The 115,343-nt window shown below is 33.5% G+C and carries 114 protein-coding genes, 1 tRNA gene and 1 pseudogene (2 of these 116 only partly in view); 64 read left to right on the top strand and 52 right to left on the bottom strand.

The genetic code is table 11. From position 1 onward, the window contains the following. From metK to CIGNP109_RS02035, 12 genes are all read left to right on the top strand, one after another. Window positions 1-1,115: the 3' portion of a methionine adenosyltransferase gene (gene metK, locus CIGNP109_RS02090; protein ID WP_086227017.1), read on the top strand. Its footprint begins 79 nt before the window's first position; only the last 1,115 of its 1,194 coding nucleotides appear in the window; the start codon falls outside the window, past its left edge; its stop codon occupies window positions 1,113-1,115. A gap of 4 nt (window positions 1,116-1,119) precedes the next feature. Then, window positions 1,120-2,892: a protein-disulfide reductase DsbD gene (gene dsbD, locus CIGNP109_RS02085; RefSeq protein ID WP_086228011.1), complete on the top strand. Its 1,773-nt coding sequence runs from the start codon at window positions 1,120-1,122 to the stop codon at window positions 2,890-2,892. A 10-nt stretch (window positions 2,893-2,902) separates the two neighbouring features. Beyond that, the gene (locus CIGNP109_RS02080; RefSeq protein ID WP_086228010.1) at window positions 2,903-3,289 is read left to right on the top strand and encodes a rhodanese-like domain-containing protein; all 387 of its coding nucleotides are present in this window, start codon (window positions 2,903-2,905) and stop codon (window positions 3,287-3,289) included. Then, window positions 3,286-3,603, top strand: coding sequence for a hypothetical protein (locus CIGNP109_RS02075; RefSeq protein ID WP_086228009.1), 318 nt, complete (start codon window positions 3,286-3,288; stop codon window positions 3,601-3,603). Before CIGNP109_RS02080 ends, CIGNP109_RS02075 begins: the two co-directional genes overlap by 4 nt. Beyond that, on the top strand, window positions 3,596-4,210 hold the full coding sequence (locus tag CIGNP109_RS02070; protein WP_086228008.1) for an HAD family hydrolase: 615 nt from the start codon (window positions 3,596-3,598) through the stop codon (window positions 4,208-4,210). Before CIGNP109_RS02075 ends, CIGNP109_RS02070 begins: the two co-directional genes overlap by 8 nt. Window positions 4,211-4,333: 123 nt before the next feature. Next, window positions 4,334-6,010: an acetolactate synthase large subunit gene (locus CIGNP109_RS02065; protein ID WP_086228007.1), complete on the top strand. Its 1,677-nt coding sequence runs from the start codon at window positions 4,334-4,336 to the stop codon at window positions 6,008-6,010. A 2-nt stretch (window positions 6,011-6,012) separates the two neighbouring features. Beyond that, entirely contained in the window at window positions 6,013-6,477 is a 465-nt protein-coding gene (ilvN, locus tag CIGNP109_RS02060; RefSeq protein ID WP_086224528.1) for an acetolactate synthase small subunit, read from the top strand. Beyond that, window positions 6,477-7,424 carry a UDP-3-O-(3-hydroxymyristoyl)glucosamine N-acyltransferase gene (gene lpxD / locus CIGNP109_RS02055; RefSeq protein WP_086228006.1) on the top strand — a complete coding sequence of 316 codons (948 nt, stop codon included), beginning with the start codon at window positions 6,477-6,479 and terminating at the stop codon, window positions 7,422-7,424. Before ilvN ends, lpxD begins: the two co-directional genes overlap by 1 nt. A 15-nt stretch (window positions 7,425-7,439) precedes the next feature. Beyond that, window positions 7,440-9,530 carry an RNA degradosome polyphosphate kinase gene (locus CIGNP109_RS02050; protein ID WP_086228005.1) on the top strand — a complete coding sequence of 697 codons (2,091 nt, stop codon included), beginning with the start codon at window positions 7,440-7,442 and terminating at the stop codon, window positions 9,528-9,530. Between the two features lie 418 nt (window positions 9,531-9,948). Next, a complete protein-coding gene (metE, locus tag CIGNP109_RS02045) occupies window positions 9,949-12,210 on the top strand; it encodes a 5-methyltetrahydropteroyltriglutamate--homocysteine S-methyltransferase (RefSeq protein ID WP_086228004.1) in 2,262 nt (753 codons plus the stop codon). A 52-nt stretch (window positions 12,211-12,262) separates the two neighbouring features. After that, window positions 12,263-13,213: a methylenetetrahydrofolate reductase gene (locus CIGNP109_RS02040; protein WP_141081042.1), complete on the top strand. Its 951-nt coding sequence runs from the start codon at window positions 12,263-12,265 to the stop codon at window positions 13,211-13,213. Between the two features lie 343 nt (window positions 13,214-13,556). Further along, window positions 13,557-13,835 (top strand): hypothetical protein, encoded by a 279-nt coding sequence (locus CIGNP109_RS02035; RefSeq protein ID WP_086227028.1) that lies wholly within the window; start codon window positions 13,557-13,559, stop codon window positions 13,833-13,835. A 148-nt stretch (window positions 13,836-13,983) separates the two neighbouring features. Here CIGNP109_RS02035 and glnA read toward each other — a convergent pair whose 3' ends face one another. From glnA to CIGNP109_RS02015, 3 genes are all read right to left on the bottom strand, one after another. Then, on the bottom strand, window positions 13,984-15,411 hold the full coding sequence (gene glnA, locus CIGNP109_RS02025; RefSeq protein WP_086224523.1) for a type I glutamate--ammonia ligase: 1,428 nt from the start codon (window positions 15,409-15,411) through the stop codon (window positions 13,984-13,986). A gap of 88 nt (window positions 15,412-15,499) precedes the next feature. Beyond that, window positions 15,500-16,279 carry a histidinol-phosphatase gene (locus CIGNP109_RS02020; protein WP_086228003.1) on the bottom strand — a complete coding sequence of 260 codons (780 nt, stop codon included), beginning with the start codon at window positions 16,277-16,279 and terminating at the stop codon, window positions 15,500-15,502. Between the two features lie 85 nt (window positions 16,280-16,364). Further along, window positions 16,365-16,441, bottom strand: a tRNA-Arg gene (locus CIGNP109_RS02015). A gap of 158 nt (window positions 16,442-16,599) precedes the next feature. Here CIGNP109_RS02015 and CIGNP109_RS02010 point away from each other — a divergent pair. From CIGNP109_RS02010 to CIGNP109_RS01970, 9 genes are read left to right on the top strand one after another with little or no spacing between them, the layout of a single operon-like run. Then, window positions 16,600-17,349 carry a chemotaxis protein gene (locus CIGNP109_RS02010; RefSeq protein ID WP_086228002.1) on the top strand — a complete coding sequence of 250 codons (750 nt, stop codon included), beginning with the start codon at window positions 16,600-16,602 and terminating at the stop codon, window positions 17,347-17,349. Further along, entirely contained in the window at window positions 17,346-18,617 is a 1,272-nt protein-coding gene (locus CIGNP109_RS02005) for a peptidase U32 family protein (RefSeq protein WP_086228001.1), read from the top strand. The genes CIGNP109_RS02010 and CIGNP109_RS02005 overlap by 4 nt, the downstream gene beginning before the upstream one ends. Beyond that, window positions 18,618-19,124 carry a 5-(carboxyamino)imidazole ribonucleotide mutase gene (gene purE, locus CIGNP109_RS02000; protein ID WP_086224519.1) on the top strand — a complete coding sequence of 169 codons (507 nt, stop codon included), beginning with the start codon at window positions 18,618-18,620 and terminating at the stop codon, window positions 19,122-19,124. It begins immediately after the preceding gene. Next, a complete protein-coding gene (locus tag CIGNP109_RS01995) occupies window positions 19,121-19,606 on the top strand; it encodes a DUF3972 domain-containing protein (RefSeq protein ID WP_086224518.1) in 486 nt (161 codons plus the stop codon). The genes purE and CIGNP109_RS01995 overlap by 4 nt, the downstream gene beginning before the upstream one ends. Next, on the top strand, window positions 19,603-20,457 hold the full coding sequence (glyQ, locus tag CIGNP109_RS01990; RefSeq protein ID WP_086227033.1) for a glycine--tRNA ligase subunit alpha: 855 nt from the start codon (window positions 19,603-19,605) through the stop codon (window positions 20,455-20,457). The genes CIGNP109_RS01995 and glyQ overlap by 4 nt, the downstream gene beginning before the upstream one ends. Then, entirely contained in the window at window positions 20,458-21,183 is a 726-nt protein-coding gene (locus tag CIGNP109_RS01985; protein ID WP_086228000.1) for a Nif3-like dinuclear metal center hexameric protein, read from the top strand. It abuts the gene before it with no gap. Window positions 21,184-21,196: 13 nt separating this feature from the next. Continuing rightward, the gene (locus CIGNP109_RS01980; RefSeq protein ID WP_086227999.1) at window positions 21,197-21,910 is read left to right on the top strand and encodes a zinc ribbon domain-containing protein; all 714 of its coding nucleotides are present in this window, start codon (window positions 21,197-21,199) and stop codon (window positions 21,908-21,910) included. Continuing rightward, window positions 21,907-23,022, top strand: coding sequence for a lipid IV(A) 3-deoxy-D-manno-octulosonic acid transferase (gene waaA, locus CIGNP109_RS01975; RefSeq protein ID WP_086227998.1), 1,116 nt, complete (start codon window positions 21,907-21,909; stop codon window positions 23,020-23,022). The genes CIGNP109_RS01980 and waaA overlap by 4 nt, the downstream gene beginning before the upstream one ends. Window positions 23,023-23,024: 2 nt before the next feature. Then, window positions 23,025-23,789 carry a pseudouridine synthase family protein gene (locus CIGNP109_RS01970; RefSeq protein ID WP_180380002.1) on the top strand — a complete coding sequence of 255 codons (765 nt, stop codon included), beginning with the start codon at window positions 23,025-23,027 and terminating at the stop codon, window positions 23,787-23,789. A gap of 154 nt (window positions 23,790-23,943) precedes the next feature. On the opposite strand, the gene tgt is transcribed toward CIGNP109_RS01970, so the two are convergent. The 5 genes from tgt to hsdR all read right to left on the bottom strand — a co-directional run bounded on the left by tgt (window position 23,944) and on the right by hsdR (window position 32,249). Further along, window positions 23,944-25,071, bottom strand: a complete 1,128-nt coding sequence (tgt, locus tag CIGNP109_RS01965) for a tRNA guanosine(34) transglycosylase Tgt (RefSeq protein WP_086227996.1) — start codon at window positions 25,069-25,071, stop codon at window positions 23,944-23,946. A 291-nt stretch (window positions 25,072-25,362) separates the two neighbouring features. Then, entirely contained in the window at window positions 25,363-26,913 is a 1,551-nt protein-coding gene (locus tag CIGNP109_RS08385) for a restriction endonuclease subunit S (RefSeq protein ID WP_201789949.1), read from the bottom strand. 131 nt (window positions 26,914-27,044) lie between these two features. After that, on the bottom strand, window positions 27,045-28,175 hold the full coding sequence (locus CIGNP109_RS01955) for a Fic family protein (protein WP_086227995.1): 1,131 nt from the start codon (window positions 28,173-28,175) through the stop codon (window positions 27,045-27,047). 8 nt (window positions 28,176-28,183) lie between these two features. Then, on the bottom strand, window positions 28,184-29,674 hold the full coding sequence (locus CIGNP109_RS01950) for a type I restriction-modification system subunit M (protein WP_086227994.1): 1,491 nt from the start codon (window positions 29,672-29,674) through the stop codon (window positions 28,184-28,186). 88 nt (window positions 29,675-29,762) lie between these two features. Further along, the gene (gene hsdR, locus CIGNP109_RS01945; protein WP_086227993.1) at window positions 29,763-32,249 is read right to left on the bottom strand and encodes an EcoAI/FtnUII family type I restriction enzme subunit R; all 2,487 of its coding nucleotides are present in this window, start codon (window positions 32,247-32,249) and stop codon (window positions 29,763-29,765) included. A 257-nt stretch (window positions 32,250-32,506) separates the two neighbouring features. On the opposite strand from hsdR, the gene CIGNP109_RS01940 reads away from it, so the two are divergent. Genes CIGNP109_RS01940 through trmA form a run of 3 tightly spaced genes read left to right on the top strand, consistent with a single transcriptional unit; the run spans window position 32,507 to window position 35,791 of the window. Continuing rightward, complete coding sequence (locus tag CIGNP109_RS01940; protein WP_086227992.1) at window positions 32,507-33,928, top strand: COG3400 family protein; 1,422 nt, start codon at window positions 32,507-32,509, stop codon at window positions 33,926-33,928. Between the two features lie 9 nt (window positions 33,929-33,937). Further along, window positions 33,938-34,684, top strand: coding sequence for an SDR family NAD(P)-dependent oxidoreductase (locus CIGNP109_RS01935; protein ID WP_086227991.1), 747 nt, complete (start codon window positions 33,938-33,940; stop codon window positions 34,682-34,684). A 9-nt stretch (window positions 34,685-34,693) separates the two neighbouring features. Beyond that, window positions 34,694-35,791 (top strand): tRNA (uridine(54)-C5)-methyltransferase TrmA, encoded by a 1,098-nt coding sequence (gene trmA / locus CIGNP109_RS01930; RefSeq protein WP_086227990.1) that lies wholly within the window; start codon window positions 34,694-34,696, stop codon window positions 35,789-35,791. Between the two features lie 1,090 nt (window positions 35,792-36,881). Here the strand turns inward: trmA and CIGNP109_RS01925 are convergent. The 19 genes from CIGNP109_RS01925 to rpe all read right to left on the bottom strand — a co-directional run bounded on the left by CIGNP109_RS01925 (window position 36,882) and on the right by rpe (window position 51,680). After that, entirely contained in the window at window positions 36,882-37,130 is a 249-nt protein-coding gene (locus CIGNP109_RS01925) for a hypothetical protein (protein WP_086227989.1), read from the bottom strand. 230 nt (window positions 37,131-37,360) lie between these two features. After that, a complete protein-coding gene (gene acpS, locus CIGNP109_RS01920) occupies window positions 37,361-37,711 on the bottom strand; it encodes a holo-ACP synthase (protein ID WP_086227988.1) in 351 nt (116 codons plus the stop codon). Continuing rightward, window positions 37,708-38,223 carry a flagellar basal body-associated protein FliL gene (gene fliL / locus CIGNP109_RS01915; RefSeq protein ID WP_086224503.1) on the bottom strand — a complete coding sequence of 172 codons (516 nt, stop codon included), beginning with the start codon at window positions 38,221-38,223 and terminating at the stop codon, window positions 37,708-37,710. The genes acpS and fliL overlap by 4 nt, the downstream gene beginning before the upstream one ends. A 54-nt stretch (window positions 38,224-38,277) precedes the next feature. Then, a complete protein-coding gene (locus tag CIGNP109_RS01910; RefSeq protein WP_086224502.1) occupies window positions 38,278-39,147 on the bottom strand; it encodes a fumarylacetoacetate hydrolase family protein in 870 nt (289 codons plus the stop codon). Beyond that, the gene (locus tag CIGNP109_RS01905; RefSeq protein ID WP_086227987.1) at window positions 39,144-40,298 is read right to left on the bottom strand and encodes an aminotransferase class III-fold pyridoxal phosphate-dependent enzyme; all 1,155 of its coding nucleotides are present in this window, start codon (window positions 40,296-40,298) and stop codon (window positions 39,144-39,146) included. The genes CIGNP109_RS01910 and CIGNP109_RS01905 overlap by 4 nt, the downstream gene beginning before the upstream one ends. Window positions 40,299-40,301: 3 nt before the next feature. After that, window positions 40,302-40,925: a trimeric intracellular cation channel family protein gene (locus tag CIGNP109_RS01900; RefSeq protein ID WP_086227986.1), complete on the bottom strand. Its 624-nt coding sequence runs from the start codon at window positions 40,923-40,925 to the stop codon at window positions 40,302-40,304. Window positions 40,926-40,949: 24 nt separating this feature from the next. After that, on the bottom strand, window positions 40,950-41,435 hold the full coding sequence (locus CIGNP109_RS01895; RefSeq protein ID WP_086227985.1) for a flavodoxin domain-containing protein: 486 nt from the start codon (window positions 41,433-41,435) through the stop codon (window positions 40,950-40,952). A gap of 122 nt (window positions 41,436-41,557) precedes the next feature. After that, window positions 41,558-42,112, bottom strand: a complete 555-nt coding sequence (locus CIGNP109_RS01890; RefSeq protein WP_086227984.1) for a 2-oxoacid:acceptor oxidoreductase family protein — start codon at window positions 42,110-42,112, stop codon at window positions 41,558-41,560. Next, window positions 42,109-42,954, bottom strand: coding sequence for a 2-oxoglutarate ferredoxin oxidoreductase subunit beta (locus CIGNP109_RS01885; RefSeq protein WP_086227983.1), 846 nt, complete (start codon window positions 42,952-42,954; stop codon window positions 42,109-42,111). Before CIGNP109_RS01885 ends, CIGNP109_RS01890 begins: the two co-directional genes overlap by 4 nt. A gap of 2 nt (window positions 42,955-42,956) precedes the next feature. Further along, window positions 42,957-44,078 carry a 2-oxoglutarate synthase subunit alpha gene (locus tag CIGNP109_RS01880; protein ID WP_086224496.1) on the bottom strand — a complete coding sequence of 374 codons (1,122 nt, stop codon included), beginning with the start codon at window positions 44,076-44,078 and terminating at the stop codon, window positions 42,957-42,959. 9 nt (window positions 44,079-44,087) lie between these two features. Further along, complete coding sequence (locus CIGNP109_RS01875; RefSeq protein ID WP_086224495.1) at window positions 44,088-44,393, bottom strand: 4Fe-4S dicluster domain-containing protein; 306 nt, start codon at window positions 44,391-44,393, stop codon at window positions 44,088-44,090. 197 nt (window positions 44,394-44,590) lie between these two features. Next, window positions 44,591-45,490, bottom strand: a complete 900-nt coding sequence (locus CIGNP109_RS01870; RefSeq protein WP_086227982.1) for a lactate/malate family dehydrogenase — start codon at window positions 45,488-45,490, stop codon at window positions 44,591-44,593. A gap of 3 nt (window positions 45,491-45,493) precedes the next feature. Further along, complete coding sequence (locus tag CIGNP109_RS01865; protein ID WP_086227981.1) at window positions 45,494-47,686, bottom strand: NADP-dependent isocitrate dehydrogenase; 2,193 nt, start codon at window positions 47,684-47,686, stop codon at window positions 45,494-45,496. Window positions 47,687-47,784: 98 nt separating this feature from the next. After that, window positions 47,785-48,270 (bottom strand): SixA phosphatase family protein, encoded by a 486-nt coding sequence (locus CIGNP109_RS01860; protein WP_086227980.1) that lies wholly within the window; start codon window positions 48,268-48,270, stop codon window positions 47,785-47,787. After that, a complete protein-coding gene (locus tag CIGNP109_RS01855) occupies window positions 48,267-49,055 on the bottom strand; it encodes a ferritin-like domain-containing protein (protein ID WP_086227979.1) in 789 nt (262 codons plus the stop codon). The genes CIGNP109_RS01860 and CIGNP109_RS01855 overlap by 4 nt, the downstream gene beginning before the upstream one ends. After that, window positions 49,052-49,579 (bottom strand): rhomboid family intramembrane serine protease, encoded by a 528-nt coding sequence (locus tag CIGNP109_RS01850; protein ID WP_086228111.1) that lies wholly within the window; start codon window positions 49,577-49,579, stop codon window positions 49,052-49,054. The genes CIGNP109_RS01855 and CIGNP109_RS01850 overlap by 4 nt, the downstream gene beginning before the upstream one ends. A gap of 9 nt (window positions 49,580-49,588) precedes the next feature. Continuing rightward, window positions 49,589-50,209 (bottom strand): NlpC/P60 family protein, encoded by a 621-nt coding sequence (locus CIGNP109_RS01845; RefSeq protein WP_086227978.1) that lies wholly within the window; start codon window positions 50,207-50,209, stop codon window positions 49,589-49,591. A gap of 1 nt (window position 50,210) precedes the next feature. Further along, on the bottom strand, window positions 50,211-51,023 hold the full coding sequence (locus CIGNP109_RS01840; protein WP_086227977.1) for a 3'-5' exonuclease: 813 nt from the start codon (window positions 51,021-51,023) through the stop codon (window positions 50,211-50,213). Window positions 51,024-51,038: 15 nt separating this feature from the next. After that, the gene (rpe, locus tag CIGNP109_RS01835; protein WP_086227976.1) at window positions 51,039-51,680 is read right to left on the bottom strand and encodes a ribulose-phosphate 3-epimerase; all 642 of its coding nucleotides are present in this window, start codon (window positions 51,678-51,680) and stop codon (window positions 51,039-51,041) included. A 130-nt stretch (window positions 51,681-51,810) separates the two neighbouring features. Here rpe and rseP point away from each other — a divergent pair, with 130 nt between their 5' ends. Together rseP and CIGNP109_RS01825 are read left to right on the top strand one after the other, a co-directional pair. Beyond that, complete coding sequence (gene rseP, locus CIGNP109_RS01830; protein WP_086227975.1) at window positions 51,811-52,917, top strand: RIP metalloprotease RseP; 1,107 nt, start codon at window positions 51,811-51,813, stop codon at window positions 52,915-52,917. 1 nt (window position 52,918) lies between these two features. Further along, window positions 52,919-53,539 carry a YggS family pyridoxal phosphate-dependent enzyme gene (locus CIGNP109_RS01825; protein WP_086227974.1) on the top strand — a complete coding sequence of 207 codons (621 nt, stop codon included), beginning with the start codon at window positions 52,919-52,921 and terminating at the stop codon, window positions 53,537-53,539. 50 nt (window positions 53,540-53,589) lie between these two features. Here CIGNP109_RS01825 and CIGNP109_RS01820 read toward each other — a convergent pair whose 3' ends face one another. Then, window positions 53,590-56,163 carry an ATP-dependent Clp protease ATP-binding subunit gene (locus CIGNP109_RS01820; protein ID WP_086227973.1) on the bottom strand — a complete coding sequence of 858 codons (2,574 nt, stop codon included), beginning with the start codon at window positions 56,161-56,163 and terminating at the stop codon, window positions 53,590-53,592. Between the two features lie 165 nt (window positions 56,164-56,328). On the opposite strand from CIGNP109_RS01820, the gene CIGNP109_RS01815 reads away from it, so the two are divergent. From CIGNP109_RS01815 to CIGNP109_RS01780, 8 genes are read left to right on the top strand one after another with little or no spacing between them, the layout of a single operon-like run. Then, window positions 56,329-57,606, top strand: coding sequence for a S41 family peptidase (locus CIGNP109_RS01815; RefSeq protein WP_086227972.1), 1,278 nt, complete (start codon window positions 56,329-56,331; stop codon window positions 57,604-57,606). 11 nt (window positions 57,607-57,617) lie between these two features. After that, window positions 57,618-58,331, top strand: coding sequence for a phosphoribosylaminoimidazolesuccinocarboxamide synthase (gene purC / locus CIGNP109_RS01810; protein WP_086227971.1), 714 nt, complete (start codon window positions 57,618-57,620; stop codon window positions 58,329-58,331). A 20-nt stretch (window positions 58,332-58,351) separates the two neighbouring features. Continuing rightward, window positions 58,352-58,582 carry a phosphoribosylformylglycinamidine synthase subunit PurS gene (gene purS, locus CIGNP109_RS01805; protein ID WP_086227970.1) on the top strand — a complete coding sequence of 77 codons (231 nt, stop codon included), beginning with the start codon at window positions 58,352-58,354 and terminating at the stop codon, window positions 58,580-58,582. Window positions 58,583-58,584: 2 nt separating this feature from the next. Further along, entirely contained in the window at window positions 58,585-59,250 is a 666-nt protein-coding gene (gene purQ / locus CIGNP109_RS01800) for a phosphoribosylformylglycinamidine synthase subunit PurQ (protein ID WP_086227969.1), read from the top strand. After that, a complete protein-coding gene (locus CIGNP109_RS01795) occupies window positions 59,244-60,398 on the top strand; it encodes a hypothetical protein (protein ID WP_086227968.1) in 1,155 nt (384 codons plus the stop codon). The genes purQ and CIGNP109_RS01795 overlap by 7 nt, the downstream gene beginning before the upstream one ends. After that, entirely contained in the window at window positions 60,382-61,065 is a 684-nt protein-coding gene (locus CIGNP109_RS01790) for a lysophospholipid acyltransferase family protein (RefSeq protein WP_086227967.1), read from the top strand. Before CIGNP109_RS01795 ends, CIGNP109_RS01790 begins: the two co-directional genes overlap by 17 nt. A 7-nt stretch (window positions 61,066-61,072) precedes the next feature. Beyond that, window positions 61,073-61,675 carry a DedA family protein gene (locus CIGNP109_RS01785; protein ID WP_086227966.1) on the top strand — a complete coding sequence of 201 codons (603 nt, stop codon included), beginning with the start codon at window positions 61,073-61,075 and terminating at the stop codon, window positions 61,673-61,675. After that, on the top strand, window positions 61,672-62,577 hold the full coding sequence (locus CIGNP109_RS01780) for an AEC family transporter (RefSeq protein WP_086227965.1): 906 nt from the start codon (window positions 61,672-61,674) through the stop codon (window positions 62,575-62,577). Before CIGNP109_RS01785 ends, CIGNP109_RS01780 begins: the two co-directional genes overlap by 4 nt. On the opposite strand, the gene fliP is transcribed toward CIGNP109_RS01780, so the two are convergent. The 3 genes from fliP to CIGNP109_RS01765 form a co-directional block, all read right to left on the bottom strand. After that, window positions 62,570-63,295, bottom strand: coding sequence for a flagellar type III secretion system pore protein FliP (gene fliP, locus CIGNP109_RS01775; protein WP_236845432.1), 726 nt, complete (start codon window positions 63,293-63,295; stop codon window positions 62,570-62,572). The genes CIGNP109_RS01780 and fliP overlap by 8 nt on opposite strands. A gap of 234 nt (window positions 63,296-63,529) precedes the next feature. Then, entirely contained in the window at window positions 63,530-65,899 is a 2,370-nt protein-coding gene (lon, locus tag CIGNP109_RS01770; protein WP_086227964.1) for an endopeptidase La, read from the bottom strand. Window positions 65,900-65,909: 10 nt separating this feature from the next. Then, the gene (locus CIGNP109_RS01765; protein ID WP_086227963.1) at window positions 65,910-66,557 is read right to left on the bottom strand and encodes an outer membrane protein assembly factor BamD; all 648 of its coding nucleotides are present in this window, start codon (window positions 66,555-66,557) and stop codon (window positions 65,910-65,912) included. A 155-nt stretch (window positions 66,558-66,712) separates the two neighbouring features. Between CIGNP109_RS01765 and fliW the strand changes: the two genes are divergently transcribed. The 6 genes from fliW to CIGNP109_RS01735 all read left to right on the top strand — a co-directional run bounded on the left by fliW (window position 66,713) and on the right by CIGNP109_RS01735 (window position 70,833). Continuing rightward, a complete protein-coding gene (gene fliW, locus CIGNP109_RS01760; protein ID WP_086224457.1) occupies window positions 66,713-67,102 on the top strand; it encodes a flagellar assembly protein FliW in 390 nt (129 codons plus the stop codon). Between the two features lie 34 nt (window positions 67,103-67,136). Next, window positions 67,137-67,694, top strand: coding sequence for a hypothetical protein (locus CIGNP109_RS01755; protein WP_086224455.1), 558 nt, complete (start codon window positions 67,137-67,139; stop codon window positions 67,692-67,694). After that, window positions 67,691-68,536, top strand: a complete 846-nt coding sequence (locus CIGNP109_RS01750) for a type II secretion system protein (protein ID WP_086224454.1) — start codon at window positions 67,691-67,693, stop codon at window positions 68,534-68,536. The genes CIGNP109_RS01755 and CIGNP109_RS01750 overlap by 4 nt, the downstream gene beginning before the upstream one ends. Beyond that, window positions 68,533-69,000 carry a type IV pilus modification PilV family protein gene (locus CIGNP109_RS01745; protein WP_086224453.1) on the top strand — a complete coding sequence of 156 codons (468 nt, stop codon included), beginning with the start codon at window positions 68,533-68,535 and terminating at the stop codon, window positions 68,998-69,000. Before CIGNP109_RS01750 ends, CIGNP109_RS01745 begins: the two co-directional genes overlap by 4 nt. A gap of 48 nt (window positions 69,001-69,048) precedes the next feature. Beyond that, window positions 69,049-69,576 carry a ribosome hibernation-promoting factor, HPF/YfiA family gene (gene hpf, locus CIGNP109_RS01740; RefSeq protein ID WP_086227962.1) on the top strand — a complete coding sequence of 176 codons (528 nt, stop codon included), beginning with the start codon at window positions 69,049-69,051 and terminating at the stop codon, window positions 69,574-69,576. Between the two features lie 87 nt (window positions 69,577-69,663). After that, window positions 69,664-70,833: an N-acetyl sugar amidotransferase gene (locus tag CIGNP109_RS01735; RefSeq protein ID WP_086227961.1), complete on the top strand. Its 1,170-nt coding sequence runs from the start codon at window positions 69,664-69,666 to the stop codon at window positions 70,831-70,833. Between the two features lie 555 nt (window positions 70,834-71,388). Here CIGNP109_RS01735 and CIGNP109_RS01730 read toward each other — a convergent pair. Further along, window positions 71,389-72,657, bottom strand: a complete 1,269-nt coding sequence (locus tag CIGNP109_RS01730) for a M20/M25/M40 family metallo-hydrolase (protein WP_086227960.1) — start codon at window positions 72,655-72,657, stop codon at window positions 71,389-71,391. Window positions 72,658-72,721: 64 nt separating this feature from the next. Here CIGNP109_RS01730 and CIGNP109_RS01725 point away from each other — a divergent pair, with 64 nt between their 5' ends. The 3 genes from CIGNP109_RS01725 to CIGNP109_RS01715 are packed head-to-tail and all read left to right on the top strand — an operon-like array spanning window position 72,722 to window position 74,231. Further along, window positions 72,722-72,901, top strand: coding sequence for a hypothetical protein (locus CIGNP109_RS01725; RefSeq protein ID WP_086224448.1), 180 nt, complete (start codon window positions 72,722-72,724; stop codon window positions 72,899-72,901). Beyond that, window positions 72,894-73,736 (top strand): tRNA 5-methoxyuridine(34)/uridine 5-oxyacetic acid(34) synthase CmoB, encoded by an 843-nt coding sequence (gene cmoB / locus CIGNP109_RS01720; RefSeq protein ID WP_086227959.1) that lies wholly within the window; start codon window positions 72,894-72,896, stop codon window positions 73,734-73,736. Before CIGNP109_RS01725 ends, cmoB begins: the two co-directional genes overlap by 8 nt. 9 nt (window positions 73,737-73,745) lie before the next feature. After that, the gene (locus CIGNP109_RS01715) at window positions 73,746-74,231 is read left to right on the top strand and encodes a PaaI family thioesterase (RefSeq protein WP_086227078.1); all 486 of its coding nucleotides are present in this window, start codon (window positions 73,746-73,748) and stop codon (window positions 74,229-74,231) included. 63 nt (window positions 74,232-74,294) lie between these two features. On the opposite strand, the gene CIGNP109_RS01710 is transcribed toward CIGNP109_RS01715, so the two are convergent. Further along, complete coding sequence (locus CIGNP109_RS01710) at window positions 74,295-74,885, bottom strand: MBL fold metallo-hydrolase (RefSeq protein ID WP_086224442.1); 591 nt, start codon at window positions 74,883-74,885, stop codon at window positions 74,295-74,297. An 87-nt stretch (window positions 74,886-74,972) separates the two neighbouring features. Here CIGNP109_RS01710 and CIGNP109_RS01705 point away from each other — a divergent pair, with 87 nt between their 5' ends. The 8 genes from CIGNP109_RS01705 to CIGNP109_RS01670 all read left to right on the top strand — a co-directional run bounded on the left by CIGNP109_RS01705 (window position 74,973) and on the right by CIGNP109_RS01670 (window position 83,174). After that, window positions 74,973-75,713, top strand: a complete 741-nt coding sequence (locus CIGNP109_RS01705; RefSeq protein WP_180380000.1) for an NAD+ synthase — start codon at window positions 74,973-74,975, stop codon at window positions 75,711-75,713. A 14-nt stretch (window positions 75,714-75,727) separates the two neighbouring features. After that, entirely contained in the window at window positions 75,728-76,861 is a 1,134-nt protein-coding gene (locus CIGNP109_RS01700; RefSeq protein ID WP_086227081.1) for a DegT/DnrJ/EryC1/StrS family aminotransferase, read from the top strand. Beyond that, the gene (locus CIGNP109_RS01695; RefSeq protein ID WP_086227957.1) at window positions 76,854-77,828 is read left to right on the top strand and encodes a tetraacyldisaccharide 4'-kinase; all 975 of its coding nucleotides are present in this window, start codon (window positions 76,854-76,856) and stop codon (window positions 77,826-77,828) included. The genes CIGNP109_RS01700 and CIGNP109_RS01695 overlap by 8 nt, the downstream gene beginning before the upstream one ends. Further along, a complete protein-coding gene (gene argB, locus CIGNP109_RS01690; protein WP_086227956.1) occupies window positions 77,822-78,664 on the top strand; it encodes an acetylglutamate kinase in 843 nt (280 codons plus the stop codon). The genes CIGNP109_RS01695 and argB overlap by 7 nt, the downstream gene beginning before the upstream one ends. 290 nt (window positions 78,665-78,954) lie before the next feature. Further along, the gene (gene thrC, locus CIGNP109_RS01685; protein WP_236847540.1) at window positions 78,955-80,391 is read left to right on the top strand and encodes a threonine synthase; all 1,437 of its coding nucleotides are present in this window, start codon (window positions 78,955-78,957) and stop codon (window positions 80,389-80,391) included. After that, window positions 80,388-81,116, top strand: coding sequence for a 3-deoxy-manno-octulosonate cytidylyltransferase (gene kdsB / locus CIGNP109_RS01680; protein WP_086227954.1), 729 nt, complete (start codon window positions 80,388-80,390; stop codon window positions 81,114-81,116). The genes thrC and kdsB overlap by 4 nt, the downstream gene beginning before the upstream one ends. A gap of 152 nt (window positions 81,117-81,268) precedes the next feature. Further along, the gene (locus tag CIGNP109_RS01675) at window positions 81,269-82,177 is read left to right on the top strand and encodes a GGDEF domain-containing protein (RefSeq protein WP_179186947.1); all 909 of its coding nucleotides are present in this window, start codon (window positions 81,269-81,271) and stop codon (window positions 82,175-82,177) included. Beyond that, window positions 82,158-83,174, top strand: coding sequence for a GGDEF domain-containing protein (locus CIGNP109_RS01670; protein ID WP_086227953.1), 1,017 nt, complete (start codon window positions 82,158-82,160; stop codon window positions 83,172-83,174). The genes CIGNP109_RS01675 and CIGNP109_RS01670 overlap by 20 nt, the downstream gene beginning before the upstream one ends. Before the next feature lie 233 nt (window positions 83,175-83,407). Here CIGNP109_RS01670 and CIGNP109_RS01665 read toward each other — a convergent pair whose 3' ends face one another. The 3 genes from CIGNP109_RS01665 to mltG form a co-directional block, all read right to left on the bottom strand. Further along, window positions 83,408-84,937: a succinate CoA transferase gene (locus CIGNP109_RS01665; protein WP_180379999.1), complete on the bottom strand. Its 1,530-nt coding sequence runs from the start codon at window positions 84,935-84,937 to the stop codon at window positions 83,408-83,410. 101 nt (window positions 84,938-85,038) lie between these two features. Further along, the gene (locus CIGNP109_RS01660; protein ID WP_086227952.1) at window positions 85,039-87,066 is read right to left on the bottom strand and encodes an ATP-dependent helicase; all 2,028 of its coding nucleotides are present in this window, start codon (window positions 87,064-87,066) and stop codon (window positions 85,039-85,041) included. Next, on the bottom strand, window positions 87,066-88,079 hold the full coding sequence (mltG, locus tag CIGNP109_RS01655) for an endolytic transglycosylase MltG (RefSeq protein WP_438939247.1): 1,014 nt from the start codon (window positions 88,077-88,079) through the stop codon (window positions 87,066-87,068). Before mltG ends, CIGNP109_RS01660 begins: the two co-directional genes overlap by 1 nt. Between mltG and CIGNP109_RS01650 the strand changes: the two genes are divergently transcribed. The 6 genes from CIGNP109_RS01650 (at window position 87,967) to CIGNP109_RS01625 (ending at window position 97,039) form a co-directional block, all read left to right on the top strand. Continuing rightward, window positions 87,967-90,492, top strand: coding sequence for a YhdP family protein (locus CIGNP109_RS01650; protein ID WP_141081041.1), 2,526 nt, complete (start codon window positions 87,967-87,969; stop codon window positions 90,490-90,492). The two genes, mltG and CIGNP109_RS01650, sit on opposite strands and share 113 nt — an antisense overlap. A 44-nt stretch (window positions 90,493-90,536) precedes the next feature. Further along, complete coding sequence (gene htpG / locus CIGNP109_RS01645; protein WP_086227950.1) at window positions 90,537-92,384, top strand: molecular chaperone HtpG; 1,848 nt, start codon at window positions 90,537-90,539, stop codon at window positions 92,382-92,384. A 186-nt stretch (window positions 92,385-92,570) separates the two neighbouring features. Next, the gene (locus CIGNP109_RS01640) at window positions 92,571-94,214 is read left to right on the top strand and encodes a lactate permease LctP family transporter (protein ID WP_439098268.1); all 1,644 of its coding nucleotides are present in this window, start codon (window positions 92,571-92,573) and stop codon (window positions 94,212-94,214) included. Window positions 94,215-94,219: 5 nt separating this feature from the next. Next, a complete protein-coding gene (locus CIGNP109_RS01635; RefSeq protein ID WP_086224419.1) occupies window positions 94,220-94,957 on the top strand; it encodes a (Fe-S)-binding protein in 738 nt (245 codons plus the stop codon). Beyond that, entirely contained in the window at window positions 94,954-96,387 is a 1,434-nt protein-coding gene (locus tag CIGNP109_RS01630; protein WP_086227948.1) for a LutB/LldF family L-lactate oxidation iron-sulfur protein, read from the top strand. Before CIGNP109_RS01635 ends, CIGNP109_RS01630 begins: the two co-directional genes overlap by 4 nt. After that, on the top strand, window positions 96,380-97,039 hold the full coding sequence (locus CIGNP109_RS01625) for a LutC/YkgG family protein (RefSeq protein ID WP_086227095.1): 660 nt from the start codon (window positions 96,380-96,382) through the stop codon (window positions 97,037-97,039). Before CIGNP109_RS01630 ends, CIGNP109_RS01625 begins: the two co-directional genes overlap by 8 nt. Window positions 97,040-97,067: 28 nt before the next feature. On the opposite strand, the gene CIGNP109_RS01620 is transcribed toward CIGNP109_RS01625, so the two are convergent. The 5 genes from CIGNP109_RS01620 to CIGNP109_RS01600 form a co-directional block, all read right to left on the bottom strand. Further along, window positions 97,068-98,201: a sensor histidine kinase gene (locus CIGNP109_RS01620; protein ID WP_086227947.1), complete on the bottom strand. Its 1,134-nt coding sequence runs from the start codon at window positions 98,199-98,201 to the stop codon at window positions 97,068-97,070. Beyond that, on the bottom strand, window positions 98,194-98,862 hold the full coding sequence (locus CIGNP109_RS01615; RefSeq protein ID WP_086227946.1) for a response regulator transcription factor: 669 nt from the start codon (window positions 98,860-98,862) through the stop codon (window positions 98,194-98,196). Before CIGNP109_RS01615 ends, CIGNP109_RS01620 begins: the two co-directional genes overlap by 8 nt. Next, window positions 98,859-99,254, bottom strand: a complete 396-nt coding sequence (locus CIGNP109_RS01610) for a hypothetical protein (RefSeq protein ID WP_086227945.1) — start codon at window positions 99,252-99,254, stop codon at window positions 98,859-98,861. Before CIGNP109_RS01610 ends, CIGNP109_RS01615 begins: the two co-directional genes overlap by 4 nt. A 64-nt stretch (window positions 99,255-99,318) precedes the next feature. Next, on the bottom strand, window positions 99,319-100,125 hold the full coding sequence (locus tag CIGNP109_RS01605; RefSeq protein ID WP_086227944.1) for a M23 family metallopeptidase: 807 nt from the start codon (window positions 100,123-100,125) through the stop codon (window positions 99,319-99,321). A 2-nt stretch (window positions 100,126-100,127) separates the two neighbouring features. Next, window positions 100,128-100,337: a hypothetical protein gene (locus CIGNP109_RS01600; protein WP_086224406.1), complete on the bottom strand. Its 210-nt coding sequence runs from the start codon at window positions 100,335-100,337 to the stop codon at window positions 100,128-100,130. Between the two features lie 117 nt (window positions 100,338-100,454). Between CIGNP109_RS01600 and CIGNP109_RS01595 the strand changes: the two genes are divergently transcribed. Continuing rightward, window positions 100,455-100,823 carry a hypothetical protein gene (locus tag CIGNP109_RS01595; RefSeq protein ID WP_086224404.1) on the top strand — a complete coding sequence of 123 codons (369 nt, stop codon included), beginning with the start codon at window positions 100,455-100,457 and terminating at the stop codon, window positions 100,821-100,823. A 53-nt stretch (window positions 100,824-100,876) separates the two neighbouring features. On the opposite strand, the gene glyS is transcribed toward CIGNP109_RS01595, so the two are convergent. The 10 genes and pseudogenes from glyS to ilvC form a co-directional block, all read right to left on the bottom strand. After that, a complete protein-coding gene (glyS, locus tag CIGNP109_RS01590) occupies window positions 100,877-102,901 on the bottom strand; it encodes a glycine--tRNA ligase subunit beta (protein ID WP_086227943.1) in 2,025 nt (674 codons plus the stop codon). Window positions 102,902-102,965: 64 nt separating this feature from the next. Continuing rightward, window positions 102,966-103,055, bottom strand: a pseudogene (locus CIGNP109_RS08835) (hypothetical protein); the annotation flags it as partial. Between the two features lie 13 nt (window positions 103,056-103,068). Beyond that, window positions 103,069-104,358: an endonuclease/exonuclease/phosphatase family protein gene (locus CIGNP109_RS01580; RefSeq protein WP_086227941.1), complete on the bottom strand. Its 1,290-nt coding sequence runs from the start codon at window positions 104,356-104,358 to the stop codon at window positions 103,069-103,071. Continuing rightward, window positions 104,346-104,834 carry a tRNA (cytidine(34)-2'-O)-methyltransferase gene (locus tag CIGNP109_RS01575; protein ID WP_086227940.1) on the bottom strand — a complete coding sequence of 163 codons (489 nt, stop codon included), beginning with the start codon at window positions 104,832-104,834 and terminating at the stop codon, window positions 104,346-104,348. The genes CIGNP109_RS01580 and CIGNP109_RS01575 overlap by 13 nt, the downstream gene beginning before the upstream one ends. Then, a complete protein-coding gene (purU, locus tag CIGNP109_RS01570; protein WP_086227939.1) occupies window positions 104,834-105,664 on the bottom strand; it encodes a formyltetrahydrofolate deformylase in 831 nt (276 codons plus the stop codon). Before purU ends, CIGNP109_RS01575 begins: the two co-directional genes overlap by 1 nt. Before the next feature lie 93 nt (window positions 105,665-105,757). Continuing rightward, window positions 105,758-106,624, bottom strand: a complete 867-nt coding sequence (locus tag CIGNP109_RS01565; protein ID WP_086227938.1) for an RsmB/NOP family class I SAM-dependent RNA methyltransferase — start codon at window positions 106,622-106,624, stop codon at window positions 105,758-105,760. Continuing rightward, entirely contained in the window at window positions 106,621-106,992 is a 372-nt protein-coding gene (ruvX, locus tag CIGNP109_RS01560; RefSeq protein WP_086227937.1) for a Holliday junction resolvase RuvX, read from the bottom strand. Before ruvX ends, CIGNP109_RS01565 begins: the two co-directional genes overlap by 4 nt. Beyond that, on the bottom strand, window positions 106,989-107,753 hold the full coding sequence (locus CIGNP109_RS01555; RefSeq protein WP_086227936.1) for a DNA-processing protein DprA: 765 nt from the start codon (window positions 107,751-107,753) through the stop codon (window positions 106,989-106,991). The genes ruvX and CIGNP109_RS01555 overlap by 4 nt, the downstream gene beginning before the upstream one ends. Then, on the bottom strand, window positions 107,737-108,867 hold the full coding sequence (locus CIGNP109_RS01550) for a divergent polysaccharide deacetylase family protein (protein WP_086227935.1): 1,131 nt from the start codon (window positions 108,865-108,867) through the stop codon (window positions 107,737-107,739). Before CIGNP109_RS01550 ends, CIGNP109_RS01555 begins: the two co-directional genes overlap by 17 nt. Continuing rightward, the gene (gene ilvC / locus CIGNP109_RS01545) at window positions 108,868-109,890 is read right to left on the bottom strand and encodes a ketol-acid reductoisomerase (protein WP_086227934.1); all 1,023 of its coding nucleotides are present in this window, start codon (window positions 109,888-109,890) and stop codon (window positions 108,868-108,870) included. Between the two features lie 141 nt (window positions 109,891-110,031). Between ilvC and CIGNP109_RS01540 the strand changes: the two genes are divergently transcribed. The 6 genes from CIGNP109_RS01540 (at window position 110,032) to rpsR (ending at window position 115,113) form a co-directional block, all read left to right on the top strand. Next, on the top strand, window positions 110,032-110,844 hold the full coding sequence (locus CIGNP109_RS01540; RefSeq protein WP_086228109.1) for an HDOD domain-containing protein: 813 nt from the start codon (window positions 110,032-110,034) through the stop codon (window positions 110,842-110,844). Further along, window positions 110,841-112,760: an RNB domain-containing ribonuclease gene (locus CIGNP109_RS01535; protein WP_086227933.1), complete on the top strand. Its 1,920-nt coding sequence runs from the start codon at window positions 110,841-110,843 to the stop codon at window positions 112,758-112,760. The genes CIGNP109_RS01540 and CIGNP109_RS01535 overlap by 4 nt, the downstream gene beginning before the upstream one ends. Beyond that, window positions 112,753-113,745 (top strand): DNA polymerase III subunit delta, encoded by a 993-nt coding sequence (holA, locus tag CIGNP109_RS01530; protein WP_096027296.1) that lies wholly within the window; start codon window positions 112,753-112,755, stop codon window positions 113,743-113,745. Before CIGNP109_RS01535 ends, holA begins: the two co-directional genes overlap by 8 nt. 87 nt (window positions 113,746-113,832) lie before the next feature. Next, the gene (rpsF, locus tag CIGNP109_RS01525) at window positions 113,833-114,219 is read left to right on the top strand and encodes a 30S ribosomal protein S6 (RefSeq protein WP_086224384.1); all 387 of its coding nucleotides are present in this window, start codon (window positions 113,833-113,835) and stop codon (window positions 114,217-114,219) included. A 17-nt stretch (window positions 114,220-114,236) separates the two neighbouring features. Continuing rightward, entirely contained in the window at window positions 114,237-114,842 is a 606-nt protein-coding gene (locus CIGNP109_RS01520; RefSeq protein ID WP_086227932.1) for a single-stranded DNA-binding protein, read from the top strand. Between the two features lie 10 nt (window positions 114,843-114,852). Next, the gene (gene rpsR / locus CIGNP109_RS01515) at window positions 114,853-115,113 is read left to right on the top strand and encodes a 30S ribosomal protein S18 (protein ID WP_086224380.1); all 261 of its coding nucleotides are present in this window, start codon (window positions 114,853-114,855) and stop codon (window positions 115,111-115,113) included. A gap of 32 nt (window positions 115,114-115,145) precedes the next feature. On the opposite strand, the gene CIGNP109_RS01510 is transcribed toward rpsR, so the two are convergent. Then, a protein-coding gene (locus tag CIGNP109_RS01510; RefSeq protein WP_086227931.1) for a hypothetical protein crosses the window boundary here: on the bottom strand, window positions 115,146-115,343 show its 3' portion. The gene runs 108 nt beyond the window's last position; only the last 198 of its 306 coding nucleotides appear in the window; its start codon lies off the right edge, out of view; it ends in the stop codon at window positions 115,146-115,148.

The following is a 115,343-nucleotide window of genomic DNA, read 5'->3' as shown; positions in this document are numbered from 1 at the left end:
ATGCGATACTTTCACAAGATTCAAAAGCAAGAGTAGCTAGTGAGGTTTTTGTCGCTGGAAAGCATATTGTAATTGGCGGCGAAGTCAACTCAAGTGTAAATTTAAGCCACCAAGAGTACAGATCTATAGTAAAATCAGCTTTAGCAAAAATCGGTTATAATGGTAATCCACACTTTAGCAAAGCTCAATGTCTCCATCCAGATGATATTGAGGTAGATGTATTTTTAAACCAGCAAAGCCCAGATATCAATCAAGGCGTAGATCAAAGCAGTGGTGAAATTGGTGCTGGAGATCAAGGAATTATGTTTGGTTTTGCATCAAATGAGACAAGCAATTTTATGCCAGCAGCTATTACATATGCTAGAATGATATGCGATAGAGTCTATAGCTATGCGCTTAAAAATCCTGATAAACTAGGCGTAGATATTAAAACTCAAGTCACAGTAGATTATGGTAGCAAGGCTAATTTTGAAGATTGTCACCCTGAGAAAATTCATACCATAGTAGTCTCAGCCCCAAGTGTAGAGAGCTTAAAAATACAAGAGGTTAGGGCGCTTATTAAAGAGCTTATAGATGATTCAGGATTACCACAAAATCTATATGATAAAGATAAAACCATAATCTATATAAATCCAACAGGTAGATATGTAAATCATAGCTCACTTCATGATAGCGGTCTAACAGGTAGAAAATTAATAGTAGATAGCTTTGGTGGATACTCGCCAATAGGTGGTGGCGCACAAAGTAGTAAGGATTATACAAAAGTAGATAGAAGCGGCCTATATGCTGCTAGATGGATAGCTAAAAATATAGTCGCAGCAGGTCTTGCCAAAAAGTGTATAGTCCAGCTAAGTTACGCTATAGGTGTGGCAAAACCTGTTAGCGTAAGCGTGGATTGTATGGGTACAAATATAAATAGTGATGATGATAAATTATCTGAGTTTGTACATGATAAATTTGCCCTAACTCCAAAATGGATAACAGATAAATTTGGCCTAGATAAACCTAGCAAAGATACATTTTTATACGCTGATGTAGCAGCTAAAGGGCAGGTTGGCGATCCTAGTTATCCATGGGAGCAGCTAGATGCTATAGAGTTATTCCAGCAAATTTAAATCTATGAAAAAGCTCTTATATATTTTTTTATTCTTTGGGATTTTGTGCTTTGGTGGTGTACTAGATCCCAAAGATGCCTTTAAGCTTAATATTAGCGGAGATAATCAAAGTGGTATAATAGCTAAATTTGATATTGCAGATGGTGTATATTTATATCAAGATAAAATCAAGATAATGCTAGATAATAACGATATCACAAGACTTTTAAATATTCCTAAGGCGATAAAATATGAGGGCTATGATATTTATAGGAATTTAGAGATTTTTATCCCAGCAGGAATTGTATTGGGTAAAAATAGCTTTAATCTTGATATCTATTACCAAGGTTGCAGCGATAGTGGCTTTTGTTATCAGCCATTAAAGGATGGCTTTGGAGTTGAATTTGACTCAAGTGGTAGTGTTATATCTAGTAGATATCTAGTAGACTCTACAAACAAAACAAATTTAGCTACTAGAAATGATGAAGAATTAGTTAGCTTATCTAAAGATATAGCATCAGGCCAAAATTTGTCTAATCAAAAAACTCAAAATGAGCAGTCACAAATAGCTATAAATTTAGCAAACAACTCCATCTTTTGGGCAATATCAACATTTTTTATATACGGCGTTTTGCTATCTCTTACCCCATGTATTTTTCCAATGATTCCAATTCTCTCAGGCTTGATTGTCGCTAAAGGGGCTAAAAGTGCCAAAAGTGGTTTTATAATCAGCCTTATATATGTATTAGCTATGAGTGTTACATATGCTATAGCTGGAGTATTAGCAAGCTCTTTGGGTGCTAGTGTCCAAGGAATGCTTCAAACTCCAGTAGTACTGATTGGTTTTAGTATTGTTTTTATTGTATTAGCACTTTCAATGTTTGGACTTTTTGAGATAGAAATACCAAAATCATTACAAGTTTACCTAAATACTAAAAGTTCTAAATTTAGCGGAATGGGTGGTGTTATTTTTATGGGCGTAGCATCAGCTTTAATAGTAGGACCATGCGTGGCAGCACCGCTAGCTGGAGCGTTACTTTATATCGCAAATAGCGGGGATATTGTTATTGGCGGATTATCTTTATTTGTAATGAGTTTAGGTATGGGGCTTCCACTTTTAGCTATTGGGCTTGGTGGAGGTAGGGTTTTACCAAAGCCAGGTGAGTGGATGGTAAAAATTAAGATTATATTTGGCTTTATTATGCTTGCGATGGCACTTTGGATTATTTCACCAGTAATTGGCGATGAAATTTCGTTGCTAGGGCAAGGCGTTTTAGGTGTTATTTTAGCTGTGATTTTTGGTGCGTTTGAAAATGCTAGCAGTATAATTCAACGTGCAATAAAAGGAGTAATGCTTATAATCTTTGCTATTAGTATGGTGATAGTTATTGATTTTAGTGTGAGTAAATTTGGATTAAATTTAAAATCAAGTTTGTTAATTACGCAAGATAAAAGTAATATTAATTTTAAATATGTAACCAATTTAAAAGAGCTAAAAGAGATTATAAAATCTAGTCAAAAGCCAATTTTGATAGATTTTTGGGCGAGTTGGTGTGTTAATTGTAAAGAGCTTGAAAGTGATGTTTTGACCCAAAGCGATGTGGCTAAGAAGCTTAATGAGTTTATACTAATAAAGATTGATTTAAGCCAATCAAGCCCAGAAAATGAGGAGCTAATGAGAGAGTATCAAATTTATGGACCCCCAGTTTTATTAATATATAATAATGGTGAGCTAAAATCTCAAATTACTGGATTAATTAGTCCTAATGAGTTACTACAAAGGCTAAATCAAATTTAAGGCAAATTAAATGATAAAGGTGTTAATAGTGATGTTTTTGGCAACTTCGATGGCGATGGCTAAATATATTTCTGTAGATATTAATAAGAGTATAATGAGTGATAATAGTATACAGATTATCGATATTAGAACTTCAAATGAGTGGAAGCAGGGCGTTTTAAAGGGTGCTATTTTAGTAAATTTAACTGATAACAATGGTGAATTTAATGAGAAATTTCTAGAAAATATCAAGGAGAAAATCGATCCAAATAAGAAAATTGCTATAATTTGTCGAAGTGGAGTACGTAGTCTAAGAGCCTCTGAATTGCTAGTTCAAAATGGCTATAAAGATGTGATAAATCTCTCTGGTGGTATGATACTAGCATCGCAAAAAGGGTTAGATATAGTAAAACCATGAATGATAAAGTAAAGCGAGTTAAATACCTACGTGGGCTTGAAAAATTTGCTAAATTAGTTATAAGAAATCTAAAGCGTGATGACTATGATAGTATTAAATTTCGCACGCTAGTAGAAAAAAATGCAGAAATTTTAGTTAAAATAGAGCCAGTTTATCTTGATCAACCATATGCAAAATCACTTTGTGAATTTGTAAATTTAGTCATTGCCATAGATGATAAGGCGATGCTTTTAAAGGCTGCCAATTCACTCGAAAAACTCAAAAATTCAAAAAGCTATAAAAAAGATAAGCATAAAGGTCATGTTTATGAGTAAAGTTATAATTTTTGATATGGATGGAACGCTAATTAATAGCACGCAAGCTATTTGTGAGACTATTAATTATATGCGCTTAGGGTTAAATTTAACTCCGCTTAGTTATAGTTATATTATCGAAGTTATCAACAATCCGGCAAAAAACTATATGATAGAGTTTTATGGTGTTGATAAAATCAGTAATAATATGATGAAAATCTTTGAAGATGAGTATCAAAAAAATTACTTTTTACATGCTAAAGTATATGATGAGGCTATGGCAGTTATGGGGTATTGCGAGGATAAAAATTATGCTATGGCAGTAGCATCTAATGCACCTAATTCTAGTCTAGAGATAATCTTAAAAAATGCTAAAATTCTAGATAAATTTAAGATGATTATAGGTGCTAGTAATAAAGTTCCATGCAAGCCAGCCCCTAATATGTTAAATTTGATTATGGATAGCCTTGGTAAACGAGCCATTTTTATTGGTGATAGTTATAAGGATTCTATGGCGGCTAAAAACGCAAATATAAAATATATAAATGTAACTTGGGGTAGAGATATCCAAATTCTAGGTGAGATAAATTGCAAAAACGCTAACGAAGTTATAAAAAACATAGGCTAACTGTGTAAATTCGATACATTTAGAAATTTTATTTAACTAAAATTCATATTTTTAAACTTTATGATTAAAATTTAATGCTATAATCAAAGAATTTGAAAATCAAAGTTAATTAAAGGTAAAAATATGAAAAAGCTAAATGGCTCGCAAATGATAAGCGAAGCGCTAAAACACGAAGGTGTTAGCGTTGTTTTTGGTTATCCTGGTGGCGCAGCATTAAATATCTATGATGAGACATATAAACAAGAGTATTTCACCCATATTTTAACCCGCCACGAACAAGCAGCCCTACATGCAGCCGATGGTTACGCAAGAGTTAGTGGCGAAGTCGGCGTGGCATTTGTAACTAGCGGCCCAGGATTTACAAATGCTATAACCGGTCTAGCTACGGCGTATGCTGACTCCATCCCATTAGTTTTAATTAGCGGTCAAGTTGGCCTACCATTAATCGGCACAGACGCATTTCAAGAGATTGACGCCGTAGGTATATCAAGACCTTGCGTGAAGCATAATTTTTTAGTCAAAAGTATTGAAGAGTTGCCACTTATCTTAAAACAAGCCTTTTATATCGCAAGAAGTGGCCGCCCAGGCCCAGTCCATGTAGATATACCTAAGGATGTAACGGCTGCTATTGGCGATTTTGAGTATCCTAGCGAGATAAAGATGAAAACATATAAGCCAACCACAAAAGGCCATCCAAATCAGATTAAAAAGGCCTGTGAAGCCATCATGGCATCTAAAAAACCAATAGCCTATATAGGCGGTGGCGCTGTAAGTAGCGGGGCTAGTGATGAGATTAGAGAATTTATCCAAAAGACTCAAATTCCAGCAGTAGAGACACTAATGGCGCTTGGAGTTTTAACCTCTGTTAATCCTTTAAATTTAGCTATGGTTGGTATGCATGGTAGCTACGCTGCAAATATGGCATTAAGCGAGGCTGATCTGATCATCTGTCTTGGGGCTAGATTTGATGATAGAGTTACAGGCAAACTAAGCGAATTTGCCAAAAATGCCAAAATCATACATATAGATATAGACCCAAGTAGCATTGGTAAAATTGTCAAAGTAGATTATCCTATTGTTGGCGATTTGAAAAATGTAATGATAGAATTAAATGAGAAGATAAATTTAAATGGCGATGAATTTAGCGCTTGGAGAGATCAGATCGAAATTTACAAAAAGCTTCACCCGCTTAATTATAAAGATAGCGATGAAGTCTTAAAGCCTCAATGGGTAATAGAAAAAATGGGAGAAATTTTGCCAAAAGAGAGCATAATCACCACAGATGTCGGCCAACACCAAATGTGGGTTGCGCAATTTTTCCCATTTAATCGCCCTAGACAGCTACTTACAAGTGGTGGTTTAGGTACTATGGGATATGGACTTCCAGCTGCGATGGGGGCTGCTTGGGCTAGTGATGCGCCTGTTATTGCTGTTAGCGGTGATGGTGGATTTTTGATGAATATCCAAGAGCTAATGACCTTAGTAGCGAATAAAAAACGAGTGATAAATATCATCTTAAATAATAATTTCTTAGGTATGGTACGTCAGTGGCAAACATTTTTTTACGATGAGAGATACTCTAATACCGATCTTAGCATTCAGCCTGATTTTGTCAAAATTTGCGAAGGCTTTGGCGGTAAGGGATTTGTAGCTACTACAAAGAGCGAATTTGAATCTGCTTTAAATGCCGCTTTAGAGTGTGAGTGTGTGAGTGTGATTGAGGTTAAGATAGATAGATTTGAAAATGTCTTGCCTATGGTGCCAGCCGGTGCGGCTATTTATAATATGATATTGGAGTGAGAATGAGAAGGGTTATTTCTGCAATTGTATTAAATGAACACGGGGTTTTAAGCCGTATAGTTGGGCTATTTTCAGGGCGTGGGTACAATATAGACTCTTTGACTGTAGCTCCTGTGCCAGAGAGTGAATTTTCTAGAGTTACGATCACCACAAGTGGCGATGCTAGGGTATTTGAGCAGATAGTTAAGCAACTTCACAAACTCATACCAACTTATAAAGTTATAGATGATAGTGGCGAATATGTAGAAAAAGAGATGGCGCTTATCAAAATTTCGCTAAATGAGGATTTTAGCGGACTTGATGCGATACTCAAATCATATAACGCTATAGTAGCTAACGCAAATGAACAATACATAATAGTAATGGGCTGTGATAACTCTGCTAGAATTGATTGTTTTATTAAAGTTATGAAAAAATATAACCCAATACAAATAGTCCGAAGCGGCTCAGTAATGATGGAAGTATGATGAAATTAAGTCAAATTTACTCTATTTTGGGATTAGAATTTAACGGTGATGATATCGAGATTGTCTCTCTTAGCTCCTTAGCGTTAGCTCAAAGGGCTCAAATGAGCTATTGCGATTCACCTAAAAATACAAAATATCTAGCTGATTGTAAGGCTGGTGCTGTGCTAGTGAGTAAAGATATGGTGGATATGGTAAAGAGTAGGGCGGTTGTGGTAGAAAATCCCCATCTTGCTTTTGCTATCTTATCAAAGCACTTCTCAAAGCCATTGATTAGAGAATTCAAACCATCAAATATAGATGAGAGCGTAACTATAATGCCAAATGCCTATATAGGAAGTGGCGTAACTATGGGCAAAAATAGCCTAATAATGCCCGGAGCATATATAGGTGATAATGTAACAATCGGCAGTGATTGTATAATCCACCCAAATGTTACAATCTATGCTGATAGCGTAATAGGCAATGAGTGTATAATTAACGCAAATTCAGTAATCGGTAGCGATGGTTTTGGCTACGCACATACCAAAACTGGCGAACACATTAAGATATATCACAATGGATGGGTGATCTTAGAAGATTGCGTAGAAATTGGCGCTTGTACCACGATAGATAGGGGAGTTTTTGAGCCGACAATTGTGCGTAAATACTCAAAAATTGATAACCTAGTTCAAATAGGCCACAATTGCGAAATCGGCTATGGCAGTATCTTGGTCTCTCAAGTTGGTTTAGCAGGTAGCACAAAGCTTGGTCGCAATGTAATAATGGGCGGTCAAAGCGGAACCGCAGGGCATCTAAGCATAGGTGATTTTGCTAAGATTGCTGGGCGTGGCGCTGTATCAAAGAGTATTGAAGGCTATAAAGAGTATGGCGGATATCCACTTATGGAGCTTAAAGAGTGGTTTAAAACACAGGCTAGATTCTTGCGTGAATTTGGTAGCAAAAAATAGCAAAAAAGGTAAAATATGGAAAATAAGGATCAATTTATAAATCGTGAATTATCTTGGCTTAGGTTTAATTCTAGAGTTTTAGCACAATGTAGCAAGGATCTTCCACTACTTGAAAAACTTAAATTTATAGCGATTTACTGTACGAATTTGGATGAATTTTATATGATCAGAATCGCAGGACTTAAACAGTTATTTGCTGCTGGTATCGTAGTAAGCGGTAGCGATGAGATGACTCCACTAGATCAGTTAAGAGAGATTAGAAAATATCTAAAAGATGAACAAGAGGTACTAGAAAATTACTATAAAGACACAGTTAGCAAGCTTGCAGGACATGGATTATTTATCCAAAATTATGAAGAGTTAAGTGACGAGGTAAAATCTAGAGCAGATGAATATTTTTTCTCAAATATTTTACCTGTTATTGTGCCAATTGCTGTTGATCCTACACATCCATTTCCACATCTTAATAACCTTAGCTTTGCTTTGGCAGTTAAACTTTGTGATGATGCTCACCCTGAGATTATTAAGTTTGGTATGATCAGAATTAGTAGAGTTTTACCTAGATTTTATTATGCTGGTGATGGAATTTATGTGCCAATTGAGAGTATAGTTCATAGGCACGCTGAAGAGATATTTCCGGGTTATAGATTGCTTAGTAGCTGTGCGTTTAGGGTTACTAGAAATGCTGATATGGTAATTGAAGAAGAAGAAGCCGATGATTTTATGATGATTTTAGAGCAGGGGCTTAAGCTTCGTAGAAAAGGGGCATTTGTTAGACTTCAAATAGATTCTGGATGCGATCCTGAGATTTTAGATTTTCTAAATTTACATATGAAAATCTTTTATAAAGATATCTATGAATATAATATTCCACTAACACTTGGAGCGCTTTGGCAAATTATTGGGGATAAGGAATTTTCTCATTTACTACTTCCGCCATACACACCAAAGACTTTACCGCCATTTGGGCAAAATATTTCTATGTTTGATGCTATCGATAAAGAAGATGTGTTATTATTTCATCCATATGAGAGTTTTGATCCTGTTACGCAGTTTATTAGAGAGGCAGCTAAAGATCCAAAGGTTATATCAATTAGAATGACCTTATATAGAGTGGAGAAAAACTCAGCTATAATTCAAGCATTAATAGATGCTGCTAATGAAGGCAAGCAAGTTACTGTAATGGTTGAATTAAAAGCGAGATTTGATGAGGAAAATAACCTTCATTGGGCAAAAGCACTAGAAAATGCTGGTGCACATGTAATATATGGTATTACAGGGTTTAAGGTGCATGCAAAGGTTAGTCAAGTTATTCGTCAAGTAGGGGATAAGCTAAATTTCTACATTCATTTAGGTACCGGTAATTATAATGGTAGTAGTGCTAAGATTTATACCGATGTAAGCTACTTTACCTCTAGAGCCGATGTGGCAAAAGATACCACAACATTTTTTCATATTTTATCAGGCTTTAGTAAAAATCGCCGCTTAAATGGATTGTCAATGTCACCAATGCAGATTAAAGAGCGTGTGATTGCAATGATTAAAAACGAAGCCAAAATGGGTAGTGAGGGCAGAATCATAGCTAAGATGAATGCGCTAGTAGATAGCGATGTAATAAAGGCGCTATATGAAGCTAGTAACGCTGGTGTACAGATAAATTTAATAATACGTGGTATTTGCTGTTTGCGCCCTGGTGTGCCTGGAATGAGTCAAAATATCAAGGTTAGATCGATAATCGGTAAATACCTTGAACACGCTAGAATATTTTATTTTAAACACGCTAATCCTAAATTCTATATCAGTAGCGCTGATTGGATGCCAAGAAATCTTGAGCGTAGATTAGAGTTGATGACTCCAATTACTGATCCGGTATCTCAAGGTAAATTGGGTGAAATACTACGCTTGCAAGTTCAAGATAATGAGTTGGCATTTGAGCTAGGTAGTGATGGGGAGTATCACAGCATAATAAAATCTGAAGGCGAAAAAGTAGTAAATAATCAAGAGTTTTTTGAAGGTTATCTAAATAAAATTTTCAAAACAATGAAAAAATCTAGCGACCAAGATAAGGTTCAAATCTTAGCTTCAAAACTCTTTAAAGAGAGCTAATAGTCTTGCTTAAAGCAAGGCTATTTCAGCTAGTATTTATAAGATTTTTGCTAAAATTTCCGCCAAATTTTAAATTTTTTAAGGATATAAAGGCTATGAGCTGTCCCATGCGTACTTGCTTACCGTGCTATTTCTAAAGCTTTAAATAGTGATAAATTTACATTTTTAGCTAGATTACAGCTTTCATTTGTTAATGCTATATCCTATTTGGCTTTTGTGGTCACTTTTCCAGTGCATTGCAATTGTATATTTAAGCGAAAAACACGTATAACTCTATTAAAGCTAAAAAATTTCTATTGTAGTGATTTTAGTCAATTTTATAGATTTCACGGACTTCAACCGCCACTTGTTTTGTTTGAAATGTGCCATTCATACAGCCAGATCAAATAAATTTAAAAATACATAAAAGGATAATAAAATGTCAAAAAGTTTCGTAACAGGATTTCCAAGAATTGGCGAGCAAAGAGAGCTTAAATTTGCTCTTGAGAGTTTTTGGGCTGGTAAAACTAGCTTTGGTGAAGTAGAAAAAGTAGCTACTGAGTTAAAAAAACGCCATTGGAATTATCAAATAGACGCAAAAGTAGATTTAATTAGCGTAAATGATTTTTCATATTATGATTTAATGCTTGATAATATTGTAACTTTTGGTGCGATTCCTCCGCGCTTTGCTGGACTTAGTGGCTATGATTTATACTTCTCAATGGCTAGAGGAAATGCAAATAGCGTAGCTATGGAGATGACAAAATGGTTTAACACAAACTATCATTATATAGTTCCTGAACTTAGTCGTGATGTTAAATTTAATCTAGATAGCAGCAAGATTGTTGCTGAATATAAAGAGGCAAAAGAAGCTGGTGTAAAAAATGCAAAAATAAATTTAATTGGCCCTATAACATTCTTAGCTCTTAGTAAAACAACAGATGGTAGCAATGCGCTTGATCATTTAGATGCTTTAAGTAGTGAGTATGTAAAGCTAATTGCTGAACTTTCAAAGCTTGATAATGAGATTATTATTCAAATAGATGAACCAATTTTTGTAACAGATAGAGCAGCTGAGCTAGCTAGCAAAATTGTACCTATCTATGACACGCTTGCAAGTGTTGCAGATAATGTTAAAATCATATTTATGACATATTTTGAGCATGCAAACGAAGCTGTAGCTCAAGTAGTAAAGAGTAAAATTTGGGCTATAGGTTTGGATTTTGTCCATGCAGCTTGCCAAGAAGAGGCTCTAAAACTACTATCAAATAGCGATAAAGTGCTTTTTGCTGGATTAATAGATGGTAGAAATGTATGGGTAAGCAATCTAGATGCTAAAGCTGAAGTTGTAAATAAAATCAAAGCATTTATCTCAGATGAACGCCTATATATCGGTACTTCATGCTCACTTTTACATGTGCCATATACTTTAAAATATGAAGAAAATTTAAGTATAAAAGAGTGGTTAGCATTTGGTGTTGAAAAGCTTACAGAGCTTAGACTTCTAAAAAAATTGGTAAATGGTGGTGATTTTTGTGAGATTGGTAACTCATTGATTGAGGCTAATCGCTTAGCAGTCGCTTCAAGAAAAACTTCAGAATTAATCAATGATATAAATGTTCAAAATAGAGTAAAATCTCTAACTAAATTTGATAGAGATACAGCATATGAAGAGCGTATTAAAATCCAAAAAGCCGCCTTTAATCTACCTGAACTTCCTACTACTACAATTGGTAGCTTCCCTCAAACTCCAGAGCTTCGCCAAGTCCGCAACGCATATAAAAAATCTCTGATAACAAAAGATTCATATGAGAGTGAAATCAAAAAATATATTGATGATTGTATCAAATTTCAAGAAGAGTGCGGATTGGATGTATTAGTTCATGGTGAGCCTGAGAGAAATGATATGGTTGAGTATTTTGGCGAACAGCTAAAAGGCTACGCATTTAGTGCTAATGGTTGGGTTCAAAGCTATGGTAGTAGATGCGTTAAGCCACCACTTCTATTTGGCGATGTAAGCCGCCCAGCACCTATGACAGTTGATTGGATTACATATGCTCAAAGTCGCACATCAAAAATAATGAAAGGTATGCTAACAGGCCCTGTAACTATACTTAACTGGAGCTTTGTAAGAGATGATAAACCAAGAAGTGAAATTGCTAAAGAGCTTGCGCTTTGTATATATGATGAGATAGATGACTTGCAAAAAGCTGGTATTAAGATCATTCAAGTTGATGAAGCAGCATTTAAAGAGGGATATCCACTTCGTAAAGAAAATATCTCAGCATATGAAAAATTCGCAGTTGATTGCTTTAAATTAAGCGTTAGCGTAGCAAAAGCATCTACGCAGATTCACACACATATGTGCTATTCTGAATTTAATGATATCATCAAAACTATTGAAGCAATGGATGCCGATGTAATCAGTATTGAGACAGCAAGAAGTGGCAATGAGCTATTAAAAATCTTTAAATCTGTAGGCTATAAACAAGAAGTAGGCCCAGGTGTGTATGATATCCACAGCCCGCGTATTCCTACAGTTGAAGAGATTGCTGCACAGATCAATGCCTTATTAGAAGTTTTACCTGCATCTCAACTATGGATTAATCCAGATTGTGGGCTAAAAACTCGCAAATGGCCAGAGGTAAAACCAAGCCTAGAAAATATGGTAAAAGCAGTCAAAATCATTCGTATGAGTTAATTTATTTATAGAGCTAACTTCGGTTGGCTCTATTAAGTAAATTTGGAGTCATATGCTAAAAAATAAGATAAAACAAGGTAAATCTGGAATTGTTCTATATGGTCTTACACCGCCCAAGATTAGCTTAAGTCATGATGAGGCTAAAGAGATAGCACTTAGACAACTTAGTAGGCTTGATGGTATAAAGATAGATGGTCTTGTAATATATGACCTTCAAGATGAGAGTAATCGCAACTCTAGCAATAGAACATTTGAGTTTGTCCGTACAATAAAGCCTGAAATTTATGCTAAAGATTATTTGCAAAATCGATATGAAGCTGTAATTTATAAGGCTATAGGTAACTATAATGAGGCCGAATTTAAAGAGTTTTTACAAACTCATAGCGATGCAATTAGTGTATTTGTGGGGGCTAGTTCGGCTATTGATACGCCAAAGCTTAGTCTAAATGATGCATATAAGATAAAAAAAGAGATCGCCAACGATCTAACACTTGGTGGCATATGCATTCCTGAGAGACACACTAAAAAACACGATGAAGATTTGCGTGTGGCATCTAAGCGTGTTAAGGGTTGTGAGTTTTTTATCACACAGGCTGTTTATGATATTGAAACAGCTAAGAAATTTTTAGATGATTTTGCCGCCTTAGGAATCAAAAATACTCCAATTATATTCACATTTACACCGTGTGGTAATATAAAGACTTTTGAATTTATGCAGTGGCTTGGTATTTCAGTTAGCGAGTTATCACGACATAGGATTTTTGATAGTGATGATGCACTAGAGAGCTCAGTCAAGCTTAGCCTTGATATGTTTGAGTTTTTATATAAATATGGCTTAGCTAAGGGCGTAAGTGTAGGGGCAAATATTGAGAGCATTTCTACTAGAAAGGTTGAGATCGATGCTTCGATTAGGTTGTTAAAAGGGATAATTGCAATTATAGAAAACCATTCATTAGAAAATACAAAGAGTAAAATTCAAAGCGCTTCTAAATTTGATGAATAAATAATTTTTTTAAGATAGATATTATATAAAATCATTTAAATTTATTGGATGATTTTATATAATCTAATATTAATATTTAGTTTTGATGTTGTCTCATATTATAAGCTATTATGTAAAGAAGTATTTAATCTAATAAAAATAGCTTAAACTTTAATTTTAGCGATGTTTGAGAGTATTTTTAGCAAAATCAAAATAATAGCTTTTGTTTTACATTTTTTACATTCTTTTTTTATAAATTTTGCAAACTTTAAAAAAATATTTAAATGTTGATTAAACGGCTTTTAATTTTTTAATTCTCTTAATAATAAGATATATTATTAAAAAATTTATTAAGGAATTTATAATGAAAATAGAAGTTGAAAAAGGTGATTTATCATATGCAAATGATATAAACATGACTTTAGTATTTCCAGAGAGTTTTACTGCTTCGGACTTTAATATGTTTTTTACTTCGATAAAAGCTTATAGAAATAAACAAATATCGTCATTAGAAGTAAATAAAACAGCTAAAGAATTTTTAGCTTTAGTAGATACTTATATTTTAATCTACATGAATTTTGTGGTATTAAAAGCAAGTATTCAAAATCTGTTTTTAGAATACTTATTCAGTTTAAAAATGTAAAATCAAATTTTAAAAGTAAAAAAGAATTAACCTTGACTAAAAAACAATTTAGAAATTTATTATCTATTCCAATTAATTTTCTTAAAAGTAGTCAGATTTTAAAGTTATAGTATAAAATCACCCTTGAGCTTTTCCCAAGGGTGGTATGTTAGCAAGAATATACAGTTTTAAACTCAAACGGAGTAGGGCGTTGCTCATATGGCCATACTTGAGTCTCAAATTTATAGTGTTGATAAGTCTCTATAAAGTGCTCTGTCATAATCGCACTTAGATATTTATTATCACGGATTACAGCTTCTAAGCTTCCTCTTAAAGTATGCGGCAATTGCTCAATTCCACGCTCTCTAATTTCATCAAGAGTTAGCTCAAATAGATCCTCATCCATTGGTCCTACTGGCTCAATTTTATTTTTGATACCATCAAGTCCTGCCATTAGCATCGCAGCAAATGCTAGATATGGACAAGCGGTGCTATCAGGAAATCTAAACTCAGCTCTTACACTCTTTTCACCAGAGCCGTAAGGAATCCTACAACTAGCACTTCTATTTTGACAAGAGTATGTAAGAATACTTGGTGCTTCAAAGCCAGGAATTAATCTTTTATAGCTGTTTGTGCTTGGATTAGTAAATGCAGCTACGCTTCTAGCATGTCTTAATACGCCACCGATATACCATCTAGCCATATCGCTTAGATTAGCATATGTTCCAGCTTTATAGAATAGATTTTTGCCATCTTTCCATATACTTTGATGGACATGCATACCACTACCATTGTCGCCATATAGAGGTTTTGGCATAAATGTAGCCGTTTTGCCATTTAAATGAGCTACCATTTTGACTATATATTTGTAAATTTGCACATTATCAGCAGCTTCTACTAATGTTCCAAATTTCACACCGATTTCGCCTTGGCCTTGAGCGACTTCATGATGAACAACAAAGGTTTCAAGACCAACTTGCTCCAATACATTTACCATTTCAGCCCTTAAATCCACCATTGAGTCAATCGGCTGAACTGGATAGTATCCACCTTGCGCTCTTGGGCGGTGGCCGCTATTATAACCATCTTTATAGTCTTTAGCATCATTCCATTCGCCTTCTTCGGTATCTACTTCATACATTGCGCAGTTTTGTTTGTCTATAATTCTGACATTATCAAAGACAAAAAACTCATTTTCAGGCCCGAAATACGCTACATCACCAATTCCGCTCTCTTTTAAGTGTTGCATAGCCTTTTTAGCAATTGAGCGAGGGCACTTCTCATATAGATCATTTTTATAAATATCATAAACATCACATATTACAATGATAGTTGTATCAGCGGTAAATGGATCTAAAAACGCAGTCTCAACATCAGGTATAAGCATCATATCTGATTTATGTATGGGCTGCCACGCATCAATCGAGCTACCATCAAATGGAATTCCATTAAAAGAATCTTTATTAATTGCTTTTATATTATATGATACATGGTGCCATGTTCCTTTAAGATCAGTAAAGCGAAAATCTACAAATTTAACTTCATTTTCATCACAATATTCAAAAAATTCATCAACGCTATTAACAAATCTACCCATAGGCAAACTCCTTGAAAAATTAAAATTTTGAAATTATAGCATAAAATATCAATTTTAATTTTAAATTTATATTGAAATCCATACTATTTTAAATTTTTATCATCTTTTTATCACGATTTTGATATATCGCAACCTCATTATAGCCAAATTTTTTAGCTTTTTGTATAGTTTTATCCATATTTAAACCAACTTGCTCTACAGAGTGCGCATCGCTTGAAAGAGTGATATCAATCCCCATTTGAGCCATCATCTCTAATATCTCATCTCCTGGATAAATTTCGCCTACTGGTTTGCGAAGACCAGCACTATTTAGTTCTACTGTCATACCGCTTTTTTTGATCTCATTTAAAGCATCTTTAGCGATAATTCTTATATCTGTTTTTGGCTTATAGTTAAATACCTTGATAAGATCAATATGACCAACAATATCAAATTTGCCAAATTTTGCCATCATTTTAATAGCGTCAAAATAATCAATATAAATTTGATCAATATCTCTATTTTTATATTCGCCTATAAACTCAGGATTATCAAATCCCCAACCATTTAAAAAATGTACCGAACCAATTAGATAATCTACATTAGCATTTAAGACTCTATCATCTATAAATCCAGGTAAATAATCCACCTCATAGCCAAATAATATCTCCATTTTGCCATTAAATTCAGCCTTAAGCATCTCAATTGACTCTTTATAGTCATCCATATCCTTAAAGCCCATTCTATATTTTTGGTCAAAATCCATTGGTGCATGGTCGCTAAATCCATAAAATTTACACCCTTGATTAAAAGCAGCTTTGGCATAGTCTATTGGAGTACCTGTTGCGTGATTGCATAGTGGAGTATGATTGTGTAGATCTACGATCATGAAAAAATCCTTAAAAAATACAAAATTAATAGAAGAATTATATAAAATAAAAGATTAAATTTAAATTGAATCATTGATTAAATAGTGGTGCGCCCTAGAGAATTCGAATCTCTGACCTTTTGAACCGCAATCAAATGCTCTATCCAGCTGAGCTAAGAGCGCACTAAATTAAGTTAAGAATGGGAATTATACAAAATGATTCCTTAAAGTTAGCAAAATTTAAAAATATTTTTTGAAATATTAAATGATTTTTTGTAATGTAAAGCAAAATTTATCTAAATTTAGATACAATCACGCAATTACGTTCCTAAGGAGATCTTATGACACAAGAAGAATTAGATGCTTTAATGGCTGAAGATTTAAGCGATTTAACTAGCAGTGAAGATTCAAGCAATTTAACTAGCAGTACAGATAATGTAAGCGATACTAGTCTTGATGAGCCAGATTTAACCGAAGATGCTGATGCTGTGGTTCAAAATAGCGGCCATGTCGTTACGCACGATAACTATAGAGTAAGTTCAATAAGTGCGTGGCCACCACCACCACCGACAGATGATCATAAAGTCGTTAATCAACTAGATGATGTTACAAAGGATTCTGAAAAAAAAGCCACTGAGATGTTTGATAAGCTTGAAACTATTAGTGGATTTTGTCTAGATGCAGAAAACACATCAAATGATGCTAAAACTTGCATTGCAAGAAATATAGAGGTTTTTGAAATTTTGCATGAAAAATTTCCAAATGTTCAAACATTTAGCGAACTTTTAGAGCTTAATAAAAATCTAGACAATAAAATAGATAGTATTATAAGCAATGTTCAAATGGGACAAGATGAAATTATGATGACGATGGATATGATGCAATATCAAGATATTCATCGTCAAAAAATAGAAAGAGTTATCAATGTAATGCGTGCGCTAAGTAAATATATGAATAGCCTATTTGAAGGTAAAATTGATGATGAAAAACGTGTTGGTTCAGCTATGCATATTGAGGGCGATACAACAACTGAAGATGTTGTAAGTAATGCTGATATAGAAGCTTTAATCAACTCATTGGGTAAAAAGTGAAAAAGCCAGAACTTTTAAGCCCGGCTGGAAATTTAACTAAACTTCAAATTGCTCTAGCTTATGGTGCAGATGCTGTGTATGCGAGTGTGGGTAATTTCTCTTTGCGTCAAAGAAGTGCAAAGGAATTTAATCTTGAGAACTTTGAAGAGGGCGTGAGATTAGCACACGAAAATGGTGCTAAATTTTATGCTACGGTAAATGGTTTTCCATATAATACTCAGCTTGATAATCTCAAAAAACATATCAAAACAATTAGCGAATTTGGCGTTGATGCCTTTATAATCGCTACGCCTGGGGTTATGAAACTTGCTAAAGAGATCGCTCCAAATATAGAGATACATCTTTCTACTCAAGCAAATGTGATGAACTATCTAGATGCTCAAATTTACCATGATATGGGTGCTAGTAGAATAGTAGCAGCTCGTGAGATGAGCTTAAAAGATGCTGTATTAATTAAAGAGATGATTCCAAGCCTAGAATTAGAGATATTTTGTCATGGCTCGATGTGTTTTGCATACTCTGGTAGGTGTTTGGTTTCGGCTGTCCAAAGCGGTAGATTAAGTAATCGTGGAAGTTGTGCAAATGATTGTAGATTTAACTATGAATTATATGCTAAAAGTCCTGAAAATGGCGCTTTATTTCGTTTAGAAGAGGATGAGCATGGCACGCATATAATGAATTCCAAAGATCTAAATTTAAGTAAGCATATAGAGCGAATTCTTCAAACCGGTGCTGTAGATAGCCTAAAAATTGAAGGTCGAACAAAAAGCGAATACTACGCAGCTTGCGCTACCAAGGCTTATAGAATGGCGATTGATGATGCAATTGCTGGTAAATTTAATCCAGAAATTTATGCTGCAGAGTTAAATACACTTAAAAATCGTGGATTTAGCGATGGTTATCTTATTCATAAACCATATGAGAGAGATGACACGCAAAACCATACTACTAGTATAGAAGAGGGTACGCATCAAGTTCATGCTATTAGTCTAGATGGTAAAAGTTTTAAGACTAAATTTAAAATTGATACAAAGCATGAGTATGAGATTTTTGCTCCTGTAAATGCAGTGATAGATAGTGTAGAAAATGAGCTTGGTGCCATCTATAAAAAAGATGATAATAAGTATTATGTTAAATTTAAAAAGCTAGTAAGTACTAAAGGTAAGGAATTTGATGAAATTCATAGCGGAAATGAAAACGAGATCAATCTCCCTGCAAACTTGCCAGAATTTAGCTTTTTGCGTAAAGAGATTATAGAAGGAGAGTAGATGAAATTTGTAAGCATTATAATGGGTAGTAAAAGCGACTACGAGATTGTAAGCGAAACGGCTAAAATCTTAGAAGAATTTGATGTAAAATATGAGATGATTATCAGTTCAGCTCACAGAAGCCCAACTAGAACTCATCAATATGTCCAAGATGCCGATGCTAGAGGCGCAGCAGTATTTATCTGTGCAGCAGGTATGGCAGCTCATTTAGCCGGTGCAGTTGCTGCTTATAGTCTAAAGCCAGTGATTGGTGTGCCAATGGGAGGTTCAGCAGTAAATGGCGTAGATGCGCTATATTCAACTGTTCAAATGCCAGCTGGTATGCCAGTAGCAACTCTAGCAATTGGCAAGGCTGGAGCTAAAAATGCAGCATATTTAGCAATGCAAATTTTAGCTCTAAGTGATGAAAATTTGGCTTTAAAACTAAAAGAAGATAGAGAAAAACAGGCTAAATCACTTGAAATGGATTCTAAAAAAATCGAAGTTTTATTAGGTGGTGCTAAATGAAAACATATCTAGCCATTGATGAGTTTTGTCAGCTAGTACATCTAAAGCGTGAAGTTGTTGATGGTATGATTGAGCGTGGTGCATTAAATACAAAAATAGATAATGATGTAATATATATAGAGGCTAACGAAGGCACAATGAGTGTTGTACCAGCGCACAATGGTGAGATAGTTGCTAGTACCGAGCAACATACTTTACCAGGTGAGAGCTTTGTCGAAAAGACAATTGGAACGATTTTAAATTTACACGAAAAAGTCCTAGATGCTAAAGATGAAACATTAGATGTGCTTAGAAATGAAAATCAATTTTTAAAAGAAGCGCTTTATTCTATGCAAGAGTTATATGATGAGGATAGAAAGACTGTTGAGACGCTTACTACTCAGCTTAAAAATGCTCAAGAAGAGGTTGAATTTTTAAAGCGTAAATATAAGTTGATGTGGAATAAGGCCATAGAGAATTTTAATAATAAAGGAAATTCATGACATTTAGTCAGATAATTTTAACCTTGCAACAATACTGGAATGAGCAAGGCTGTATTGTCGTTCAACCATACGATATGCCAGCTGGCGCTGGAACCTATCATCAAGCAACATTTTTGCGTTCATTAGGTGATAAACCATGGAATGTAGCCTATGTAGCTCCATCTCGCCGTCCAACAGATGGTAGATATGGTGAGAATCCAAATAGACTTGGAAGCTACTATCAGTTTCAAGTAATAATGAAACCAAGTCCAAAAAATATTCAAGAGCTATATTTAAAAAGCCTTGAAAGACTTGGCCTTGATCTTAAAAAGCATGATATAAGATTTGTAGAAGACAACTGGGAGAGCCCAACTCTTGGTGCTTGGGGTCTAGGCTGGGAAGTTTGGTTAGATGGTATGGAAGTAACTCAATTTACATATTTTCAACAAGTCGGCGGAATTCCGTGCGAATTAATAAGCGCTGAAGTAACATATGGAATTGAACGCTTAGCTATGTATTTGCAAGATAAAGATAGCGTATATGATATCATATGGGATGATCATGATGGCAATGTAGTAACATATGGCGATGTGCATAAGCAAGGTGAATTTGAATTTAGCAAATATAACTTTGAAATAGCTGATACTGCTAAACTCTTTGCATGGTTTGAATCTTATTCCAGTGAGTGTAAGGCGATTTTAGAGCATGGATTAGCACTTCCAGCATATGATTATTGTATGCTTGCAGCGCATACATTTAATGTACTTGATGCACGTGGAGCAATTAGCGTTACACAAAGGCAAGACTATATTTTAAAAATTAGAGAACTAGCTAAAGGCTGCGCATTAGCTTATAAAGAGAGTTTAAAATAGGTGAAAATATCTGAAATTTATGCTATGCTTGATAGCATAGCGCCATTTGATTTACAAGAGAGTTGGGATAATTCTGGACTTATAATAGGTAGTATGAATGATGAGTTTGATAGTATTACTTTAAGTCTTGATTTAGATAGTTCACTTATAGCTCAGGCTAAGCCTAGAACACTTTTTATAACACATCATCCGTTAATTTTTAAAGGTTTAAAAATCATTAATAGCAGTGAATATCCAGCAAATTTAATCAAAGATATGATTAAAAAGGATATTAGCTTAATCTCTATGCATACTAATTATGATAAAGTGGTTTTGAATAAATTTGTATTAAGTGAGGTTTTAGGCTATAAAAATTATGAACAAGATAGTGAATTTGTGTTTAAATTTGAGGTAAATAAGAGCTTTGAAGAGTTTGTAACTGATATAAAATCCAAATTAAATTTAACTACTATAAGAGTAGTTAAAGGATGTGATTTTATCAAAACAGCAGCCATTTGTACTGGAAGTGGAAGTGAGCTAATTGGTAGTTTTAAAGCCGATTGTTTTTTAAGCGGAGATTTTAAATATCATACAGCACTTCAATCTTATGAAAATTCACTTAGTTTGATTGATATTAATCATTTTGAAAGTGAGCGGTATTTTGGGGAGTCTTTGGCGCTAAACTTGCAAAAGTTTAAAGTTTTTGCTACAATCACAAATTCAATAAACCCATTTGAATATAGATAACCAAAGGAAATCAATGAATAAGTATTTACAACAACTTGTGAATTTATCACAAATCGACCAAAAAATAGATAATTACGCACCAAGAATTGAGAGTATTAATAGAAATTTACAACTTAAAAAAGATGAAATAACAACTATAGATGAAAATATAGAAAAAGTTGATACAGAAATATCAGAGTTAAAGGCACAAATTGCTAATACAAATTCTCATATTAATGAATTTAATGCCAAAATCAAAGATATTAGCAAAAAATCTTCAGCTGTCAAAAGCGAAAAAGAGATAAAAGCTCTAAATTTAGAAGAGGATCTAGCAAAAGATCAACTTGAAGCAGCTAATGAAGAGATTGGCAGACTTGAGAGAATAATAGATAGTAAAAATGAGTTAAAAACTGAACTAGAACAGAAAAAATCTAATGCTCAAAGTGCATTAGATAGCTTAAATAGCGAAGTAGCTGATGAGTTAAAAGCTATTGAAAATGAAAGAAGCAAGATTTATGATCAAAAAGAGAAATTGCTAGCTGATATGAATCAAAAAGTACTTACATTTTATGAAAAAATTCGTAAATGGGCAAAAAATACAGCAGTTGTACCAGTTAGAAAGCAGGCGTGTTATGGTTGCTTTATGAAAATTAATGATAAAACATATGCTCATATTATTAAAAGTGAAGATATCACAACTTGTCCACATTGTGGTAGAATCTTATATAAAGAGACTATTGAGGAGTGATTTATACTCTATGTACGGCACTTTTGCTCGGAATTTGCTCGCCGTTTTTATGGCTTTTAAGTTTTAAGCAAAAGTTTGTCCGTAGCCTTAGGGCTAGATTTTTCTTATATCGCAATCCAAAGCCTAAATTTGCTAAATACCATTTTCATGCTTGTAGCTTTGGTGAGGCTTGTGCTATTGAGCCTTTAGTAAAAGAGTTAAAAGATTGTAGAGTAAGTGTAATTACCCAAACTGGATTTGATAAGGCTAAGGGATATGCAGATTGTAGGTTTTTGCCATTTGAGTGCTTTTTGCCTTTTTGGTTAAGCAGATCAGATGTTTTAATAGTTTTTGAAGCAGAATTATGGCTAAATTTATTTAGAGTAGCTAAATCAAACGGCTCTAAAACTATACTTTTAAATGCTAGAATTAGCGATAAAAGTTATAAAAATTATTTAAGATTTAAATTTTATTATAAATGGCTTTTTAAATATGTTGATTTAGTTTTAGCACAAAGCCAGACAGATAAAGATCGCTTAATAAGCCTAGGGGCTAAAAATATCAAAGTCGTAGGAAATATCAAATCAGCCAATCTACCAAAGCCATCAAAGCAATATAAAAAACCAGATAAAAGAGTGATAATAATAGCTAGTTCACATGAAAATGAAGAGAAAAATCTATTAGCTAATCTAATTCTTAAGGATAATGACCAGCTTTTTATAGTTCCGCGTCATCCTGAGAGATTTAATAGCGTTTATAATATTATTAAAGATAGTATTAAAAATATAAGCTTTGAGAGATTTAGTGATAATATGGGGTTAAATTCGCAGATTATTCTTGTAGATACTCTTGGGGAGCTGGTTAATTTATATGCAATTGCTGATATTGTCGTGCTTTGTGGTAGTTTTGAAAAGGGCATTGGAGGGCATAATCCTATAGAGGCAGCTCAATTTAAATGCAAAATTTTAAGCGGAGAGTATATCCATAATCAAAAAGATTTATATAAAGCAGTAAGCGGGATTGAGTTTTGTTCATATGATAATGTGTGGCAAAAGATAAATTCAAATTTAAAAAACACAAAAATTATAAATATGTGCGATATGGATAAGATAATAAAAGATATAAAAGGATAAATATGCAAAAGGCTTATAAACTTCTAGCAATTCAAGAGGGCATTTCAAACAACGAAGCCAAGGAGTTAATAGACGCTGGACTAGTAAGTGTAGGCGGCCAAAGGCTTGTGCTTGCTAGAGGACTTTTAAAAGAGAGTGCTAAATTTAAGGTAACAAAACTAGCCAAACCAGTGAAAATTTTTGAAGATGAAAATATAATAGCAATCAACAAACCACCTTTTATCACGAGTGAAAAGATCGCTGAAATATTTAAATTTCCACTTTTAAATCGTCTAGATAAAGAGACTAGTGGAGTGATTTTGCTATATAAAAATGAAGATTTTCAACAGCGTGCTATTAAAGAATTTGCACAAAATAGGGTAGGTAAAACCTATCTTGCAGTTGTTAAAGGTATAGTTTGTGAAAGCTTTACTATAAACCAGCCATTAACAACCATAAAAACAAAATCTGGAGCCTTTGGCAAAATCGATCTAAAAAGTGGCAAAACAGCTATCACACATATCACTCCAGTAGCAGTCGAAGGTAAAAAATCACTACTAAAAATAGATATAGAAACTGGTAGAACTCATCAGATTAGAGTGCATTTAGCAAGTAGTGGATTTGGCATTGTCGGAGATGAAAAATATGCCAAAAGTAGCTCAAAAAGACTATATCTACATAGCTTAAGAACTAAGATTTTTGATTATGAGTTTTATGCTCAGCCTGATAGTGGATTTTTTGATCAAGGATTTGAGCAAATTGATAAAAATATTTTAAAAAATTTATAAGATTATATAAAATACCGCATTCTGTATATCTTACATTGCATAGATTTAAATTTAAAACTATTTTGAGTTTTTAAAATTTAAATCTATTTTATTAAGTTTTTAAAAGCTATAAAGTATTAAAAATTTTTAGTGATACTCTAATTATAGTCTTTAGCTATTTAGTTAAAGCCCTTTTAGCATAAAATTCCATCTTAAACTCTATAAACTTATCAGCCATTATAGCCTCTCTCATCTCTTTCATTAAATTTAAATAATAGTGTAGATTATGTAAGCTTGCTAATCTAAAAAATGTAAGCTCCCTAGCCTTATATAGATGGTTTAAATATCCACGGCTATATCGTTTGCAAGTGTAGCACCCGCACTCATTATCTATTGGTTCATGATCATTGGTAAAGGCTGCTGCTTTGATATTTAACTTGCCAAAGCTAGTAAATAGCGTCCCATTTCTAGCATTTCTTGTAGGCATCACACAATCAAACATATCAACCCCACGACTAACATTTTCTACTAAATCCTCTGGAGTGCCAACGCCCATTAGATATCTTGGTCGATTTGGATCGATATAGGGCATTACGCCCTCTACTGTATCATACATCTGCTCATTAGATTCGCCTACGCTTAGCCCACCTATAGCAAGACCATCAAAATCCATATCACACAAGGCCATAGCGCACTCTTTTCTAGCGTTATAGTCAGTCCCACCTTGTATTATACCAAATAGATTTTGATTAACTCCAACTCCATTTGCTTTTTGGTTTTTATGATAAATTTCAGCCTCTTTAGCCCATTTTATCGTGCGTTTTAGGCTTAGCTCTATGCGTTCTTTTGTCGCTGGAAGGGCTACCAAATCATCTAAAATCATCATAATATCACTACCCAAATCATACTGCGTATCTAACACACTTTTTGGCGTGAAGTAGTGAAGGCTACCATCTATATGGCTTTTAAATTTAATCCCATTTTCATCTGGCTTAGAGCGGTGCGATAGAGAAAAAGCTTGAAATCCACCACTATCAGTTAAGAAATTGCCACCAAATTTACTAAATCCATGAAGTCCGCCAAATCCCCTTATAACCTTACTTCCGGGGCGTAAATAGAGATGATAGGTATTGGCTAAAATTATCTTAGCTTTTAAAATTTCACCCATATCAATCGCATCTAGACTCTTAATCGCCCCAAGTGTGCCAACAGGCATAAATACTGGAGTTTGTACAACTCCGTGAGCCATCTTAATAGTACAAGCTCTGGCGTTTTGGCTTATTTTATCTATCTTAAATTCCATCAAACTTCCTTATTAAATCGGCGTAATTTTAGCAAAATATTGCTTAGAATTTAGAATAATTAAACTGATTTAAAAAGCAAAATACAAGGTATTAAGATATATAATATTAAATTGCTTTATCAATATAATAAATTTAGAATATGCAAAATTTCTTATAGTTTTGAGTTTAAAGTCTCATATAAAATATACTTTAAGTTTAAAGCAGAATTTAGCTATAAAAAGGCTTTTAGATTATATCATTCTCTTTAAATATCTAAAATTGCTTTTCTTATTCTTTCATCAAAAGTCATTTCATCCACCAAACTTTTCACACAAAGGCAACATCTGTTCAATTATTTCTACAATCTTTTCTTGTTCGGCAAGTGGTGGGAGGGGGAAAATCATTTCTCTAAATGTTCCTAGACCTATGAATGACTGAACTCCACCTGTGGCAATTTCTTTTAATTCCTTTTGAATATGGCATAAATAAAAATAAATATATTTCATATTTGTATTTTCTTTTGAGTAACATTTAAATAAAGCCATATTTTTAAAACTGAAGTCAAATTCTTTTTTTACCATAACAGGATTTCCAATGCTTCCTATCATAGCAAAAAGAATATCGCCATCTTCAACAAAAGACCTTGCACTAAATTTTTTATGGTCTTCTTCTGTAATATATTTGCATACCGAAAAATCTAATTTTCCATTATTTAAATTTTTACTTGTCACAAAAGGGATACCAGTGTCATAAAATTTGGGAGAATCATGTGTTCCATCACGAATGTCTAAATATTCAGATAATCTACACCAACACCAGCTTTTAGGAATTTCAAAGGGGATTTCATCTTCTGTAATTTCACTTGCGACAATTGGAGCGGGCTTTTTAGCTTTTGGGTTTTTCTTCTTTGCTTCTTCCCATTGGGCTAGAAGTTTTTTATTGCGTTCTTCTATAATTTTGTCTAAAAGTTGTTTGCCACTTTCTTCTATTGTGGTAGTTTTTCGCCAAGATTCTGTGAGCTTGCCTTGTATTGCCTCTTGTAAAATAGCTTTTTTTACTTTGTCTGGAAGAGCGGTTTTTAATTCCTCTTTTTGGAGAACCGCATTTTCGTAAGCATCAACCAAAGGTAGCACTTCTTCAAGTTTTGCAACAATTGCATTTTGCACGGCAAGCGGTGGGAGTGGAAACGGATAAATAACAAGCTTTTCTCTTGAAATATTAGGTTGGGCTCCACCTTCCGCTTTTTCTGTAAGAGCCTTTTTTTGAGACATTAAATAATAAAACATATATTTATTAGATATAGGCTCGTGCGTGATACAAGCACAACAGGCTTGATTTGTTGTTGCTTCAATATTCAAGATTCCAAGTTTCCCAATTGTTGCCCCATACATTGCAATTAATACAGAGCCAACAGGATTTAATCGCATAGAACATGATTTGAGAGCTATTTCTGAAATACACTCTGGAATGATATCTACAAAGTCATCGGTTAAATCACCAGTTTTTAACCAAGGAATATTTCCATTATAAAATTCTGGATTTGAACGAGATGGAGTTGAACCAGCTTTCCAGTCTCCCACATCCCCCAATCTACACCAACACCAGTTTTTAGGAATTTCAAAGGGGATTTCATCTTCTGTAATCTCACTTGCGACAATGGGAGCGGGCTTTTTGGCTTTTGGGTTTTTCTTTTTTGCTTCTTCCCATTGGGCTAGAAGTTTTGCGTTGCGTTCTTCTATAATTTTGTCTAAAAGCTCTTTGCCTGTTTTAGTTTCCCCTTCTACATTACTAATCAACTGGCCTGTTATGGCCGCTTGGAGAATTGATTTTCTTAAATTTGTATCTTTTTTTATCTTTGCCAATTTAGTTTCCTTTTTTATGTTGCCAAATTCATCAAATTGGGTACATAATGTCATCAATATGTACCCAAAAACAATATTTTGGGTACATATACGAATGAGCATGTACCCAAAATCGTTAAATTGGGTACATATTACGATTTTACAGATTCAATAATTTCAACTTCTGATACAACTTTTCCTTGATTTAGAAATAATTCAAATAAAGCATTATTAATATAATAATTAGATGATCCTTTTTTCATTTTTGTCAAAAGTTTTAAATCTACAATCATATCAAGATATTTTGCTGCCGTTTTGCGTTGAACATTCATATCCCGTTCAATAAATTCAATCTTTGTATACGGATGGAAAAATAAATTATTCAAAAGTTCATGTTTATATGTTTTTCCAAATACGGGTTTTAAGATTGCTTTATATTGTGCCATTAATTGCGCAATACCATTTATTAAAATAATTGTTTCTTTAGAAGTAACTTCTATTCCTTTAAGAATAAACATAACCCAATTCCGCCAATCCTTTATATCTCCATCATTATCACGGACAGCTTGAATCAATTTGTAATAATCGGCTTTATTACGAGTGATATAACGACTCAAATATAAAATTGGTAAATCCAAAAGTCTATTTTGTACTAAATATAAAACAGAAATAATACGCCCAGTTCTTCCGTTACCATCATAAAAAGGATGTATACTTTCAAATTGGTGATGTATTATTGCTAGTTTAATCAATGGATCTAAATCAGATAATTCAGAATTGTTAATAAAGTGTTCAAGATTTGACATATAATGTTCAACTTCATCTCCTGTTTTTGGAGGAGCATAAACAATTTCTTGCTTAGAATTTTGTAATGTTACAGCACTTGTTCTAAACCCAGCTTTATTTTTTTCAAGCTTTTCTTGAATATTTTTAATAATGTTATTTGTAAGAAGCATATTTTCTTTTACTCTTGAAAAGCCTTCAAGCATAGCTTCTCTATAATTCATAACCTCTTTTGCTGCATTGCTAACTGCATAATTACTTACAGAAAGATCTGCTTGAAAAATCTCATCATGGGTTGTTACTATATTTTCTACTTCGGAACTTTCCTTTGCTTCTTGTATAACAAGAGAATTAATCAAAACACCTTCATTTGGAATTGTATGAGCAACTCCTTTTAATTCTGCCAACGCTTTGTTTGCAAGATTAACTTGTTTGAGTATTTCTTTTGTTTCAAGGTCAATTCCAAGTGGTAATTTAGGAATAGTATAAGTCTTTGCCAATTTTTCTCCTACAATTTAATTCCAAGGATTTTAGTAATTTTTGCTAGTGTTACATTGATTTTTTCTTCTGCAGCTTCACTATGCTTTTTATAATTTATGATTGTCTCTTTTATGCTTAAGATTTCCTCTTCCTCGTGAGGATAACCGCAAAGGTCAAGGTTATAGCCACCTTCTATAAGCTCTTGAGAAGTAAAGCATTTTGCCTTTGGATTTCCTTCTTCATCGGCTATTTCTTTACGATTATTCCACCATGCAACACAATCATCAAAATCAGAAAGTTTCATCGGTTTAGTTTTAGAAAAGTGTTTAATTCCATCTGGTATATCTACACGATAAAACCATGTTTTACCGGTTGGTTCTTCATTATTGAAAAAGAGAATATTTGTAGTAATGCTTGTGTATGGCGAAAAAACACTTTGTGGCAACCGTACCACGGTATGCAGATTATACTCTGTCAGTAGCTTCTTCTTGAGATTTACCTTTGCGTTATCATTGCCGAACAAAAATCCATCAGGAATAATTACAGCGGCACGACCATTTTTCTTTAGACGATACAAAATAACAGCTATAAAAAGATCTGCTGTTTCGCTTGATTTTAAATCAGCTGGAAAGTTTTGCTTGATGTCTTCTTTTTCGCTTCCGCCATAAGGTGGATTCATAAGAATTACATCAAATGCATCTTTTTGCGTGTAGTCCAAAAGTTTTTTTGTAAGTGAGTTATCGTGAAATACTTTTGGATTGTCAATTCCGTGAAGTAACATATTTGTTACGCAAAGCATATATGGGAATTGTTTTTTTTCGATTGCGTAAATTGAATTGTAAAGTTTTTCAGAATCTTCATTGCTGATTGATCCTTTTGCGTCTTTGATTGCTTCAAGTTCTTTTATCCAACTTGAAAGAAATCCTCCTGTTCCACAGGCAAAATCAGCCATAGTTTCGCCAATTTGTGGTTTAATCATTTTTGCCATAAACTCTGTTACGGCACGCGGAGTGTAAAACTCACCGGCAGAACCTGCACTTTGAAGTTCTTTTAATATTGTTTCGTAAATCTCGCCAAAGGCATGGGTTTCTTCATAGCTTCCAAAATCAAGCTCATCAATAATATTGATAATCTGACGGAGAAGCACTCCATCTTTCATATAATTGTTTGCATCTTCAAAAGTTGTGCGCACAATACTTTGGCGAATTGGGGTATCTGAATTTATTTCAAGTTTTCTTAATGTTGGGAAAAGTTCATTGTTTACAAAATTCAAAAGCTGGTCTCCGGTAAGTCCATCATGTTGATTTTCTACATGAGCCCAATTTCTCCAGCGTAATTTTGGGGGAATTATAGATTCAAATTGTTCATCATCAAATTCCCAGTCTTCTTCTTTTGCGTCATAAACTTTTAAGAAAAGCATCCAGGTTATCTGTTCAATTCTCTGGGCATCACCATTTATACCGGCATCGTTCCGCATTACATCACGGACTCTTTTTACAAAACCACTTAAGTTGCTCATTTATTTATTCCTTTTATTTTGTTACACGGATTTTTGATTTCCTTTTTTTGGATTTTGTGTTAGCAAAATCCAATCCGTGCGACACACCTTACGCTATTTTATATAATTCATTTTCCAATTCACGAAGAGCTGTTCTATACTCATCATTTCCACCAAACAAGGCTGCAATCCGAGAAGGTTTCCCAAACTTTGTAAATGGACTTTGCTTGAGAATTTCGGTTGACTCAATGTCGTAAATGCCAAGTTGGGCATATTTATCTAGCAGCGCATTGATCACCTCTTTTGCAGCTTCTCCATATTTACCAAAAAGATCTCGCTTCTTTACTTTTTCTGCACGCTCACGACGAGTCAAGGGCTTTTGGTCAAATGCGATATGGCAGATAAAATCAAAGTCATCCACATCCATCATATTTTGATCTTTTTTAATAAGCTCTAAATCTATACCACGCTCTTTAAGCATATTGCGGATGACTTCTTTTTTCTGCTCTTGATTCCAGGTCTGGATAAAATTTTCAAGGGTTCGATATGTTACAAGAATACTTTCTTTTGTGTAATCTTCGATGCTTTCTTGCTTCAGAAGTTTGCCATCTGTATCGTAGATAGAAACTAGTCTTTGTAGAACTTGTATAGTAACGCTGCCTTTTCCAACAAACTGAATTTCTTTCCTACCATTGGGGCTCTCCTTAACATCACTGCCATTTCCAAAATCACCCTCATATTCGCCTTCTGGCTGTGGATTTGGATTATAATCGTCATCTTGTTCAATCTCTCCATCCCATTCTGGGTCGGCAAACAAACGGCTTACACGGCGAAAATCCATTATTGTAAAATGAGTTTTTCCCTCATCATATCTCAGACGAGTTCCACGGCCAATTATCTGCTTAAACTCTGTCATTGAATTGATTAGCTCATCTAAAACAATGAGTTTTACCATTTTGCAGTCGCTTCCAGTAGAAAGTAGCTTTGATGTAGTTGCAATAACGGGATAGGGCTGCGAAACTGAAATGAAATAATCCAGCTTTTCTTTTCCATATTTATCACTTCCAGTGATACGGACAACATACTGCTCTTTTACATTGCCCTGATTATCTTTCAGAATCATATCAGTATTTAAATTGTTCAGTGCAACTCGCATACGTTCTGCGGCATCTTCTGTGGGACAAAATACAATTGTCTTGGACATACGGTCTGTTTCTTTTAAGAATTTTGTAATTTCCTGGGCAACTTCATCAATTCTATCTTGGATGACAATATTATAGTCATAATCTGAAAGATTATATTCTTGGTCTTTAATTTCAATTCCGTTAATATCCTTTTGACCTAGTTTCGGTCTCCAGCCATCATCAATACTAGTGCGAACATGTATTACCTTGAATGGAGCAAGAAATCCATCTTCAATTCCTTGTTTAAGACTGTAGCTGTAAACAGGTTCTCCAAAATAATCGATGTTAGAAACATATTTTGTTTCTTTTGGTGTAGCCGTCATACCAATCTGTGTAGCACTGCTAAAATAATCAAGAATCTTTCGCCAGCGAGAATCAGCCTTTGCAGACCCACGATGGCACTCATCAACTATAATAAGATCAAAGAAATCTGGTTTAAAGAACTCTTTATATTTGGCAATTTCTGCTTCTATTTCAGCTTCTGTTTCTTCAACTTCCTCTCCTTGGTGCTTTGCGGAATCCAACTGTTGATAAAGGGCAAAATAGACCTGATATGCTGAAATTTTTGATTTATCTTCTTTTTGGAAATTGATTTTGTGGATTACTTTTTCTAAAGGCTTAAAGTCACCGTTAATAGTCTGATCTACGAGATTATTTCTATCAGCAAGATAGAGCACTTTCTTTTTTGCTCCTGACTCAAGGAGTCTCCATACAATCTGAAAAGCCGTATAGGTTTTTCCTGTTCCAGTTGCCATTACAATAAGAATTCGGGTTTGTTCTTGTGAAATTGCCGCAAGGGTTCTATTTACCGCATTTCGCTGATAGTATCTAGGGGGATAACAATTTGAACCAGAATAGAAAGGCGTATTCAAAAGATTTTCTTCAAAACAAAGTGGAACATCATATGCTTTTGATTCTCCATCCATCGCATATCGTTCTCGGTTTTCAACTTCTAGAATTTTTGTTGCATCAACACCTTTCCACCGGGCATAAAGTTCATCTGCAGTGGGAAACTCCGAAAGGGGAAATTCTTTTTCAAGCCCAGTTGTAAAATCGTGTTCAAAAAAGCTATCTCCGTTTGATGTATAGACAAAAGGAACATTCATCATAATTCCATAGGAAATGGCTTGTTGTATACCAAACGATGTTGAATGATTATTATTTTTAGCTTCTACAATCGCAAGTGGAGTCCCTTTATTATACCAAAGAACATAGTCACATCTTTTCCTTTTACCACGACTTGGAACATTTCCTTTAATGAGAACCTTCCCATCCGTGAAATTATTTACAAGATCTGTTTCCATTGTGATGTTTTTATCATCCCATTTTGCCAATAATGCTGGAGTAATAAATTTAAATTTAATATCTTCTTCTGTCATTTCCGATTTTGGTAATATGTGGTGAGTTTCCATACAATTATTCTTTCAATAATAAAAATTATAAAAACATTATAACACATTTATAAGAATTTTACTAACTACGAAAAATCATAATATCTCTGTTTAAGAGTTTAATATTTCATACTTTTAAGTTATTATCGTATTTTTAATTTTATTTGACTTTGTTTAGCTTTACAATAATGAGTTAGGTACAGATATTTAAAATCCACATTTTATCTATTTTAAATTTCAATTATGATAATATAAGGCCATATTTTTATGGAGAATTGATGAAAAATATCTTGATTATTGCTGATGGAATTTTAGCCAAAAATTTCTTAGAGCGATTATTTAATAGCAAAAATAACGCCTTACACAACTACACAGTAATCACCTATAATGAAGAGACAATCCCTAGCTGGGATGTGAATTTTGAGAATTTTATATTTTATAACTTTGACCCAACTAGCCTTGGTAAGCTTAAACTACATTTAAAGAGTGAATTTGAACAAGCTATGGTGATAATGCAAAATGAATTTGATATAAGATGCGTTTGTGAAAATCTGCGTCAAATTTATCCAAATTTAGAGATCGATGTGCTGGATTTATGGGGTATGGGAAGGCATTTTAAGGGCGATAATCTAATATCTATAATTGATGCTAGAAAGATTCTAAGCTCTAGATTTATGGATTTCTTGCCTGATGTGCCAGTAATTGCTGATAATATCGGTCTTGGGCTAGGGGAGATTATGGAAGTTCAAGTCCCACATGGTAGTAGCTACGCATATAGGCATGTAGGAAATATCCGTAAAAAGCGATGGAAAATTGCTATGATATATCGCAATGGAAGTTATACAATAGCTACTTCTAATACACTAATCTTGCCAAATGATACTTTGCTAGTAGTTGGAGAGCCTAGAATTTTAGAAAATGTATTCCGTGCTATCAAAAAAGAGCCAGGTCAATTCCCAAATCCATTTGGCAATAATATCTATTTAGCCTTGGATATGAAGCTAATGAGCAATAACGATATAGAAAGATTACTAAGCGATACATTAGAACTACATAAAAAATTAAATAGCAAAAAGCTATATATAAAGGTAGTAAATCCAACTCTTAGCAAAATTTTTAGCGATATTAAAGAGCTTAGATCAGATAGTATTTTTATCAAAATTGACTACTTTAGCACTACAATATCGATTCAAAAATCTAAAATGAATGAGCTTGATATCGGTCTAGTAGTTACTAATGGTAGAGCATTTAATCTATATAAAAAGGGCTATGAAGCTCTAAAAGTTCCTGTATTAAAAATAGGCACAAGTGGATTAAATAGTGTTAAAAGAGGTGTAATTTTAGGCGATAAAACCGATGCTGAGAGCAACTCTAGCGTAATTATGGATTGCTGTAAGCAGCTTGATTTTAGTATATATTTTTACCATTTTGATAACAAATTTGATGATGATAGCAAAGAGCTAAGGGAGCATTTTGAGAGCTTATCAAAAATCTTTGATAAAAAGGTCAATATCGTAAATGATGGCACAAATCCACTACTAAAGCTTAAAAATAATGAAAATATTTTACAATTTTTAAGCTTTAGTAGCAAGATTATGGATGGTAAATTTGGAGCGATTTTTTCTAAAGATATTAATCGTTTGCACTATATTTTGGGTGATAGCTATCAACTATTTATCCCACAAAATGATAAAATTTAAGGATTAAAGATGAAAAATACAGCTTTTATAACTGGGGCTACATCTGGCTTTGGGGAGGCGATGGCTAGGGCTTTATCTAAAGATGGATATAAATTAATTTTGCTTGGTCGTCGCAAAGATAGATTGGAGAATTTAGCTAATGAACTTTTGAATTCTCACATAATCGCTTGTGATATTAGGGACAAAAATGCTCTATTTAAGGCAGTTGATGAGCTACCAAATGAGTATAGAGATATTGAAATTTTGATTAATAATGCTGGACTGGCTCTTGGGCTTGAGCGTGTAAATGAGGCTAGTTTAGATGATTTTGAAACTATGATAGATACGAATATCAAAGGGCTTTTATACGCTACAAAGGCGGTTTTGCCTATTATGACTAAAAGAAAAAGTGGATATATATTTAATCTTGGTTCTGTGGCTGGTCAGTGGCCATATCCTGGTGGAAATGTATATGGTGCTACTAAGGCCTTTGTAAAGCAGTTTAGCTTTAATCTTAGAAATGACTTAAAAGGCGATAATATACGAGTTACAGAGATAGCTCCTGGCATTGCTAAGACCGAATTTAGCCTAGTAAGATATAAAGGCGATGAGCAAAAGAGCGATGCGGTATATGATGGAACTGAGTATTTAAAGGCAGATGATATCGCTCAAATCGTGCTTGATTGTATAAATTTACCAAAACATGTCAATATAAATAGCCTTGAAGTTATGCCGACAACGCAGAGTTGGGCTGGATTTTTCTTTGAAAAAGAGTAGGGTATAAGCGTGGATTGTAGGTATTTAGGAGATTGTGGAAGTTGTGTTTTGACTCTTAGCTATTGTGATCAAAAGCAGCTTAAAATCGCTAAGATAAAGGAGCTTTTTAGCAAGTTTTGGAGTGGAGAATTTGAGTTTTTTGACTCAGATGAGAGTGGATTTCGCTCTAGAGCTGAATTTGGCATTTGGCATGAAAATAACGATATAAGCTACTGTATGCGTAGTCAGCAAAATACGAAATTACCAATACAAAGCTGCCAGATAGTAGATACTAAGATATCAAATATAATGCCAGAACTTCTAAAAACAATAAAAGAAGATAAGGCTCTAGTAGAGCGATTATTTGGCGTAGAGTTTATTAGCTCAGCCAAAAGTCTTATAGTAACGCTTTTATATCATAAAGATGTAAATAGTATAAAAGATAATCTAGCCAATATACAATCTAAGCTAAGAATAGGTCTAATAGCTAGGAGTAGGGGAGTAAAGCTAGAATTTGGCGATACAAAAATAAATGAGATTTTAAATATAAATGGGCGTGAGTTTAACTATATTATGAGCGATACAGCCTTTATCCAGCCAAATAAAAAGATGAATGAAAAAATGATTTCATGGGCTGTAAATGCAGTAGAAAATGCAGCAGATTTAATAGAGTTATATTGCGGACATGGAAATTTTACTATACCAATTAGTCTTAAATTCCAAAAAGTTTTAGCTACTGAGATATCTAAAAGCTCAATTGATATGGCTTTAAAAAATTGCCAATTAAATAGCGTAAATAATATCAAATTTGCTAGACTAAGTGCTGCTGAGATAATGAGCGCAATGGCTAAGGAGCGAGAGTTTGAGAGATTGCGTGGTGTAGATTTAGATAGTTATATATTTAGCCATATATTAGTCGATCCACCAAGGGCGGGGTGCGAAGATAGCGTTTTAGATTTTATGAACAAGATAGATAATATAATTTATATATCATGCAATCCACTGACATTGCAAAATAACTTAGAGATACTAAGTCAAACACATAAAGTGGTAAAATTTGCAATATTTGACCAATTTGTCCATACTAATCACATTGAATGTGGTGTAGTTTTAAAAAGAATCAAATAAACACTAGCTGCAATAAGTGACAAAATAAATTTATAATTAAGATTAAATTTAGATTATATTAGTAATTTTTATCTTGGAGAATTATATATTTTTAGTTGTCATTTACTGTAGTTATAGGTAAAATATATTGATTTATTTAGCTTTTATATCTTTTTATATTTTAATATAAATTTCAGTTTAATTCAAATTTTGGCTCAGTTTTTGCTTATACTATAGAATATAATTTTGATTTAAGTTGATTTCTTAGTTTATATATTGTAAAATTTTACATAAAATAATACATAAAATTTCAAGAATAATTTTACTTATTATTTTAATGAAAATAATACATATTTTACTATGTATTATTATACATACATCCTATAAATAGTGGTAAAATGGGGATTTTTTAGTATCAAAAAACCCAAAATAGGTGAATTTATTTTAGTTTGAAAATTATAGTTTTCAATACTAAATATATAAAATAGTGCTTTTTATATATATTTTTAATTATTTTATAATAATTATAGCTTTGTTTGTCAGGCGTTTGTTTTCAATCATTTTATGTTTTTATTTAATCTTTACCAATCAACCATTGTAATATATGTAGAGTTATCATCTATGATAATTGTAGTGTAATTAAAAAAAAGGGGGGGGGCTAATGAAGCAATAATACAGATGTAAAACTAAACAATAATAATTGTAGTTGATATATATGCTCTTACTATTTTAAATTTCAATAATTTAAATCTAAGATATAAAATTTACTTACCACCCTACTTTATTATATTTTTATTTAATATGTAAACAAATCACCGACTAAAACTTAGCCCATAAACACCCCAAAAAGCCAATTTAGATCACAACTAGCCTCACCAATTCACCCTTCAAACTCAATCTCAATACTATATCCCCTACTATTTAGCGTATGTCTTACGCTTGTTATGCTAAACTTTTTTAGCTCTATATCGCTGTTTGTATTTTTAAACACTATAGAGCCGCCAGTAATGATATTAGCCCCTGCTAGGCTACACCTACTGCTGATACCGCCTTTTTTAAGCTCGTTTAGCTTTGCATTTGCTTTAGCGTATGCCTCGCCATCGCTTTTAGGCTAGCTTATTCTCATATTATAACTAGGCTCGCCACTACCAGCACGAAGATGGCGCATAGCCCCACTGCTAATATCTTGCCACTGCAAAACAACGCTTTGATATACATTTCTATAAGCTTCATTAATTTCAAGGTTATATAGCTCTTTTGTGTCTATTTCATATTTTGGCGCATTTCTTACTCCAAAATCTATCTTTTTAGCTATAATCAAGGTAGAGTTTTTAACTGCAAATGAAAAACAAAAACTCATAGTTTGATTTTGCTAAAAATATTCCCAAATAACGTTAAAATGAATCACTAATCTATTTTTATATCAATTATATTTATAAATTTAAATTTTTTAGTAAACTAATCAATTTGAATTTTATTAAGCAAATATTGATTTTGGTAATTGTATTATTACATATTTTCAGATTTTAATTTAATAAAATAAGGATTTAAAATTTAATTTGAATTATTTAATATTACAAATTATATGGCTTAATCTCGCTCAATTATCACTGCAGCAATTGCAAATCCACCATCGTGAGTTATACTAAGAGAAGTATTTTTAATATTAAATTTATAAAGTGTTTCTGTATTAAATTTGATCTTTGGCGCACCTTTATTATCTTTATAAATTGTAGCATCACCAAATCCAAATTCAGCTCCGATACCACAACCAAGCGCTTTGCTTATAGCTTCTTTTGCCGCCCAAAATCCAGCTAAAGTTTCATCGCTTTTAGCTAGCTCAATTTCACTAGGATTTAAAAATTTATGTAAAAATAGATCGCCGTGCCTAGCCTTGGCTGCAGCGATCCTTTTAATACTGACAATATCAATACCTATCATTGTACAATAAAATCAGTAAAAAATACATTTTTGATATATCCATCTCTTAGGACTTCATTTATTCTAGTTACCAATTCATCTTTGAGACGCTCTTTGCCTTTAGCTGTGCTTACATCTTCATAAGTTTTAGCCGAAAGAGTTCTAATGATTATATCTCTAATTAGTGCTTGTTTTTTATCTATTTCTGGACTTAAAGTCTGTTCACTTAACTCCAAATTCATAGTAGTTTTTAGATATCTTGTACCACTCTCGCTAAGTAAATTTACTACATACTGATCCATTGGGTACATAGGGCCGATGTTAAAAAAGTCATTTGACCTCTGTTTTGGAGCCATATGTGATGCTGGTGTATCAGCTGCTTGAGACACTTGTTTATCATCTCCTCCGCCCATCAAAAGCATTGCAACAATTATTCCAATGATAAGTAAAAAGACCACTACGCCTATAATCGCTATTAGTACCACTGGACTCTTTTTACCTTCATTTTTTACATCTTCATCTGATGCTGCCATTTTTTCTCCTTTTTTCTGTATTATATTTTAAATTTGCTTAAATATCCCAACTGCTTATTTGCCGACTATGTTTTTTAATACGCCAATCCCTTCGATTTCGCACTCTACAATATCATCTTTTTTGAGATATTTTGGTGGAGTAAAACCCATTCCAACACCACTTGGTGTACCTAAAGAAATTATCGTTCCAGCCTTTAGTGTCATTCCAGCACTTAAATCACTTATTACATATGCTGCATCAAAAATCATATCAGCAGTATTTGCATTTTGACGCAATTCCCCATTAACTCTAGAAGTTATTTTCAAATTTGATATATCTAGATTAGTCTCAATCCATGGCCCCATAAGTGTTGAGCCATCTAGGCTTTTACCATAATACCACTGCTTATATCGATTTTGGATATCTCGTGAGCTGATATCGTTTAAAATTGTATATCCAAAAACATATTCTAGCGCCCTATTTTGCGCTACATTAGTTGCGTCTTTGCCAATTATTAGTGCCAACTCAACCTCATAATCTAAAGTTTGTGTAATATGACTATGACTTGGGAATATTGCCCCATCACCTAAAATATAATTTGCTCGTTTTCCAAAATATACAGGAAATTCTCTTTTGCCATCAAATTCAATCTTTTTAAACCTATAAGACTCCTTAGCGTGTTCCATATAGTTAATTCCAAGACAAATAATATCTTGAAGAGGCGATAATATTGGTGCTAAAATCTCTACACTGTCATATGGTTCACCACCTGTTTTTGTACTAAGGTCTTCTAAAATTTGACGTTCATCTTGACTTAGTGTGATGATTAATTCGTTCATATCCTTTTTATTTATTCCAGCATAACTAATATCAATTATGCGGTTATTTGCACTTAATATACCAAGCTTTATATTTTCATCTTTTTTATAGGTGATTAGCCTCATTTTTTAGCCTTATTTATAGCTAAATTTAGTCTTATAAAGCCCTCTTTCATCTCTTTTTTGCTTAAATTTAGTGGTGGTAAAAATCTTAGCGTTCTATCGCCAGATCTTAAGACCAAAACCCTATTTTCTAAAGCTTTTGATACGATTTGAGATAGTAAATTTGGATCTTTAAGGACTACACCTTGCATCAAGCCAATACCTACTCTTTTAAGAAAAATATCGCTATTTTCTTCTATTAATTTGTCTATTTTATTCTCAAATTTAGCTATTATTTTATCCAATTTTCCACTATTTTTAAGCTCATCCAACTTATCTAAGACATACTCTGATACAGCTGTAACCAAAAATCCACCACCAAAGGTGCTACCATGATCTCCTGGCGAAAATATAGATTTTCTAGTTGCACACGCACTAATTGGCACACCATTACCAAGCCCTTTGGCAAATGTGATGATATCAGGTGTGATATTATATAGCTTAGAGGTAACAAACTCCCCTGTGCGATAGACGCCACACTGGACTTCATCAGTAATTAGTAAGATATCTTTTTGATTTAAAATTTTAGCTAACTTTTGAACTTTATCCTTATCAAGTGGATTTATCCCGCCTTCACCTTGAACTAGCTCTATTATCACAGCTGCGGTATTTTCATTTAAATTTGCGATAATATCATCTATGCTATCATAGAATTTAAATCCATCTGGATAAGCACCAAATTCATCTGGATGAAATTTATCCTGCCCTGTCATCGCTAAAGTAGCGATTGTCCTGCCGTGAAATGAGTTTTTGAGACTGATAATCTCGCTTTTTCTGCCCTTGCTAAAACCAAATTTTCTAGCTAATTTTATCGCACACTCATTTGCTTCAGCACCGCTATTAGCAAAAAATAACTCATATCCACCACCAAGCAAATTTGATATCTTATTAGCAAGTTTGGTTTGTGGGGCGACATTATATAAATTTGAAGTGTGCAAGAGAGTTTTGGCTTGTTTTGCGACCACTTTCGCTACACCTTTATGGCTATGACCTAAAGCACAAACCCCAATCCCACTAGCAAAATCTATATAATCTTTACCACTATCATCCCATAAAATAGCACCATCTCCACGCACAAAGCCCACATCGGCTCTAGAATAGTTATTCATTAGCATAAATTAATCCTTATAGTGAATTTGCGGCAAATTCCAATTTCTATAGTATGCTACAAGCCGCCATGTAACACCAAATGTAAATAACACAAAAATACAATAAATATTAGTTAGTCCTGCTAGATGCATTATATAATAAATCGCTCCAACACCCATACTAATCGTACCATATAATCCAGTTTTTAAAAACCACGGAACCTCATTTAATAGCATATCTCTTATAATTCCGCCACCAACACCATTAAAAAACGCCACCATAATCACACCAAAAATATTAAGCCCAAATTCCAAAGATACAATAGCCCCAACAATAGAAAAGCTTACTACATCTACTGCATCAGTCATAATAAATATAAATTTTTTATCTAGATTATTTCTATCTTTTTGGTGAAATTTAAGTAAAAACGCCAAAATCATAACAGCCAATACAATACAAACAGGAATATAATGTGTAAAAGAATATGCAGGGCGACCCACGATAATATCACGAATTAATCCCCCGCCAAGTGCAGTTAAAAATGCTGCTAAAAATACGCCTAGCCAGTCACAGCCTCTGCGTATTCCAAACAAAAAACCGCTCAAAGATGCTGAGGCTATACCGACATATTCTGCAAATAAAAAAGCTTCCATTGCTAACTTTGAGCTTTATAAGATTTAGAATTCGGATTTAATAGATTCAATCCATTTATCAGCTCTAGTTTGCCAATCTTTGTCATTTTTATAATCAATCGCAAGACCAATAAATTTGCCATTTATAAATGATAGTGAATTTTTAAACGCATATCCATCAATATCAGTAGCACCTACAAGCCTAGCACCACGAATTAATGGTAAAAACTCTACTAAACCATCAAGAAATGTCGTAGGATGTTTAACCTGTCCGCCTACACCTACCAAAGCTAGAGTTTTACCGCCAAAATCAGCTTCATTAATGATATCTAATTTAGCTTTAAAATCTTTTTGTAGCTCTCCATGGCCATGTGTAGAAGCTGCGAAAATCAACTTATCATATTTAGTTAAAAAATCAATCGTAAGATCTTTTGCGTCAATTACTTCACTATCAAAACTCTGACCTATATACTCTGCTACAACCTTAGTATCTCCGGCATTTGAGCCATATACTATACCAACTTTTGCCATTTTATTTCCTTTAAGAGTTGAATTTAAAGGCTAAATTATATCAAAGCAAACTCTAAAATTTGCTTAATTGTATTAACATAAAGAGCAACCAAAGCCAATAATTAGGCTTTGGTTTGTGAAGATTATTGCATACATTTAGCAGCGTATGCAAGTCCTAGATCATAAGCTTTATTGTTTGCTTCTTTTACCTTATCTGGAACTGAGCTTAACATCTTATTTCTTACGATCTCTTCATCCATAACGCCTGTGAATTTAACAGCTACACCAAGAGCGACAACGCTTTGAGTAATCACATTTCCAACTTCATCTTTGGCAATTGAGATGATAGGAATTTCATGGATTTTCCAGCGTTTTTTGTCCTCTTCGCTAGGCTTAACCAAATTTGGCTCTACTACGATTATACCACCCTCTTTGACACCATCTTTAAATGCGTTATAGCTATTTTGAGCAGTTGCTAGCATAAAGCAAATTTCGCCCTCATTAGCATATGGATATTTGATCTCTTCATCGCTTAAAATTATATCAACCTTTGTTGGGCCACCACGAACTTGAGAAGTATATGTTGAGGCCTTGACCCCATATCCGCCAGCTTCAATTTTAGCCGCTGATAAGATCTCTCCAGCCAATATAACACCTTGACCACCAACACCGACAAATCTTAATTCTGTTAAACTCATATTATCTCCTCAAAATTCACTTTTGTCTTATTTTGAGCCGCTTCTTTAACCTTAGCATATGCTTTACAATACTCTATGCGATTTTCATCTTTAAATAGCACACCAGTAGGGAATTTGCCTTTTTTCTCTTCATCGCTTAATGCTTCAAATTTAGCCTTAGGTAAAGTCCTCTCATCTATCCATTTAACCATCTGAGTAGCTTCGCCCATTTTGTTTTTTCTACCTAAATTTATATGGCAGTTAGAGAATATATCAAAAAAGCTATAACCCTCGTGTTTAAACCCTTCAATTAACATTTTTTCTATTCTAGTTGGGTTAATTACAGTCTCACGACCGACAAATGTCGCACCGGCTGCTGTTGCTAATTTAGCAGCGTCAAAATTTGGATCTATATTTCCCCATTGAGCTGTAACAGTCCAAAAGCCTTGTGGAGTTGTAGGGCTTGTTTGTGAGTTTGTAAGGCCGTAAATAAAGTTATTAATTAAAATGTGATTAATATCTATATTTCTGCGACATCCATGGATTGTATGATTACCACCGATTGCTAAGCCATCGCCATCACCAGTTATTACTATTACATGCTTATCTGGATTTGCTAGTTTGATACCTGTAGCATATGCGATCGCACGGCCGTGAGTTGTATGGACTGTGTTACAATTAACATAGCTTGAAAAGCGTCCGCTACATCCGATACCACTTACCACGCAAACATCATCCATATTCCATCCCATCGCATCTATAGCACGGATAACACTTTTTAAAATTACACCATCACCACAACCCCAGCACCAAAGTGTTGGCATTTTGCTTGTTCTTAAATAATTATCATAATTAAAAGCCATAATTAAAACTCCTTGACTTTGCTAATAATTTCACTCGGGCTAATCGGTCTGCCGTTTGCTTTTAATAGTGTTTTAAAATCATCTCTTAAAGCACATCTTTGTATCTCGCCTAGATATTGTCCCATATTTAGCTCAGTTACTAAAATATTTTTAAATTTAGAGCATATCTCTTTGATTTTAGCTTCTGGGCTTGGCCATATAGTAATAGGTCTAAATATACCTACTTTTATACCTTCATCTCGAAGTTTATCTACCGCTTCTTTAGCTGCTAAGCTCACACTTCCGTAACAAATGATACAAATATCAGCATCTTCTAGCTTATACTCTTCAAATTTTATCACTTCATCTAGGTGGGCGTGAATTTTATTAAATAATCTTTTGATATTATAATCAACTATTTTGCCATCTTCTGTAGGGAATCCTGTAGGGCCGTGATGTAGGCCTGTGATGTGATAGCGATAACCTTTGAAAAATGGATTTAGCGTAGCTGGCTCATCCTCTTTGGCTTCATATGGATTATACTCTGCTGGATCGCCTTTGAATTCTCGTCTAGGCTCGATTACTAAATCTTTAACATCTGGTATAGTAGCCTTGCCTTGCATATGACCTATAGTCTCATCAAGTAGTAAAAATACAGGGGTGCTAAATCTATTTGCTAGATTAAATGCTCTTACTGTTTCAGTGTAAATTTCATCTAAATTTCCTGGCGCTACTGCAATAGAGCAAAAATCCCCATGGCTTGGGCTTTTAGCTTGTAAAATATCACCTTGTGCCACACGAGTTGGAAGACCAGTTGATGGGCCACCACGCATTACATTTGCGATTACCAAAGGAATTTCAGCGATAAATCCAAGGCCGATTTGTTCAGCTTTGAGCGAAATACCAGGGCCTGAGCTTGCTGTCATAGCCTTCGCTCCAGTCATACTAGCACCAAGTGCTACTGATATACCACCGATCTCATCTTCCATTTGGATAAAATTACCACCGCTTTTTGGTAGTGCTACGCTTAATTCATGTGCGATTTCGCTTGATGGGGTAATAGGATAACCACCAAAAAAATTACAGCCACACTCGATAGCTGCCTTTGCTGCTAAAGCATTTCCTGTTGTTATTAACTCTCTCATTTTATATCCTTAATTAACTTTCCTAAAATGATTTGCCTTGATTGCGGCTGCTCTCTCCTTAGCTTCAGGGCTAAGTTTTGCGAATTTAAATCCCTTTTCAGCCACATAAATAGCAAAATCAGGGCAGTGAAGCTCACAATCCCTACAGCCGATACATGACTCTGGATGGCTAACTTCTATCATCATTCCTTGAATAGCGTGGATATCTTCTTTCATATTTAAAACACCAGCAGGACAATAGCTTACACAAATATCGCAAGCTTTACACCTACTCTCATCGACCCAAACAGCTGTATTAAGCGGTTGTTCTATCATTACTATCTCCTAATTAAATTTAAGTCTAACTTAAATCAAATTTCAAGCTACAATTGTAGCGACTTAATTGCTTGAAAAATCAAGCATCCAAATACCTAAATTTTGCCAAACGCAAAACTAAATTTAAAAACTTTTTACGAAACTTTATCTGAAAAAAGTTAATAAAATAGATAAATAAAAAAACTAAAATTTTATCTTTAGCTAAAGTTAATATTAGCACCATTTATATTAATATTTTTAATATAAATTATAAATTCTTCTATGCTTTTATCTAAAATTTCTCTATCTTTTGGCTTTAAATTCAGCTCTAAAATCTCTTTTACGCCATCTTTTGAAATTTTAACCAAACGACTAAAAGCTATCAAATTATCATCCAAAACCGAGCAACTAAGCACCTTGGAGTCCTCATTTATTAAGGCTTGACAGATATTTATAACCCCAGCTGCTGGCGCATAAAATGCAGATGTATTCATCAATTTAACTATTTTAGCTCCGCCATTTATGGTTTGAGATCTGATATTTTCATATTCATCTATACTTAAATTTTCATCAACCAAGCATATCATATTATCATTATGCATACCTATTACACAAGATTTTGAGTCAGTTACACTCTTTTGTAGATGATTTTTTAAAGCAAATTTAAGTCTAGCACTATCAAGCTCTCCGGCCATTCCAATAATCTTTTTTCTATTAAATCCACTAGCTTTAAATGCTACATATACCATTATATCAAGTGGATTTGTAACGACAATTATAGTGGAATTGGGGGCAAATTTGGCGATTTGACTAGATGCTTGAGCTACTATATTAGCATTAATTTTAGCAAGTTCAGCCCTACTTTGGCCATCTTTTCTAGCTACTCCAGCTGTGATGATAACAATATCAAAATCACTTAAAAGCTTATAATCATTACCACCAATTACCATAATATCTAAACCCAAAGCAATCGACATTTGTGATAGATCAATTGCTTTGGCATTAGCTAAATTTTGATTGATATCAATGAGTGCTATCTCATCACACATCTGCTTAGAAATGAGAAGACTAGCTATGCTAGCTCCTACATTTCCGGCACCTATTATTGCTATTTTCACAACTTATTTCTTTAAAGATTCGTTATATATACTACTTGGTCTCATCACTGCTGAAACCTTCGCATCATCAAAGATATAGTATCCACCGACATCTACCTTGTTTCCTTGAGAGCCGTTTAACTCATCTGTAATTTTAGCTTTATTCTCATTTAAAGCAGCTGCTATACCAGCAAATTTAGGCGCTAGATCGCTTTTTGCTAGTTCATTAGCCCAGTATAGCGCTAAATAGAAGTGGCTACCGCGGTTATCATTTTCACCTACATTTTTGCGTGGTGAGTTGTCATTTTTAAGGTAGCTTACAATTGCTTTATCTAAAGTATCAGCTAGTATTGTGGCCTCTTTTTTACCGCTTACGCTAGCTAAATGTTCCAAACTCGCACCAAGAGCTAAAAATTCACCCAAGCTATCCCAGCGAAGGTGATTTTCTTCTATTAGTTGTTGAGCGATTTTAGGGGCACTTCCACCAGCACCAGTTTCAAATAAACCACCTCCATTTAAAAGCGGGACTATTGAGAGCATTTTCGCACTCGTTCCAAGCTCTAAAATTGGGAATAAATCTGTCAAATAATCCCTTAATACATTACCTGTAACGCTAATAGCGTCTTTGCCGGTTCGTATTATAGAGATTGATTTTTTGATCGCTTCAGTTGGGGCTGCGATACTAATATCTAGGCCATTTAGATCATAATTTTTAAGCTCTGAATTTACTATTTGGATCATACTAGCATCGTGTGCTCTAGCACTATCTAGCCAGAATATCGCGGTTGAGTGTGTGGCTTTGGCTCTATTGATCGCTAGTTTAATCCAATCTTTAATCGCTTCGCTTTTTGCTTGCATAGCTCTAAATATATCGCCACTCTCAACTTCAAATTCCATTTTATCGCCATTTGTGCTACTCACTATAAATTTGCCATCTTCGCTAGCTATAAATGTCTTATCATGGCTACCATACTCTTCTGCTTTTTTCGCCATCAAACCTACATTTGATACGCTACCGATAGTTGCTGGATTTAGCGCTCCATTGGCTTTTAAATCATCAATTGTCGCTTCATAAATTGTCGCATATGTGCGATCTGGGATTACTGCTAAAGTGTCGGCTGTTTTGCCATTTTTATCCCACATTTTACCGCTATTTCTTATCATTGCTGGCATTGAAGCGTCTATTATCACATCGCTTGGGACATGTAAATTTGTAATTCCTTTATCGCTATCTACCATTGCTAAATCTGGGTTTTTGTCTAAAATTTCATTGTATTTTGCTATGATTTTGTCTTTTATAGGCAAGTTTTCTATTTTAGCAAATAGATCTTTTAAGCCGTTATTTGGCACCACGCCAACTGAATTTAACTCACTTCCAAACTCATCAAATATTTCAGCGAAAAATACTTTCACAAAGTGACCAAACATAACCGGATCGCTTACTTTCATCATTGTGGCTTTTAGATGGACTGAATAGAGTAAAGACTCTTTTTTGGCTTCTTCTATGGTTTTAGCGATAAATTTATCTAGTTTAGCAACACTCATAAATGTAGCACTAATCACATCGCCAGCGGCTGCTTTTATACCATCTTTTAATAGTTTTGTGTTGCCATTTTTGTCTGTAAATTCGATTTTAAATTCGGTTGGTTCTTTGACTATTACAGATTTTTCATTGCCGTAAAAATCCCCACTATCCATATATGCTACTCTTGTTTTAATAGTGCTATCCCAAGCACCATTTTTATGTGGGAATTCTTTGGCATAAGCTTTGACGGCACTAGCGCATCTTCTATCTGAGTTACCCTCTCTTAAAACTGGATTTACCGCACTTCCTAAAACTTTAGCGTATCTTGCTTTAATATCAATCTCTTTTTCATTGGATGGATTTTCAGGATAGTTTGGTACATTAAATCCTTTTGATTGAAGCTCCGCAATAGCCGCATTGAGCTGCGGAAGTGATGCTGAAATATTAGGAAGTTTGATGATATTTGCTGTTTTTTCTTTGGTCATTTCGCCTAGGATTTCTAGATAATTTGGCACCTTTTGATTATCTTTTAAATTTTCAGGGAAATTAGCCAAAATTCTACCAGCTAATGAAATATCCATAGTATCTATACTGATACCACCACGACTTAAAAACTCCTTAATAACAGGAAAAAGTGAAAAAGTAGCCAATGCTGGCGCCTCATCTGTGTAAGTGTAGATTATATCTGCCATTTATGTCCTTTATTTAAAATTTTTCTTATTTTATCAATTTTTAACTAAATTAAACCATTAAACTATAAATAATTTTTATAATTAATCTAAATTTAAGCTTATTCAATCTTTTTTGGGTAGTCAAAGAGCAAAACTCGCCCAATTTTAGCCCTTATATCTTTAAACTCATCCACATCAAACTCAATACCAAAAACTCCACCCGTAGGGATATCGCCGATATGGCTGTCGCTTAAAATCTCGCAAATTTGAGTTAGAGTATCGTTGTGACCTACGATGAATACGATATTTAAAGAACTATCAATATGATTTATGATATTTAGATAATCTTGCGTTGTGGCCTCGTAAAGTGAGTTTTCAAACTGAATTTTACCACTAAAATTTATATTTTTAGCGACGATTTTAGCCGTTTTGGCCGTTCTCTTAGCTGGTGAAGAGATAATAAGCTCTGGTAAGATATTTTTGTTTTTTAGCCTAGCGGCCATCACTTTTGCAGCCTCTTTGCCTTTAGAGCTTAACGCCCTATCAAAGTCAGTAGCGGCAACTTTTTTAGCCTTTGCGTGGCGAATAAAATATATAGTTTTCATGCTCTCTCCTGAAATTTTTGAATTCTATCAAGTTCAGCTTTGCTAAAGCCTGCTAATAATCTATGCTCTATATCTAGTGCTCTTTTTGCTTCAAATGCCTTTGGATAGCATTTTCGTACTATTTCAATCCATGAATTTGGATCTACATTTGCTATTTTACAAGCGAATTTAAACCACCTATCACCCTTTTTGACATGTTCTATCTCCTCTTTATGGATTACTTTTAATATCTCTAAAATACCATCTCTATCGCCATTTAAAGCTAATTTTTCCATCATAAAAAGATTAGCATCAAGGCCATTGGCCTCCATATATCTAGGTAGAATCGCCATACGATTTATGAGTGAATTTTGGGTTTTGATTAGAGCGATAAATAATCCATCATGGACGATATAATCACCATATCTTACCCCTAAAGACTCCATCTTATCAGATATCATCCTAAAGTGTCTAATCTCATCACTAGCTACTTCTAACCAATCAAGATAATACTCCATCGGTAAATTTCTAAATCTATAGCAAGCATCCAAAGCAATATCAATCGCACTATACTCAATGTGAGCAATTGAGTGTAAAAAAGCCTCATTAGTGTGCTTTTGCTTTATCTCTTTCATAGATTTTATAGAGCAAATCTTAGAATAACTAGGCGCACTAAGCTTAAAAATATCGCTATTAAAGTTCATATCACAACTATGAAAATTGCTATAAATTTGGCTAAATTTAAAAAATTTTTGCTCCAAATCACAAGAGTTCAAGCACTCCCAAATCTCGTCAAAAAATCTCATCTAAATACCTTTAAAAATCCAGCCAAATATCCCACGCCAAATCCTATCAAATGAGCATACCACGCTACACTAACCCCCATCAAAAGCGGCGCAAAACTAACTAATAATATAACTATTATAAGCCCTTTACGATTAAATTTATCAATACAAGCTAAAAATCCAAGCAATACCGATATAGCCCCACTCGCACCGACTAAATTCACACTCTCAAAAGCTAGATATCCAAGGCTTAAAAATCCAGTTATAATCCCACCAAAGATATATAAAATACCAAATTTAATCCACCCTAAATATCTCTCTAATATCATCCCAAATTGATAAAGCACTATCATATTCATCAAAATATGCATAAATGAGCCGTGGATAAACATAGATGTAAGAATCTGCCAATACGCCCCAGCAAAAAATAGCTCATTAAGACCAAAAAATATACTAAATTCATAAGGATTATAGACAAAATATTCTAAAAAATATATCGCACAATTTAACGCTATTACCGCTGCTGTAATTCCTAAATTTCTCATATCAACCAACTATTTCACCGCTATATCTTGGCTGATTTTACCAAAGCCAGAAAATCTATTTGATACTAAGCAATTTATATTTTTACAATTAGCTATTATATATGCATTTACTTTTTTACCATCAATTTGATGTGAATTTTTGTGGTTTAAGTTCATCACGCTTAATATGTTTTTACCCTTAAGATTGTGTAAAAAAACGATTGTTCCATCATCTTTTATCTTTTTTACAACTCCTATGTGAGTAATATTGTGGCTAGTTTTGTTTTTTGTGGATTTGGTTGTGTTGTTAAAAAATATTAGATCTCCAGGCGATGCGTTTTGGTAATTTATCTGATTTTTACTCTTATAAAGATTATAGATAGCTTGAGAGCGACGACCATCCTTGCTATAATGTAAGCTTAGATCTCTTAGAGAGTAGATATTATTATTTTTTCTATTTATGGTTGTAACTAATGATGAGCAATCGGCTGATTTTTTGCCTACATATTTGCTTAAATTTAGAGTATATTCACTATTTTTAATACTATTTTCTATCTTAATATGAGTGCTATTTTGAGTATTTTTTTCTAAAATTTTAGAGCTACATCCACTAAAAATCATAGCAAAAACAAATAAAATAGCAACTCTCATATCAACCTCTTAAATCTGTTTTAGGTGGACTTATCTGTTCTATTATATTTGGAGTTTTTAGCGTCTTTGCTGTTTTGCTAAATAGTATGAGATCTTCTACGCTTTGGACATGCCACGGCACCCTTTTGATACACTCTTTGAAAATCTCACACGCTGCGATTGCGTCATTTAAGGCTCTGTGATGAGCATTATCAATACCTAAAATTTGTTTAAGTGTATCTAGGCCATATCTATTTGACTCTATCGTTCTTCTAGCTAGATCAATGGTGCAAATCTTGCGATTTAAGAGCATTCCAAACCCAAGCTTTGCTAAGCTAATACTGATAAAATCATAATCAAATTTAACATTATGCGCTACAAATACAGAATCAGCCAAAAATAGCCTAAAGCTCTCAAGAGCATTTGCCAAATGCGGAGCATCTACTAAATCAAGCTGATAAATTCCAGTTAATTCACTGATATTTTGCGGAATTTCACTAGCCCAAACTAGCGTCTCAAACCTATCAATCTCCTTGCCACCTTGGATTTTAACCGCACCTATTTCGATGATTTGACCGCTTTTTATCCCACCATTTGTCTCAATATCAACGATACAAAACACCTGTTCATTAAAATCTCTAAATCTAGTTGGCATAACGATTTTACCATTATCCAAACGCTCTAGCTCAAGACCCAAAAGCCGCCAATCGGCTAAATTTTTAGGCTCTATAATATCAGCTAATTCATCTATATCATTTGCTTTTTGTATAAAATCGTGATAATTAAGATTAGTTTTGGCTAATAAATCTATAAAATTATCTAATTTGTTTTTCAAATTTGCTCTTTATTATTAAATTTTTAACGCTCTTATCGCCCCAGCATAATCATTGCTACCAAAGACAAAGCTTCCAGCCACGACAATATCCACACCAGCAGCATCTAGATCAGCTACATTTAGACCATTTACTCCGCCATCTACTTCTATCATACATTTAGCATTTCGTGAGTCTATTAACTCTCTTAATTCCATAGCCTTTGGTAAGACTGAAGGGATGAATTTTTGTCCGCCAAAACCGGGATTAACACTCATTAAAAGCACCATATCAACTTCATCTATGATATGTTTTAAAGAGCTAACAGGTGTGTGGGGATTGAGCACTATAGCGGGATTTACTCCATTTTTACGGATATGATCAATAAGCCTTAATGGATGCTTCTCTTCTTCTATATGAAAGCTTATAAATTTAGGTTTTAAAGGCAAAAATAGATCTACAAAAAATGGGACATTTTCTACCATTAAATGAATATCAAGTGGCTTTGTAGATACCTTATCTACTGCCTCTACTACAAGTGGGCCGATTGTAAGATTAGGCACGAAGTGGCCATCCATAACATCTATGTGTATCAAGTCAGCCCCAGCCTCACAAACAGCCTTAATCTCTTTAGCTAACTCTCCAAAATTCGCTGATAAAATACTTGGAGCTACATACATTTTCTACCTTTTTTATTTAAGTGGGGTATTTTACTCAAATTTTAATAAAATTACCTTTATAATTGTATATTATTGTAGATTTTTTGTTATACTTACGCAATTTTAACATAATTTTTTATAAAGGTAGAATTTGAGAAGTTTAATCTTTGTTTTAATACTTTTAATAGCTAGTTTTTGGTATTGGGGAGTACATTTTGGTATCACCATATTGTCGCTATCATTTTTAATATTTTTTCATGAGCTTGGGCATTTTTTGGCTGCTAAATACTTTGGTGTCTTTGTAAAGACTTTTAGCATCGGTTTTGGAGAGAAAATTTATAGCAAAAAATTGGGCAATACTATCTATTGTATAAGCGCTATACCACTTGGTGGATATGTTCAGCTAAAAGGTCAAGATGATACAAATCCAAAAGAGAAAAATTATGATAGCGATAGTTATAACACACTAAGCCCATTAAAAAGAATTATAATCTTATTTGCTGGGCCGTTTTTTAATATCTTATTAGCTTTTATACTATATATAATGCTTGGATTTATCGGTGTTGAGAGATTATCACCTATTATTGGTAGCACATTGGCAAATTCAGCCGCACAAAGTGCTAATATAGAAAAAAATGATAAAATCCTAGCTATAAATGGGGTTAAAATTAAGGAGTGGGATGAGATAAAAAAGCATATCACAACTAATCCTACAGATATACTTATTAAGCGTGGTGAAAATGAGCTTCATATAACACTAACCCCGCAACTCTCTCAAACCAAAAATATATTTGGCGAGAATATAACCACTCCATTAATTGGCATAACACCAAGTGGCGAGAAAACAACCATATATAATAGAGGCTTTGATAGCATTAAATTTGCCTATGATGAGACGATTAATGCCTCAACTCTAATCTATCAAGGATTAGAAAAGCTCATCACAGGCGTAGTCCCTATAGACCAAATGGGCGGTATAGTCGCAATGGCTGATATCACTACAAAAGCTAGTCAAATCAGCATATCTGTGCTTTTAATAATAGTAGCTTTGATATCTGTGAATTTAGGTATATTAAATTTGCTTCCGCTTCCAGTTTTAGATGGCGGGCATATAGTTTTTAATCTATATGAGATGATATTTAAAAGAGCGGTAAATGAGCGTGTTTTTGTAGGGCTTAGCTACGCTTCTATGGCGTTGTTATTTGCTTTGATGATATTTACTATTATCAATGATATAGTTAGATTAGCAGGAGAGTAAGATGAGTTTAGATACTATTTTAAACCAGATTAATGGTAGGGCAAGATTAATCGCTGTAAGCAAAAATGTAACCCAAAATGAGGTAATATCGCTATATAATCAAGGTCTTAGAGAATTTGGTGAAAATAGAGTCCAAGAGCTAAAAAGAAAGAGCGAAATCCTCTCAAATTTAGATATCAAGTGGCACTTTATCGGTCGCTTACAAAGCAATAAGATAAATCAGCTTATATCACTTCATCCAGCTTTGTGGCAAAGCTGTGATAGCTTAGAGATAGCACTTGAAGTTAATAAAAGGCTAAATTATAAGCTTGATACCTTGCTTCAGATAAACTCAGCCAAAGAAGAGAGCAAGCAAGGTGTCGATCCTAGTGATGCTATAGAAATTTATAAAGATATACAAAATAGATGTGAGAATTTAAATTTAATAGGCGTGATGAGTATAGGCGCTAATAGCGAAGATGAAAATGAGATTAAAAGAAGTTTTGATATAACTAAAAATATATTTGATAAATTAAAGCCACAAGGAGCGCTAATCTGCTCAATGGGAATGAGTGGGGACTTTAATCTAGCTATAGAGTGCGGGTCTAATATGGTTAGGCTTGGGACAATTTTGTATAGATAAATTTATAGACTTTGTTAGATGATTTTTGTATCATCTAACAAGCTAAGATATTAATCTTTGGTTATGATGATTTGATCATCTTTAGCGTCAATTTTTATGCTATCGCCACTTATGATTTCATCTTTTAAGATCATATCAGCCACAAGGTCTTCTACAAGCTCATATAAGGCTCTGCGAAGTGGCCTAGCACCATATACAGGGTCAAATCCAGCTTGAGAGATTAAATTTATAGCTTCGCTACTAAGTTGTGATTTTATCCCACGAGCCAAAAGCTTACTCTCAAGCTCTTTAAACATTATTTTTACAATCTTGCTTAACTCATCTTGACCAAGTGGATTAAATATCACGCAATCATCTAATCTATTTAAAAATTCGGGTTTAAAATACTCTTTTAAAGCAAGTTTAACCGCATCATCTCTCTCTTTGCCATTTAATTCCATAATCGCCGATGAGCCGATATTGCTAGTTAAAATGATAATTGTGTTTTTAAAATCCACAGTTACGCCCTTGCTATCAGTAGCCCTACCATCATCTAAAATTCCAAGCAAGATATTAAATACATCCTTATGAGCCTTCTCAACTTCATCAAACAAAATCACGCTATATGGTTTTCGTCTAACTGCTTCAGTGAGCTGTCCGCCCTCTTCAAATCCCACATATCCAGGAGGTGCGCCAAGAAGTCTGCTAACGGCGTGTTTCTCCATATATTCACTCATATCAAATCTTATCATCGCTTTTTCATCATCAAAAAGAAATTTCGCCAACGCCTTCGCACTCTCAGTCTTACCAACGCCCGTAGGTCCAAGGAATAAAAAGCTACCGATCGGGCGATTTTGGCTACTTAGGCCAGCTTTATTTCTCTTAATAGCCCTAGATAGTGCGTGTAAGGCTTCATCTTGACCTATTACGCTATCTTTGAGATGTTTTTCTATATTTAGATATCTCTCTTTTTCGTTTGTGAGCATCTTGCCAGCTGGGATTCCTGTCCATTTGCTTAAAATTCCAGCTACCATATCTTCATCTACTTCATTTCGTAGTAAAACTCCATCTTTTTTCATCTCTTTCCATTTTAATTCTAGCTCTTCAATGCTTTTTTGAGCTTGTGGAATTTGGCTATATCTTAGCTCGGCGACCTTTTCGAATTCGCCTTTTCTTTGATATTCATCAGCTTGAATAGATAAAGAATCTATCAATTTTTTACTCTTGCTAATTGAGTCAAATACATCTTTTTCATTTTTAAATTTCATCTCTAATGAGCTTCTTTTTTCGCTTAAATTTGCTATCTCTTTTTCTATCTCACTTAACCTATCGCTATTTTTATCTTCGCTCTCCATTTTTAAAGCCTCTTTTTCGACTATTAAAGTCTCAATCTCTCTTTTAGTCTTAGCTAGCTCAAAAGGCTCACTCTCAATTTGCATTTTTAACTCTGCGGCCGCTTCATCTATAAGGTCAATTGCCTTATCAGGCAAAAATCTACCACTAATATATCTATGACTTAGCTTTGCTGCTGCTACTAAAGCACTATCTGTGATGCTTACATTATGATGGACTTCTAATCTATCTTTTATCCCACGAAGTATTTGAAGTGCTTCATTTACACTTGGTTCTGCTACACTTACAGGTTGAAATCTCCTTTGTAAAGCGGCGTCTTTTTCAAAATATTTTCTATACTCTTTTAGCGTTGTAGCCCCAACTGTGTGTAGCTCTCCACGAGCTAAAGCTGGCTTTAATATATTAGCAGCATCCATAGAGCCTTCACTAGCTCCAGCGCCTACTATTGTGTGAATTTCATCTATAAATAAGATTATATTTCCAGCTTTTTTGACTTCATCAATTATCGCTTTTAATCTATCTTCAAACTCACCTCTATATTTGGCCCCAGCAATTAAAGCGCTCATATCAAGAGCTATTACTCTTTTATTTGCCAAGGTTGTAGGGACTGCCTTTTTGACAATTAGTTGAGCCAAGCCCTCTACAATAGCGGTTTTACCAACTCCAGGCTCACCTAATAATATCGGGTTATTCTTAGTTTTTCTAATTAGAATTTGCATCATTCTTGTAATCTCTTCATCTCTACCGATTACTGGATCTAGCTCACCGCTAGCGGCTTTTTTAGTTAAATCAATTCCAAATTTATTTAAAGAGTCTAAATTTTCATCAGCGGTTTGCGTATCGATACTCTTGCCACCACGCATTAACTCTAACTCTTTTTTAATCTCTAATAGATCAATATATTTAGACAAAATTCCCCTCATAGGCTCACTATCTAAATTCGCAATTATCCAGCTATCAACAGCTATAAATTTATCCCCCAATCCTATCATTACAGCCTTAGCACGCTCAAAGCTATCTATTAATTCATTTGAAATTTGGATATTGTTTTTTGATACATTTGAGCTTTGCGGCAGTTTATCAGCGTGGCTTTTGATATCCAAAACCAAGGCTTCTTTGCTCACATTTACCTTATTTAAAATTTGGTTTAAGAGTGAGTTGCTATCAGCACTTAAAGCCCAAAGCATATGTAAAGGCACGACTTGTGGATTTTTGTTTCCGATAGCTAAGGATATTGCGCTATCGATTAAATCTTGACTCATTGATGTGAGTTCATTAAATATATTTGCCATATTTTTCTCCTTAAACTTTATATGAGTGGTATTATATAACTTTAGTCTATATTTGTCAAGGTTTGGCCAAATTTAATCCAATTTAGATTTAATTTGATTAATATTTTTTACTTTAAATTAATATATTTTTGGGTAAAATTGTTGATTTTAATTTTTTGGAGTTATATGTTGAAAAGTAGTAAAATTTTACAACTATCTGGTTTTGTAAGCGTGATGGCTGCTAGTGCTATTGCCCTAAATGCTCAAACCTCCCAAGATAGTAGAATAGAAGCCCTATCAAAGCTAACCAAAACAATAGCCGTAGTAGAAAAATACTATGTAGATGATATAAATTTTACCCAAATCGTAGATAAAACCATATCTGGACTCTTAACAAACCTAGATGCTCATTCTGGATATTTAGATGAAAAAGCATTTAAAGATATGCAAATTCAAACTAAAGGCGAATTTGGAGGACTTGGTATTACTGTAGGAATTAAAGATGGAGCTTTAACTGTAATTGCACCAATAGATGATACTCCAGCTTATAAAGCCGGGGTGAAATCTGGCGATGTAATTTTAAGAATAGATGGCGAATCTACTATAAATATCACAATTGATGAAGCTGTAAATAAAATGCGTGGCAAACCAAATACACCTGTACAAATAACTATCGTAAGACAAGGCGAAAAAAAGCCATTTGATCTAAATATAATAAGAGATATAATCACCGTAGAATCAGTTCAAGCCAAAATGATTGAAGATGAAAATATCCTATATTTAAGGGTTACAAATTTTGACCAACATGTAACCAAAAAAGCTAGAGAATTTATCAAAAAATATCCAAAAGCAAAAGGCATTATTCTAGATCTTAGAAATAATCCAGGTGGTTTATTAAATCAAGCTGTTGGGCTTACAAATTTATTTGTTGAAAGTGGCGTTATAGTCTCTCAAAAAGGTAGAGACAAAAATGAAGATGAGATCCACTCAGCACAAAAAGGCAACTTCATAACAAACGCTCCATTAGCAGTCCTTATAAATGGTGGAAGTGCTAGTGCTAGTGAAATAGTCAGTGGAGCATTGCAAGATCTAAAAAGAGCTGTAGTAATTGGTGAAAATAGCTTTGGCAAAGGAAGTGTCCAAGTCATTATGCCAGTAGATAAAAAAGAGGCTCTAAGATTAACAGTAGCAAGATATTATCTCCCAAGTGGTAGAACGATCCAAGCAGTCGGCGTAACTCCAGATATAGTGGTATATCCTGGTAAAGTGCCAAATAATGAGAGTGGATTTAATATCAAAGAGGCTGATTTAAAGCAACATTTAGAGAGTGAATTAGATAAAATTGAACCAAAAAATAAGAAAAAAGAGACAAACAACAAAAACATAATAACTCAAAAACAAATTTATGATGATATTCAGTTAAAAACTGCAGTAGATTCCATAAAAATTTTAAACATCAAGTAAGGAGAAAAAGTATGGAAAAATCAGAATTACTTTACGAAGGTAAAGGTAAAAAAATGTGGAGTGTTAAGGGTAATGATGAGCTATTAATAGCTGAATTTAAAGATGATCTAACAGCATTTAACGCTGAAAAAAGGGGTAACGAAGCAGGAAAAGGTGCGCTAAATAATAAAATTTCAACCGCACTATTTAAACTTTTAAAAGAAAATGGTATAAAAACTGCACTTGTTGAAAGTATAAATGAAACTGAACAACTAGTCAAAAAATGCTCAATCATTCCATTAGAAGTAGTAGTAAGAAATATCGCCACTGGTAGTCTTAGCAAAAGACTAGGCATAAAAGAAGCTACAGTATTACCATTTACTTTAGTTGAGTTTTACTATAAAGATGATGCACTAGGCGATCCGCTAATTAATGATGAACACGCAATTTTACTTGATATCGTACAAAGCGAACAAGATTTAGCAACTTTACGCCATTTAGGTAGACAAATTAACTCTGTTCTTCAACCATTTTTTGCTTCAAAAGGGTTAAAACTTGTTGATTTTAAAGTTGAATTTGGTATTGATAAAGATGGAAATATCTTGCTAGCTGATGAGATTAGTCCTGATAGCTGTAGATTTTGGGATGTTGATACTGGTGAAAAGATGGATAAAGATAGATTTAGACAAGATTTAGGTAATGTAAAAGTAGCCTATGAAGAGGTTTTGCGTAGAATATTATCATAATTAAATTTAAAGGATAAATGATGAAAGTAATTGTAAATGTATATCTAAAAAATGGCGTATTAGACCCAGCAGGTAAAGCTACTAAACACGCTTTAGAAAGTCTTGGTTTTAATGGCGTAGATGATGTAAGAATTGGCAAACAAATTATCTTAGACCTAAGTGATAACACTACTAATGAACAGATTAAAAATATGTGCGAAGAGCTACTAGCAAATACAGTTATAGAAGATTATGAGATTCTAAAAGGCTAAAAATGAGAGTAGCTATCATTAATTTCCCTGGTACAAACTGCGAAAGAGATACTAAATACGCTTTTGATTTACTAGGATTTGACTCAGAGATTATCTGGCATAAACAAACAGATTTTAAGGCTGATTTAATAGTATTGCCTGGCGGATTTAGTTATGGTGATTATCTTAGAACTGCTGCTATTGCTAAGTTTAGCCCAGCAATGCAAACAGTAATAAAACACGCTAAAAACGGCGGATTGCTACTTGGAATTTGTAATGGTTTTCAGATGCTTTTAGAGAGCGGGCTTTTACCTGGCGCAATGAGAAGAAATGAAAATATGAGCTTCATTAGCAAATTTAACCATTTAAAAGTAATATCTAATAACAATAAATTCTTATCAAATTTTAACAACTCTGATCTAATAGATATCCCTTTAGCTCATGGTGAGGGCAACTACTATGCAAACAGCGATACAATTAAAAAATTATATGATGATGATTGCGTACTCTTAAAATATTGCGATAAAGATGGCAATGAGATTAGCGTAAATGGTTCAGTAGATAATATAGCTGGAATTTGCAATAAAGATAAAAATATATTTGGCCTAATGCCTCATCCAGAAAGAGCTGTAGAGAGTATTTTAGGTAGCACTGATGGAGCTAAAATGCTTAAAGGATTTCTTTGCTAAGGGCTATTTTTGCGCTTATTTTGCTAATTAGCGTAGGTTTTAGCGAGCCTACGCCATTTGGACAACGCATCACTAATGAGCAGATGCAAGGTATAGCTGATACTGATGAGGTTATAGATATTGATCCATCGTTAATTTATCAAAATATTGATCCAATTGAGTTAGTTCTCACAAGCCAAATAAAAGAAAGATCAATATATATCTATCAGCCTTTTACCTTAAATTTAACTGCTAATACAGATAAAGTTCTAGATTTTGATATGAATCTTACTATGCGCTCTACTGATATAACTTGGCTAAATCCAAAGCCGCTATGGAAAAAAAAATCCGCTGGAATTTACGAAACTACAATCCATCTAATAGCTAGTAGCGCTCAATCTAATATTGATGCTCTAACGCTCACGCTAAAAAGAAATGGAATTTTTGTTCAAAATAAAACAATAAAGCCTGATCTTCCAAAGATTAAAAATATTCAATTACGAACTAATTTTGCCAATTTTGTCGGAGAAAATTTAGAGATAAAGATGGTAAAAAGTTCAAAATTTAATGAATACTCAAATTTAACTACCATAGAACTAGCAAGTAAAAATGGAAATTTAAGTCTATTCCAAATACCAGGAGAATTTCAAAAGCAAGGTTTTGATAGCCTAAAAGGCGACTATAAAAATCAAACTGGAATTTATTTTATAATAAGTGATAATAATAAAACTAATATAAACTTTAGTTACTACGATTACACTCAAAATATTTTTAAAGAGTTAAATTTAGATATCAAAGTCCAAGATAATGATTTAAGTACTCAAGTACCACTTAATCCTAAAGAGGGTGAGTTTCGACTATATAAAGAACTTAGTATTTATATTGCAATTATATTATTTTTACTACTTTTTATCTGGAAAAAGAGTTACTACTCCTTTATTATTGCAGTAGCATTTATAGCTTACGCAATCTATGATAATAAACCTTTTAGCGAAGCAAAACTTAAAGCAAATAGTAAAATAAGAATCTTGCCTATGCCAAATTCAACTATTTTTGCTATTGCAGCTAAAGAACAAAATGTCAAAATTATTACCAAAAATGAAAATTTCACCAAAATTATCCTACAAAATGAAACTATAGGCTGGGTAGAAAATGAAAGTATTAAATAAGATAAAAAATTGGCTATACGCCATAGAAATCACCATAAGCGTAATTATCGTGGTGCTGATATTTTTCATTGCACCATCTAGTAATCTATGGATAAGGCGAAAATGGACAAAAATGCAAAGGTTTTTAATCGGTTATAAAATTGATGTAATAGGTAGCCCAGACCCACGTGCAAATATGATAATAGCTAACCATCAAAGTATGCTAGATATAATGGCACTTGAAGAAATTCATCCAGCTAATATCTGCTGGATAGCTAAAAAAGAGATTGGGGATATACCATTTTTTGGCAATATAATCAAAATACCAAAGATGATATCAGTAGATCGCAAAGACCCAAGATCGCTACCAAAAATCATAAAATTAGCCAAAGAGAGAATTAGTGAAGGTAGAGTCATAGCTATATTTCCTGAGGGTACTCGTGGAAATGGGAGTAAGATTTTGAAATTTAAAAGTGGCGCAAATATCATCGCTAATAAGCTCAATTTAGTAGTTCAACCGGTGCTTATAATTGGCTCAAGAAAGATTATAGATAGCAAAACTATTAGCGTAAATTCCGGGTCGTTTAAGGTTATCTATATGGATATTGTGGATACTAGCGATGAAAATTGGCTTGAAAATACAAGAGCAAAAATGCAAACTTTATTAGCTCAAAATTTAGATAAATAGGCTAGATATGTTAGAAAATATCATTAATTATCTAGTGAGTTTAGTCGCTGATTGGGGGTATTTGGGGATATTTTTGTTAATGGCTTTGGAGAGTAGCTTTTTCCCTTTTCCTAGTGAAGTTGTCATGATACCGGCTGGATATTTGGTATATACTGGGCAGATGAATTTATATCTAGCATTTGGTGCTGGGGCATTAGGTAGCCTTGCTGGAGCGATATTTAACTACTATTTATGCTACTTTTTTGGTAGAGCCTTTATATTAAAATATGGCAAATACATAGGAATCACAGATGAAAAGATGGCTAAATTTGAGAGATTTTTTAACAAATATGGCGAAATCTCTACATTTAATTGTCGCTTAATCCCAGGAATTAGACAATATATTAGCCTACCGGCAGGACTAGCTAAGATGAATATCTTTACTTTTAGCCTTTATACCACGCTTGGGGCGGGGATTTGGGTGGCAATTTTGATCGCTATTGGGTATTATATCGGCGATCAAAAAGAGCTTATCAAAGAGTATTTAGCTCAAATCACCATCTGTTTATTGATAGCTGTAGCTATAATTACAATTATATATCTATACATACAAAAAAGGTTTAAAAAATGATAATATACCCTCTATTTTCGATGTTTATACTACTATTTAGCGGATATGTAGCTAAAAGATTAAGAATCATCTCGGCAAATAAGGCTATTGTATTTTTGGATTTTGTTTTGTGGTTTGCCTTGCCATCTTTGATTTTTGATAAAGTCTATCATTTGGTTGTGGATTTAAATTTGATTAGTATGGTATTTGTAGGACTTATCTCATCTGTAATAGCTGCTTTTGTAGCTGTAGCAATGGGATTTATGCTTAAATTTTCAACCGCAACTTTGGCTAGTGTAGCACTCCTTAGTATGTTTGGCAATACCTTATTTATCGGAATTCCTATTGTTCAAGGATTATATGGCCAGAGTGCTTTGAGTATTGTTATTTTATTTGATCAAGTAGTTACGGCTCTGCCTATTAGCATTTTTGGGCCATTGATTTTAGGTTTTGGGACATCCCAGAAAAGCTCAATAATCCAAAATAGCCTTAAAATTATCAAATTTCCGCCATTTATCGCACTGGCTTTGGCTGTGATACTTAAAAATTTTAATCTACCTGAAATTATATTTGAGCCTTTGAAAATGCTATCTAGTAGTATGGTGCCGGTGGCTCTATTTGCTGTCGGACTTAGACTTGGATTTAATAGTATTAAAAGCTCTTATAAGGCCTGTTCTGTGGTGATCTTTGCTAAGATGATATTAGCGCCAATTATATTTCTATCAATCACTAAAATATTTGGTATAGAGCTTAGCAAAGAGTGGATAATAGGATTGATAGAAGTCGCCACTCCACCGATGGTATTAGCAAGTGCTATGATATTAAAAGCCAATCTAGATTCAAATTTAGCTATCTCAAGTGTGGCTATAGGCATGATAACTATCTTTATTACAATGCCTATTTTATACTTTGTAGCTACTTGAAGCTTTGGACTAGATTGCCCACTAGTAAATTCCATCCATCTACTAAGACAAATATCAGCAATTTAAATGGCAAAGATATCATAACAGGCGGCAACATCATCATACCCATAGCCATCAATACAGAGCTTACTACCATATCGATAACTAAAAATGGCAAATACAACAAAAACCCTATCTCAAATGCAGTTTTAAGCTCACTAATTATAAAAGCGGGTGCTGCTATAGTCAAAGGGACATCATCTATAGTTGTTGGATTAGGAAGCTGGCGAATACGATAAAATAAGGCCAAATCTTTCTCTCTAGTGTTTCGTATCATAAATTCCTTAAATGGCTTTGCCCCTTTATCAAAGGCCTCTTGATAGCTGATTTGCTCATCTAAATATGGCTTTATCCCTTGCTCATAACTCTGCTTAGCCACTGGTTCCATAATAAAAAATGTAAGTATCAAAGCTATAGATATAAGCACACTTGTAGGTGGCATCTGCTGAGTACCCATAGCTTGACGCAAAAATGAAAATACAATAACCAATCGCAAAAAACTAGTCATTATAAATATCAAAGATGGCGCCAAGGCTAATATAGTTAAGACTATTAAAACATTTAAGCTAGTTACTAGTTGTTGTGGTGTATCTGGTGCGCTCAAATTAAGATTCATAGTAGGCACAGTAACCGTATCAGCACCAAAGGCAGAAGCAAAAATCAAAAATATCAAAGCCAAATATCTCAAAAAATCCCCTTTAAATAAGGATAATTCTACATTAAATTTAATTAAAGGCTAATAAAATATATTAAATTATCATTATAAATCATAGCTAACATATTGGTTTTAAGAGCCTAAAATAACTCTTAAAATAAAATAGTTTAATACTATCCTTGATAATTAGCCAACCTAAAAACCACTGACTTTTTATTGTATTTATACTTTACATACTTAACTTCGTATAAGCAATATTTATTTGACTAAAGCAACTTTTAAAACTTCAGTAATATCTTCAACACCAATTATCTCCATATTATCTCTTACTTGTTGTGGGATATCTTTTAAGTCTCGGTCATAATTTTTAAGCGGTATTATTGCTTTTTTTACTCCAGCTTTATATGCAGCAATTAGTTTCTCTTTTAAGCCGCCAATTGGTAATACCTTGCCACTTAGTGTAATCTCACCAGTCATTGCTACATCGCTATAGATTGGCGTATCGCTTAAAATTGAAGCAATTACAGTAGTCATTGTTATTCCAGCACTTGGTCCATCCTTTGGCGTAGCACCCTCTGGAACATGAATATGCAAATCATAACTATCATAAACTGCCATATCTATGCCATCTTTATCTTTTTGAATTAAATTTTTTGAAATACAAATTTCACCCTTATCTATAAGGCTTTTTACAAGGCTAAAAGCTATCGTAGCAGACTCTTTCATTACATCGCCAAGCTGACCTGTAATTTGCATAGCGCCCTTGCCTTTTATCTTTAATGCTTCAATTTTTAGCACATCTCCGCCAACTGCTGTCCAGGCTAATCCATTTGCGATACCAATCTCATTTTTGCCACTTATAACTGTGATTTCAAAAACCTTTTTATCTAGATAATTTTCTAAATTTTTAGTAGTTATAGATATCTTTTTTGTCTGTTCGCTCAATATTTCAAGCGCGGATTTACGCAAAATATCAGCTATTCTATGGCGTAAATTTCTTACCCCGCTCTCTCTAGTATAATCGCTAATTAGTAGATTTAAAGCATCCTTTTTAATTACTACCTCGCTACTTTTTAACCCATGTTTTTTAAGCTCATTAGGCCATAAATATCTCTTTGCTATCTCAAATTTTTCTTGTGGCGTATAGCTATTTAGCCAGATAAATTCCATTCTATCACGAAGTGGAGCCGGTATAGCACTAGCATCATTTGCTGTTGCTATAAATATTATCTTACTTAAATCTATATGAAAATTTAGATAATAATCTCTAAATTTACTATTTTGTTCAGGATCTAATATCTCAAGTAATACAGCAGTTGGATCACCCTTATATGAGCGTGCTACCTTGTCAATCTCATCTAATACCACCACTGGATTCATACTTTTGGCTTCGATTAGACCCTGAACAATTCGCCCAGGCATTGCCCCTATATATGTTCTGCGATGACCTCTTAACTCATTAACATCTTCAAGCCCACCAAGTGCAATTCGCACTAATTCCCTTTTTAAAGCATTTGAGATTGAGTTTGCTAAGCTTGTCTTACCAATTCCAGGAGGTCCTACAAAACATAAAATTGCTCCTTTATTATCTTCAAGTCCCCTGCTATGCAAAAGCTCCTTAAGTCCAAAATACTCCACAATTCTGCTTTTTGGCTTTTCAAGTCCAAAATGGTCGCTATCTAACTCTTTTTGAACATCTTTTACCGTGAGTTTTTTGGTACTAAATTTACCAAATGGCATATCAAGCGCCCAGTCTAAATAGCTACTAGTCATACTAGATTCTGCACTATCAGTATGCATTTTGCTTAGTTTTGAGATATTTTTTTCTATCTCTTTATAAGCATCATCACTCATAAATTTACGCCCAGCCTCAAGCTTATTTCTATACTGTGCTATTTGAGCCTCTTTATCTAAATCCATTCCTAGCTCACGCTGAATTTCTTTTAATTGCTCTTTTAAGAAATACTCTTTATTTGCCCTATCTAGCTTGGAGCTTACCTTGCTTTTTATCTCTTTTTGAAGTTTATTTGTTTCAATTTGCGCATTTAAATATTCTATGATATCTAGTATTTTTTGTTCTAAATTTAGCTGGGTAAAAAACCCATATGCTATATCCTTTTTAAGATGCAATGCACTACAAACCAAATCACAAACCCTACTAGCTTCATTGCTATCATCAATAGCACGAAGCAGATCAGGTGGAAAGAAGTGATTTAGCAAGCTTAAGCTTTTTACGCTCTCTTTTAACACATTTAGACCTGCTTCGATTTTACTTGATTCAAACTCTTCTAATCCAACGCTTTGGACTTGAGCAATTAGTGGATCGCTGCTTATAGGTTGTGTAATCTTGCCACGGCTTAATCCTTGAAATAAAATTTTCACTCTGCCATCAGGCATCGCCACACGACGCATTACATTGCCAATTACTCCATATTCATAAATAGATTCAAAATCTCTCTCTCCAGAATGTGCGAGCTTAGAACACACTACCATAACCGCACTACTATCATTAATTGCCATATCTAACGCTTTTATATTTTTTTCATCACTTAAAAATATTGGCGTAATCATAAATGGGTATAAAAATAGCTCATCTTCAACTATAATAGGTAAATTTGCCAAACTCATACTCTCTCTCCTACTCAAATGGCGTCATATACCAAGGCAATTTGGCTTTAGTTGAATTAATATCATTTAGTGGTGAAATATCAATTCTATCTTGATAAATTGCTGCTGAATCATCTTTATCTAATCTATTGTATAGTTCATAAATATCAATATTTAAATAGTATTCAGCCAGTCTAAATTTAATCAACATAGTCTCTAATAGTGGCTTATATTGAGTATTTGGATAGTTTGTTAAGAATTCATTAATCTGCAAAATACTATCTTGAATCAACTTTTGATTGCGATTTGGCTTGCTAAATGAATCAAAATTTGCTTTTATCTTTAGATATTGGATATATTCTATGCTATCTTTTGTACCATATTTTTTGATATATTCATCTAGGTAGAAGTTAGCCATCTTATACTCTCCTTCATCTACATGAGCATTTGCCATAATTACTAAAACTTGCTCTAAATACGGGCTTGCTACATGCTCACTAGCAAATGATATATAGTGCTTATCTGCTGATTCTAGGTCTGCATCTTTGATATCATTTAAAATTTGATTATACCATTGATCTGGAGTGAGATTATATAGTTCATTATCTTTTTTTGCACCACAACCTGCTAACAAAGCTAAAGACAAAGCTAAAATAGCAGATTTGAATTTTATATTCATTAATTTTCCTTCATCTGATTAAAATTTGGTGATTATAGCAATATTTTGGTAAATTTATGCGTTATAAAAAAAATTTTATAAATTACGCTCAAACCCTATGAATTTGGAACAAAAAATGCTACAATACGACAAACCCAATTTTTAAGGAGAGTAAAGTGAAATTTTCTGTTAAAAACCCTATCCCTGGATTTGAAAACATCAAAGAGGTTGAGATAACTAAAATTGATGATTTCTTTGTTAAAATGCAAGATGTAGATGGCAAAACATCTTTTACTATGATTAATCCATATGCGCTTCGCCCTGATTATGAGTTTGATATCCCAACTCCATACAAAAATCTACTTCAAATAGATGATAACTCTAAATTAGAGCTTTATGCGATTGTCGCTATCAGTAGTCCTATCGAAGAATCTACTGTGAATTTCTTAGCACCAGTACTTTGTAACACAACTGCTGCTACGCTGGCACAAATTGTCTTAGACAATCGCTACTATCCAAATTTCGGTCAAGCAGAAAAAATCAGCGCTTATGTCCAAAAACAATAAATCCTTGTAGTGGCTCGTGTGAGCCACGATATCTATGCGTTACGCCTTTTCATCTTTGGAGCTTATTTTATCAATTATTATTGTAGCTATTGCACTATCGTCGCTTCCATCAATTTTGCAAATTTCAGTTAAAAGTACAAATGATGCTATATTATCTGAGGCGGTTACAGCTAGCTATACTAAACTATCAAATATTATTGCCCATCCATGGAATGATGCTATTAGCCCTAGTTTAGCTCAGCCAATTTATTATAGTAGTGAGTTACCATTAAATTCTCTTACTAGTCGAGTAATATCTAAAATTACGCCAAATAAAATCAACACTGCCAAAAATAGCATTAATGGCTTTAATGGTGATAGTGGGCTATTAAAACCTGGAGTAGATTCAAAAAATTTATTAAATTTAGAGTATGCTATTAGTGTTGGATTTATAAATAATTTTAAATTTACTACAAATACTACAAATAATCCAACTGATGCTATTGCTATAAAGCTTACAACCAAAGCAAATACTAAGCCTATTATATTTTATAGTTATAGCTATAATATTGGCGAACCGCTAATAAGAAGCTTAATAATCCCATCGCCATGAAATTTAGCTTTATTAAATTTAACCATAAAATATCTAATTACGCCAAGTCAAATACTATTACATTTAAAAGCGCATTTAGCCTACTTGAGATGAGCTTTGTTATTGTTATTGGCGGGATTTTAGCTGGAATTATGATACAAATCTATAGCTCTTTACATACTAATTATCTACAAATATCAGCCACAAATCGACTAGAATCTACTGCTACAAATACTATGCTAATCATAAATAATTATCTTCAACAAAGCATAAAAGAGTCCATTTCCACTAGAAATGGCTCTAAAATTCAGCCACTATATAAAAGTGCGAGCGCTAGCGAATTTATCTGGTTTAGCAAAAGCTTTGAGACGCTACAAAATAGCTCTAGCTATCATCAATGGAGTGGATTTATTGATATCTTAAATATACAAACAACAAATGACACAATCACTCTGCACTCGCCACTAAGTAAATTTGATACAAGTAAAAATGATAAAGTGTTAAACAATTTAAAACTTAACGATATTAGAATTATATTTAAAGGAAGTGATGAAATATACTCAAATACGCATAAAATCATAAGTGCCAAAGATGAACTAATAACCATCAAACGACCAAATCACCCTATTTTTATAAGTGAAATTTACTATCTAACTCACGCTCTAATCTCGTTAAATTTGCAAAATAACACATTATATTTAAATGAATTTAAACTAAATAATTTAAATAAAACTATTCGTTCCAACCCAATTGCTCGCAATGTAAGTTCATTTAATATCAAACAAAGTGGCGCAAATATTATCTTTCAACTTTGCTTAAAAGAGTCAAACGGTATAGAACTTTGCAAAAGTAGTAGCCTATGAAAAAACAAACAATAAATCATTTAAAAAGTGGTTTTAGCTTGATTTTAGCAGTAGCGTTTATCATTGCTATAAGTGCCTTAGCACTAAATACCATCACGCTTAGTTCTACTGCCACTATTAGTATTAATCATCTCTACCTTCACTCTCAAGCTAAACTAATAGCCATTTCAGCTACCCAAAACGCCATTGCTCAAATTCAGCGAAATGATTTTAACCAACATTGCCCAAGTAAATTTAGTCTATTTTATCCAAATAGTAGTGATTATATTTTAAAATCTGAAGTTGTGATTATGCACTATATAGGCGGTAAAATACCTCCGGCATGTAATGATAAAATTTGGAAAGAAATTAATGCTACCACTCCAAATATAGACGCAGCTATAATGCATACCATAGTCCAAACCAATCCAAATCTAGCTATAACTCCTATAAAAATAAGCAAAATAACCACCCAAAAGCCCTAAATAAGGATACTTATGCTAAAATAACACAAATTTTTAAAGGAGAATGCTATGAATACAAGTATAGTAGGCAGACAGTTTGAATTAACTGAATCTATCAAAAGTTATTGTGATAGCGCATTTGATGCACTTAGCAAGTACAATCTAGATATAATCTCAGCTAAAGCCATAATCTCAGCTGATGAAAGAAATGGCAAAAAAGGCTTTGATGTAGAGTTTGCTATTAACTTGGCTAAAAAAGATACAATAGTAATCCGTCAAAAAGATAAAGATTTATACGCTGCAATCGATTTAGCGCTTGATAGAGCTAGCAAAGTACTTCGCAGACATCATGACAAACTAGTAACTCACAAAAATAGCGATGAACTAAAAGAGTCTAGAATCATAGTAGATGAAGTATCAATCGAAGGTGCTGATGAGATTATACCAACTGAACTTGAATTATACAAACCAATGGAAGTTGAAGAAGCTTTAACTAAATTAAAAGATAGCGGTGCGCAATTTTATGTATTTAATGATATGGATGCTAAAATGCGTGTTTTATACAAAAGAAATGATGGCAAATTTGGCCTATATTAATCATATAAAACTTTCTAAAAAAGGGGAAGTAGTCCATCTACCCCCCCCCTTTTTTTTTATTTTAATTTAATTTTATAGAGGTATATAATGGAATATTGCAGCAGATGCCTGCAGACAAATACTCGCCCGGGGGTAGTTTTTAAAAATGGAGTTTGCGGTGCGTGTTTATGGGAAGAAGAGTCTAAAATAATCAACTGGAGTGCTAGAGAGAATGAGCTAAAATCAATTGCTGAGAATGCTAAGACTAAATCCAAAGGGGCATATGATTGCGTTATTGGTGTTAGTGGCGGCAAGGATTCTACATTTCAAGCATTTTATGCTAGAGATATTTTAGGGCTTAGAGTTTTACTAGTTAATTGCGAGCCGATGGATATCACGCCAATTGGAAGAGCAAATTTTGAAAATTTAAAGCGTCATGGTTTTGAGACAATATCTATAAATCCAAATAGAAATTTAGCAAAAAAGCTGATAAAAAAAGCATTTTGGGAGTATCTAAATCCCGTAAAACCTCTTGAATACACGCTTTATGCCTCAGCATATATAATTGCTGATATGTTTAATATCCCTATGATATTACAAGGTGAGAATGCTGCTCTTACCCTAGGTGCTAAAAATAACCTACAAGATAGTAGTGGAAACGCTCTAAATATCGTAAATTCAAATACTCTTAAAGACAATCCAATAGAAATCTATATGGATGAAGAGACTGAACTAAAAGATCTATTTTTATACAAAGTTCCAGTAGATGAACTCACCAAAAAGGGCGTAACTGCTGTATGGCTAAATTATTATACAAACAAATGGAGTATGCAACATAATGCAAAATTTGCTATTGAGCGAGGTCTTAGCATATATCCTAAAGATGTCAATCCATATGACCTAGGTACATATCGCAGATGTTTTCAATTAGATACATATATGACCATTGTTAATCAATATTTTAAATATATTAAATTTGGCTTTGGACAGTGCAGCGACCATGTAGCATATGATTTAAGAAGCAAAAACATCACTAAAGATGAAGGTAAATTTTTACTTCGTGAGCTTGATGGCAAATATGGTGAATTTTATATGCAAAAGATGGCCTCTTATCTAGACTTAACACCAAGCCAAGTGTTAGAGTATTGCCAAAAATTTAGAGGCGATATGTTTGAACAATGCGAAGATGGCTGGAAGCTTAAAAACCCAATTTGGGAGCTAGAACCAATCCAAAACAAACATAATATCAAAGATATAATGAATAGACTTGGATTTTAATATAGTTTTATATTAGCTTTATTGTGGCTGTATTGCTTTATCTTTTTATTAATTTTTGATTGGCTTAGATCATTTGTTTATAATTAAATCTAATTTATAATTACGATGAACTAGTTTTTTAATGGCGTAGAAATCTACGCCTAAGAATCCAAACATCAAAATTTTTACATAAAATACAGCACAGATTTAAATTCTATGTAGATATGATTATATTTTACTCAGAATATATTTTAATATTTGTCAATAAATTATTGAGCATCTCATAATCTAAGCCAAAAATAATTCTTTTAAATTCTTATCTATTTTGTTATACTTTAAACTATTAAACAAGATAGAGTTTACGAAGAATACAGATTATAATAATATAAATTGCATTATAGGAATGATGCCCATAAGGCTAGCTTCCCTATGGTAAATTTGTCTCCATAAAAAGGTAGGATATATGTTAAAAATTGCATTTACTATAATTATATTGCTTTTATATAATTCTTATCAAAGCTTATTAGCTTTTGCCAATAAAAGCATAAGCGCAATCCCTCTAAGCTACATAATTATTTACTTTTGATAATATGCTACTATTTTTTCTACAACTTTAGCTATTTTTTCTAGTGAGTCAATCTCTAAGTGTTCATTTATACTATGTGGAGAGTAGATATTTGGCCCTATTGATGCAGCTTCTAATCCATTTTGCTTAGCGACAAATACGCCGCATTCAAGCCCAGCATGAACAGCTTGAAATTTAACCTTAGGATTATTTTCTTGCATAAATTTCAAAACAACATTAGCAAATTCACCAATTTTTGGTGTCCAAGCCCCACTTCTCTCAAAAAAGCTTACCTCAAACCCTGCTAATTTTGCTAAGCTTGCAGTCTCAAATTTAAGCCTCTCTAGCCCATCTTCACTCATCGAACGAGCAAAAAACTCTAACTCTATAACGCCATCATTACTCTTAATCCTTGATAAGTTTATACTATCACGCACTATTTTTAGATTCTCATCATAGCTTCGTACTCCTTGAGAAAAGCTATTAATTAATGCTAAGATATTATCTCCAAATTCTAATACCTCCTCTCCAACGCCAAGCTCACGCACCACTACCATATCATCACTATGTATTATCTCATCACAAATTACTATCCCTTTAGCATTTACAGGAATTGAGTTGCTACGCTCACCGCCATTAATATCTACAATTTTGCCATTATTTTTAGCAATAAATTCAGCTAATATTTTAATTGAATTTGGAATATCCTTAATAATCTCTAGTCCGCTATGACCGCCTGGTAAATTTAAGACACTTAGTTCATAAAGCCTATTATTAGTCGGCACTTTACTAGCTTTAATCCTAGCATGTATTAGCTCACCAGCAGCACAACCTATAAATACACCATCTTCATGTTCGCTATCAAGATTTAAAAGCCTACCACTTATAATGCGCCCATTAAAGCCATTTGCGCCAATCAAGCCAACCTCTTCATTAGCACTAAATAACACTTCAAGATTTTCAAATTTCTCCATCATATCCATCATAATTGCTACGCCAATTCCATTATCAGCGCCCAAGCTAGAATTTTTAGCTCGTAAAATTTTTCCATCATCTATTAACTCAATATTTGGCGCATCTCCTACACAAACCATATCATAGTGTGACTGCAAGCAAATTTTTGGCTCACCTTTAATAGCGTAGATATTATCAAATTCATCAATCCTAACGCTAAATCCACTCTTTTTAGCAAAATCAACTAGATAATCTCTAAGCTGCAAAGCATCAAAACTACAATGCGGAATAGTGCAAATTCCTTTAAATTTATCCAAGATTTCCATATTTTACTCCAAATTTTTATAAAATTATATCAAAATTAAACAAAATAATGGTAACATTATCACTATGAAAAATTTGATTATATTTGTGATTTTGGCACTATTTTTACAAGGGTGCCTTTGGATAAATAAACGGGGAATTTCAGACAAATACTACAACAGTTGTAAGGAGTATTACGATGCAGCTGGTATATATCACAAAAAGTGTGATGAGAATTTAGTAGATTGGAAAGAGATATATGAATAATAAAGCTTACGATGAGCTTTTAAAGCAAATTTTGCAGCTGCCTAGCGATAAGTGTGAACTTACATTAGATGAAAGTGTGCGGATTAATATCCCAAATTTCACTAAAGAGGTTAAAGAAATTGCAGTTGCGCTTAAGCCGTGGCGAAAAGGACCATTTAATCTAAATGAGCTTTTTATAGATAGCGAATGGAGAAGCTTTGTTAAGTTTAATATTTTAAAACCGTATCTAAATTTAAAAGGTAAAAGTATCGCAGATGTGGGGTGTAATAACGGCTATTATATGTTTAAAATGCTCGAATTTGATCCAAAAAGTATAACCGGGTTTGACCCTAGTGAGCTAGCATTTTTGCAATTTAGTTTTATTAATCACTTTATTAAAAGCGATATTGAGTTTAAAATTGCTGGTGTAGAGAGCTTGCCTGAATGCGGAAGTAAATTTGATACAATATTTTGCCTTGGAGTTTTATATCACAGAAGCGACCCAATAAAGTGCCTAAAAGAGCTAAAATCAGCAATGAATCCAGGCGGTGAGGTATTTATAGATACAATGTACATCGAGCGTGATGATGAAATGGTACTAAGCCCTAATGGTAGCTACTCTAAAATTCCAAATATTAGCTTTATTCCAAGTGTTAAAGCTCTTAAAAACTGGTGTCAAAGGGCTAAATTTAAAAGTTTTGAAATTTTAGCTACTAAGGAAACTGACTTGTTTGAACAGCGCAAAACAGAGTGGATAGATGGGCAAAGTCTTGGTGACTTTTTAGACCCAAATGATGACTCTAAGACAATAGAAGGTTATCCAGCACCAAAAAGAATTTATATAAGATTAACTTAAGGGTATATTATGAATGAGTATGATGAGAGTTTGCAAGATATTGGATTAATTGATAGTGCTGAGATTTTTCAAGGGCTTTTAAATATACCAGCTACTATAAACTCCACTTTATGCGGCGGGATAGTAGATATGAAACCAAACTATGCTAAAACTACGCTAATGACTAGCAATGAAATGGTTTTTGATGATGAAAAGCTAGTTCATGGTGGATTTATATTTGGTGCGGCTGAGTGGGCTGCGCATGTAGCTATAAATACGCTTCACTCTGTAACTATAGGCGCAAAAGTAAATCTATACGCACCAGCCAAAGTTGGCGATATGGTAGAATTTGAGGCGCACGCCTACTACGAAGAGTCTAAAAAGCGTGAGGTTAAGGTCATAGGCACAATCAAAGAGATTAAAATATTTGAAGGCACCTATCAGATAGTTGTACTAGAAGAGCATATATTTAGACTTCAGCAACGTAAAATGACAAGCGATGAATCGCAACAATAAGGCTAGTATTAACAAATCTTGATTTGTTAATAAATTTAATCCATCTTATATAGGCGCAAAAGGCTAAATTGCCTGCGCCCATCTAATTAGCGAATTTCTCTCAGCATCTAAGCTTGTTGGTTCACCATGCCCTGGGTAAATTTTATAATTTTTTAACTCTACAGCACGTTTTAGACTCTGCCTCATTAATTTACCATCACTAAAAGGAAAATCATACCGACCAATTGAATTTTTAAATATAAAATCCCCGCTAAACATCACATCACCAGCCGTTATTACACTACATCCTGGAGTATGCCCTGGGAAATGGCAAAAGGCAAATTTAACTCCACTAAAATCAAACTCTTCTCCATCGCTTACTAAAATATCAGGGTTAAATTTAGCCTGCAAAAGTCCAAACGGGTCATTTTGACACAAAAATGCATCATCTTTAGGTATATAAATATCCACACCAAATTTTGCTTTAATAGCATCACAATCATAAACATGGTCAAAATGTCCATGCGTACAAAATACCGCTAATGGATTTTTGCATACACGCTCAATCCACTCTAGCGCACCATCGCCTGGATCGATTATAATCTCTCCATCACTTAAAACTACTACATAACAATTGGTTCCATAAATCCCAAAAGCTCTTGAAATAATCTGCATTTTTACTACCTTTTTTAAGTTTTTTTTCTAATATTCTAAGATAGATTTTACCATAATCTAGATATAATTTTGTATTATTTTTAATGGATGATATTAGTGGAAAATTTTAAATTATTAGAAAATAAGCTTCTAAATTTTCTTGATTCTTACCTAAAAAGCTCTGGTGCTAAGGGTTTTGTCCTTGGACTAAGTGGCGGCTTAGACTCTGCGGTTGTGGCTACACTTTGTACCAAAGTCGCTCCTACAAAAGCACTCATAATGCCAACTTCTAGCTCAAATAAAGCAAATTTAAACGATGCTTTAGAGCTATCTAGTAAGCTAAATTTGGATTACCAAATTATTGATATTAGTGATATTTTGGCTAGTTTTTTACCTTTTAGTGATAAAAATGATAAGCTAAGAGTTGGAAATATTGCTGCTAGAATCCGCATGATTTTACTCTACGATCACTCTAGTTTGCTTAATGCACTTGTTGTTGGTACAACAAATAAAAGCGAGAAAATGCTAGGATATGGTACGATTTATGGCGATATGGCGTGCGCACTAAATCCACTAGCAAATATCTATAAAAGTGATCTCTTTGAATTTGCGAGTTACCTTGGTGTTAATCACAAAATCATAGCCAAAGCTCCAAGTGCCGATCTATGGCAAAATCAAAGCGATGAAAGTGATATCGGATATAGCTATAAAGAGATTGATAAACTGCTAAAAGCTATAGAAAATGGCGAAGATTTATCTAAATTTGATAGCGACTTTAAAAATAAAATAACTGCTAGAATCACCAAAAATAGCTTCAAACAAAAACTACCAGCAACACCAAATATATAAAATTAGGAGATTTGATGAGAGATATACCATTTTTTCGCCCGTTAATTACCGATAGAGAGCATGAACTTATCAAAGAGACCTTAGAAAAAAATGCAAACTATATGGTTGAGAATTTAGAAAATAATATAAAAGATTTCTTCGGTGCCAAACACGCTATCACCACAAATAACGGCACCGCCGCTATACACCTAAGCTTATGTGCGATGGATTTAAAGCGTGGAGATAAGATTATCTGCTCTGTTAATGCCTTTCCTAGTATCGCTCAAGTCATTAGGCATTTTGATGCTGAGCCGATCTTTGTTGATATAAATGAAGATGATTTTAATATAGACCCAAATGAGCTAGAAAAAATCCTAAAAACTCAAAAACACAAAAAATTAAAAGCCGCATTTATAACCCATGTAGCTGGTCAGAGTGCTGATATGGACGCTATATACGCCCTTGCTAATGAGTATGATATAAAGATTATTGATGATGCTAGTAGAGCGATGGGCGCTACATATAAAGGCAAATTAATAGGCAATATGAGCTCATATATGTCTTGTTTTCAGATCAATCCACAAGTCCAACACGCAGTAGCAACAACTGGTATTATAATTACAAATGATGATGAGATGGCTAGTCGTGCTAGACTAATTCGCAACCATGCTATAATCAACGATAGTTTTGATAAAGATGGCAATCTAGGCTATATGTATGATGTAATTGATATTGGGCAAAAATATGATCTAAATTCACTCTGTGCCGCATATGGAATTGCTCAGTTTGAAAAACTTGGAATGTTTATCGCACGCCGCAAGGCAATTGCAGCAATATATAATGAAGAGTTAAAAAATTGCCCACATATCACTACGCCACTAGCTAAGCGAGATCACATATATAACCAATATATTATTAAAATCGATAAAAATCGTGATAGTTTTGCTAGAGAACTAAAAGAGATGGGAATTAGCACTAGCTTGCACTACCGCCCTATGCATCTATTAAGCTACTATAAGACTAAATATCACCTACGGGTAAATGACTTTCCTAAAGCGCTTAAAACCTATCAACAAATTTTATCACTACCAATATATGCCGCACTTAGTGATGAAGAAGCGCTTTATATCTGCAATGCAGTCAAATCAGTAGCACAAAGTCGTGTTTAAACGCAAATTTCACGCTTGGCTAGAGAGATATTTTTACCAGCCAAGCGTTTTTGATATTATTGTTAGCGCCCTACTTTTACCGCTATCAGCAATTTATTATTGTATAGTTTGGATTAAATTCAAACTATCTAAGGCGCAAAAATTTCCAATCCCAATAATTAGTATTGGTAATCTAGTCCTAGGCGGAAGCGGAAAAACTCCATTAACTAAAGCAATTTTTAATGAGTTTAATCACGAATTTAAAACCTTTATAATCCTAAGAGGCTATAAAAGAGAGTCAAAAGGTATGCAAATTGTAGCACTAAATGGTGATATAAAATGTGATGTATCAACTAGTGGCGATGAGGCAATGGAATATGCTACAAATTTAAAAAATGCCAATATAATAGTCTCAAACGATCGCAAAATCGCTATTAATGAAGCCATTAATTTAGGAGCTAAGCTTATTATTTTAGATGATGGATTTGGAAAGGCTAATATTTTTAAATTTAATATTTTACTACGTCCAGCCAAAACCCCGCGACTAAATTTCACCATCCCAAGCGGAGTTTATCGCTATCCAAGTAGCTTTTATTGTCTAGCTGATTTCATCCCAAGCAGTAGCGATATAATCAAAAAAACGACTATCATAAATCCGCAGCCAAAAATGGTTTTAATGACTGCTATTGCCAACCCTTCAAGATTAGAGTTTATATTTAAAAAATGTATTGGATATGAGTTTTTTAGTGATCATCATAAATTTAATAAATTTGAGTGTGAAAGCATACTTAAAAAATATAATGCTAACTCCCTTTTAGTAACACAAAAAGACTATGTAAAAATCAAAGATTTTGGATTAAGTGTTTCAATTTTGGACTTAAAAACAACGATTTCTCCAAATTTTGCAAATAAAATCAAATTATTTATCAAAAACTACCAAAATTCAGATAAAATATATCAAACAAATCAAGAAGGAAAGATATGTTAAAAAGCAGTAGAACGGCTGAAGTCATCCTTAGTGCTTTGCCATATATCCAAAAATTTAGAGATAAAATTTTTGTTATCAAATATGGCGGAGCAGCTCAAATAGATGAGAAGTTAAAAAACAACTTCGCTAGAGATATTGTACTTTTACAGATTGTTGGCATTAAGGTTGTTTTAGTCCATGGTGGTGGCAAAACTATTAACTCATTTTTAGATAGACTTGATATTAAGAGCGAATTTATTGATGGGCTTAGGGTTACAGATGCAAACACTATGGAAGTTGTAGAGATGGCACTTAGCGGCCTAGTAAATAAAGAGATCACTAGTATGCTAAATAAGCATGGCGCAAGAGCCATAGGCGTTAGCGGCAAAGATGATAATATGCTAAGAGCTAAGGTAATGGATAATGGCAAATACGGCTTTGTAGGCGATATCACTAGCGTAGATGATAGGCTTATTAATTCTCTTTTAGATGATGGGTTGATACCAGTTATTGCGCCAATTGCTATTGGTGAAAATTACGAATCATACAATATCAACGCTGATTTGTGTGCTAGTGCGATAGCTAGTAAATTAAAAGCTAGTAAGGTTATATTTTTAAGCGATATTAGAGGCGTGTTAGATAAAGAATCAAATTTAATCGGCAAACTAGATAAAGATAGCATTGAAACACTTAAAAAAGATGGTACAATCAGCGGCGGAATGATACCTAAAATTGACGCTTGTTTAGAGTGTATTCAAAATGGCGTAGGTGCAGCCCATATAATAGATGGCAAAATTCCACACTCATTATTATTAGAAATTTTCACAGATGAAGGCATAGGGAGTATAATCAAATGAAACTTTTAAGCATAATTTTAAATCAATTCGAAGTAACAAATTTAGCCAAGGAGCTAGCAAATCATAAATGCGTAAGCCAAATTCACAATCTAAACCCGATAAATGCAAAATCGTGGGCAAACAAAGAACTAGCTGCTAATCAAGCAATGCTAGTTGTTGTCGGTAAATTTAAAAAAATCAAGGCTATTTTAGGTGAATTAGACCCAAAAATATGCGAATATCTCTCCATTGAAAAGTTAAGCGAGATAAATTCAAAACACCTAGAAACCCTCCAAGCACTAACTGCCCCAATGCTAGTAGGCACTAGACTTCAAAGTGGTGATGAATTAAACGAATCAGTAAATTTAGATACTGCATTACTAAATCCAGCAGCCAAATATGGCGGATTATATGCACCAATAAATTTACCACTAATTAGTAAAAAAGAGTTTAAAAAATTAGCTAGATTAAATTATGAAGATTTTGCGCTAGAGATTATTAAAAAATTTAACTTTAATATTAGTTTGAATAAATTCAAAAAAGCACTTAGTAGATATGAGAAGTTTGATAAAAGCGCTGTTGAGATTAAAAGAGTTCATAAAGATCTATATATTAACGAACTTTGGCACGGCCCTACAAGAGCCTTTAAAGATATGGCACTTCAGCCTTTTGGAGAGCTTTTAAGCTCTATTTCTCATGGTCAAAAACAGCTAATAATGTGTGCTACTAGCGGCGATACTGGCCCAGCTACACTAAGCTCATTTGAAAATGCTAAAGATATAAAAGTTGTCTGCCTATATCCAAAAAATGGTACCAGCGAGGTTCAAAGACTTCAAATGGTAAATCAAAAAGCACCAAATTTAAAAGTAATCGGAATTGAGGGCAACTTTGATGATGCTCAGCAAGCACTTAAAGAATTATTAAATGATAGTGAATTTAAAGCAGTTTTAGCTGAATTAGGCTACAATCTTAGTGCTGCAAATTCGGTCAATTTTGGCAGAATTTTATTTCAAATTATCTACCATATCTATGTATGTATAAGTATAAACAATAATAAAGAACCAATTGATATAATTGTTCCAAGTGGTAATTTTGGTAATGCACTTGGTGCTTACTATGCTAAAAAAATGGGCGCAAATATTGGCAGAATAAAAATTGCTTCAAATCAAAATAATATCTTAACTCAACTTTTTACTACTGGTATTTATGATTTAAATAATAAAGAGTTAATTTCAACAATCAGCCCAGCAATGGATATTTTAGTTAGTTCAAATGTTGAGAGATTGTTATTTGATAAATTTGGTGCAGTTAGAACCAAAGAGCTGATGGATAGCCTAGCAACAAATAAAAAATACGAACTAACAAACGATGAGTTAAATGTACTAAAAGCTGACTTTGATGCGGCATTTTGTACTGATGATGAGTGTATAGAAAATATCTCTAAAATGGCAAAATCAGGTATATTAATTGACCCACATACTGCTACTTGTCTAAATTTAGTTAATGATGAAAATATAACCGTGATAACTTCAACTGCTCAATGGGTTAAATTTACTCCAAGTATGATCAAAGCGCTAAAAAATAGAACCAGCACTGATGAACTTGCTGATATGCAATTACTAGCTAGCAAATATAATGTAAAGCTTCCAAAAAGTATAATCAAACTATTTAAAGAAGAGGCTATTCATACTGATATAGTCAAAAAAAATCAGATAAAATCAAATATTATAGAGTGGATAAAACAATGATAGTAATACCTGCACGACTAGCCTCTACTAGATTTGCTAATAAGATCCTTGCTGATATCGGCGGGGTTCCTATGTTTGTTAAAACTGCTCAGTTAGCTAGTAAATGCGATGATGTTGTTGTCGCTTGTGATGATGAAGATATCCTGCAAATTGCACAAAAATTTGGAATAAAAGCGATAATGACTAGTAAAGCTCATGATAGTGGCACTGATAGAATTAATGAAGCGGTCAAAAAGCTTGGACTAAAAGATGATGAGATTGTAATAAATTTACAAGCAGATGAGCCATTCTTTGAGGAGAAAAATCTAAGCAAATTTAAAGATTTTACCTCTCAAAGAATAAATGATGGTGCATTTATGACGAGTTGCTTAAAATTTGCTAGCTCAGAAGAGGCTCAAAATCCAAATTTAGTCAAGGTAATCACAGATATAAATGATTATGCTATATACTTTTCACGCTCATTAATTCCATATCCAAGAAGTCGCTGTGATCTGTATAAAGCGCATATTGGAATCTATGGTTATAGCGTTAGCACATTAGCACAGTTTTGCGCACTTACAACTAAAGAACTAGAAAACATAGAAAAGCTCGAACAGCTTCGTGCTATCTCAAGTGCTAAAAAAATTGCAATGCTAGAGATAAATAGCCAAAGCATCGGCATAGATACTATTGATGATTTACGAGTCGCTGCTAATAAATTTGGATTTAAATCTACCCTGCTATGAGTGTCATTGCCAAAGAGCTAAGATCATATCCTAAGATCTATCATAAGCTACTATTATTATACATTATCATCTTAGCCGTATATGGCTCAATGTTTGCATACTCAGGAATATTTTTTTTATTTATAAATTTTGCCATATGCTTCTTTGTATCAATGGCGCTTTATATAGATTTTAACGAACCTAAATTTGAAAAAATTATAAAATTATGGATACAGCTTAGTGCTACGTATATCATGGTATCATCTATTTTGGTTTTAGGGTGGGGTTATGGATTTGAGCTATTTTTACTTGAACTTATAGCTATTAACTACGCCTCGCCTCTTAAGAATTTAATCTTAAAAATTACGCTTCCACTATTGCAGCTTACGCTATTTATTATTTTATATTTTACCTTTAGCGGACTTGATGTAAACTATGGCTCTGAGACTATTAAACATATTAGTTTTATCTTTTGTTTTTGTATGATTGCGGTGAAATTTTTTGTATTACAAGATAACACTAACACCATCTCGACTCTTGATATAATTGCTACACAAAAGCAAAATATCAGCTATAAAAACATTGCTGAGATTGACTATCTAACTGGTCTTTATAATAGAGCACCAATGAATGAAATTATCTCTAAGCATTTTAAAATGCTCTCAAATCATCAAATTCGTTCTTTAGCTATCATTTTATGCGATATAGACAACTTTAAAAATGTAAATGATACTTATGGACATATCTTTGGAGATATTGTTTTATCAAAAGTTGCTGAGATTTTAAATATTAAAATATCTAAATTTGGTAAAATTTGCCGCTGGGGTGGTGAGGAGTTTTTAGCTATTATTCCAGCACAAAACTTCAAAAAGTGTATCCAAATCGCAGAATCAGCCAGAATCGCTATCCATAGCGCTAACCCTGATAAGGTTCCTATCAGCGCAACATTTGGACTACTATATATAGAAGACCCAATAGAGATAAACCAAGCAATTAGCATAGCTGATAACCTACTCTATCGTGGTAAAAATCAAGGCAAAAACCAAGTTGTATCGGAAAAATATGAACCTAATCAAAGATAACCTAACCTTTAATTTTAAATTTATAATAACTCTATTTTTAGTTGTAACACTTCTATATTCTATAGTATTTTATCTAATTGGTATGAGTGAACTATCAGTTATATCATTTCTTGGAATTTTTATCTATTTTATCTCACTTAAGGCTATAGATGATAATAATTATGATAGAGCATTTTTCTTAGCACATCTTCATATAGTAATCTCATCGATGCTTGCTACTACTATACTTGGATGGGATTATGGATTTTACCTTATTATTATTGCAATTGCTTCGACTACATATCTAAATATTTTTAGAAAACGTATCATAAACTATCTATTAGCTGGATTTGATTTTATTGGTTTTATAATTGTCTATATGATCTCAAATGTATATTTTCCAAAAGAGCCAGGCGACTTTTCACAAATATTTTATCTTAGCAATCTTACTTTTTTATTGTTTTTGTTTATGATAATTTTTAAAATTTACAATACTGTAAATCAGATAAATATCAAAGAACTTCACAAGCACAAAAATGAATTACGAACTGCTTCACAAACAGATCATCTAACTGGTCTAATTAATAAACGAGCTTTACACTCTATTTTAACTAAAAAAAATAATAAAACAATTACAATTGCTATGTGTGATATTGATAATTTTAAAAGTATAAATGATAAATTTGGTCATAACATCGGTGATGAGGTTCTAAAAACTTTAGCTCAAATATTTACAGATAACGCTAATAAATCTGATATAGTCTGTCGCTGGGGTGGCGAAGAATTTGTCATTGTAGCTACAAATACTAGTAGAGTAAACTTTATTACTCAAATTCAAAATATCAGATTTATCATAAATAAAACACCAGTTAAAGTCTCTACCGATAGCTCAATTCACTTTACTGTGACATTTGGGATTTCTGATAGTGGAACTGACTCAGACAAGCTCACTGACCAAGCTGATAAACGCCTATATAAAGGCAAACGTAGCGTCAAAAACTGTATAATTACAAAATAACCATACATTTTAATTCTATTTTACGATCGTATGTAAGCTATAAAACATTGTAGTCAATTTATAAATGTATAAATTTAAAACTTTTATTATTTGATTGATAACTATTTTTTATTAATTTTATAAGAAAGTTTAGTATAAATTTGAACTTATCTTTGTAAAATTATCTATATTTATAGTAATTTTACATTCTAGATAAGTTCAAAAATATTATTCCAAAGCTAAGCTTTATAAGGTTATTTTTTCATACTACCTGTTTTGTTGAATCTATCATGCCAGCTTAAAGCTTCGCTTAATATATGTGGCGTGTGGCCTGGTTTTGGCTGAGCGCACGCTCTATCGAAGTAGTCTTGTAGCATATCTCTATAATCTGGATGAGCTATAGCTATCATTTTTTGCGCTCTCTCTCTTGGGCTACAACCTCTTAAATCAGCATATCCATACTCGGTTACTACCACCATAGTATCATGCTCAGTGTGATCTATATGGCTCACAAAAGGCACAATAGCTGATATCGCCCCACCCTTTGCTACTGAAGGGGTTAAAAACAGAGATAGATAGCCATTTCTAGCAAAATCCCCGCTACCGCCGATTCCGTTCATCATCTGCGTACCCATAACATTAGTTGAGTTTATATTGCCATAGATATCGGCTTCTAGCATACCATTCATAGCTACAACCCCAAGGCGTCTTACTAATTCTGGGCTATTTGATATCTCTTGTGGGCGAAGAATTATATGCTCTTTATAGAAATCAACATTTTTTCTAAATTCCTCCACAGCAGTTGGACTAAGTGAGAGAGCTGAAGCTGAAGCTAGATCGACGGTGCCATCTTTTACAAGGTCTAGCATACCATCTTGGATAACTTCTGAGTAGCACTCAAGTCCTTTATATCCAGCCTTGCTAAGAGCAGCTAAAACAGCGTTAGCTACATTACCGATACCACTTTGAAGTGGTAGCAATTTACCCTTTGGTAATCTACCAGCAGCCTCTTCGGCAGCGAAAAATTTAGCCACATTATCACCAATGGCTATTGAAACCTCATCAAGTGGAGTAAATCTATTTAGCCTATCTTCAGTAGAGCTTAATACCACACCTACAACCTTATCAAAATCCACGCTCATATATGGAGTTCCTATGCGATCTCTAGCAGTTTTAAGTGGAATTGGTTCACGAAATGGCGGTTTGGCTTGGACATATATATCATGAAATCCCTCTAGCTCTTTTGGTTGATGGATATTTAACTCCAAAATCACCTTTTTAGCAGCATTTAACCAAGCTTGGTTATTGCCTACTGAGGTGGTAGGGATTAATTTGCCATCTTCTGTGATACCTGAAATTTCAATCACAGCAAAATCCATATCACCAAAATACCCACACTCTACTTGCCACGCAAGAGATGAGAGATGGACATCTAAATATCTAGTTTCACCAGCATTAATACGGCCTCTCATATTTGGGTCTGTATTAAATGGAGTTCTAAACTCAACACAATTAGCCTTAGCCAAAATACCATCTAAATCCACATCAGTACTAGCACCAGAATATATACTAATCTTATATTCTTGACCAGCTTCATGTAGCTTTTGAGCTCTATTGGCAATTGCGATTGGGATATATAGAGGGCTTCCAGCGCCAACAAATCCACTAAATCCGATTTGAGCCTTATGCGGGATGAGAGCTGCTGCTTCATCTGCTTTGATAACCTTAGATAGATATCTAGCGTCTTTGATACGACTAGTATCATTTATAGTATTGTCAATCATTTTTATCCTTTAATTAAAATTTAGCTTGATTATAAGCAAAATTTCTATAATTTCTCTTATAATATTAATAGTAGAAATTTATTTTAAGAAAAATTTAAAATTTAAATTAAAGGCTTTACCATACCAGCCTCGGCTAAAAAACAGCTTGGCTGATACTCGACTTTTCTTATCTTGTCATATTTGGCATAGCTTAGCACCAATTCATCCTTTGCCCTTGTGACAGCGACATAAAATAGCCTTCTTTCTTCTTCTATATCACTCATTAATCTTGAATTTGGAAATCTACCTTGAGCTAGATCCACTACAAAAACAAGGCTAAACTCAAGCCCCTTACTAGCATGGATTGTGAGCAAATTCACCCCTTCGCCCTCGCTCATTTCGCTTTTGCCAAGGGTTAAAAAGTTGTAAAAATTATCAATATTATTGTGTCTTTTACTAATCTCTAAAAGCACCTTAGCCTTAGATATTATCCGCTCTATTGCGTTGCTTTTAAGCTCGTTATCTATATTGCCATTTTTTAGGGTTGCTCTTTTGGTTGCTAAGATATCAACTATAATATTATAAATTTGAGATTTTATCACCTTATCTATAATTTGATATGGTGAGCTATTTTTATCTAAATTCACTATCAAATTCCTAAGCTCATACAAAAATATCGCACCATTTTGATTTAAATTTGAGTAGTTTAAAACAGGAGATTTCATAAACTCATCATCAAATCCAAGCTCACAAAATCTATTTGATGGCATAAATTCACTAAAATCATCAAATAACCCAAGCTGATGATTATGCCTTTTGGGGGCTAATTTAGCGCTATTTTTATCCGGATTTATAAGGCCTTTTATGATGCTACCATCCCCAGATGAGATTAAAATTTCAAAAATCTCCTTAGCATGAGCGTTGCCAACTCCTTTAGCATACTCTAAAATATGTATAAATGACATAATATCTTTAGGATTTACCAAAATCGATATCAAATCTATAAGCGCCTTAATCTCACGAGACTCAAAAAAGCTCACTCCACCTTTTCTTTTACAGCTTATGCCATACTCTTTTAAGGCTATCTCTAGTCCATCAGCACTTGAGTTATTACGAAAAATTATAGCGATATCATTTTTATTATATCTGCTATTTGAGATTAACTCTGCTACTGCGTTATACTGGATAAAAAGCTCATCATAAACAAGCAAAATAGGCGATTTAAACTCCCCCTCACGGCTTACTTCAAACGATTTAGGATATAATCTAGGATTATTAGATATAACTTTATTTGCCAAGGCTAGGATTTTAGCACTTGAGCGGTAATTTGTATTTAATGAAAATATATTAGCATCCAAATATCTATCTTTAAAGCTACCAATTATCCCTATATTTGCCCCATTAAAAGCATAAATACTCTGGTCAAAATCCCCCACGCAAAATAGACTTTTGGTATTAAAAGCATCTATGAGTGAGCCTTGAAGTGAATTTGTATCTTGATACTCATCAACCAAAATTTCATCAAAATAAATTCTAGCACCCTTTTTAAGCTCATCTCTCATCTTTATTAATAGATCATTGAAATCAGCATAGTTAAAATTGCTCTTAGTCTCTTCAAACTCACGCAAAATATCATCATAAATTTCAGCAAATTCCACCTGATCTGGATAATTAACACTAAACCAATCTACAAAGCTCTCGCCACCTACACAGCTATTACAAAATAAAGAGTATATATCATACAAATACGCCCCGCTATATCCTTTAATATCGCTAATTCTATAAAATTGTCTTCTATCTGTGATACTCTTTAATAGTGTTTTTAACTCGCTAGGTTGCTTTAAAATCACCCCTTTATCAAGGGATTTTAGAAGTGAATTTGATACAGAGTGAAATGTCCCGGCTGTGATTTGAGATACTATATCACTATCAAAGTAACGCCCCAATCTCTCTATCATCTCACTAGCGGCTTTATTGGTAAATGTTAATAACAAAATTTTATTAGCCTTTATCCCTGAATTTAGAAGATGAGCTATCCTAGCTACAATTGTGCTTGTTTTACCTGTTCCAGCGCTAGCTATGATGAGATTATGCCCCATAGACGCTGTGGCTGCTCTATACTGCTCTTTATTTAGCTTTGAAAGTGGCATTATTTAGCCTTATTAGAGCGATCAATTGCTTTTGTATGCGCTTCATAAGTAGAGCTAAATATATGAGCACCTGTGCTTTTATCCCTTACAAAATATAGATAGTTTGTCTTTTTAGGGAAAATTGCTGCTTTTATCGCATCGAAACTAACATTACAAACAGCATTTGGTGGTAGCCCTGCGTATTTATATGTGTTATACCTAGTGTTGTCTTTGGCTATTCTTTGTGGGGTGATCTTCTCGTGAGAATATAGATCATAATTTAGCGTACCATCCATTTGGAGTTTCATACCAATTTTTAACCTATTGTATATAACAGAAGCTACTAAAGCCATCTCGTCTTTGTTAGCAGCCTCTTTTTGCACTATAGAAGCTACAGTGATAAACTCATACCATCGTCTCTCATCCCATTCGCCAAAAATCTTTCTACTTAGGCTCTCATGCTGTTTTTTAGATGTGTTAATTAGATAATAAACTAAATGTGCCTCCCCAATTCCAACTGGAACTTTATATGTCTCAGGGATTAAAAACCCCTCTTTTATAGGTGCATTTTCTAAGTAGCTTTTCATTAATTCATTATAATTTAGCCCTAAATTTTTAGAAATTTCATAGAAAAAATATGCTGTAGTTTCACCAGGAATGAGTGTAATATCTCTCATTGCAGCTTTAGCAGTTGTAAGCTTATACAAAAAATCAAATTTGCTAAGGCTAGTCTGCCCAATTTCAATCCATCCAGATTGTGGAAATCCCATCAAAACTAAAATATATTTATCAAATTCATCAACCTTAAAATTTAGCTTAGCTAAATAAGATATAATTTCGCCTACACTTCCCTTTGGTAAATATACCGCCTTGCTGGTATTCATCGTTTGAGATAGTGAAGCAAAAATCGATAGGAAAAATATGAGTACAATTTCACAAATGATAAACAAAAACCGCTTTTTAGCTCTGTTTTTAATGCTATTTATTTCCATTTTTGTTGCCCTTTTTATATGGTTAAAAATTGGTATAAAGATAGAAAGTTTAAATTTTAGCCAATTTAAAATTTCGCAATTATATATAAAATTAGATAACAAAATTACACTAAGAGTAAAAAATATCGATATTTTACCATTAACTAATGAAAAAAATAACACTAAACCATCCTTAGAACTTTTACATTATCTAAGCTGGATTGATATGCTTTTTGAGACAATTGAACTTACAAATATTACAAATGGTGAGTATAAATCATACTTTATCTATGCTGATAATAAATTTAATCTAAATAATAAAGATTTATATATAAATGCAAATTTTGCTAGACAAAATCACAATCTAAATGTTGCCGTAAATGAGATTAAATTAAAAGATTTTAACACTACAATTAATGGATATTTAGAGCTAAATTTCTATAATGATAGACATAAATTTAGTGGAAAATTTAACTCCTATGAGCTTAGCGGAAATCTAGGACTAAACATAGAAAATGATATTTTAACCTATGAACTTAGCGATGTGAGTGCTAGTACTATTGAGCAGTTTATGAACGCTTTAGCTAATATTACTGGGCTTGATAATGAGATTAAAAACTGGATTTATGGGTATATAAAAGCTAAAGATTATAGGGTTGAGATTTTACGTGGTAAATTTGATTTAAACTCCAATGATCCGCTAATCTCTAAGCTCTATGGTAAAGCTACAGCAGTATCACCAGTAGTAAAATTTCACCCAAATCTCCCAGCAGCCACTGCTAGTAGCGTAGATGTGATATTTGAGAATTCTGGACTTAAATTTGATATAAAAGATCCAAAATATCAAGGTTCTAGCGCTATAATAAATTTAAGCATAAATGAGTTAATTAATAAACCAAATTTAATACTAGATATTTATACTAAAACATTATATAGTAATGATATAAATAATATACTAAAAGCCTACAATATAAATATCCCAATCACGCAAAATAGTGGCAATATGAATGCAAAGCTTCGCTTAATCATAGACCTAAGCAATATAATTGTAAAAGCTAATGGGGAGTTTATACTTGATGGCGATATTGATATCTCTGGGGCAAAATTTAATACCAATCATGCTAAAATAATTTTAAAAAACGATAAACTCACCATAGAAAATAGCCATGTAAAAAATAGTATTTTTGATGCAAATTTTAGTGCTTTTATTGATGCAAATACACAACAAGCATGGTTTGATACTAAATTTAATTCTATTGCTATTCCAAATCTACTTGATATTAAAAATCTAGATGATAATATCACACTCGAATTTAGCAAAGCCCCAAAAATCAACTCCAAAACTTTAGGATATGAACTAAATATTACCAATCCAATTACGCTAAATATACCTAGCATAGAACCGCTTAAGCCCTACTCTACGCTTATAAATGATTTAAATATCACTAAAGCTGCAATTAACATCACAACTAATAATTTTATAGATATCAATGCAAGAGTTAATGATGCTAAATTTAATATTCCAATGCTAGCTAAAAAGGATGGAAATTACACCGATGATAACTTTACCATTAATGTTAGCAATATTATTAATGTAAAAAGCGATAGTGGCATAGTAGAGGCTAGCATAATTAATGATGAGGTAAATATATTTTTAAATTCAGCCAAAATTACTATAAATTCTAATGCTGCCAAAGGTGATTTTGATAAAAATCTAAACTTTATAGCCAATGATACTATATTAAATATAGCTGATGTTAATAAAAGTGTATCATTTGATCATTTTAGCGGAAATAAAACTAGCGATACTATTAAATTTGATGGGGAATTTGATGGAGGATATATATCTATTACTGAAGGTAAAGGTATATTAAAGATAAAAGGAAATGGTATATCAGCTACAGCTGTCAATGATATTTTAGATTTAAATACATTTAGCGAAGGGGTTTTTGGATTAAAAGTTATGGGAAAAAATAGCAAAAATTTCAAAGCTGACCTAGAATTAAAAGATACATATCTAAAAGATTATAAAATTTACAATCAACTTCTAGCATTTTTAGACTCTATTCCGAGCTTGCTTATTTTTAAGGTACCTGATTTTAATAATAAAGGCTTTAGTGTTAAAGATGGAATTATAAGGATTGGACGAATCGATGATAATCTAACAATTCATGCTATTGATATCGAAGGTGCAACCGCTGATATAATTGGCAATGGAACGATAAATCTAGCCACAAATGTCATTGATATAACTTTGGAATTAAAATTATTAAAAGATGCTAGCTCAATCATTGATAAAATTCCATTAGTCAACCACATACTATTAGGCAAAGATAAAAGCATATCTACAATTATAAAAATTAGCGGAACAATTGATGAGCCAATTATTAAAACACAAGTAGTGACTGATGTCTTAAAAACCCCATTTAGTATAATCAAAAATACACTAACCTTACCATTTGTGATTTTTGAATGATGATTAAATTTAGTTAGTTATAATATCAAGACAAAGGAGAAAATATGCAAAAACATCAATTTCAAACACAAGTGAGCGATCTTTTAAATTTAATGATCCACTCACTCTACTCTAATAAAGAGATATTCTTAAGAGAGTTAATCTCAAACGCAAGCGACGCACTAGATAAGCTAAATTATCTATGCTTAACTAATGATGATTATAAATCACTTCAATACACCCCTAGAATTGATATCAAACTAGATAAAGAGGCCAAAACATTAGTAATCACAGATAATGGCATAGGCATGGATGAAGATGATCTAATCAACAATCTAGGTACCATCGCAAGAAGTGGAACAAAAGGCTTTATAGAATCTATGAGCGGAGATGCGAAAAAAGATAGCTCATTAATAGGTCAATTTGGGGTTGGATTTTACTCAGCATTTATGGTGGCAAACAAAATAGAAGTTATCAGTCGCAAAGCCCTAAGTAGCGATGCATATAAATGGAGTAGCGATACAAATGGATATGAAATTTCAAAATCCACGCTAGATAGCTACGGCACACAGATCACTCTATACCTTAATGATGATGAGTTTACAGATAGTTTTAGAATAGAAAATATCATTACAAAATACTCAAATCACATTCCATATCCTATCTATATGGATAGAGATGAGTGGGTAGCCCCACAAGATGAGAACAAAGAGGGGCATTATGAGAGCAAAAACTCTCAAATCAATAAAGCAAGCGCCCTATGGAGAATGAGTAAATCTACTTTAAAAGATAGCGATTACAATGACTTTTATAAGCAAATAAGCCACGATAGTAGCGATCCACTACTCCATATCCATACAAAAGCAGAGGGCAAAATAGAGTATTCTACCCTATTTTATATCCCATCAACTCAACCATTTGATCTATTTAGAGTAGATTATCAAAGTGGTGTAAAACTCTATGTTAAGCGTGTATTTATCACTGATGACGCTAAAGAGCTTCTACCGCCATATCTTAGATTTGTGCGTGGGGTTATGGATGTAGAAGATATCCCATTAAATGTAAGCCGTGAAATTTTACAAGAGAATAAAATTCTAACCGCAGTCAAAGACCAAAGCGTCAAAAAAATCCTAAGCGAATTAGAAAAACTACTAAATAACGATAAAGAAAAATACTCCAAGCTCTACTCTCTTTTTGGTAATGTTATCAAAGAGGGCCTATATGGATTTAATGCTAATAAAGATAATATCTTAAATTTATGCCTATTTAAATCCACTCTAAACGACAAGCCAATCACGCTAAAAGAGTATAAAGCCGCAATGAAAGAAGATCAAAAATCGATATATTATATCAGCGGCCAAAATGAGAGTATGCTACGAAACTCACCACTTTTAGAAGGGTTTAAATCCAAAGGGATAAATGTCCTAATCTGTGATGAAGAGATAGATACAATAGTCTTGCCTATGGTAAATGAGTATGACTCCACACCATTTAAGAGCATAAATAGCTCTGATATAGATAGCGAGATAACTAGCAGTGAAATTTCAACTAGTGATGAGACAAACGCCCTAATAAGCAAAATCAAAGAGATCTTAAAAGATGAAGTCAAAGATGTCAAAATATCAAATCGCCTAAGCGACTCCGTAGCGTGCCTAATCTATGACAAAAACGACCCAGATTATGCTATGCAAACTTTATTAAAACAGATGGGTCAAGAAGCACCAAAAATCAAGCCAATCTTAGAGATCAATCCAAATCACGAAATCATCACCAAATTAGCTAATAACGAATTGATGATAAACGATGTTGCTATATTAATCCTAAATATGGCTAAAATCAGCGAAGGTATGAGCATAGAAAATCCAAGCGAATTTAGCTCTAAACTCGCTAAAATTATATCCAAAGCTCTATAAATTTACTCTGCCCTACTCTGGGCAGAGATACTCTATCAAACTGAAATTTATAAATAAATTTAATTATAATGTTACGATTATACACACCCAAACGATTTTTTAAACAATTTTTATAATTTATCTTAAATTTAATAATAATTTACGCTAAAATTAAATTTCACAAAATTTTTATCGATAGGAGTCTGTATGCAATGGACACAGATATATGATCCACTTGGCAATATATGGCTAAGTGCGTTTGTGGCGTTTTTGCCAATTTTATGTTTTTTGGTTTCGCTTTTAGTTTTTAAGCTAAAAGGCTATATGGCTGCTTTTTTAACAGTTATTTTGGCTTCTGTTTTGGCATTATTTGTATATGATATGCCTTTTTCTCTCATCGGTGCTAGCTTCGTTCAAGGCTTCGCTCAAGGTATGTGGCCTATCGCTTGGATTATCATCGCTGCGATATTCTTATACAAACTTTCAGTCAAATCAGGCTCATTTGAAGTTATCAAACAAAGCGTTATTAGCATTACTCCAGATCACAGAATTCAAGTTATCTTAATTGGATTTTGTTTTGGCTCATTCTTAGAAGGTGCTATCGGTTTTGGTGGCCCAGTTGCTATCACTGCTGCGCTTTTAGTTGGTCTTGGACTTAAGCCTTTGTATGCTGCTGGATTGTGTCTTATAGCTAATACTGCTCCTGTTGCCTTTGGTGCGGTTGGTATTCCTATTATTGCGATGGCGAATTTAGTTGGTGTAGAACAATATGAAGTCTCAGCTATGGTTGGTAGAATGCTAGTTCCACTTAGCCTTACTGTTCCATTTTTCATTGTATTTTTAATGGATGGATTTAAAGGCGTTAAAGAGACATTTCCAGCAATTTTAGTAGCTGCAATTAGCTTTACTGCTACACAATTTATTAGCTCAAACTACCTTGGTGCCGAGCTTCCTGATATTGTTTCTGCTGTTGTATCCCTTATTTGTACTACTGCATTTTTGAAAATTTGGAAACCATCTAATATATTTAGACTTGATGACCAAACAGACTTTACAAGCAAAACCGAACTTAGTAACGGCCAAATATTCAAAGCTTGGCTACCATTTATCCTATTAATCGCTTGTATAATTCTATGGACTCAACCATGGTTTAAAGCACTATTTGCTAAAGGTGGGGTATTTGATTACACAGTTGTAACCTTAGCTGCTAATAATGTAGGCACAAGCATAGTTGATGCTACTGGTAAGGCTATTGGGTTAAATTTAAATATCAGCTTTGTAGGCCTTCAAGCTGGTACTGCTATATTACTAGCTGCTTTCTTATCAATTTGGTTTTTAAAAATCAAAGCCAACGACGCCGCAGATTGCTTCTGGGATACACTAAAAGAGATGGCGATTCCTTGTATTACAATCGGTCTTGTTGTATCATTTGCCTTTATCGCTAAAAACGCTGCTATGAGTACAACTCTAGGTCTTGCCTTTGCTCAAACTGGCGATGCTTTTGCCTTCTTTAGCCCTGTGATTGGTTGGATAGGCGTATTCTTAACAGGTTCAGATACAAGCTCAAATCTTCTATTTGGCCCACTTCAACAAGTTAGCGCTAGAGAGCTTGGTGTTGGTGAAGCACTATTTTTGGCAGCTAACTCTGTTGGTGGTGTCGTAGGTAAGATGATAAGCCCACAAAGTATCGCTATAGCGTGCGCTGCTGTTGGTTTAGTAGGTCGTGAGAGTGAGCTATTTAAATTCACACTTAAATACTCAGTTGCTTTCATTATCTTAATTGGTATTTGGACTTTAATCATCGCATTCTTTATGCAAGGAATTATCCCAGATATCGTACTTAAGGGTTAATATCTATGAGAAAAGTATATTTTTTCGCTACTTGCCTTGGTAGTGCTGCTATGCAAGATAGCGTTTTAAATGCTATTAAACTTCTACGCCGCCAGGGCGTGGAGGTGATTTTCAAAAAAAATCAAACCTGTTGCTCTCAACCATCTTTTAATAGCGGATATTTTGATGAAAGTAGAGCTGTAGCTATGCATAATATAAATTTATTTGATGAAGATATCCCGATTATCGTTCCTAGTGGCTCTTGCGCTGGTATGATGGGGCATGATTATTTAGAGCTTTTTGAAGGAAGTAGCGAATTTGACAAGGTTCAAAAATTCGCCGCTAGGGTATATGATCTAAGTCAATACTTAGATGAAATTCTAAAAGTAGATTACCAAGATAAAGGCGATAAAATCAAAGTCGCATGGCACTCTAATTGTCACGCTTTAAGAGTGGCTAAAAGCGTAGAATCTAGCAAAAATTTAATCCGCAAACTATCAAATGTAGAGTTAATCGAGCTTGAACATGAAGAGGAGTGCTGTGGTTTTGGTGGGACATTCTCAATCAAAGAGAGCGATATCTCAAACGCAATGGCACTAGCCAAAATAGAAGATATCAAAAATACAGGTGCTAGCTACTTGATAAGTGGCGATGGTGGTTGCTTATTAAACATTTCAGGTACAATGAAACGAAATGGCGTAGATATCAAATGTCTTCATCTATATGATTTTTTGATTAAACGCTTAGAAGGAGTATCCCTATGAGTAAAAAAATGCCACACGAACAAATCGTAAAAATCAAGCTTGGCGATACTCAATTAAGACAAAATCTCACAATTGCTATGCACACCTTACAAAAAAACCGCCTAAATGTGATAAATGCGAAATTCAATAATTGGCAAGGATTAAGAGATAAGGCTAAAAAAGCTAAAAATAACGCCCTAATGTCTCTTAGTGATAGACTAATCGAATTCGAAAAAAACGCCACAAAAAACGGCATTAAAGTCCATTGGGCTAGCTCAGCTACTGATGCTTGTGAGATAATATATGAGTTAATGCGCCAAAACAATATCAAAAAGATATTAAAAGGCAAATCTATGGCTAGTGAAGAGATAGGATTAAATCACTATCTAGCTAATAAGGGATTAAATGCTATTGAGACTGACCTTGGTGAGCTAATAATACAATTAAATGATGAAGCTCCAGTCCATATAGTCGTCCCAGCAATCCATAAAAATCGCAATGAAATAGGCAAAATTTTTCAAGAAAAATTAGGCTCAAATTTAGAAAGCGAACCAGAAAAGCTAAATCAAATAGCTAGAAAACATTTAAGAGATCAGTTTGAAGGCTTAGAGATGGGGCTTAGTGGTGTGAATTTCGCTATGTCTAAAGAGGGTGCATTTTGGTTAATTGAAAATGAAGGAAATGGTAGAATGTGTACTACCGCTCCTAAAATTCATGTTGCACTTTGTGGGATTGAGAAGGTTATGGAGAGCTTTGAAGATGCTGCTACTATGGTTCATCTACTCACACCATCAGCCACAGGACAATTCATCCCTACATATAACAACATAATCACAGCTCCAAGAAATGATGAATTTGATGGGCCAAAAGAGGTTCATTTGATACTATTTGATCATCACAGAAGTGATATGCTAGCTCATCATGACTACTATGAAGCTCTTAGATGTATTAGATGTGGGGCGTGTATGAATTTCTGCCCTGTATATGACAAAATCGGCGGCCATAGCTATCAAACTATCTATCCAGGGCCTATTGGCGAGGTTATTAGTCCAAATATATTTGGCATGAAAGCAACCGGCGATATACTTACATTTTGTTCGCTTTGTGGTAGATGTAGTGAGGTTTGCCCTGTTAGAATCCCGCTAGCTGATCTAATTAGAAAGCTAAGAGCAAATAAAGTTGGCCAAGGCAAAAATCCACCACTTAGCACACAAAATAGCCATAAAAATAGAGCCGAAGCCTTTGCAATGAAGCAGTTTGCTAAGATCGCTACAAATGGTGCTTTATGGAGATTTAGCCTTAGTAAAACTCATCTATTTAACTCAGTTTTACATAAATTCCAAAACTCAATCCCAGTTATAAAAAGCTGGAGCCAATACAAAGAGCTACCACAGATTAAAAAAGATCTATATAAAGAGCTTGAAAATATGGAAGGAGTTCGCTATGAATAGAATAGATGAAATTTCAGCTAAATCCAAAGAGATGATCCTTTCTCGCTTAAAAGATAGCCATAAAATCACAGGCCATGAATCCACTCCTAGCATAGATCCAGTAGAGCATATCCAAACTACTGATAATGCTCTTGCTGAAATGAAGCAAAAAATGAGCGATAACAAATATATCGTCCATGAGTGTGAGCCATCAGCTCTAGAAGATACGATAAATGAGATTGTAGCTAGCTATGGATACAAAAAAATGATCTATGGAAGTGGGTTGAATTTAAATTTAGATAAGATTAAAGCTGATCAAAAAATCTGCTTCGATAAGCCTATAGAGGAGCTAAGAAGCGATGTATTTCATAGTGAGTTCTCTATAGTTCATGCCGAATACGGCGTCAGCTCTCATGGCGTCGCATTGCTAAAATCTAGCCAAGCTCAACCTAGAATGCTAAGCCTAGCTCCAAATCTTTGTATAGTTTTACTTAAAAAAGATAGAGTCAAAAACTCACTAGTAAGCGCTCTAAACGCTCTAAAAGTCGATCAAAACGGCAAATTACCAAGTAATATTTTATTTATCGCTGGGCCATCTAGGACAGCTGATATAGAGCTTATAACCGTCTTTGGCGTTCATGGCTCACAAAAAGCACATTTAATTTTATATTAAAATCGCATGGAGACTCTCTCCATGCCAATTATCTATCTTTAAAATCTCTTAAAATAACTCTAAATTTAGTTTGATTATCACCGCTTTCACACTCGATACTAAGACCAAGCTCATCACAATATCGCTTAACCAAGCTAAGCCCAATCCCAAAGCCGCCATTTTGCGTATCAAAACGGCTGAATTTATCATAGATTTTGTCTATATTCTCTTTAGAGATAGTAGCTCCAAAATTGATTATCTCAAAGCTATTTTGGTCTAAATTGATAATAATTTTGGAATTTTTGTTACTATATTTTATCGCATTTGATATGAGATTATCTAATATTTTACCAACTTTTTGTATATCGCTAGATAGCTCAAAAGAGTTAGAATTAATCTCAAATTTAAGCCCCTTTGAATTAGCTGAAAGCTCAAATAGCTTAATGCGACTCTCAAGCAGAGTTTGGATATTAAATTTACTAATAACATTTGGATTATTCTTTAAATTCAAAGCCAAATCATTATAAATTCCACTTAGAGTTTTGGCTGCTATTTTAATATTTTCTAAATATTTTGGCGGATTTTTATCAAACATCTCACTACTCATAAGTATCACGCTCAAAGGGGTATTAATCTCATGCGTAGTATCTGTGATAAAGTTATTGAGCGCTTTTATCTGCGCCAAAAGCGGCAAATACGCAAGCTTAACCAAAACAAAAGCAATAAGCCCGACCAAAACAAAAACCGCCCCAGCTATAAGCCACACACGCCAAAAAAGCTGATTTATATCCTTAATAGTATCTTCGCTTTTTAACTCTACAAATAGCTCTATTGTTCGCCTTTTTGAGTGGATATTCTCTCTCATATACAAAGCATCTAAACCTTCATAAAATTTGCCTTTAAATTTCGGCGTATCAAAGCTTTTATAGATATATTTATCTGTTTTGATATTATAAAAATTAATTGGATAAAAGGATTTTAATTTCATTATATTATCTATATTATTATTTAAGCGAAGTATATACTCAAGCTCTTTAGCAAAGGCCTCTAGGCGGATCTTATCTCGTTTGATTATATCAAATTTCGCCTCTTTATAATACATAGTGGCAAATCCGATTAAAAATATCATACTAGAAAGAGTATATAGCAAAAATATTGGCAAAATATACTTTTTGCTATACATATTCATAGCCTATTTTTGGATGTGAGATTATCTTTTCTTCGCCGATTATTTTACGCAAATTTCTGATATATACTCTTAGACTTAGCTCGCTTGGCACCTGACCATAATCCCATAAATTCATATATATCTCATCTCTGCTTAAAATTTTGCCACGATTTTTTAAAAACAAAACCAACAAATCAGCCTCTTTTTTGGCTATTTGGACTATAGCATTATCTTTGATTAATCTCTTTTGTATTATATCAAACTTTATATTTGGAGAGATTTCTACATAGTTATCGCTACTTGAGTGGCTAAATTTGCGTTTTAGGATATTATCTACTCTTAGATGTAATTCAGCTAACTCAAAAGGCTTTTTGATATAGTCATCACAACCACTCTTAAAGCCCTTAACTAGATCATTTATATCATTTAATGAGGTAATATAGATACAAGGAGTATTAATCCCAGAGCCTCTAAGCTCATTAAGTAGATCAAAGCCATTACCGCCTATAATCTTAACATCAAAGATAAAAATATCAAATTTACCCTCATATGCTAAACTCAAGCCATCTTCATAGCTATCACTACTTACAACTTCAAAGCCTTGCTCCATAAGATAATCACTAACCATCTCACAAAGCATAGGCTCATCTTCTATTAGAAGTATTTTGCTACTCATCTCATTGGACAATCTGGATTTATACCATTTGGGCAATTAGGCGTAAATTTACCTGGGCGATCAGAGCGATTATTTGCTTTTGGACCTCTTATATGCGGACCACAAATTCCATTATAAAACTGCTCATCTTTGCCTAGTTTGGCCATATTTTGACGCATTTGATATCTAAATTCTTTATAGAACTCCTCTTTTTGTTTAGAATCCATATTTTGAGTTGCTTTAGCTATTTTATCATGAATTTGCTCGCAACCTTTTTGAATTTTATAGTACTCCTTACTAGCTTGCTTTTTAAACTCAAACATCTCTTTGCTTAAACTAGTCGCACTATCAGCACCAAATGCCACACTACTACTTACCATAGCCGCTAAAGCTATACTTAAAATCTTTTTCATTTTAAATCCTTTCTATATAAAATATAGTGAAATTATATATAGCTTTTGTTTAAAAAATGTGAATTTAAAAAATTGAGTTGAATTTTTCTATAAAAATCAATGGATCAACTTGAGTATTTCGCACTATAATCCCAAAGTGCAAATGTGGTCCACTCACCCTACCGCTCGCACCGCTTAAGCCGATTTTCTCACCTTTAGCAACCTTTTGGCCAACTTTGACATCTATCCTATCTAAGTGATAATATTGTGTATAAATACCACCACCATGATCAATTACAACGCTCTTTCCAGCATAATATCTATCTTTAGCAATTCTTACTATCCCATCATTAGCACTCACCACCTTTTGCCTTATCGCCGCCCTATAATCAACGCCACCATGATAGCTCTTAATACTACCATTAAATACCCTAGCATTTCCATATTCACTAGTGATAAAGCTACTCATAGGCGATATAAATTCGCTATTAACTAACAAATTTGGGCTAAAAGTCTTATATATCTCAATTGCCTCTTTTCTCTCTTTTTCTATGCGATTCATCACACTTTTTGGCGGATTAGCCTTTGAGGGGGCTACTGTGATACTCTCTTTTTTATAGTTTTTTTGCTTAACTTTTAATATTGTTAAATTGCTTTGGTTATTTAGGCTATTTGTGATATTAATATCATTTTTAGCGTAGTATCCAATAGGGATAATAGCTATCTTTACTCCATCTTGCGTAGGATGATCTAGCCAAGCTGTGGTTTTATCATTGATTTTTAGCTCACCAGCGTAATTAGAATCAATGCTAAAAATCTCCACACTACCATTAAAGGTATCCTCAGCCCAGCTAAAAACAGCAAATATCAAAAGAGCTAAAACTACTCGCATAATCAAACAGAGTATAGAGATAAGAATCTTTTTCTACTAATTGGTGAATATCCATTTAGCTGTTCATAAGCCTCTTCGGTATCGCCATCTGTTAATTCTTTGATCTTTTCAATAAGCTCATAAAGCTCCTCATCATCTAAATTCTCAAACTCTCCACACTCTTCTAAAACCTCTTGTATAATAGCTTCTAGCTCTAATTCATCGAAACTCACTATATCTCCTTAAAAAATTTTCGCAATAATACCTAAAATTCCTTAATTTAACTTTGAAATTTATATTTAAATAATGCACTTTATGATAAAATTTAGGATAAATTTTTTGGAGTTTGTATGAGAATTTTACATCTACTTTTGCCATGCTTATTATCGCTTGGTAGCTATGCACAAAAAAATAGTGAGCCTACTGGACTAAATATACCTCTATCTACATATAGTATAGATGTTGATTTTATGGGAGCTGATGAGCATAATCAAAAAGATATTATGCTTGGATATAATGATATCTTACACGATGTCAAAATAGACTCAAATAGCGATAATTTAAAGCTTATAATAAGCGGTAAAGAGTCTATAAATAGAGTTAAATTTGATGAAATTTCAAACAAAATAGCCAGTTATTTGAAAAATTATAGAGGCGGAAATAAGATAGCAATCGAGTATCACCTAGACTCCAAACTGCTCTTCGCTGGTATCTTTTAACCCTTCTTAATCCAATTTTCCAATCCAAGAGTGCCTTTAAAGCACTCTAATGATTATATAGTTATCTCTTTTATATCAGCGACTTTTAAAAATGCTTGATAAATTTGCCCGATTATGGATATGCGATTAGATTTGATCTTTGGATCATCGCTATTTATCATTACATTATCAAAATAGCTATCAATATAAGGTTTTAGATCAAATAACGATAGCAAATATCCCTTTGTATCATTGATATCTAATTTTAATGAGTTAAATTTATTATACAATGCTCTTTCGCTCTCATGCTCCATTAAGCTCTCATCTACACTATCAATCTTGCTATCTTTGATTATATTTGCTAGGCGCTTAAATGTGGAGAAATTCTCTTTAAATTCGCTATCTTTGCTTATCTCATCTAAGGCAATTATAGCTAGATTTAGCCTTTTGATATCCCTTACACCACTATCTAGACACGCTTTTATCACAGATGGATTGGCATTATACATAGTGTATAATCTATCAGTTATAAATAGCTCCAAACTACCCAAATCGAATTTAGCATAATTTTGAGCTATTAGAGATAGAATTTTTTTGATATCAAACTCTATATTTAAATTCAAAACAATCCTTATAACCCCAGCCGCAGCTCGCCTTAGAGCGTATGGGTCTTTATTGCCTGTTGGGATTTTATCTATACTAAATAATCCCATTAGCGTATCAAGCTTAGATGATAGTGCCACCACGCTAGAAAAGTAGCTTTTCGGACACTCGCTACCCTCTTTATTAGGCAGGTATTGCTCTTTGATCGCTTCAATTACAAAGTGATTTTCTTTTCTATGTTTAGCGTAATAACTCCCCATAATCCCTTGTAAATCTGTAAATTCATATACCATTGAGGTAGCAAGATCAGCCTTGCTAAGCATAACAGCCCTATCAAGCTCATCTATAAACTCACCGCCAAATTCATCTTTTAGCTCTTTTTCATAGATTTTAGCTAGCTCTCTAGCAATTTGGCGCTCTCTAATCTCTTTATCATACATTGAGCCAAGAGCGGCTAAATAGGTGATATTTTTTAATTTCGCTGAGCTAAACTCACTAGCTAGATCGCTCTCCCAAAAGAACTTCGCATCACTTAGCCTAGCTCTTAGCACCTTTTCATTACCTTTGATTATCAAATTCGAATCACTACTAATAGCATTGCTAACTACCACAAAATGATTGCTTAATTTGCCATTTTGATCTCTTAATGGGAAGTATCGTTGATTCTCTTTCATTGAAGTTACTATAACCTCACTAGGCACTTCTAAAAACTCTTTTTCAAAACCACCAATAAGCGCAGTAGGCATCTCTGTAATAGCCACAACTTCATCTAATAAATCCTCATCTAACTCGATTTTCAAACCGCTATTTTGCTCAATTTGCTTAAATTCATTTAGAATTTTTTCTCGCCTTTTATTAGCACCAAGGATAATCCCATTACGCTCTAAAGCACTATAATACTCATCGATACTAGCAAATTTTACCATCTCATAGCCGTAATTTCTATGCGGATAAAAGGCCATTTGCGACTTCACACCATAAATCTCCATATCCACTAATTCATCATCCAAAACCGCTACAATAGACCTAATCGGACGGATAAACTCATACTTGCCATCTCCCCATCTCATAGATTTACCGAAATTTAAAGATGATATAAACTTATTTATAACCTTAGCAAGCAGATTTTTACTCAAATCCCCCTTAATCACGCTCTTATGATACAAAACCTCTTTGCCATTGATATTTTCAAATTTCAGCTCATCTAAACTTATACCGCACTTTTTGGCAAATCCTATCGCAGCTGCGGACCAATTTTGATCGCTACTTAATGCTACATGCTTTGGTGCGCCGATACTCTCAACCATCTTATCACCAGCGAATTCATCCATATCACCATGCAATACAACTCTTCTAGGGGTATAATCAAGCTTAAAATCACACTTAATATTATACTCATCTAACGCGGCTTTAAATTTAGGCTCAATATTATTAAGCTCTTTTAAAAAAGGTATCGCAGGAAGCTCTTCTACTCCAATCTCAATTAATATTTTCATTGCTATCTCCATCTATATCTATTTTTTGCTTTTTATCCTTAGCGGCTTTTCTAGCAGCTGTTATCTCATCTCTAATTCTATTTTTCTCCATCATTTGACGATTAAACCCAACGACAAGAACAAAAATAATAAACACAACAACAACCCAACCCATAAAAGTCAAAAATTCACTCAATTATCAACTCCTTTTGCCTCTTATAACTCCACACAATAGCCTTTTTAATAGAGATTTTACCATCTTTTATCGCCCTATTTGGTGAGTAAATTTTAAATTTAGTATTAGAAATATTAGCAAATCCACCCTTAATATCTAAGACAATATCCCCAATCACATCGCCGCTTGTAGCCATATCTATATCATTTATATCCATCATATAGCTACTCTCATCACCCTTAAAATCGCTATCTAAGCTTACATAAGAGATACTACTAATTTGCATATTACCCTTATAATCTTCAATCTTATTTGCCACCGCATCAACTCTCATACCAATACCAAGAGATGGATTTTTCTCATAGATATAAATTCCACGCCGACTCTCATCGGCTAATATATATCCATTTTTATCCTTATATATCACCACGCCTGATATCTTGGCTCTTTGATTAGATGATTTAAGCTGATTAATCGATAGAGTTGGCAACTCTTTAGAGTTATTTTGCGTAGTTATCGTAGCATATATAGGGTAGTGATCAGAGTAACTATCATCCATAAAATTTGCTTTGAAAATACCAAAACTCCCATCTTTATAACCCAAATTCCCACTCATCAAATCCCTACTTAATATTATATGATCAATTGCACTTTTACCATTTTTATAGCTACTTCTTTGACTAGTAGGGATAAACTCCCACAAATTCGTCCATCCATCAAGATCATTAAGCAAAAATTTATATCCATAATTGCTATTTAAATCGCCTAAAATCACCCCATTTTGGCTATTTTTAATAGCTCTTTTCATTGTATCAGCGGCAGCAATTCTGCTTTTAAGTGGATTTTTAGCCGCTGGGAAGTGAGCTACAAAAAACTCAATATCATAACCATCAAATTCCACCCTACTCATCAAAATCGGCCTAGTTTTGACATTTGGCACAAGATAAACTCTACTATCACTAATCCTATATCTACTAAGTAGCCCAAGCCCAACTGGCGCACCCTTTGTAGTAGCAAATTTATAATATCTATATCCGCTCAAATCAGCTAGCGCCTTCATTACATTTTGATTTTCAATCTCATTTAATGCCACCACATCGGCATCTAAATGCTTTAAAACTCTAGCGATTTTTTGTAGTTTTTGCTGATATTTTGCCTCGTTCCATCTATTTGATTTAAAATCACTATATTCACTACCACTAATCCTATCATCAAAGAGATTTTCGACATTATATGTAGCGATCTTTAATTCTGATGAAAAAAGCACCCCAAAAAACAAAATAATAGAGATTAAAATTCGCATACCATATCCCTAAAATCGAATTTATCTATATTTTGGCGGATAGCCTCATAGGTGATAATCCCAACACTAGTGGCTAAATTCAAGCTCCTACCTTGACTAGTCATAGGTATAGTGATACAATTATCCCTATTTAATCGCATTAAATCAAGTGGCAATCCACAATCCTCACCACCAAAAAATAGATAATCCCACGGCTTAAACTCAGCTTCAAAATATAGCTTATTACACTTAGTAGTCGCAAAGAAAAATCTATCTTTAAATTCCAAATTTGCTTCTAAAAAACTATCCAAACTCTCCCAAATCACAGGATTTAAGCTCGCCCAATAATCTAGCCCCGCACGCCTTAAATGCTTATCATCAATCTCAAATCCCAAAGGCTTAACTAAGTGTAATTTAGCTCCACAATTAACACACATTCTACCGATACTTCCGGTATTTGTGTGAATTTTAGGATTTACAAGCACGATATTAAACATTAAAATATCACCGTTTTATTATCATAAACAAAAACTCTCTCATCAAAAACTAACTCTAAAGCATTGCTAAGCACCACTTTTTCGACATCTCTACCAGCTTTTTGCATATCTTTCCAATTCATCTCGTGATTTACTCTTATTACATCTTGCGTGATGATTGGCCCCTCATCCAAATCATCAGTAACAAAATGCGCTGTGGCTCCGATAATCTTCACACCACGCTCATAAGCTTGTTTATACGGATTTGCCCCTATAAAAGCTGGCAAAAATGAGTGATGGATATTGATAATCTTTTTTGGATATCGCTTGACAAAATCAGGGCTTAAAATTCTCATATATTTTGCCAAAACCATATAATCAAATTTATATTTTTCTAACTCTTTTAAGACCAATTTTTCATGCTCAACCCTATCTAATCCATCAGCACTAATACAGGTAAATGGGATATCAAATTTATCACTCAATGGACGCAAGGTATCGTGATTGGCTATGATAGCTAAGATATTTGCGTTTAGATCCTTGCTACTATGTTTAATAAGCAGATCACCTAAGCAGTGATTCTCTTTTGTTGCTAGGATTATTATATCTTTTTTCTTTATGGATTCAAAAAATATTACACTATCACTTGGCAAATAGGCACTTAGAGTGTTTTGAAACTCAATTGTATTTACCTGCCCTACAACCACCGCACGCATATAAAATCTACTATTTTCATGATCTACAAACTCGCTAGTGCTAACATAGTTTAATCCATGCTTAAATACAATCTCGCTAACTCTTAATATAAGCCCTTTTTCATCATTACAATCAATCTTTAAAATATAATCCACTCTATCTCCAAAAATTTTAGAAAAATTCTGCCAATTATACAATTTTGTTGCTAAAAATTAGCCAAAATCGCTACTTTGGTTATATTAAAAAATTTAATTATTTTTCACAATTTTAGCTAAGAAAAATGCGTCCATATCACAATCTGGCAAAATCCTAAGCCCAAATTCACTCACAATCTCGCTTTTTAAACCAAAGCTAATAGGCTGGATACTAATATCAAATTTAGATCCCAAGGCATTTTGAATCACCTCTTCATTCTCACACTCAAAGAGTGTACAAGTGCTATAAACCACGCACCCACCTGGCTTTAAAGCACTTAACGCTGAGTTTAAAAGCTGTTTTTGTAGCTTTGAGAGAGATTTTATCTCTTTGGCTGATTTTTCTACAAATCCATCACCAAAATGAGAGTAGCTAGAGCATGGCGCATCAAGCAAAATCTTATCAAATCTGCCCACACAGCTCCTTGAAATACTCCTTGCGTCTTTATTGTAGGTTCTCACCCATTCGCAACCATATTTATTTAAATTTGCTTTTAAGGTATAAAATCTCTTGCTATCGCTCTCCATCACCGCCAAATCTGCCCCATATCCCATCATATTTGCTAGCGCAATGCTCTTTCCACCTGGACTAGCGCACATATCTAAAACGATATCATTTTTAGCTGGATTTAGAGCTAAAACTGCTAGATAGCTACTTGGATTTTGGATATATATCGCTCCTTTATTAAATAACTCAGAGTGAGTCAAAATCTCTTTAAATTCAGCCTTACATAGATAAAAATTTGGCAAAATCTCCCTAAATTCAACCCCTAAATCATCCAAATTTGAGATAATATAATCCCTATCAAATTTCAGCAAATTTAGATAAAATCCAACGCTTTTAGGCTCAAAAAAGCTATTCCAAACCCTTTGAAAATCAGCCTTATTTAAACTAGATTTTAGATAATCTTTAAAATTCATCTTTTTAAAAATCTCTCCAAAATTATCATCGCCGCTACGCTATCGAATTTACCATCTCGCCTATCTCCTACTAGCTCGCTAGCCTCAACGCTACTATAAGATTCATCTTGATAATGTATCTCTCCATCGAAATTTAAAAGAGATATAAAGTGAGTAATCCTACGCTCCATCTCATCTTGTGAGTTACCACCCTTTGGTAAGCCTACAACCAAAATTTTGGCTCCATTATCCCTTAGCATATTACTAAGATCTCTTGCGGCTTGATTGCGATTTTTACGCAAGATTGGTGTGGTTGGGATAGCGATTTTGCCATCTGGGCTTATAGCTACGCCAATTCTTTTAAGTCCTATATCAACCCCAACTATCATAAAATTCTCACATAAATTCCATCAATAGCGATTTTGCCATCTAGCTCATAATCATAGATAAGATCTCCAAATTTAGAATAACACTCATCAAAATTTGAATTTTGTTTGATAAATTCAATGATCTCATCGCTATTTTGATCATAATTTTTCAGCCCAAATTTCATAGCAAATTTATCAAAATCAGTAATAATCTGCGCTTTGCCACTTGCTAATAACTCATTAGTCCCACTACTCTCACCAAGTCTTTGAGGCAATACATAGAGCGGAATTCCAAATTTAATAGCCGCCCTAGCACTACTCATAGAGCCACTTTTAATATCAGCTTGAGCTACTACAACTGCGTCGCTTAGGGCTACTGTGATTAAATTTCGCTCCAAAAATTGCCACCCCTTTGCTACGATGCCTGGCTCATATGAGCTTAATGCTAATGAGTTTTGATAGATATCTTTTATCATTTTGGCATTTTGTAATGGATAAATTTGATCTAATCCATTACCAAAAACCGCAATTGTATGCGGATACGCACCGGTGTGAGCATGGATATCTACGCCAATTGCCGCACCGCTAACTACGCAAACTCCATATTTTTTTAGCGTTGAAGCGAGATTTAGGGTTATGTTTTTGGTATAAGATGAGCATTTTCTTGAGCCGACAATTGCTACTTTTGGCGAATTTAATAACTCTAAATTTCCTTTATAATATAGCTTTTGTGGTGGGTTTTTGAAATTTGAGTTTAGATTAAAGTCAGTTATAAATTTCATACAAATCTCTTAAAAGCATTATATCAACTTGGCTCTCTAACTCACTTTTAAAGCTCTTTAAAGCCTTAAAAGTCTGCTCATATGGATGTCCGATCGCTATAGCAAAGCCACTTTTTTGAGCTATTTTTATAGCCTCTTTTAGCTTATTTATTATAGCTTTTTCATCTTTGGTATTATCTATAAAAACATCTCTTTTTAAATATTTATTCCCAAACTCACTGCTTAAAATCTTAGCCTTAGAATCTTTAGTCGTGTAACTATCTATAAATATCATATTGTGTTTTTTAAACGCTATAAAGAGCTTTTTTAAAGAGTCATAATCGCTTGTAAATTTGCTTCCTGTATGGTTATTTATATATATTGCCTTTGGAAAATTTGATCTAATTTTGCTAATTTCAGACTCTATTTTATCGCTGCTATCACCTACTTTTAGAGTATTTTTCTCTTGCGCTTGATAATTCATAGCTTCAAGTGGTAAATGAATCATATAAAACTCAAATTCCCTAGCTACTCTTGCGCTATTTGGATAGTTAGCATTCGGTGGAAAAATTGATGGCGTGATATTTAAATTTAGCGATTTAATCTTTTTAGCTTGATGAAAAGTAGATATATCATCTATAATTATTGCCAATTTTGGTTTATTAGTTAGCTTTGGTTTTATGTTCGTATTTTCACTAGAATTTATGGCTAATTTTTGACTTGGATTTGCTTTTAAATTTAGAGTAGAATTTAGATCTTTACTATTATTTATTGTTGAATTAGTATCATTGTTAATTACTTCATCAACTCTTTTAATCTCAACAAACTCACCATCAAATTCATCGCCATCTAACTTAGTAAAATTTGGAGTTGGCAACATTTGTATTTTAACTTCATCAGTGATATTTAGCTCTAAATTTCTAGGTACATCAAATATGGTAAAATCCTGTCTTCTACTCTCAAAATATCTATCTATATTCTCTATTATACGTGTTTGATTATGAGCTTTAGAAGGATTTTTATAGTTACTAGCAATTGTATAAATAGCCATAGCAACTACTAAAATACAGAGCAAAATACCAACATATAAAAGCGCCCTACTTCTTTGGGCGCTATTTTTTTTATCTTGTTCCAATTAATTTTTATCTTTATTTACTAGTCTACCTTTATTGATCCAAGGCATCATAGCTCTTAATTTTTCGCCAGTTTTATTTAGTAAGCTTTCATCGCTTAATTTGCGTTCAGCATTCATCTTAGTATAACCAGCTTTTCTTTCTAAGATAAAGTTTTTAGCGAATGTACCATCTTGGATCTCTTTTAAGATCTCTTTCATAGCTGCTTTTGATCTCTCATCTACTACTCGTCTGCCACTTACATAATCCCCAAATTCAGCAGTATTAGAGATAGAATATCTCATATCAGCCATACCACCTTGGTAGATTAGATCTACGATTAATTTCATCTCATGTAAGCACTCAAAATATGCCATTTCAGGCTCATATCCAGCCTCTACTAAGGTCTCAAATCCAGCATTTATAAGCGCACAAAGTCCGCCACACAATACAGCTTGCTCTCCAAATAGATCGGTTTCAGTCTCGGCTTTAAAAGTAGTTTCTATAATACCAGTTCTACCACCACCAATAGCGCTAGCATAGCTTAATGCTATATCCTTAGCCTTGCCTGATGCGTCTTGCGCTACTGCTATTAGATCTGGGATACCGCCTCCATTTACAAATTCATTTCTCACAGTGTGGCCTGGGGCTTTTGGTGCTATCATGATACAATCAATTCCCTTTGGTGGGACGATTTGACCATAATGGATATTAAATCCATGACCAAAAGCGATTGCGCTACCGCTTTTTAAATTTGGCTCAATCTCAGCTTTAAATATATCAGCTTGTAATTCATCAGGAGTCAGTATCATCACAACATCAGCTGCTTTTGTCGCTTCACTTACGCTCATAACTTTAAAGCCCTTAGCCTCGGCTTTTGCCCAACTTTTGCCATTTGGATGTAATCCTATGATAACCTCTACGCCACTATCTCTTAAATTTTCAGCATGGGCGTGACCTTGAGAACCAAAGCCTATCATTGCGACTTTTTTAGATCTAATTAGGCTTAAATCACAATCTTTATCGTAATAAACTGTTATTGCCATAATCTTCTTCCTTTTAGTAAAAAATAAAGGGCAATTATACATTATTAAAATTTAAATTTGATAAAATTTTCAAAAAATTATCAAAAATTTAACTTCAATGTAGTAAAATTACTCAAATCAATCAAAAACACGAGAAATATAATGAACGATGCAATCTATAAGAGTATAAAATCTCTACCACCACTTGATGAGACAATTATGAAAATTCAGCAAATTTGCAGCAGCGAAGATAGTGATATTGCTGAGTTAATTAGCGTAATCCACCAAGATCCAATGTTAACAGCAAATATTTTACGCTCAGCAAATAGTCCATTATATGGGTTTAGCAGGGAAATTGCTGATATAAATAGAGCTGTAGCACTATTTGGAATGGCAACTATTAGAGGTTTTGCTCTAGCTGGCACAATTAGTAAAAGCTTTAAGATAAATCTAGAACCATATGGAATATCTAGTGCTAAATTTATGGATTTGGCAATATTGCAAAACGCTTTAGCATTTCACTGGTGCAGCAAGATAAATCGTGAACTTTTAAACATTATTTCACCAGCTAGTTTTATGATGGATATAGGCAAGATTATAATCGCTAAAGAGTTAATTGATTCTAAAAAATCTACCAAATTTAAAGATAAATTACAAAACATCTCTACAACAAACGAACTATCTAAACTTGAGATAGATATGGTAGGTATCTCAAGTCAGATGGTTACAGCTCAAATCTTTAAAAACTGGAATCTAGAACCTGAGATTGCAGAAGTTATAAAATACTCTTTAAACCCAATTGATGCCCCAGAAAATCTTAAAAAGCACTGCTATATCTTAAGCGTGATAAGTAATAGCATAAATGTATTTGGCACACTCTTACCAGACCAGATAAATAGTACTATTGAGCTTTTAAAACTCTATAATTTAGATGCTCAACTATTTTTCAGTGCTATTGAAAAAGTACAACATTGAAAGCATTTTTAAACTCTTTAACTACTGGATTAGAGAGTAAATATATCAAGTCAAGCGAACTTGAAATTTTAAGAGTATTAGAACAGATAAAAGCCGTTACAAAATATAAAAATCGATATTATCTCAATGACGGCTTTGTCTGCGGAAAACTAGATATATCTAGTAATGGGACTGGATTTTTATATCCATACGATAGCAAATTTAAGCAAGATTTAATGATAGAAAATCGTGATTTAGGCGGAGCTCACTTTGGCGATATCGTTCTTGCTAAACTAACTAAATTTAAAAAACCACGCCAAAAAGCAGCCGTGGTGGCCGTATTGCTTATGGCAAATGAAACAAGTGTAGTATATACCAAAAAAATTGGCTCCGTTATAATGGGCGTAACTATCCCAAACTCCATCACGATAGCCCTAAAAGCTAGTCAAAAATCCCTAAAAGAGCTTCCATTAGGCACTGTTTTAAAGATCAATAATTTAGATAATGATATTGTAGAAGTCTTAGGCGTATTAAGCGATGCTAATGTAGATCAAAAAATCTCAATGGCACTATATAATAAGCGTGAAATTTTCCCAAAAATAGCCATAAATGAAGCCATTAGCTTTGGCAATGAGGTGGATAAAAGTATGTATCCTAATAGAGTTGATCTAACTCATTTGCCATTTTGCACCATTGATCCTGTTGATGCTAAGGATTTTGATGATGCGATATATTTTGATAAGCATAAAAATGAAATTTACATAGCTATCGCCGATGTCAGCGAATATGTAAGCCCATATAGCGGTATTGATAAAGAGGCTAGACTTAGGGGTTTTTCTATATATTTTCCACACATTGCTGTGCCGATGCTACCTCGTGAACTTAGCGAAAATATCTGCTCTTTAAAACCAAATTGCGATAGACTCGCTTATCTTTTTAAAATTACTTTAAACTCAAATTTAGAAGCCATTAAAGAGGATTTAATAAGCTGTGTGATCCACTCTAAAAGAAGATTTAATTATGATGAAGTTGATAGCTTGCTTAGAGGCGAATTTGATTGTCAAGACGAGATAAAAGAGTGGCTAATACCACTTTTTGATCTCACACAAAGATTAAAAGAAAAACGGCTTAAAAATGGCTTTGATTTTCATACATTAGAGCTTAGAATGAGCCTTGATGAAAATAATGAGATTAAATCAACTAAATTTGAAGGCTCAACTCCATCACACTCTTTGATAGAAGAGTGTATGCTCCTAGCCAACAAAGCCGCAGCAAAAAGATTAAGCAAAGGGATATTTCGCAATCACGAACCAGCAGATATAAAAAAAATCAACACACTCTTAGATGATCTCGCTGCCCTTGGCATAGAAGCCGAAAATCACGGCGATTTAATCTTTTTGATAACACAAATTCAAGCCAAAGCAAGTGAGCTAAATATCAGAGAAGATGTCGATAAACTCATCATAAAAGCACAAAAAAGAGCCGAGTATTCTAGTAGCTGTCGGGGGCATTTTGGGCTTGGGTTTGAGTTTTATACGCATTTTACTAGCCCTATTCGCAGATACTCAGATCTCTTGCTCCATAGAATTTTAAAAGCTCAAAATGACCCTAAAATCAGCAACTACCTAATGCTTAGCATAGATGAGCTTTGCGCCAATTTAAATATCTTAGAAAGAGAAGCCGATAAGGTAGCTTGGGATTTTATGGATCGCAAATTTGCTCGCTGGGCAGCTAAAAATATAGGCCAAACATTTAAATGCTTTATAGAAGAGAGCGCCAATCAATCAATAGCTAGATTAGATGATGAGTTAAAAGGCGCTAGAATATTTTTAAGCGATTTTTGTGAAATTCTAACCCCAGTTATGGTCCAAATCACAGATGTCGATATCCCAACAGCTAAAATAATTGGCAAAATAGTAGAGATTTTAGATGTATAAAAGAGATTTTATAACGCTTTTAAATTCTGCTAATATCCCAAATTTTTTCTTGCTTTATGGGGCTGAGAGTTATCAAGTTGAGTTTTACGCTAAAGAAATTTTAAATAAATTTAACAAAGATAATATGCTTAGCTTATACTATGATGATTATGATTTTAACCTTGCTATTTCGCATCTTAGCGAGCCTTCGCTATTTGCAAATTCAAATTTATTACATATCAAAAATGACAAAAAAATCCCCGCCAAAGATACAAAAGAGCTAATAACCCAATGCCAAAATAATCCAAATAACATATTTATCTTTGAACTACACGAAGGCGATGAAAAATCCATAAGCGATTTAAAAAAGCATTTTGGCTCAAATTTTGTTAGATTTTTCCCACCTAGCACTGCTTCAGAAGTCAATCAAATCCTATCTAATCACGCCAAAATCTTAGGCCTAAATATAGATAGTCAATCTCTTTTATACATTTATAACTTACAAAATGAGAATCTATATCTTAGTGCTAGTGAGCTAAATAAACTCGCTAATATCGCAAATAAATTTAATCTTGAAGAGATAAAAGAGCGAGTTTATGCCTTAAACGGCATTGGATTTGATGCGCTTTTTGATAAAATCATTAGCAAAAAGAGTATTAATAGCGATTATTTTGAGTTTATAAATGATAGCTCGTTTAATGAAATTTCGCTTTTAAATATGCTATTTAGGGCGTTTCATAGACTTTATCTGATACATAGTTATATAAAAACTAATGGCAAATTTGATCCAAAAATTGTCTTAGGATACACGCCTCCACCACAAATTTTAAATAAACTTGAATCCCAAGCAATATCTATAAAAATTGATCAATACACTAAAATATTTAAATTTTTAAATGAGATTGAATTTGATCTAAAGTGCAAAAACAACATAGACAAAGAGTGCTACCTACTCTCAGCCCTTTTAAATTTACAAGAAATTTTAAGCCAAAACAGCAAATTTTAAGCATATTTTTAGTAAAATTCAAACCGCATTTTGTGCGAATTTCCTTGCTCTTTTGTAGAAAAAGAGCGAAATCCATAAGGAGAATATATGAGACATTATGAGCTTTTATTCATCTTAAAACCAACACTTACAGAAGATGAAGTTAAAGTTAAGGCTGATTTCATTAAAGAGATCATTACAAAAAATGGTGGCGAAATTGCTAGTGTAGTTGAAATGGGAACACGCAAATTAGCTTATAAAATTGACAAATATGAGCGTGGAACATACTTTGTAATCTACTTCAAAGCACCAACTCAACTAATCGCTGAATTAGTAAGAAATTTAAGAATAACCGAAGAAGTTATTAGATTCTTACCTGTAAAATATGAAAACAAAAAAGAGATCGCAGCTTGGGATAAACTAAGCAAAGGTCAAAAATTAACCCAACCTAAAAAAGAGTCAAAAACAGAAGAAAAAGCAGCTCCACAAGAGTAATTTATAAAGGCTAGATTATGTTTAATAAAGTAGTTTTGATAGGAAATTTAACTAGAGATATCGAGCTTAGATATATCCAAAGTGGCACCGCCGTAGGTAGTGCTGGTATGGCTGTTAATCGCAAATTTAGCGTTAATGGTGAAAAGAGAGATGAAACTTGCTTTATTGACATAACCTTTTTTGGTCGCCAAGCCGAAATAGCAAATCAATATCTAAATAAAGGTAGCAAAGTCTTAATAGAAGGAAGGCTTAAATTTGACACTTGGCAAGACCAAAATGGCCAAAATCGCTCTAAACACTCAGTAGTAGTAGAAAATATGGAGATGCTAGGCGGACAACAAAATCAAGGTGGATTTAATAGAGATAGTGAGCCAAACTACAATAGCGGATATCCTAATAGCAGATCAAACTCATACCAAAGAGAAGATAATAGTGGATATGGGAGAGAATTTAACCAAAATAACAGATATCAACAAAATAGCAATTACAATCAAAAACAGCAAGTAGAAGAGCCTTATCAAGAAAAAGTCCCAGAGATAGATCTCGATGCTGATATAAAATATGATAGCAAACCAAGCAAATCAAATTTTATTGATAGTAGCGAAGATGAAATTCCGTTTTAAAGGATAAACAATGGCAGAAAAAAGAAAATATAGTAAAAAATATTGCAAATTCACAGAGGCAAAAATTGATTTTATAGATTATAAAGATACGGCACTTTTAAAACAATGTCTATCTGAAAGATTCAAAATTATGCCAAGACGCTTAACAGGTACAAGCAAAAAACATCAAGAAATGGTAGAAAAAGCGATAAAAAGAGCTAGACATGTTGCTCTTATACCATACATTGTAGATAGAAAGAATGTAGTTACAAACCCATTTGAAGGTCTATAATTTAATGCCCCATTATGGGGTATTAAATTTACTCACACTCTTTTACTATAATCTTTTTTTATCTTAATAACTTCAAATATAAATTTAACATATCCACCTTTATACCAATTTTTATTAGCTTCTATTAAAGCTTTACCTAAATTATAACTTAAATGATTTTTTAATCTTAAGGCATCTTCATAATCACTATATGATTTAAACTCTGGCACTTTTAAATTTGGATTATGTTT

This window comes from Campylobacter sp. P0109 (assembly GCF_002138755.1).
GTDB classification, from domain to species: Bacteria; Campylobacterota; Campylobacteria; order Campylobacterales; family Campylobacteraceae; genus Campylobacter; species Campylobacter devanensis.
Note: the sequence above shows the minus strand (reverse complement) of the source record. Positions and strands in the feature narration are given on the sequence as shown.

Excerpts from the sequence above, each read along its gene's own strand:
- CIGNP109_RS02065 (WP_086228007.1), top strand. The coding sequence starts at position 4,334 with ATGAAAAAGCTAAATGGCTCGCAAATGATAAGCGAAGCGCTAAAACAC.
- rpsF (WP_086224384.1), top strand. The coding sequence starts at position 113,833 with ATGAGACATTATGAGCTTTTATTCATCTTAAAACCAACACTTACAGAA.
- CIGNP109_RS01625 (WP_086227095.1), top strand. The coding sequence starts at position 96,380 with ATGAATAGAATAGATGAAATTTCAGCTAAATCCAAAGAGATGATCCTT.
- CIGNP109_RS01630 (WP_086227948.1), top strand. The coding sequence starts at position 94,954 with ATGAGTAAAAAAATGCCACACGAACAAATCGTAAAAATCAAGCTTGGC.
- CIGNP109_RS01865 (WP_086227981.1), bottom strand. The coding sequence starts at position 47,686 with ATGGCAGATATAATCTACACTTACACAGATGAGGCGCCAGCATTGGCT.
- CIGNP109_RS01665 (WP_180379999.1), bottom strand. The coding sequence starts at position 84,937 with ATGATTGACAATACTATAAATGATACTAGTCGTATCAAAGACGCTAGA.
- CIGNP109_RS01940 (WP_086227992.1), top strand. The coding sequence starts at position 32,507 with ATGAAAAATATCTTGATTATTGCTGATGGAATTTTAGCCAAAAATTTC.
- CIGNP109_RS01565 (WP_086227938.1), bottom strand. The coding sequence starts at position 106,624 with ATGAATTTTAAAGATTATCTAAAATCTAGTTTAAATAAGGCTGATTTT.
- thrC (WP_236847540.1), top strand. The coding sequence starts at position 78,955 with ATGCTAGTAGGCACTAGACTTCAAAGTGGTGATGAATTAAACGAATCA.
- argB (WP_086227956.1), top strand. The coding sequence starts at position 77,822 with ATGTTAAAAAGCAGTAGAACGGCTGAAGTCATCCTTAGTGCTTTGCCA.
- CIGNP109_RS02020 (WP_086228003.1), bottom strand. The coding sequence starts at position 16,279 with ATGATCGTAGATCTACACAATCATACTCCACTATGCAATCACGCAACA.
- CIGNP109_RS02050 (WP_086228005.1), top strand. The coding sequence starts at position 7,440 with ATGGAAAATAAGGATCAATTTATAAATCGTGAATTATCTTGGCTTAGG.
- cmoB (WP_086227959.1), top strand. The coding sequence starts at position 72,894 with ATGAATAATAAAGCTTACGATGAGCTTTTAAAGCAAATTTTGCAGCTG.
- CIGNP109_RS01895 (WP_086227985.1), bottom strand. The coding sequence starts at position 41,435 with ATGGCAAAAGTTGGTATAGTATATGGCTCAAATGCCGGAGATACTAAG.
- CIGNP109_RS01575 (WP_086227940.1), bottom strand. The coding sequence starts at position 104,834 with ATGTTTAATATCGTGCTTGTAAATCCTAAAATTCACACAAATACCGGA.
- CIGNP109_RS01725 (WP_086224448.1), top strand. The coding sequence starts at position 72,722 with ATGAAAAATTTGATTATATTTGTGATTTTGGCACTATTTTTACAAGGG.
- CIGNP109_RS01730 (WP_086227960.1), bottom strand. The coding sequence starts at position 72,657 with ATGGAAATCTTGGATAAATTTAAAGGAATTTGCACTATTCCGCATTGT.
- CIGNP109_RS01780 (WP_086227965.1), top strand. The coding sequence starts at position 61,672 with ATGATAATATACCCTCTATTTTCGATGTTTATACTACTATTTAGCGGA.
- CIGNP109_RS01635 (WP_086224419.1), top strand. The coding sequence starts at position 94,220 with ATGAGAAAAGTATATTTTTTCGCTACTTGCCTTGGTAGTGCTGCTATG.
- CIGNP109_RS01765 (WP_086227963.1), bottom strand. The coding sequence starts at position 66,557 with ATGAATATAAAATTCAAATCTGCTATTTTAGCTTTGTCTTTAGCTTTG.
- CIGNP109_RS01790 (WP_086227967.1), top strand. The coding sequence starts at position 60,382 with ATGAAAGTATTAAATAAGATAAAAAATTGGCTATACGCCATAGAAATC.
- CIGNP109_RS01825 (WP_086227974.1), top strand. The coding sequence starts at position 52,919 with ATGAGTTTAGATACTATTTTAAACCAGATTAATGGTAGGGCAAGATTA.
- CIGNP109_RS01925 (WP_086227989.1), bottom strand. The coding sequence starts at position 37,130 with ATGAGTTTTTGTTTTTCATTTGCAGTTAAAAACTCTACCTTGATTATA.
- CIGNP109_RS01905 (WP_086227987.1), bottom strand. The coding sequence starts at position 40,298 with ATGCTAATGAATAACTATTCTAGAGCCGATGTGGGCTTTGTGCGTGGA.
- CIGNP109_RS01540 (WP_086228109.1), top strand. The coding sequence starts at position 110,032 with ATGAACGATGCAATCTATAAGAGTATAAAATCTCTACCACCACTTGAT.
- CIGNP109_RS01900 (WP_086227986.1), bottom strand. The coding sequence starts at position 40,925 with ATGGAAGCTTTTTTATTTGCAGAATATGTCGGTATAGCCTCAGCATCT.
- CIGNP109_RS01850 (WP_086228111.1), bottom strand. The coding sequence starts at position 49,579 with ATGAGAAATTTAGGAATTACAGCAGCGGTAATAGCGTTAAATTGTGCG.
- glnA (WP_086224523.1), bottom strand. The coding sequence starts at position 15,411 with ATGGGTAGATTTGTTAATAGCGTTGATGAATTTTTTGAATATTGTGAT.
- CIGNP109_RS02040 (WP_141081042.1), top strand. The coding sequence starts at position 12,263 with ATGCTAAAAAATAAGATAAAACAAGGTAAATCTGGAATTGTTCTATAT.
- CIGNP109_RS01875 (WP_086224495.1), bottom strand. The coding sequence starts at position 44,393 with ATGATAGAACAACCGCTTAATACAGCTGTTTGGGTCGATGAGAGTAGG.
- CIGNP109_RS01815 (WP_086227972.1), top strand. The coding sequence starts at position 56,329 with ATGTTGAAAAGTAGTAAAATTTTACAACTATCTGGTTTTGTAAGCGTG.
- hsdR (WP_086227993.1), bottom strand. The coding sequence starts at position 32,249 with ATGGAAACTCACCACATATTACCAAAATCGGAAATGACAGAAGAAGAT.
- CIGNP109_RS01555 (WP_086227936.1), bottom strand. The coding sequence starts at position 107,753 with ATGAAATTTATAACTGACTTTAATCTAAACTCAAATTTCAAAAACCCA.
- rpsR (WP_086224380.1), top strand. The coding sequence starts at position 114,853 with ATGGCAGAAAAAAGAAAATATAGTAAAAAATATTGCAAATTCACAGAG.
- kdsB (WP_086227954.1), top strand. The coding sequence starts at position 80,388 with ATGATAGTAATACCTGCACGACTAGCCTCTACTAGATTTGCTAATAAG.
- ruvX (WP_086227937.1), bottom strand. The coding sequence starts at position 106,992 with ATGATAGTTGGGGTTGATATAGGACTTAAAAGAATTGGCGTAGCTATA.
- rpe (WP_086227976.1), bottom strand. The coding sequence starts at position 51,680 with ATGTATGTAGCTCCAAGTATTTTATCAGCGAATTTTGGAGAGTTAGCT.
- htpG (WP_086227950.1), top strand. The coding sequence starts at position 90,537 with ATGCAAAAACATCAATTTCAAACACAAGTGAGCGATCTTTTAAATTTA.
- dsbD (WP_086228011.1), top strand. The coding sequence starts at position 1,120 with ATGAAAAAGCTCTTATATATTTTTTTATTCTTTGGGATTTTGTGCTTT.
- CIGNP109_RS01995 (WP_086224518.1), top strand. The coding sequence starts at position 19,121 with ATGAAAACATATCTAGCCATTGATGAGTTTTGTCAGCTAGTACATCTA.
- CIGNP109_RS01750 (WP_086224454.1), top strand. The coding sequence starts at position 67,691 with ATGAAATTTAGCTTTATTAAATTTAACCATAAAATATCTAATTACGCC.
- CIGNP109_RS02070 (WP_086228008.1), top strand. The coding sequence starts at position 3,596 with ATGAGTAAAGTTATAATTTTTGATATGGATGGAACGCTAATTAATAGC.
- lpxD (WP_086228006.1), top strand. The coding sequence starts at position 6,477 with ATGAAATTAAGTCAAATTTACTCTATTTTGGGATTAGAATTTAACGGT.
- CIGNP109_RS01950 (WP_086227994.1), bottom strand. The coding sequence starts at position 29,674 with ATGAGCAACTTAAGTGGTTTTGTAAAAAGAGTCCGTGATGTAATGCGG.
- CIGNP109_RS02075 (WP_086228009.1), top strand. The coding sequence starts at position 3,286 with ATGAATGATAAAGTAAAGCGAGTTAAATACCTACGTGGGCTTGAAAAA.
- CIGNP109_RS01820 (WP_086227973.1), bottom strand. The coding sequence starts at position 56,163 with ATGGCAAATATATTTAATGAACTCACATCAATGAGTCAAGATTTAATC.
- CIGNP109_RS01650 (WP_141081041.1), top strand. The coding sequence starts at position 87,967 with ATGAGTACAATTTCACAAATGATAAACAAAAACCGCTTTTTAGCTCTG.
- CIGNP109_RS01885 (WP_086227983.1), bottom strand. The coding sequence starts at position 42,954 with ATGGCTTTTAATTATGATAATTATTTAAGAACAAGCAAAATGCCAACA.
- CIGNP109_RS01860 (WP_086227980.1), bottom strand. The coding sequence starts at position 48,270 with ATGAAAACTATATATTTTATTCGCCACGCAAAGGCTAAAAAAGTTGCC.
- tgt (WP_086227996.1), bottom strand. The coding sequence starts at position 25,071 with ATGGAATTTAAGATAGATAAAATAAGCCAAAACGCCAGAGCTTGTACT.
- CIGNP109_RS01890 (WP_086227984.1), bottom strand. The coding sequence starts at position 42,112 with ATGAGTTTAACAGAATTAAGATTTGTCGGTGTTGGTGGTCAAGGTGTT.
- purC (WP_086227971.1), top strand. The coding sequence starts at position 57,618 with ATGGAAAAATCAGAATTACTTTACGAAGGTAAAGGTAAAAAAATGTGG.
- CIGNP109_RS01910 (WP_086224502.1), bottom strand. The coding sequence starts at position 39,147 with ATGAGGCTAATCACCTATAAAAAAGATGAAAATATAAAGCTTGGTATA.
- fliL (WP_086224503.1), bottom strand. The coding sequence starts at position 38,223 with ATGGCAGCATCAGATGAAGATGTAAAAAATGAAGGTAAAAAGAGTCCA.
- CIGNP109_RS01785 (WP_086227966.1), top strand. The coding sequence starts at position 61,073 with ATGTTAGAAAATATCATTAATTATCTAGTGAGTTTAGTCGCTGATTGG.
- acpS (WP_086227988.1), bottom strand. The coding sequence starts at position 37,711 with ATGATAGGTATTGATATTGTCAGTATTAAAAGGATCGCTGCAGCCAAG.
- CIGNP109_RS01880 (WP_086224496.1), bottom strand. The coding sequence starts at position 44,078 with ATGAGAGAGTTAATAACAACAGGAAATGCTTTAGCAGCAAAGGCAGCT.
- CIGNP109_RS02080 (WP_086228010.1), top strand. The coding sequence starts at position 2,903 with ATGATAAAGGTGTTAATAGTGATGTTTTTGGCAACTTCGATGGCGATG.
- CIGNP109_RS01605 (WP_086227944.1), bottom strand. The coding sequence starts at position 100,125 with ATGCGAGTAGTTTTAGCTCTTTTGATATTTGCTGTTTTTAGCTGGGCT.
- CIGNP109_RS01935 (WP_086227991.1), top strand. The coding sequence starts at position 33,938 with ATGAAAAATACAGCTTTTATAACTGGGGCTACATCTGGCTTTGGGGAG.
- metE (WP_086228004.1), top strand. The coding sequence starts at position 9,949 with ATGTCAAAAAGTTTCGTAACAGGATTTCCAAGAATTGGCGAGCAAAGA.
- CIGNP109_RS01620 (WP_086227947.1), bottom strand. The coding sequence starts at position 98,201 with ATGTATAGCAAAAAGTATATTTTGCCAATATTTTTGCTATATACTCTT.
- purS (WP_086227970.1), top strand. The coding sequence starts at position 58,352 with ATGAAAGTAATTGTAAATGTATATCTAAAAAATGGCGTATTAGACCCA.
- CIGNP109_RS01640 (WP_439098268.1), top strand. The coding sequence starts at position 92,571 with ATGCAATGGACACAGATATATGATCCACTTGGCAATATATGGCTAAGT.
- glyS (WP_086227943.1), bottom strand. The coding sequence starts at position 102,901 with ATGAAAATATTAATTGAGATTGGAGTAGAAGAGCTTCCTGCGATACCT.
- CIGNP109_RS01595 (WP_086224404.1), top strand. The coding sequence starts at position 100,455 with ATGAGAATTTTACATCTACTTTTGCCATGCTTATTATCGCTTGGTAGC.
- purE (WP_086224519.1), top strand. The coding sequence starts at position 18,618 with ATGAAATTTGTAAGCATTATAATGGGTAGTAAAAGCGACTACGAGATT.
- CIGNP109_RS01735 (WP_086227961.1), top strand. The coding sequence starts at position 69,664 with ATGGAATATTGCAGCAGATGCCTGCAGACAAATACTCGCCCGGGGGTA.
- ilvN (WP_086224528.1), top strand. The coding sequence starts at position 6,013 with ATGAGAAGGGTTATTTCTGCAATTGTATTAAATGAACACGGGGTTTTA.
- ilvC (WP_086227934.1), bottom strand. The coding sequence starts at position 109,890 with ATGGCAATAACAGTTTATTACGATAAAGATTGTGATTTAAGCCTAATT.
- CIGNP109_RS01705 (WP_180380000.1), top strand. The coding sequence starts at position 74,973 with ATGATATTAGTGGAAAATTTTAAATTATTAGAAAATAAGCTTCTAAAT.
- glyQ (WP_086227033.1), top strand. The coding sequence starts at position 19,603 with ATGACATTTAGTCAGATAATTTTAACCTTGCAACAATACTGGAATGAG.
- CIGNP109_RS02010 (WP_086228002.1), top strand. The coding sequence starts at position 16,600 with ATGACACAAGAAGAATTAGATGCTTTAATGGCTGAAGATTTAAGCGAT.
- CIGNP109_RS01675 (WP_179186947.1), top strand. The coding sequence starts at position 81,269 with ATGGCGCTTTATATAGATTTTAACGAACCTAAATTTGAAAAAATTATA.
- lon (WP_086227964.1), bottom strand. The coding sequence starts at position 65,899 with ATGAGTTTGGCAAATTTACCTATTATAGTTGAAGATGAGCTATTTTTA.
- CIGNP109_RS01980 (WP_086227999.1), top strand. The coding sequence starts at position 21,197 with ATGAATAAGTATTTACAACAACTTGTGAATTTATCACAAATCGACCAA.
- purQ (WP_086227969.1), top strand. The coding sequence starts at position 58,585 with ATGAGAGTAGCTATCATTAATTTCCCTGGTACAAACTGCGAAAGAGAT.
- CIGNP109_RS01520 (WP_086227932.1), top strand. The coding sequence starts at position 114,237 with ATGTTTAATAAAGTAGTTTTGATAGGAAATTTAACTAGAGATATCGAG.
- CIGNP109_RS01615 (WP_086227946.1), bottom strand. The coding sequence starts at position 98,862 with ATGAGTAGCAAAATACTTCTAATAGAAGATGAGCCTATGCTTTGTGAG.
- CIGNP109_RS01970 (WP_180380002.1), top strand. The coding sequence starts at position 23,025 with ATGCAAAAGGCTTATAAACTTCTAGCAATTCAAGAGGGCATTTCAAAC.
- CIGNP109_RS01580 (WP_086227941.1), bottom strand. The coding sequence starts at position 104,358 with ATGCGAATTTTAATCTCTATTATTTTGTTTTTTGGGGTGCTTTTTTCA.
- CIGNP109_RS01660 (WP_086227952.1), bottom strand. The coding sequence starts at position 87,066 with ATGCCACTTTCAAAGCTAAATAAAGAGCAGTATAGAGCAGCCACAGCG.
- CIGNP109_RS01610 (WP_086227945.1), bottom strand. The coding sequence starts at position 99,254 with ATGAAAAAGATTTTAAGTATAGCTTTAGCGGCTATGGTAAGTAGTAGT.
- CIGNP109_RS01745 (WP_086224453.1), top strand. The coding sequence starts at position 68,533 with ATGAAAAAACAAACAATAAATCATTTAAAAAGTGGTTTTAGCTTGATT.
- CIGNP109_RS02035 (WP_086227028.1), top strand. The coding sequence starts at position 13,557 with ATGAAAATAGAAGTTGAAAAAGGTGATTTATCATATGCAAATGATATA.
- holA (WP_096027296.1), top strand. The coding sequence starts at position 112,753 with ATGTATAAAAGAGATTTTATAACGCTTTTAAATTCTGCTAATATCCCA.
- CIGNP109_RS01845 (WP_086227978.1), bottom strand. The coding sequence starts at position 50,209 with ATGAGAGTTGCTATTTTATTTGTTTTTGCTATGATTTTTAGTGGATGT.
- CIGNP109_RS01715 (WP_086227078.1), top strand. The coding sequence starts at position 73,746 with ATGAATGAGTATGATGAGAGTTTGCAAGATATTGGATTAATTGATAGT.
- hpf (WP_086227962.1), top strand. The coding sequence starts at position 69,049 with ATGAATACAAGTATAGTAGGCAGACAGTTTGAATTAACTGAATCTATC.
- CIGNP109_RS01710 (WP_086224442.1), bottom strand. The coding sequence starts at position 74,885 with ATGCAGATTATTTCAAGAGCTTTTGGGATTTATGGAACCAATTGTTAT.
- CIGNP109_RS01670 (WP_086227953.1), top strand. The coding sequence starts at position 82,158 with ATGAACCTAATCAAAGATAACCTAACCTTTAATTTTAAATTTATAATA.
- CIGNP109_RS01855 (WP_086227979.1), bottom strand. The coding sequence starts at position 49,055 with ATGAGATTTTTTGACGAGATTTGGGAGTGCTTGAACTCTTGTGATTTG.
- CIGNP109_RS01700 (WP_086227081.1), top strand. The coding sequence starts at position 75,728 with ATGAGAGATATACCATTTTTTCGCCCGTTAATTACCGATAGAGAGCAT.
- CIGNP109_RS01755 (WP_086224455.1), top strand. The coding sequence starts at position 67,137 with ATGCGTTACGCCTTTTCATCTTTGGAGCTTATTTTATCAATTATTATT.